Below are 112,000 nucleotides of genomic sequence, written 5' to 3' on the forward strand. Positions count from 1 at the left end.
TTCAGCACGACCTGCGACAGCTGCTGGGTGGAGCCGAGGTCGACCTGCAGCGTCTGCGGGTCGCTGAACGCGCTGGACCAGCGGGTGCCGGGATCGCCGTCGACCGCGGCACTGGCCGGGAACGCGGCGGACTCGGTCGAGGACGCCGTCACCGGGCGGCCTTGGGAGAGCAGGACGGGGGCGGCCTGCGCCACCGGCGCGGGGAGCAGGGCGGCCAGGGTCAGGGCGAGGACGGCGAGAACCCGGGTTCTCGGCATGCGGCGTTGCATGGGCACCTCCACGGCGAACCGGCGCCGGGACGGCCTTGCCCCGGCGCGGATCGGCTCACGTGGTCGCCGGCGCGGGTGTGGGTCCCGCCCGTCGGCACGCTCTTAGTTCAGGATATAAATAAAGAGGCGTAAAATGTCAACGACGCTGCGCCGGACGGTCGCGGACCACCCCGGACACTGGTCCGGGAGAACGAATCCGCGCCGGAGCCTTGACTACGCCGACACGCGGGCTGTTAACTGCGAACCGCTGGTCGGAACCGGTTCCGTGACCGCCACCCGGGATCGTTCCACCGCGACACGCACCTCTTTCGGGCTGACCGGTTCGCGCCGTCGCACCCACCCCGGCACCGCTCCACCGGCTCACGGTGCCGGGCGGGGCGCCGGACGCGAACCGTCGCACCACCCGACGCCGGCGCGAGCTGTGGGGCTCGCCCGGTCCGCCGCCGCCCGGCGCTGCCGCGCGGCCCTGCTCCACGTCCTCCCCGATCAGCAGGCAGGCAGATGAGATCAACGACGTTCTCCCCGGTACACCGCCTTCTCGTCCTCGCGACCACCCTCGCCGCCGCGGTGACCACCGCGGTGGTGGTCGGCTCCGCACCGGCGCAGGCCGCCGCGTGCGGCACCACCAACCTCGCGCAGGGCCACCCCGCGACCGCGTCCTCGACCGAGAACGGCGGGACCCCCGCGTCCGCCGCGGTCGACGGCAACTCCGGGACGCGCTGGTCCAGCGCGTTCAGCGACCCGCAGTGGCTGCAGGTCGACCTGGGCTCCGCGCAGCAGCTCTGCGACGTGGTGCTCAGCTGGGAAGCCGCGTACGCGACCGCGTTCACCGTCCAGCTCTCCTCGGACGCGAACAGCTGGACGACGGCGTACTCGACCACCACCGGCACCGGCGGCACGCAGACCGTGGCCGTCACCGGCACGGCCCGCTACCTGCGGGTCAACGGCACCCAGCGGGCGACCGGCTACGGCTACTCCCTCTGGGAAGTCGCCGTGCACGGCACCGGCGGCGGGACCACCATCCCGCCGACCGACCCGCGCAACCCGGACCTCGGGCCGAACGTGTCGGTGTTCGACCCGTCGACCCCGGCCGCGACGATCCAGAACCGGCTGACGCAGCTGGCGAACCAGCAGCACACCAACCAGTTCGGCAACGAGCGCTACGCCGTGCTGTTCAAGCCCGGGAACTACACCGCCGACGTCAACCTCGGGTTCTACGAGCAGGTGGCGGGCCTCGGCCTCTCCCCCGACGACGTCAACCTCAACGGCCACGTCCGCGTCGAGGCGGACTGGCTGCAGCAGGGTGACAACCCGGCCAACAAGGGCAACGCGACGCAGAACTTCTGGCGCTCCGCCGAGAACCTGTCGGTCACGCTGCCGGCCGGCCAGGTCGAACGCTGGGCCGTCGCGCAGGCCGCGCCCTACCGCCGGATGCACCTGAAGGGCAGCCAGATCCAGCTGTGGAACGGCGGGGACGGCTGGGCCAGCGGTGGCCTGATCGCCGACAGCAAGATCGACGGCCAGGCCGTTTCCGGTTCGCAGCAGCAGTTCCTGACCCGCAACAGCGAGCTGGGCAGCTGGGCGGGCGGTGTGTGGAACATGGTGTTCGTCGGCTCGACGGGGACGCCGCCGGCGTCGTTCCCGAACCCGCCGGAGACGGTCGTCGGCCAGACGCCGGTGATCCGCGAGAAGCCGTTCCTCTACGTCGACGGTTCGGGCAGCTACAACGTGTTCGTGCCCGCGCTGCGGCAGAACTCGGTCGGCACCAGCTGGGGCCACGGCACGCCGGCCGGGCAGTCGATCTCGCTCAGCGAGTTCTACGTCGCGCACCCGTCCGACTCGGCCGCAACGATCAACGCGGCGCTGGCGGCGGGCAAGAACCTGCTCGTGACGCCGGGCGTCTACCACCTCGACCAGGCGCTGAACGTCACGCGCCCGGACACGGTGGTGCTCGGCCTCGGCCTGGCCACGTTGCAGCCGACCAACGGGAACGCGGCCATCACGACGTCCGATGTGGACGGGGTGAAAATCGCGGGCCTGCTGATCGACGCGGGTGCGGTGAACTCGCCGGTGCTCGTCCAGGTGGGCCAGCCGGGCTCGACCGCGAACCACGCCGGCGACCCGACGTCGCTGCACGACGTGTTCTTCCGGATCGGCGGCGCGGCCGTCGGGAAGGCCACGCAGACGCTGGTGGTCAACTCGAACAACGTCATCGGCGACCACATGTGGCTGTGGCGCGGCGACCACTCGAACGGCGTCGGCTGGAACGTCAACACCGCGGCCAACGGCCTGGTCGTCAACGGCGCCAACGTGACGATGTACGGCCTGTTCGTCGAGCACTACCAGCAGTACGAGGTGCTCTGGAACGGCAACGGCGGGCGGACGTACTTCTTCCAGAACGAGATGCCGTACGACCCGCCGGACCAGGGATCCTGGTCCAGCGGCGGCGGCCGGCAGGGCTGGGCGGCGTACAAGGTGGCCGACTCGGTGACCAGCCACGAAGGGTGGGGCCTGGGCAGCTACTGCTTCTTCCAGACCAATCCGTCCATTGTGGCCAGTCACTCGTTCGAGGTGCCGAACAACGGCGGGGTCCGGTTCCACAACCTGGTCTCGGTGTCGCTCGGCGGTGTGGGCACGATCGCGCACGTCATCAACGACAGCGGTGACCCGGCGAACACGGCCCACCAGGTGAGCCCGCTGAACAACTACCCCTGATGAGAGCTCATCCCGCGCCGGACGGCGGCAGTCACGTCGTCCGGCGCGGGACGGTCCAGCACAGCGGCGACGTACGCGTCCGGGCGGACCAGCCAGGCTTCGCCCGGGCGCGCGCCGAGGGCCCCGCCCACCGGGATCTCCACCGACCGCACTCCCCCGGCGTCGACACCGGGGGTCGTCAGCAGCAGGAACCCTTGCCGCGCCAGGTCGCGCAACCGTCCACCCGGGACAACAGTGACATCGGGCAGCAGCACCCCGGGCCCGGGCGGCGGCAGCGTGCCCCGCGGCGGGCGGCCGGCGAACGGCCGTCCCGGATCCGGTGTGGTGAGCGGGGAATCGGCGTACCAGAACGGTTCGGCGAGCCGTCCCGAGTCGACTTCGGCGTGGACGCCGCCGGCCAGCACTTTCGTACGGTGTATGCGGCGCGCTTCGTCCTGGGGCACCAGGAAGTCCATCGTCGCCGTCGTGACCTCGGCGTTCTCCACCGCGGCCGCGTGCCGCTCGGCGTGGTAGCTCTCCAGCAGCTCCTCCCCCGCGTGCCCGCGCAGGACCCAGGCCAGCTTCCACGCCGCGTTCTCCGCGTCGGCCACGCCCGAGTTGAGCCCGCGCGCCCCGAACGGCGCGACCAGGTGGGCGCAGTCCCCCGCCAGCAGGACGCGCCCGACGCGCATCCGCTCGACCAGGCGCGTGTGGAACCGGTACACCGAACGCCAGACGACCTCGTACGGCCGGTCGCCGAGGATCGCCCGGATCCGCTCGTCCAGGGCGCCGCCGGTTTCCTCGGCGGTGAGGTCGTAGTCCTCCGGGACCTGCCAGTCGATGCGGAACTGCGAGCCGGGGCACGGGTGGATCAGCACCTGGCGGCCGGGGTTCCACGGCGGGTCGAAGTAGAACCGCCGCTCGGCCGCCCAGCCCGGCAGGTCGGCGCGGATGTCGCAGATCAGGAACAGGTCCCGGAACGACACCCCGTCGAGGTGCTGCCCGAGCGCCCGCCGCACGACGTCGCCGCGGGCGCCGGTGGCGGCGATCGCGTAGTCGGCCTCGATCCGGCGCGGCCCGTCCGCCGTCTCGCAGTGGATTTCGACGCAGGCCCCCTGGGCCAGCCCGGTGACGCGGTGGCCGCGGCGGACGTCGATCAGCGGCTGCGCGGCGATCAGCTCGTCGAGGACCTCCTCGACGCGGGCCTGCGAGAGGTTGACGAACGGCGGCAGGGCCGAGCCGCCGTCGGGCAGGTCCAGCGAGAACAGCTCGGTGTCGCGGTGGAAGGTCCGCGCGGTCGTCCAGGTGAGGCCCTCCTCGGCGAGGCAGCCCGCGCCGAGCGACGCCCAGACGTCCAATGTGTCCCGTTGCTGGCAGATGGCCTTGGACCCCACGGGGTCGCGCACCTCGTGCTCGTCGACGAGCACCACGGGTACGCCCCAGCGCGCGAGCAGCAGCGCGGCCGTCTGGCCGACCGGGCCACTGCCGAGGACCGCGACCGTCATCCCTGGAGCTGGTCCCAGACTTCGCGGTCGCGTTCGGCGGTCCACACCACCGGCCGTTCGATGCCGCCGAGCTCGTCCCACAGCCGGGAGACGTCGAAGGGCAGGCAGTGCTCGAAGATCGGCCATTGGCCGTACTGGCCGACGAGAGCCGCGTGCGTGCGCTCGAAAGCGTCCTTCAGGGTGCCACCGGCGTCGCGTGCCGCGCCGACCTCGCGGATCATCGTGTCCAGGAAGTGCCGGGTCTGGGCGATGGCGGCCTCGACGGCTTCGCGGCCCCGGCTCACGCCGCCGCGGCCGCCGATCAGCGTCTCGGCCCCGAAGGCGCCGACACGGTCCAAAGTGGACGAAGCCCATTCGCGGTGGAACGCGTCGCCGGTGTAGAGCGCGGCTTCGGCTTCCACGAGGTCGCCGGCGTAGAGGATCCGCTGACGCGGCAGCCAGGCCACGATGTCGCCCTCGGTGTGGCCGCGGCCGCAGTACTGGAGGACCAGGTCGCCGCGGTCGCCGCCGAGGTCGAGGGTGAGCCGGTCGGAGAAGGTCAGCGTCGGCCAGGTCAGGCCCGGCACCGAGTCGGCGCCCTTCGCCAGCCTCGGCATCCGGCCGAACTCGCTCGCCCAGTCCTCCTTGCCGCGCTCGGCGACCAGGGCCCGGGTGTTCTCGTGCGCGACGATCACGTCGGCGTCGAACGCCGACGCGCCGAGCACGCGCACCGCGTGGTAGTGGCTCAGCACCAGGTAGCGCACGGGTTTGTCGGTGTGCTCGCGGAGTTTCGCGAGCCACTCGCCCGCGGCGACCGGCGTCGCCAGCGCTTCGAAGCAGACGAGGAAGTCCTCGCCCTCGATCGCGCCGATGTTCGGGTCGCCCTCGGCGGTCAGCGCGTAGACGCCGTCGGCCAGGACTTCCAGGGTCTGCGCTTTCTCCGCCAGGTCGGCCGAAGAGGCGAAGGCTTTCTTCGTCACGGCGAGCGCTCCTTCTGATCGTCAAAGGTTTGACTATCTTGCCGGTCACAGTAGCCCGCCGGGGCGGTGCGCGGAACCCTTGCGCCTAATCTGGGCCGCATGACCGACCGACCGGCCGAAGGCCTGGACTACCTCTCGTTCGTCGACTACGCGATCGGGAAGACGAAGGCCGAGCTGCCGGACACCGACCCGGTCGCGATGCGCCTCGGCCTCACGCTGCACCGGCTGGCCGGCGCGCTGGTCTACGACTGGGAGTCGACGGTGCACCGGCCGCGCGGCCTGAGCTGGGGCGGGTTCCGGGTGCTGTTCGTGCTGTGGCTGGCCGGCCCGCTGGAGTCCCGCCACGCGGCGCGCCTGGCCGGGATGAGCCGCGCGGCGGTGTCGGCGCTGGTCAAGACGCTGGAGCGGGACGGGCTGGTGACGCGCACGCAGGTCCCGGAGGATCGCCGCGCGGTCCGGCTGGCGCTGACGGAGGCGGGCCACGCGGCGGTGACGGACGCCTACCAGGCGCACAACGCGCGCGAGCAGGAGTGGGCGGCGTCGCTGACGCCGTCGGAGCAGACGGTCCTGATCGGACTGCTGGAGAAGCTCACCACCAGCCCGGCGGCCGCGGCGGCCCAGCGGCTGGCTTAGCTGGCCAGCCCGGGCAGCGTGTGCCCGGTCTGCTCGGCCTTCGCGCGCAGGTACCGGACGTTGCTTTCGGTGGCGAACACGCCGGTCGGCACCTGGTCCCGCACGACGATCCCGGCCTTGCGCAGCTGCGCGGCCTTGTCGGGGTTGTTCGACAGCAGATCGACTTCGCTGACACCCAGCGCTTCGAGCATCTGCGCGGCGACGGTGTAGTCGCGGGCGTCCTCGGGCAGGCCGAGCGCGGCGTTGGCGGCGTAGGTGTCGAGGCCCTGGTCCTGCAACGCGTACGCGTCGAGCTTGTTGTAGAGGCCGATGCCCCGGCCTTCCTGGCGCAGGTAGAGCAGGTAACCGCCGGTCGCGGAGATCCGCTCGATGGCTTCAGCGAGCTGGGGACCGCAGTCGCAGCGCGCGGACCCGAAGACGTCCCCGGTGAGGCATTCGGAGTGCGGCCGCACGAGCGGCACGTCCCCGGGGGTGCCGAGCACGAAGGCGAGGTGCTCACCCCCGTCGTCCAGGCCCCGGAAGGTGACGGCTTCGGCGTCGACCGCGATCCCGCCGTCGAGCCGCAGCGGAATCCGCACCCGCGTCCGCACCTCAGCCGTCATGCCTTCTCCCCTGCGATCTCCCACGTGATCGACCCTACCGGAAGTTGAGCGTCGAACTTCCTGGTCGCGCCGTATGTCACTGGGGCGAACACCGGCACACCACGGGTTCTTCCCGATCCGGCTGTCCTTTCGCGAGCATCACGTGAGCGGGGTCGGCGGAGTGCTGATGTCCGCCCTCATCCTGGTCGCGGCGATCATCGTCGTCTCCGGCACGCGCCGCGACCTACCCGGCCCGCCCGCCTCCAGTCCCACGGCCGTCGCGGCCCCTAGCACCTCCGCGGGCTGGAGCAGTCCGGCTGGGATCTCACGAGCCGCGCTGCCCCCGCGTGGCCACCTCCGCCGCCCCGCCCGCGCCGACGGCGCCTGCCACCAGCGTCGGGGAAGGCACCTACAAGGTCGGCGAAGACAGGGAACCCGGCAGCTACAAGGCCGGCTGCACGGGGCACGACTACTGGGTCCGGCCCGGAAAACCGGTGGCGCCGCCCTCGTATCCTCAGCGCATGATCCCCGGTGCCACCGCCGCTTCCTTCCTGCTCGTCGTCATCCTCGGGGCGATGTCGCCCGGCCCCGACTTCGTCGTCGTCACGCGCTCCTCGCTCACCGGCGGGAAGCGGGCCGGGATCGCCGCCGGGGCCGGGATCTCGCTCGGGGTCTTCGCCTGGGTCGTCGCCATCGCCTTCGGGGTGGCCGCCGTGCTCACCGCCTCGGCCGTCGCCTTCAGCGTCGTCAAGCTCGTCGGGGCCGCCTACCTCGTCTTCCTCGGCGGCAAAGCGTGGCTGGCCGTGCGCCGCGGGGAGTACCGGGACCTCGGGGAAACGCCCGGCCGGCCGGCGCTCAAAGCCGGCGCCGCCTTCCGGCAGGGGCTGTTCACCAACCTGCTCAACCCCAAGGTCGCCGTCTACTTCCTGGCCCTGCTCCCCCAGTTCCTGCCCGCCGGCGGCGCCACCCTGCAGACGCTCGAGCTCGCCGCCATCGCGACCGTCGGCACCGTCCTGTGGTTCGCGGCCCTCGCCCTCGTCGTCGGCGCCTTGAAGCGGTTCTTCGGCGACGGCCGCGTCCGGCGGGGTCTCGACGCCGTGCTGGGCAGCGTGCTCGTCGCGCTCGGGGTGAAGGTCGCCGCCGAGACGGCTTGAGGGGCCCGCCGCGGCGGGCCCCCGCCGTCACAGCTTGTCGGCCGCCAGCAGCGTTCCCTCCACCCGGGCCCGGATCTTCGCGAACGCGATGTCGCGCGAGGTCGACGTGTCGTCCGCGAACGGCGAGAACCCGCAGTCGTCGCAGGTGCCGAGCCGGTCGGCCGGCAGGTACTTCGCCGCCGCGAGCACGCGGTCGCGGACCTCCTCCGGCGTCTCCACCCGCGGGTCGATCGGGTCGATCACCCCGACGAAGATCCGCTGGTCCGCGCCGAGGTTGTCCCGGATCACCTCCAGCGCCGCGGCCGGCTCGGCCTCGCTGGCCAGCTGGACGTAGAAGTTGCCCGCCTTGAGCGAGAACAACGCCGGCAGCAGGCCCGCGTAGTCGACGTCGAGGCTGTGCACCGAGTCCTGGTCGCCGCCCGGGCAGGTGTGGACGCCGATCTTCGCGCGTTCCTCCGCCGTGAACCGCTCCAGCACGGCGTTGTTGAGGTCGACGAACTGCCGCAGCAGCCCGCCGGACGGGTCGAGCTTGAGCGACAGCCGCCCTTCGGTGAAGTCGATCTGCACGCTGTGCGCCCCCGCGTCGAGGCTGCGCCGGATGTCCGCCTCGGCCTCGTTCACCAGGTCGGCGACGAACTGCTCCTGCGAGTAGCCGTCGATGCCGTCGCCCGGGTAGATCAGCGAGATCGCGGACGCCGCGATCACGGCCTGCTTGACCGGCTTGTCCGTGAGTGCCTTGGCCCGCGTCAGGTACTCGTCGGCGTGGGTCGCGTAGCGGAACGGGCCCGCGGTCAGCCGCGGCAGCTGCCGGGTGTGCCCGTCGGCGAACGGGATGACGACGCCGTCCGGCGCCAGCGCGGTCAACCCGGCCAGCGGGTAGGTCGCGAAGCTCGGCTTGCCCTGCTCACCATCGGACACGACCGGCGACCCGGTCTCCTCGAACCGGCTGATCGTGTCGGCCAGCGCCCGGCTCTCCAGTCCGGCGAGCTCGCTGGCGTCGATCCGTCCGGCGGCGAACGCCCCGAGCCCTTCGATGAGGTACTCGGGGCGCGGGATGCTGCCGATCGGTTCGGTGGGCAAGGTCATGGAGTCCTCCGCTGGTTGAAGGTCCAGACCGGTCTCGAACCGGCGCGAAGCCGGCCTGACCGGCCTCGTGTCAGGCGAACCTAACGCGCTGCCGGGCGGTCACGGAGCGCGGATCACCCGGTCGGAGCAGTGAAAAGCACGAAATGAGAAGACGTTTGGCGGTTAGCCGGGAGGACTATTGGGTATTCGCTACGGCGATACGGCGGGTTCGGCGCCGAAGGAGTACCCCGATGCTCAGTCACCACGATCGCACCGAGCTGGAGAAGATCGAGCGCACCCTCGAGCTCAGTGACCCCGACCTGGCCACCGCCCTGCGCGACGGCAAGCGACCGAAGTCGCGCGCGCTCCGCAGCGCGGTGCTGATCGCCGTCGACGTCGTCGCGGTGACCTTGCTGGTCCTCGGGCTGGTCCTGCCCGATCCCGGCGTCACGCTCTGCGGGATCCTCGCGCTCACCGGCACCGTCTGGACCCACGTGGCGCGCCACCGCATCTGAGGCACACTGGGCCTCGTGAAGTGGGTCCTGCACGTCGATCTCGACCAGTTCATCGCCGCGGTCGAGATCGCCCGCCGGCCTGAGCTGCGCGGGAAGCCCGTGGTCGTCGGCGGCAACGGCGACCCCGCTGAACGCGCCGTCGTCGCGACCGCGTCCTACGAGGCCCGCGAGTTCGGGGTCCACTCCGGCATGCCGCTGCGGATCGCCGCCAAGCGCTGCCCGGACGCCGTCTTCCTGCCCAGCGACCCGCCGGCCTACCTCGAGGTGTCCGAGCACGTGATGGCCGCGGTGCGCGAGTTCCCGGTCGTCGTGGAGGTGCTGGGCTGGGACGAGGCGTTCGTCGGGGCCGAAACCGACGACCCGGAGGCACTGGCGGCCTCGATCAAGGAGGCCGTGGCGCGCGAGACCGGGCTGTCGTGCGCGGTCGGCATCGGCGACAACAAGCTGCGCGCCAAGCTCGCCACCGGCTTCGGCAAGCCGGGCGGGATCTTCCGCCTCACGCAGGAGAACTGGTGGGACGTGATGGCCGCGCGCCCGACCGACGCGCTGTGGGGCATCGGCGGCAAGACCACCAAGAAGCTCGCCGAGCTGGGCATCCACACGGTCCTCGACCTGGCCGGCGCGGACGCCGCGGCGCTGGCCGCGCGGTTCGGCCCGAAGACCGGCCCGTGGCTGCGCCTGCTCGGCGGCGGGATCAGCGACGCGGAGGTGAGCGCGACACCGTACGTGGCCCGCTCCCGCAGCCGCGAGACGACGTTCCAGCGCGACCTCACCGACCCGGCGGAGATGGCCGCGGAGGTGTCGGCACTGGCCGAGCGCGTCGGGCAGGACGTCCTCGACGAAGGCCGCCCGGCGGCGCGGGTCGCGGTGAAGGTGCGGTTCGTGCCGTTCCTGACCCACACGCACAGCATCACCCTGCCGGAGCCGACGTCGGACGCGGCCGAGCTGGACCGCGCGGCGCAGGAGGTGCTGGCGATGTTCGAGCTGACCCGCGCGGTGCGCCTGCTGGGGGTGCGGGCGGAGTTCGCCCGGGAGGACTAGAACTCTTCCGGCAGGGGCAGCGGCAGGTCCGGGTCCAGGTCCACCCCGCCCGCCCGGAGCGTGTGGTCGAGCATCGCCCAGATCGTGCCGCTGAGCTGGGCGGTCAGCTGGTCGAGGCTGAGCGTGCCCGGGTGGTCGAGCCAGCGGGTCGTCGCGGACTCGACGTACCCGACCAGCCCGAACGCGATCGTGTCCGCCGGGGCCGGGTCCAGGCCGAACGCCGTCAGGTAGCCGGTGAACAGCCGGCTGAGGTGGCGGGCGATCGTGCCGCGGACGTCCGTCGGCCCCGGGGCCGCCCGCGCGAGGTAGCGGTGCAGGTGGAGGTGCTCGGTCAGCCAGCGCAGGTGCGTCGCGATCACCGTCGAGATCATCTCGTTCGGCGAACCCGAGGGGTGCCAGAGCGGCCCGAGTTCCGCGGTCACCAGTTCGGCCGCGCGCTCGGCGATCGCCCGCTGGAGGTCGGGGGCGCCGTCGAAGTGCTTGTACAGCCGGGTGCGGGCCACACCGGCACGCTCGGCGATCTGCTCGGTCGAGACGTCGGGGCCGTGCTCGGCGATGGCTTCGAGGGCCGCGTCGACGAACTCGGCGCGCCGCCGCTCCTGCTGGCCCGCCCAGCGCGCCGCCCGCCCGTCGACCTTGGTCACGGCCGAAGCCTACTCACGGCCCGCGAGCCGGTGTACGCTGCCGAAGTAGCTAGTACAGCGTGTACCCTCTACTTCCGGAGGCCACCATGGGCGTCGAGGCCCAGGACCGGGACGTGACCGCGGCTCGCCTGCTCAAGAGCTCCGCGAAGAACTCCTACGACCCGTACGTCGACATCGACTGGACCGCGCCGCTCGCCGAGGGCAAGGCGTACATGCCGCTGGAGCGCGTCTCCCTCTACGGCACCGAGCTCTGGGCGCGGCTGACGCCGGAGCAGCGGATCGAGCTGTCCAAGCACGAGATCGCCAGCATCATGAGCGTCGGCCTCTGGTTCGAGATCGTGCTGATGCAGCTGCTCGCGCGGTACGTCTTCGACCTCGACGCGCGCACCGAGCACGCGCAGTACGCCATGACCGAGATCGGCGACGAGACCCGGCACTCGGTGATGTTCGCCCGCACCGCCGACCGGCTCGGCGTGCCGCGCTACGGCGTCCCGAAGGTCGTGCACCGCGCCGCGAAGGTGTTCGGCGCGACCGCCGCCGGGCCGTCGATGTTCGCCAGCGTGCTGGTCGCCGAGGAGACCACCGACCGGCTGCAGCGCTCGATGATGGACGACGACGGCATCCAGCCGCTGATCCGCTCGGTCAACCGCATCCACGTCGTCGAGGAGGCCCGGCACGTCCGGTTCGCCAAGGAGGAGGTGCTGCGGGAGACGCCGAAACTGTCGAAGGCGGCGCTGCAGCGGCACCGGCTGCGGACCGCGCTCGTCGCGTTCGGCGTCATCGACAGCATGGTCGACCCGCGGATCTACCGCAGCGTCGGGATCGACCCGCGCGAAGGCCGGGCCGCCGCATTGGCGAACCCGCACTTCCACGCGACGCGCCGCTGGATGGCCGAGAAGATCGTGCCGTTCCTGCGGGACGCGGGGCTGATCGGCGGCCGGTCGGAAGGCATTTGGCGGCGCGCGCACCTCATCTGAGCCGCCACGGCAGAATTCCCTTCCCGGGAGAGACCGGACTGCGCCAGGATTCCCTGGTGACCGAGGGCTTCTCGCAGGACTTCCCGCTCCCACCCGCGCCCGGGCCGCAGCCGCCGCCGGTACCGCAGCCCGTGCCGCGCCCGCCGCTCGCCCGGCCCCTGGTCGTCGGCCTGCTCGGCGTCGTCGTGGGCGCGGTCCTGGTCGGCGTGCCGTGGCTCGTGCTGAGCTTCTTCGGCGACGAGCCGAGCGGCAGTGCGCTGACCGCGCCGAAGGCCCTGGGCGGGCTCAGCCGGGCCCAGGACGCGATCGCGAAGGTCGACGCCGTGCGCGGCAAGGCGACGATCGACCGCATCGACAAGACCGACCGGGAGACGGCGTCCCGGGTCTCGGCGGCCTACGGCGGCGCCGGCGCGGTGGTGCAGCAGTACCAAGACGAGGGGCTGCTGCGCTCCTTCCAGCTGGTCGCCGTGCGCGCGCCCTCGCCGGAGCTGTTCGCGCCGTACGAAGACGTCCAGGCCCTCGGCGTGGCCGCGCCGGGCACCGACCTGGTGCGCGCCGGCGCCGTGCAGTGCCTGGTGCACAACGACCCGGCCGCGCCCGGCTCGACCCCGGACCCGGACCGCTCGTTCGTGCTGAACTGCCAGCGCACCGGCCCCGGCTTGACCGTCACGGTGCGGAGCATGGGCACCGAAGGCAACCATGATCCCCAGGAGCTGGCCGGCATCGTCGAGCAGGCGTGGCGGGAGCTCGCGTGACGACCGTCCGCCTCGCCCGGGCCGACGACGAAGCCGCGCTCGCCAAGCTCGACGAGCGCACCTGGACCTCGCTGGTGTCCCCCGCTCCCCCGCCGCCGCCCGGCACGCCGTTCTTCGGCGACGGCACCCGCCCCGAGGACGTCCTCGTCGCCGAACACGACGGCGCGGTCGCCGGCTACGTCCGCCTCGACGACGGGTTCCCCATTCCCGCCTACCGGCACGTGCGGGTGATCGGCGGGCTCGCCGTCGACCCGGACCGGCGCCGGCTCGGCATCGCGCGGCAGCTCGTCGACGCGGCGGTGGCCGAGGCGCGGCGGCGCGGGGCGCGCAAGGTGACGTTGCGGGTGCTCGGTCACAACGCCGCCGCCCGCCGGGTCTACGAGCGCTGCGGATTCGTCGTCGAAGGCGTGCTGCGGGCCGAATTCCACGTCGAGGGCACCGACATCGACGACGTTCTCATGGCCCGCACCCTCGCTTGACAGCTTCCCGGCGGCTTTGCCATCCTGGTCGTGGGCCGAGAGGCGCTGCGACGGAACTCTTTCCGCCACGCTCGGCCCGGACCACGACTCCAAGGGCGCCTCCCGCGAGGGAGGTGCCTTTTTGTCGTCGCGTCACGCCTCCCGAGCGGTCCGCAACCAGCAGTCAGGAAAGAGCTCGAGGAATGAGTGACAAACTGCAGACCCGCAACGGTCTCGACTTCGCCGTCGCCGACCTGTCCCTCGCCGAGGCCGGCCGCACCCAGCTGAGGCTGGCCGAGCACGAGATGCCCGGCCTGATGGCGATCCGCCGCGAGTACGCCGCCGCGCAGCCGTTGAAGGGCGCGCGCGTCGCGGGGTCGCTGCACATGACCGTGCAGACCGCCGTGCTCATCGAGACGCTCGTCGCGCTCGGCGCCGAGGTGCGCTGGGTGTCCTGCAACATCTTCTCCACCCAGGACGAGGCCGCCGCCGCGGTCGTCGTCGGCCCGGAGGGCACCGTCGACGCCCCGGCGGGCACGCCGGTGTTCGCGTGGAAGGGCGAAACGCTCGAAGAGTACTGGTGGTGCACCGATCAGCTGTTCGCCTTCTCCGGCGGGCAGGCGCCGAACATGATCCTCGACGACGGCGGCGACGCGACCCTGCTCGTCCACAAGGGAGTCGAGTTCGAAGCCGCGGGCGCGGTGCCGCAGCCGTCCGAAGAGGACCCTGAGGAGTACCGGATCGTCCTCGAGACCCTGCGCGCGAGCCTCGCCGCCGACGGCGACCGCTTCACCCGCATGGCCAAGGAAATCCGCGGCGTCACCGAGGAGACGACCAACGGCGTCAAGCGGCTCTACAAGCTCGCCAAGGACGGCGAGCTGCTCTTCCCGGCGATGAACGTCAACGACTCCGTGACGAAGTCCAAGTTCGACAACAAGTACGGCATCCGGCACTCCCTTGTGGACGGCCTGAACCGGGCCACCGACGTGATGATCGGCGGCAAGCGCGTCCTCGTCTGCGGCTACGGCGACGTCGGCAAGGGCGCGGTCGAGGCGCTGCGCGGCCAGGGCGCCCGGGTCTCGGTCACCGAGATCGACCCGATCTGCGCACTGCAGGCGGCGATGGACGGGCTCGACGTGGTGGAGCTCGACGACGTCATCGAGACGGCCGACATCTTCATCACCACCACCGGCAACTTCGGCATCATCTCGGCCGACCAGATGAGCCGGATGAAGCGCAACGCGATCGTCGCGAACGTCGGGCACTTCGACAACGAAATCGACATGGCCGGGCTGGCGAAGCTGCCGGGGATCACGAAGCACGAGATCAAGCCGCAGGTGCACGAATGGACGTTCCCGGACGGCCACGCGATCATCGTGCTGTCCGAAGGCCGCCTGATGAACCTCGGCAACGCGACCGGCCACCCGTCGTTCGTGATGTCGAACTCGTTCACCAACCAGGCCATCGCGCAGATCGAACTGTTCGCCAAGCCCGGCGAATACGCCACCGACGTCCACCGGCTGCCGAAGCACCTCGACGAAAAGGTGGCCCGGCTGCACCTGGACGCCCTCGGTGTGAAACTCACCAAGCTCTCGAAGGAGCAGGCCGAGTACATCGGCGTCGACGTCGAGGGCCCGTACAAGCTCGACCACTACCGGTACTGACCCGAGATTGCTCCGTTTGACGCAGTTTGCCGCACCGGGAAAGTGGCCATCCTCCCCGTGACAGCGCATCCGCCCGACCGGTACGGCGGACGGGTCCCGTGCGAAGGAGTGTGTGTCAAAGTGATCGTTCTCGGTGTAATTCTCCTCATCATCGGGTTCATCGTGGGTATCCCGGTGCTTTACACCATCGGCATCATTCTCGCGGTGGCCGGCGTGGCACTGGCCATCCTCGGTGGCACCGGCCGCCGGGTCGGTGGGCGTGCGCACTGGTACTGATCCACGAACTCGCGAACGGCCTGGTACGGCGTCAGCAGCAATGCTCGCCGCGCCAGGCCGTTCGGCCTTCCCGCACCGCCACGAAGGCAATGGCGAGGGCCACGAGCGGATCGGCCCACCACCAGCCCCAGAGGGCGTTGAGCAGCAACCCCGCCAGCAGGACCGCGGAAAGGTAAGTGCAGAGCAAAGTCTGCCGCGAATCCGCGACCGCGCTGGCGGATCCCAGCTCCCGTCCGGTCCGCCGCTGAGCGGCCGACAGAGCGGGCATCACGACCAATGAAACCGCCGCGAGAACGACCCCGGTGACCGAGCTTTCCGGTGCCGCCGCGGTGAAGAACGTCCGCACCGACTCCGCCGTCACGTAGGCGGCCAGTGCGAAGAACGACAGCGCGATCAACCGCAGCGCCCGCCGTTCGCGGGCTTCCGGGTCGCGGCCCGAGAACTGCCAGGCGACCGCGACCGCCGAAGCGACTTCGACGATCGAGTCCAGGCCGAAGCCGACCAGCGCGCCGGACGACGCTTCGGTACCGGCCGTCAGCGCGACGGCCGCTTCCACGACGTTGTAGGTGATGGTCGCCGCCACGAGCAGCCGGACCCGGCGCACCAGCAGCGACCGGCGGTCCGGGGCCACCGTCACCGGTGCGCAGCAGCCGGCGGAGCACTCGCCGCTCGTCACGCCGGTTCGCATTCGTCCCGCGGTTCGACCGCCAGCACGACCTGGACGAGCTCGCGCAGCGCGCGGGCCAGGTGCGCGTCGGCGATCTCGTACCGCACCTGACGGCCCTCGTAGCCCGCCACGACGAGTCCGCACCCCCGCAGGCACGAAAGGTGGTTCGAGACGTTCGAGCGGCTCAGCCCGAGTTCCCCGGCGAGCCGCCCGGGGTAGGCGGGGCCGTCCAGCAGCGCGGTCAGGATCCGGCAGCGCGTCGGGTCGGACAAGGCACGTCCGATGCGGGCCAGCGCCGACTCCCGCGTCTCACAGGTCACCATGCACTGAACTGTACATCCACGGCTGACATATCCACACGGGACACCGGGAAAATAAAGGGTCCTCCGGCTCCGAGGGGGAGGGAGAGCCGAAGGACCCCGTTAGTGTTAGCACATCGCCAAGCCCGTGTACACAGCTGCATACACGATCGTGTTACGCGCTTGACCGGTTCCTGACGCCGTGAAGGCCTTCCCGGCCGGCGCGCGGCCGGCCGGGAAGGCCTTCACGGATCCTGGCGGGAGGCTCAGGAAGCTTGGTACAGCCGGGGTTTTCCCGGTTCGGCCGCGCAGCCGCACCCGCGGCCGAGGGCCTGGCAGTCGACGATCAGCGCGTGCCGGACGCGGTCACCGTCCCCGCAGGCCGGTTCGGTGCACTCGGCGAATCCGCCTTCCGGGTGCACCACCAGCGTGCCGTGGCAGTGATCGATCCCCGCGCCACAAGAAGCGCACTCCATGCCCGCTCCGCCTTCCCGCGTTCGTGCCCGGTGTGCTCGCACTCCTTGCCTACCACCGGAAAGCACCCGGACACGGGACCGCGACGGCGCGTGTCGGCGCGACCACCCGGACGGGATCAGGCGGACTTCGGCGCCCGCTTCCGCGCGGCCGGCTTCTTCTTCGCGGCCGCCGGAGCCTCGTCCTCATCGGACTCATCCGAAGTGGACTTCGCCCCGCGGGACTTCTTCGCCGCGTCCACACTGGCCTGCAGCGCCGCCATCAGGTCGACGACGTCGGCCTTCGCGGTCACCGCCGCCGGCTTGGTCGTCTCCTCCCCCGCCACCTTGGCCTCGATCATCTCCTCGAGGGCCTCGCGGTAGTGGTCGCGGTACTTCTCCGGCTCGAACACCGGCTCGGCCAGCGAGTCGATCAGCGAGCCGGCCATGGTCAGCTCCTGCGGCCGGATCTGCGGCGGGTCGTCGCGCAGGAAGGGGAAGTCGGGCTCGCGGACCTCGTCCGGCCACAGGATCGTCGTCATCACCAGCACGTCGGCGTGCACCCGCAGCACCGCCATGCTCTCCCGCTGCCGCACCGCGACCTTCGCGATCGCCACCTGGCTCGACTTGTGCAGCGCGTCCCGCAGCACGATGTACGGCTTCACCGCGTTCTTCTGCGGCTCCAGGTAGTACGTCCGGTCGTACTGGATCGGGTCGATCGACTCGATCGGCACGAACTCCAGGACGTCGATCGTGCGCTGCGTGGGCAGCGGCAGGTCGGCCATCTCGGTGTCGGTGATCACGACCATCTCGCCGTCGGGCAGCTCGTAGCCCTTGGCGATCTCGGCGTAGGGCACCTCCGCGCCGTCGATCGTGCAGAACCGCTTGTACTGGATGCGGCCGCCGTCGGCCTCGTGCACCTGCCGGAGCGAGACGTTCTTGTTCTCGGTGGCCGCGTACAGCTGGATCGGAATGGACACCAGCCCGAACGAGACCGAGCCTTTCCACATCGCCCGCATGCCGCGTACCTCCGATAGACCACCCAGTCGACTTCACGCTACGTGACAACCGTAGCCCGAATCGTCCTCCGGCGACAGTCCGGCCCGTGCTCGATCTAGACCTCTGCCAGGTATTTCTCCCAGAGTGCCGGATCCATGAACCAGTGCCGGAAGTCCGTCGGATCGGTGAAACCGTTCGCGAACCGCCGCGCGACCGCCGGATTCTGACCGGCCACGCCGAGGATCTGGAGCACGTGCGGGGGCGGCGGCTGGAGCAGCGCGTTCGTCCATTCGGTGACGTGCCGGGCGTACTCCCAGTAGCGCTCGAACGTCGCCGCCATCCACTCCGCGTCGAACGGCCGCTCGCCGCGCTCGACGATCGCGTCGAGGTAGGTCGCGGCGCAGTGGCTCGCGTTGTTCGAGCCCTGGCCGGTGATCGGGTCGTTCGCCACGACGACGTCGGCCATGCCCAGCACGGTCGCCCCGCCGGGCAGGGTGCCGACCGGGTTGCGGACCACCGGTGTGTAGCCGCCGGCCAGGGTGGCCTTCGCGTCGGTGAGCTCGGCGTCGCGGCTGCGCTCGTACTCCCACGGCACGAACTGCTTCATCAGGTCGAGGATCCGCGCGAAGTGCTCGGCCGGGCCCGGCCGGTCGTCGAAGCAGTCCAGCGGCCCGCCGGGCACGCCTTCGAAGAAGAGGATGTCGCAGTTCCCGCTCAGCGTGTACGCGGGGATCATGAACAGCTCGCCGACCCCGGGGACGATGTTGAACCGCACCGCCATCTTGTCCGGGTGCTCCGGCCGCGGGCGCACGCCGTGGGCGTAGGCCAGCGACAGCGCGCGCATCGGCTTCGTGTACGGCGACCGTTCGGGCACGCGGTCGAACAGCTGGACCAGCTCGCCCTTGCCGGCCGAGATGATCACCAGGTCGTAGAGGCGGGCCAAGGCGTCCAGTTCGGACGTCATCACCCCGTGGATGACGAGCTTGCCGCCGCGGTCCTCGAACAGCTCGAGCCAGCCGGCCATCTTCACCCGCTGGTCGACCGACTGCGCGATGTGGTCCAGCTCGGCGAACCAGTCGAGCGCGCGCCCGCCGTCCGGCGCGGCCACGGACACGCCGAGGCCCTCGACGTTCACCGTGTCGGCTTCCCACTGGTCGATGCCGAGATCCCGCTCGTGCTGCAGCGCGTCGTGGAACATGCACTGCGTCGACATCACCCGCCCGTTCCGGATCTCCTCCGGCGTCCGCGCGGACATCACCGTGACGTCGAAGTCCTCGGCCAGCAGCCCGAGGGCCAGCTGCAGCCCGGACTGCCCGGCGCCGACGATCAGGACCTTGCGCATGAAGCTCTTCTCTCCTCGTTCCGGCGTGCGGGGATCAGGCGTGCGGGGTGGCGCCGGCCAGCTCGCGCGGGCCGGACAGCACGGCGAGCGACAGCGTGTGGCCGACCAGCTCGGTCAGGGTGGCGATCGTCGAGGCGCGGTCGCGGGCGTCGCAGGTGACCAGCGGGACGGCGGGGTCCAGCGCGAGTGCGTCGCGGACCTCGTCGAGGTCGTGCACGGGCATGCCCTCGAACTGGTTGACCGCGACGACGAACGGCAGCTCCGAGTCGTTCTCGAAGTAGTCGATCGCCGCGAACGACTCGTCGATCCGGCTGGTGTCGACCAGCACGACCGCGCCGAGCGCACCCCGGCTCAAGTCGTCCCAGAGGAACCAGAACCGCGCCTGGCCGGGCGTGCCGAACAGGTACAGCAGCAGGTCCGGGCGCAGCGTGATGCGGCCGAAGTCCATCGCGACGGTCGTGGTCGACTTGCCGCCGGGCGGGATGTCGTCGACCCCTTCGCCGGCCTCGGTCATCCACGCCTCGTTGCTCATCGGGGGCACTTCCGACACCGACCCGACGAACGTGGTCTTGCCGACACCGAAGCCCCCGGCGACGACGATCTTCGCGGAGATCGTCAGCAGTTCGCCCTCAGGCGGGGAGCCGCTTGAGCCCATCAAGGATCCTCTCGAGCACGTTGGTGTCGTGGTGGTAGGCGTGCGCCGTGGGGTGGACGAACACCGCGCCCTGGGACGCGAGGTCGCCGATGAGCACCCGCACCACGCCCAGCGGCAGGTCCAGCCCGACCGACAGCTCGGCGATCGAGCACCGCGCCCGGGCGCGTTCGTAGAGCGAGCGCGACTCGGGCATCAGCGTGCCGCTGAGCGCCGGGTCGTACTGCGGGACCGAGACCAGCGTCTCCACCAGCAACTGGTGGCGGGTGCTGGTGCGACCACCGGTGAGCGCGTACGCCCGGATCCGGCGGCTGCGCCGCGGCAAGGCGGTGCCCGAATTGGACACTGTGGACACGGCAATCACATCCTCGTGCTGACCGGGGCTCCGCCCCGAGCCGGGGGCATCGCCACCCGGACCCCCGAAAGGCTCGTCGGGCATGTCGATCACACCCGCGGGCGGCGCGCGGTGAGCACCTGGCGCAGTTCCGCACGCACCTCGGGGGTGAGCGCGTGGCCGGCGTTGGTGATGAACTGGGTCATCTCGTAGGCGACCACCTTCATGTCCGCCTCGCCCGAGGTCAGCACGGCGAGCCCGGCGCCGGAACCGATGCCCATGAACAGGAAGTAGCCGTGGGTGAGCCGGATGATGATCTGCTCGCAGGCGCCCTTCCCGAACAGCGCCGCGCTGTTGCCGGCCAGCGAAAGCAGGCCGCTGGCGATCGCCGCGAGCTGTTCGGCCTCGGCCTCGCCGACCGAGTCGGACGCGGTGAGGGGGAAGCCGTCCACGCTCATGATCAGCGCGTGGCTGACGCCGTGGACCTTGCGCACGAAGTCGTCGAGCAGCCAGGCGAAGTTCGCCGGGGCCGGGTGGGGGGCGCTCACGAAGCGGTTCCTCCGGGCGTCTCGTCCTGCTGGGACCGGTTGTTCTCGGCGAGCGCGGCCCGCTCGCCGTCGGCGAAGGCGCCGAGATCGGCGAGCAGCCGGTCGTGCCCGGCACCCGGCGAAGCCGGGGCCGGCGGGGGCGGCGGCTCGGGCGCGGCACCGCGGATGCTGCCGGGCACCCGGCGCGGCAGGCCGTTGGCGGTGGTCCCGCCGGTCTGCTCGACCGGCCGCCGGCGGGGGGTGGGCTTGCGCGGGATCGCGGTGACCGGCTCTTCGTGCGGGAAGGTGCCCGGGCGGCGGCGCGGGAGCCCGCCGGCGGTGACCGGTTCGCCGGTCGCGGCCTCGACCGGCTCCGCCGTGACAGCGCCACGCGGGGCTCCGCCCCGAGCCGGGGGCTTCGCCGCCCGGTCCCCCGAACCGACGACAGCGCCACCCGGGGCTCCGCCCCGAGCCGGGGGCTTCGCCACCCGGTCCCCCGAACCGACGACAGCGCCACCCGGGGCTCCGCCCCGAGCCGGGGGCTTCGCCACCCGGTCCCCCGAACCGACGACGGTGCGGGTGCCCGACCACGCGTTCTCGGCGAGCTCGGTGACGATGCCGGTCGGCAGCAGCACCGTGGCCACGGTGCCGTGCGGGCTGCGCCGGTCCAGGCGCACGGTGACGCCGTGGCGGGCGGCGAGCCGGGACACCACCGCGAGCCCCATGTGGCGGGCCGCGGCGTCGTCGAGCTCACCGCCGGCGGCCAGCCGCGCGTTGAGACCGTCGACGCGGTCGGCGGGGATGCCGATGCCCTCGTCCTCGATCCGGACGAGCACGCTGCCCTGCTCGGTCAGGTGCGCGCTGACGTTCACCGGCGAGCTCGGCGACGACTGGTTGGCGGCGTTGTCGAACAGCTCCGCGAGCACCCGGCCCAGGTCCTCCGCGGCGAAGCCGACGACGCCGAGGTTCACGACCCGGCCGATGGTGATCCGGGCGTAGTGGTCGATCGAGGACATCGCCGCGCGCATGACGTCGAGCAGCGAGGTCGCGCGGGCGGCGTCGTCGGCGGTCTCCTGGCCGGCCAGCACGCGCAGGTTCTCGGCGTTGCGCCGCAGCCGCGTCGCGAGGTGGTCGAGCTGGTAGAGCTCGGCGAGGCGGTGGTGGTCCTCCTCCCCCGCCTCCAGCTCTTCGAGCCGGGCGAGCAGCTGGTCGAGGAGGTTGAGGTCACGCAGGGCGACGCTGGCGCAGATCTCGGCCAGCACGGCGTCGTCCGCCGGTGCTTCGGGCACCACCACGGGCGCCAGCTGCGTGAGCGCGGGCCCGGCCGCGGGCGCGTACCCGGGATGCTTCGGGGGCGCGGTGAGGAACTGCGCGGCGGCGACCCGCGAGCGGTCCAGCAGGACGCGTGATCGATCCAGGAGTTCCCGGGCCCGGCTGGCCATGTGGTCCCACTTCTTCCTTGCTCAGTTCGGACGCGGTGCGACGTGCCGACCCCCGGCGGCGACGACCGACATGCAAGCAGAAAGCCTCGTGACGTGTCCACAACCCGTCCCCGCGCGATCACGTCGCGTGAGCGAGGATCAGGGGCGTCGCGCCTGGTGAGCGCAGCGGACTAGGCCATTCGGTGCATTTTTGCAAATTGCGTGTCGCAACAGAACGCACACGGACGCCGATACCGCAGGCAGCAAGGGCCGGCGCAGCAGAATCCGCCCCTGTCCGGTTCGCCCGGATTTTTGCGGGCCACGCACTTTTTTGCGTGGCGCGCAAGTTTTTCGCTACACTCTGTTCATGCCGCCGGGGGAACCACCGAAGCTGACGCTGCGGGAACGCAAGAAGCGCGAAGCCCGCCGCGCGCTGGCGCAGGCCGCGTTGCGGCTCGCGCTGGACCGCGGGCTGGAGAACGTGCGGGTCGAGGACATCGCCACCGAGGTCGGTGTCTCGCCCCGCACATTCAACAACTACTTCTCCAGCAAGGAGCAGGCGGTCTGCTCGATGGTCGTCGACCGCCACGAGGGGATGCGCGAAGCCCTGCTCGCCCGGCCCGAGGGCGAGCCGCTCTGGGAGTCCGTGAAGCAGGCGGTGATCGAGCAATATTCGCGTGAGGGCGAGCCGGATCGCGCGTATGTTGCGCGTATCCGGGAGCTGATGGGCCAGCTCATGCTGCGCGGCGAGTTCCTCAACGCCCACGCGGCGGTCGAACGCGTCCTCGCCGAGACCATCGCGAAGCGGGCGGGCGGGGCGGACCACCTCCTGTGCCGGCTGATGGCCTCCACGGTGGAAAGCGCCGTCCGCGTCGCCTTCGTCAACTGGTTCATGACCGAGGGCGAGCCGTTCCTCCCGACCCTGGAACGGCTGCTGGACGAGCTGGCCACCGGGATGCCCACCCTGACCGGCACCACCCCGCTACGACCCGGACCGGACACCACCACCACATCACTGGGGGAACCGTTGTGCTAGTCAAGCTCCTGCGCAGTCACCTGCGCCCGTACAAAACCACGTTGTGGGTGATCGTGGCGCTGCAGCTCGTGCAGACGATCGCCATGCTCTACCTGCCGACGCTCAACGCCGACATCGTCGACAACGGGCTGATCAAGGGCGACATGGGGTACATCCTGCGCGTCGGCGCCGTGATGCTCGCCGTGACGCTCGCCCAGATCGCCGGCTCCATCGGCGCGGTGTACTACGGCGCCCGCACCGCGATGGCGGTCGGCCGCGACATCCGCGCCGGTGTCTTCCACCGGGTGCAGGACTTCTCGGCCCGCGAGGTCGGCCAGTTCGGCACGCCGTCGCTGATCACCCGCACCACGAACGACGTCCAGCAGATCCAGATGCTGGTCGTGATGACGCTGACGCTGATGGTGTCGGCGCCGATCATGTGCGTCGGCGGGATCATCCTGGCGCTGAACCTGGACGTGCCGCTCTCCTCGCTGCTGCTGGTGATCGTGCCGGTGCTGGCGGTCGCGGTCGGCACGATCATCACCAAGATGCGCCCGGCGTTCCGCCTGATGCAGGAGCGGATCGACAAGATCAACCAGGTGCTGCGCGAGCAGATCATGGGCATCCGCGTCATCCGCGCGTTCGTCCGCGACAAGCACGAGCGCGAGCGCTTCGACGCCGCGAACGACCAGCTGCTCACGGTTTCGCTGCGCGTCGGCAGGCTGATGGCGCTGATGTTCCCGATCGTCATGCTGGTGATGAACGCCTCCAGCGTCGCCGTGCTGTGGTTCGGCGGGCAGCGCATCGACTCCGGCAGCATGCAGATCGGGGCCCTGACGGCGTTCCTGTCCTACCTGCTGCAGATCCTGATGTCGGTCATGATGGCCACCTTCATGTTCATGATGGTGCCGCGCGCGGAGGTCAGCGCCGAGCGGATCAGCGAGGTGCTCGACACCGAGTCGAGCGTCCGCCTGCCGGTGTCGCCGATCACGCCCGGCGAGGTGCACGGCCACCTCGAGCTCTCCGGTGTCGAGTTCCGCTACCCCGGCGCGGAAAAGCCGGTGCTGTGCGACATCTCGCTGATCGGGCGGCCGGGTGAGACCACCGCCGTGATCGGGTCGACGGGCACCGGCAAGACCACGCTGCTCAACCTGATCCCGCGGCTCATGGACGCCACGAAGGGCACGGTGAAGGTCGACGGCGTAGACGTGCGCGACCTCGACGCGGGCGTGCTCGCCCGGGCGGTCGGGCTCGTGCCGCAGAAGCCGTACCTGTTCGCCGGGACGGTGGCCAGCAACCTGCGCTACGGCAACCCCGACGCCACCGACGAAGAGCTGTGGCACGCGCTGGAAGTGGCCCAGGGCAAGGACTTCGTCGCGGCGATGCCCGAAGGGCTCGACGCGCCGATCTCCCAGGGCGGCACGAACGTCTCGGGCGGCCAGCGGCAGCGGCTCGCGATCGCGCGGATGCTGGTCCACAAGCCGGAGATCTACCTCTTCGACGACTCGTTCTCGGCGCTGGACTACGCGACCGACGCGGCCCTGCGCCGCGCGCTGGTCTCGGAGACCGCCGACGCGACGGTGATCATCGTCGCGCAGCGCGTCAGCACCATCCGCGGCGCCGACCGCATCATCGTCCTCGACGAGGGCCGCGTCGTCGGCACCGGCACCCACCACGAACTCTTCGACGGCAACGAAACCTACCGGGAGATCGTGCTGTCCCAGCTGACCGAACAGGAGGCGGCGTGAGTACCACGGACGCCAAGCCCGCTGTCACCGAAGCGGGGGAACGGCCGACCGCCGAGCGGCAGAAGAACACCGGGGCCGCGACCGCCGGGCCCGGCCGGTGGATGGCCGGCGGCGCCCCGCCGGAGAAGGCCCTCGACTTCAAGGGTTCCCTCAAGCGGCTGCTGCGGATGCTCGCCCCGCAACGGCTCCACCTGATCGGCGTGCTCGTGCTCGGCGCGGCGAGCGTCGCGCTGACGGTGATCGGGCCGAAGATCCTCGGCCAGGCCACCGACGCGATCCTCGCGGGTGTGCTCGGCAAGCAGGTGCCGCCGGGCGTCACCAAGGAGCAGATCGTCGCCGGGCTGCGCGCCCAGGGCAACGGCACGCTCGCCGACATCTACGGCCGCGTCGACCTCGTGCCCGGCGTGGGCATCGACTTCGACAAGGTCGGGCAGATCCTGCTGACCGTGCTGGCGCTGTTCGTCATCGCGTCGTTCTTCGGGCTCATCCAGGCCCGGCTGACGACCACCCTGGTGCAGAACGCGGTGTACCGGCTGCGCCAGGACGTCGAGGACAAGTTCGCCCGGCTGCCGCTGAAGTACTTCGACCGCCAGCCGCGCGGCGAGGTCCTTTCCCGCGTCACCAACGACATCGACAACCTGGCGATGTCGCTGCAGCAGACGCTGTCGCAGATCGTCTCGTCGCTGCTGACGGTGATCGGCGTGCTGATCATGATGTTCCTGATCTCGCCGCTGCTGGCGCTGATCGCGCTGCTGACCGTGCCGCTCTCGGCGGTCGTGGCGGCGAAGATCGGGAAGCGGGCGCAGCCGAACTTCATCAAGCAGTGGTCGACGACCGGGAAGCTCAACGCACACGTCGAGGAGATGTACACCGGGCACTCGCTGGTCAAGGTGTTCGGCCGCCGCGACGAGTCCGCGGCGATCTTCGACAAGCAGAACGAAACGCTGTACGAAGCGAGCTTCCGGGCGCAGTTCATCTCCGGGATGATCCAGCCGGCCATGATGTTCATCGGCAACCTGAGCTACGTGCTGGTGGCGGTGATCGGTGCGCTGCGCGTCGCGTCGGGCAGCCTGACGCTCGGCGAGGTCCAGGCGTTCATCCAGTACTCGCGCCAGTTCAGCCAGCCGGTCACGCAGATCGCCAGCATGGCGAACCTGCTGCAGTCCGGCGTCGCCTCGGCCGAGCGGGTGTTCGCGCTCCTCGACGCCGAGGAGCAGGCACCGGAGCCGGCCGACCCGGAGCGGCCGTCCGACATCCGGGGGCGCGTCGAGTTCCAGGACGTCTCGTTCCGCTACCTGCCGGACAAGCCGCTCATCGACGACCTGTCGCTGACGGTCGAACCCGGCCAGACGGTGGCGATCGTCGGCCCGACCGGGGCCGGCAAGACGACGCTGGTCAACCTGCTCATGCGGTTCTACGAGCTCGACAGCGGGCGGATCACGCTCGACGGCGTCGACATCGCGAAGATGAACCGCGAGGAGCTGCGCGACCAGACCGGCATGGTGCTGCAGGACGCGTGGCTGTTCGGCGGCACGATCGCGGAGAACATCGCCTACGGCGCCGACGACCCGACCCGCGAGGAGATCATCGAAGCGGCGACGGCGACGTACGTCGACCGGTTCGTCAGGACCCTGCCGGACGGCTACGAGACGGTCCTCGACGACGAGGGCGGCACGGTCAGCGCGGGTGAGAAGCAGCTGATCACGGTGGCGCGGGCGTTCCTGGCCAAGCCGGTCATCCTCATCCTGGACGAGGCGACCAGCTCGGTCGACACCCGCACCGAGGTGCTCATCCAGCGGGCGATGAACGAGCTGCGCACCGGCCGCACCAGCTTCGTCATCGCGCACCGGCTCTCCACGATCCGGGACGCCGACGTGATCCTGGTGATGGAGCACGGCCAGATCGTCGAGCACGGCGACCACGAAACGCTGCTGGGCAGCGGTGGCGCTTACGCGCGGCTGTACGCGGCGCAGTTCGCCGAGGCCATGGCCGAGACGGACTGACGCGGGGCCCGGTACTCTGGAAGCTCTCCAGCGGAAGGGGTACCGGGCACCGATGGCCGACCGGCTCGAGGAGTACCGCGGCAAGCGCGGGAAGGACCGCACCCCCGAACCCTGGCCCGACGGTCCGCCGGAACCGGGCGGCAACGACCTCTTCGTCATCCAGGAGCACCACGCTTCCCGGCTGCACTGGGACTTCCGGCTGGAGCGCGACGGCGTGCTCGTGTCCTGGGCCGTGCCGCGGGGGCTGCCGCTCGCACCCGGGGTGAACCGGCTCGCGGTGCACACCGAGGACCACCCGATGGAGTACCTCACGTTCGAGGGCGAGATCCCGGCGGGCGAGTACGGCGGCGGCCGGATGACCGTGTGGGACACCGGGAAGTACGAGACCCTGCACTGGAACGACCACAAGGTCGAGGTCGTCTTCCACGGCGAGCGGGCGCGCGGCAAGTACCTGTTCCTCAACCGGCACAACGTCGACGACGCCCGCGACTGGATGTTGCGGCGCCTCGACCCGGCCGAGCCGGGGCACGAGGACGCACCGGAGTTCGTCGAGCCGATGACGGCGATCCCGGGCGAGCTCCCGGACGACGACGGCGAGTGGGCCTACGAGTTCGCGTGGGGCGGCCTGCGCACGATGCTGCAGATCTCCGGCGGCCGCGTCATCGCCCACGACGAGACCGGCGCCGACGTCACCGGCCGCTACCCGGACTTCCACAAGCTGGGCGAAGAGCTCGGCTCGACGGAAGTGCTGCTGGACGGCGAAGTGGTCGTGATCAAGGACGGCAAGCCCTCCCCCGAAGGCCTCGAAGAGCGCCGCCGTGCCGACGGCAACGCGGCGAAGCGGTTGAAGACGCACTGCCCGGTGTTCTACTTCGCCGCCGACGTCCTGCACCTCGACGGTAAGCCGACGCTTTCCCTGCCGTACACCGAGCGCCGCGAGCTGCTGGAGAACCTGCCGGTGGCCGACCGCCACTGGCAGGTCCCCCGCTACTTCCTCGGCGGCGGCGCGGACGTCCTGGGCGCCAGCGACCAGCACGGCCTGCCGGGAGTGGTCGCGAAGCGCGCGGACAGCGCATACCGCCCCGGCGACGACTCGGGTGATTGGGTTTTCGTCGGGAACTGAAGCGTCAGTGCACCCGCGGGACGGCGGCCAGCTTCCCCCGCCGAGCGTTCTTCAACAGCGACAACGCGACCAGCACGCCGACCGCCCCGATCCCGCCGCACGCGTACATCCCCGCGTGGAAGCCGTCGAGCGCGCCCGCCGGGCCGGGGGTGGCCGCCGAGTTCACCGCGATGATCGTCGACACCACCGCCACCCCGAGCGCGCCGCCGACCTGGAACGCCGCCACGTTGATCCCCGAGGCGATGCCCGCGTCGGACGACGTCACCCCGTTCAGCGCCGCCGAGGCCAGGACGACCGGGCCGATGCCCAGACCCAGGCCGAACACGACCAGGCCCGGCAGCACGGTCGTCAGGTAGCCGGCCTCAGGTGACAGGCCCGTCAGCAGGAAGCTCCCGACCGCCATCAGCAGCAGCGCCGTCACCGCGACCGGGCGGAGGCCGCGCCGGGCCAGTGCGGCTTGGCCGGCGTACGCGCCGATCACCGCCACGATCGGCATCGCGGACTGGCTCAGCCCGAACACGATCGGCGTGTAGCCGAGCACGCCCAGCGCGTACTGCGAAAGCACGACCGACAACCCGTACGCGAGCATCGCCATCAGGGCCGTCAGCACGTTGCCGCCGACCACGGTGGCCGACCGGAACAACCGGGCGGGCAGCAGCGGGGCCGCCGACCGCCGCTCGACGACGACCGTCGCCGCGACCAGCACCAGGAAGACCGCCGTGAGGCCGAGCGTGCGCGAGCTGGTCCAGCCCCACGTGGGCGCCTCGACCAGCACGTACACCAGCAGGCCCAGTGCCGCGGTGGTGAGCACCGCGCCCGTGACGTCGAAGGTGCGGTGCGCCGAGGGGTCCCGGCTCTCCCGCAGCAGCACCGGGCTCAGCGCCAGCATCAGCGCGGCGACCGGGACGTTGACGTAGAAGAGGCTCTGCCAGCCGAACCAGTCGAGCAATGCGCCGCCGAGCAGCAGGCCGATCGTGGCGCCCAGCGCGGCGATCCCCGACCACGCGGCGAACGCGCGGTTGCGCTCGCGGCCTTCCGGGAAGGTGTCGGTGAGGATCGCCAGTGCCGTCGGTGCCATCAGCGCCGCGGAAATCCCGTGCAGCGCCCGCGCGGCCAGCAGCAGCGGACCTGCCGTGGCGAGCGCCGAAAGCAGCGACACCAGCAGGAACAGTGCGGTGCCGATCATGAAGAGCTTGCGGCGCCCGAGCAGGTCCGCGGCCCGGCCGCCGAGCAGCAGCAGGCCACCGAACGTCAGCAGGTTGCCCGAGAGGATCCACTGCGCCTCGACCGGCGAGAGCCCGAGGTCCGCCGCGATCACCGGCACGCCCATGATCACGGTCTGGGAGTCGAGGATCACCATGAAGTTGGCCGCGCAGAGCAAGATCAGCGCCGCCAGGCGCCGGGGGTCCGCCGGCCGCGTGGCCGTGTCCGGCCGCGCCGATTCTGCGAGGGTCATCCGCGCTCCCATGCTCGTTCCGCTCGTGCGAACGACCGTACGAACCGGGATGCGGTGTGCTCATCTCCCCTGCTGCGAGGTCAGTCCCGGCGGACCACCACGACCACGCCCGCCATGACGGCCACCGCGCCGGCGACGACGTTGCCGACGAGCGCGGCCGTCGACGGCTGCGTCCCGGCCGCCTGCCGCAGCAGCCACGGCGAAAGCGCCGCCCACGCGCCGAGCACCGGGACGACCCAGCCGAGGAACCGCAGCCGCCGCGTCGCGGTGCGGGCGATCGCGAGGGCGACCAGGACCACGCCGACGACGGTGTTGCTGAACGCGAGCACGCCCGCCCCGCCGAAACCGGCGACCCAGGGGGCGAGCACGCAGTAGAGACCGGCGAGCAGGACGAGACCCGCGGCCGCGCCGAGCACGGCGGTGCGCGGGGTGCCGGGCGATTTCATCTCCACTCCGGAGAAGTACCCCGGCAGTGGCGGCCGGTAACCGGGGACTGCCCGCAGCCCTCGAGACGGGCAGGCCCCGTACCGGCCCTCAGCAGCCGCAGGTGTAGTACGTGATGTCCCAGTGGTTGCCTTCGTCGCAGTAGAGGTTGCCGGAGCCGGCCTTCCACTGCGGGTAGCCGTCCCCGCGCAGCCCGATGTAGCTGAAGGAGTTCTTGATGTAGTTGTCGATGCAGCTGTTGTGCGAGATGTCCACCTTGTAGCCGTTGTAGTGGCTGTAGGTGCCCGACGCGTGGCCCACCTCGGTCCCGCCGGTGATGTTGATCGCGCAGCCGCTGGCCCGCTTCAGCGTGATCACGCCGGTGACCGTGGTCTGGTTGATCTGCTCGTAGGACGTGCAGGTCGAGTTGGACCGCGTGGTGCAGCCCCCGCTCGACGAGTGGGTGACCCCGGCGGCGGACAGCTGCGACGCGGCGGCCGACTGGCTGAGCTTGGTGACCTCGACGCTCGCCGACGCCGTGCCGATGGTGGCGAACGCCACCGTCGCGGCCGAAGCGGTCAATCCCACTGCCACGCGCGTGAGCATCCGTTGTCCCGGCATGCCTTGCCTCCTCGGGGTACGACGATCAGAACGGCGGCAGCCAAATCGGGACGGCCATAACTTCGCCAAACGGCGCGGCCGCGGATCCCGGCGGGAGCGGGTCAGGTCCTGATCTTCGTCAAGACTTCACGAGTCCGGTCCTGTGCCGGGGATTCACTGGTGACGGCCGTGAGCTCCCGCAGCGCGCGCAGCTCCCACAGCGGGAACCCGAGCTCCGCGAACACCCCGGCCGAGGTCCGCAGCAGCCGCGCGGCCTCCGGTCCGGCTCCCTCGTCCGCGTGGGTCCGGCCGAGGCTGAGCAGGGTGTACCCGGCACCGCGGCGGTCCCGCAGGTCCCGGAACACGCCCATCGCGACGCGCAGGTGCCACCGCGCGCCCGCCGGGTCGCCCGCCCGGCGGCGGAGCTCGGCGAGGCTGCGGTGGGTGTAGGCGGCGGCGTGCCGGTGCCCGATCTGCTCGAACAGCGCCAGCGAGCGCGTCAGGCAGCCTTCCCCCTCACCGAGTTCCCCCGCGTCGGTGTGCAGGTCGCCGAGGCTGCGCAGGACGTGCGCCTCCCAGTGCCGCTCGCGGGTGCGCACGGCGCCGCCGAGCGCGCCGGTGAGCAGGTCGGCGGCCTGGTCGCAGCCGCCGTGGCGGCGCAGGACGTCGGCGTAGCGCTTGGCGGCGTGGTCGTGCCCGCGGCCGTCGTCGCACTCCCGGGCCAGCAGCATGCTCACTTCGAAGCTCTCGACGGCGCGCCGCACGTCCCCGACGTCCTCGGCCAGCGATCCCAGCTGCGCCGCCGCGGCCGCCTGCCCGTGGCGGTCGCCGCACTCGCGCAGCAGGCCGAGCGCCTCCACCAGCGCGGCCTCGGCGGCCCGCGGGTCACCGCCGTCGAGGTCGACGTCGGCGCGCGCGGCCAGCACCGCGCCGGTGCCCTGCGGGTCGTCCAGCCGCCGGAAGCGGTTCTCGGCCATGACGAAGTAGTTCCGCGCCTGCCGCGCGCGGCCGTGCTGCCAGTGCACCGAGCCGAGGTTGTAGAGCTTTTCGGCTTCGGCGTGCGGGTCCTGGCGGCGGCGGGCCGCGGCGAGGCCGAGCACCGAGACGGCGCGGGCGGCGTGGCCGAGCCACGGCGTGCCGGCCAGCGCGGTGTAGGCGTCGGCGAGGCGCTCGGTGAGGTCGTGCCAGCCGTGCGCGCCGGCCAGCCGCGCGGCCGCGGCCAGGTGCGCGGACTCTTCGGCCGCCCAGGCCGCCGGATCGGCCGCGACCTGCCGCAGTGCGGCGGGATCCGGCTTCGCCGAGCCGGCCGGCGTTCGGCCCCGGGCGTGTTCGGCGAGCGCGAGCGTGACCTCGCACGCGCGGCGCAGCGCGACCCGGTCCGTCTCCGGCGGCGTGCCTTCGGTCAGGACGAGGCGCGCGAACGGCGCCACGGCCCAGTGCGTCCCGGCCGGGTCCAGCAGGTGGGCGCCGGCCAGGGTGTCGAGCCGGTCGCGAGCCTCGTCGAGGGGACGGTCCAGCAGCGCGGCGGCACACCAGTCCGGGACGGGCCCGGCGAACGCGGCGAGCAGCCGCAGCAGGTAGCGGTCCGGGGCGGGCCGTTCGCGCAGGGCCGACGTCACGGCGGTGCGGACGCCGAGATCGCCCGTGGTCAGCTCGTCGAGCCGGCGGCGGTCGTCGGCGAGCCGGGCCGCGACGTCGGAGACGCGCTGGTTCGGCCGCGCGGCGAGCTTCACCCCGGCGATCCGGACGGCGAGCGCGAGCCCGGCGCAGTGGCCGAGAAGCCGGTGCACCGCGTCGGGTTCCGCCCGCAGCCGCTCCTCCCCCGCGATCGCCTCGAGCAACGCCCAGGCGTCCTCTGTGGACAGTCCGGCGACCGGGATCGGCCTGGCTCCGCACAGGCCGGGCAGCTCCCGGCGCGCGGTGACCAGCGTCGCGCAGCCGGGCCCGCTCGGCAGCAGTGCCCGCACCTGGGCCTCGTTCGTGACGTCCTCCAGCAGCACCAGCAGCCGCCGGTCCGCGGTGTAGCTGCGCCAGAGCCCGGTCAGGCCGGCGCGGTCGGCCAGTTCCGCGGGGGTCGCGCCGAGCAGGCGCAGGAACCCGGTCAGGATCGTCGCCGGGTCGGCGTCCCGCAGCGACGCCGTCAGCTGGCCGTCGGGGAACCGGCGGCGCGCCCGCCACGCCGCTTGCACCGCCAGCGCGGACTTCCCGGCGCCGGCGGCCCCGTGCAGCACGACCGGGCCCGGGCCGCGCAGAGCCCGGGCGACGTCGGCGAGCTCGGCCGTGCGGCCGGTGAAGTCGGGCACCGCGGGCGGGAGCTGGGCGGGCGGCCCGGGCGTCGTCCAGTCGGTGCCGGCGATCCGGCGGTACACCGCGACGAGGTCGTCACCCGGCCAGACGCCCGCCTCCTCCCAGAGCGCCCGCCGCGTCCGGCGGAGCACCTCCAGGGCCGATTCGCGGTGGCCGACGGCACCGAGCGCGGACGCGAGCCGGGCGGCGAACCGCTCGTCGGCGGGGCGGGCCGCGACGACCGGGTCGAGCCGTTCGACGACGGCCCGGCCGTCACCGTCGGCGAGTTCCAGCTCGACCAGCTGCAGCAACGCGGCCGAGCGCCGGTCCTCCAGCCACAGCTTGTGCGCCTCCAGCAGCGGCCCGCCCGCGACGTCGGCGAAGGCGTCACCCCGCCAGCACGCCAGCGCCCGTTCGAGCGCGCGCCGGCGTTGCGCGCGGTCGTCGGCGCCGGAGGACAGCAGCGTCAGGAAGTCGTCCGCGTCCAGCTCCCCCGGCTCGACGGTCAGCGCGTACCCACGAGGCCCCGAGCGCAGGCGCTGCCCGGCCTCGGCCGCCCCGAGGCCGGGCGAGAGCGTCTTGCGCAGCTTCGACACGGTGACCTGCACGATCGCCGCGGCGCTGGACGGCGCGCCGTCCGGCCACAGCTCGTCGACGAGCGTGTCGCGGCCGACGTACTGGCCGGCGCGCGCGAGCAGGACGGCGAGCAGCCGGCGTGGCTGAGCCGCCGACGGCAGCGCGACGGAGGCCGTCATCGGGCCGAGGACCTGGAACCGCACGGCTACACCTCACCCGCGAGATCACCTGATCGAGCGGGGTGAATGTAGCCGTCCGGACTCTGGCATTTCCCTCGTTCACCCGGATGGCCGACGACGTTGGTTCAGGTGTGCGCGAGCAGCTTGCCCAGGAGCTCCGGATTGTCCGCCAGCCCGGCCTTCAGCGTGTGCTCGCGCAGCGGCTTGAGGTCGCCGTAGGGCTGGTTTTCCCAGTCCAGAGCGCCCTGCGGCGGCTCCGGGTCGTACTCGATGGCGAACTGGACGTTCGTCGCGAGCTGCCGTCCGGCCAGCCGTTCGACCAGGTGCAGCGCGAGGTCGATCCCGGCCGAGACGCCCGCCGCGGTGATCACCGGGCCGTCCTCGACCCAGCGCTCGGCCACCGGCGTCGCGCCCAGGCCGGTCAGCACGTCCCGGAACATCCAGTGGGTGGTGGCCCGCCTGCCTTCGAGGAGCCCGGCCGCGCCCAGGATCAGGGCGCCGGTGCAGACCGACGTCACCAGCTCGGCACCGGCGGCCGCGGTGCGCAGCCAGGCGAGGAGGCGCTCGTCCGCCATGGCCCGCAGCGTCGGCACGGTGCCGCCGGGCACCAGCACCGCGTAGGGCGCGGGCACCTCGTCGAAGGTGTGGCTCGGCGCGACGCTCAGCGGCGTGTCGGTGCCGACGGTGTCCTTCGTGGCGCCGACGACCACGGTCCGGAAGCGCGGGTCCATCTGGGCCAGGGCACTCAGCACCTGGAGCGGGCCCACCAGGTCCAGCGGCGTCAGGCCCGGGTAGACGACGAAGGCGAGGGTCTTCTGCTCAGCGGTCATACCCCTCACCCTGGCGGGGAGCGCCGGTGCGGTGGACGCGGATGTCCGAAATCCTGCGAACCGCGTCCGAAGGCCGGTCCGGCTGCTAGCGTGCGATCATGGCAGGCTCACCCAGACGGGTCACGATCGTCGGATTTCCCGACGTCGAGCTGCTGGACGTCGCCTGCCCGGCGGACGTCCTCGACGCCGCCAACCGCCACGGCGCCCGCCCGCCGTACGAGATCCGGCTCGCCACGATCGACGGCCAGGCCATCCGCACGTGCTCCGGGCTGATCCTGCAGCCCCACCTCCGTCTCGACCAGGTGGCGGGCGACCTCGACACGCTGATCGTCGCGGGCGGCTGGGGCAGCACGACGGCGGCGTCCGACGAGCGCGTGCTGGCCCACCTGCGGCGGCTGGCCCAGACCAGCAGGCGGGTGGCGTCGGTCTGCACGGGCGCGGAGGTGCTCGCCGCGGCGGGCCTGCTCAACGGCCGCCGCGCGACGACCCACTGGCGCTGGGCGGCGAGGCTGGCGGACGCGTACCCGGCGGTGACGGTGGACCCGGTGCCGCTCTACATCCAGCACGGCAACGTCTACACGGCCGCCGGGGTGACCAGCGGGCTGGACCTGACGATGGCGCTCGTGGAGGCCGACCACGGGCCGACGCTGGCGCGTGAGGTAGCCCGGTCCCTGGTGACGTACCTGCAGCGGCCGGGGAACCAGGCCCAGGTCAGCCTGTTCCTGGCCGGCCCGCCGCCGGAGCACCGCGAGGTCCGCGACCTGACCGCGTACATCGCCGAGCACCTCGACGAAGACCTCGGCACGCCGGCACTGGCGGCCCGCGCGGGGATCAGCACCCGCCAGCTGACCCGCCTGTTCGACGCGCACCTCGGGACTACGCCGGGCAAGTACGTCCGCACGGTCCGCACCGAGCACGCGGCCCGCCTGCTCTCCGGCAGCGACCTCCCCCTGGCGACGATCGCCCGCCGCTGCGGCTTCGGCTCGACGGAAACCCTGCGGCAGGCGTTCCTCGACCACTTCGACACCCCGCCGTCGGCCTACCGGCGCGTCCACGTCCGCCAGGCCTACGGCTGACGCCGTGTCGACCCCGCAATCACGCGTGTCGTCCATTCGATCACGCGTGTCGGCCTCCAGATCACGCCGAGGGCGCAGCCGGCTCACGTGATCAGGCGGTCGACACGCGTGTCTGGAGGGTCGACACGCGTGATCGAATGGACGACACGGCGCATCCGGACGAACCGGGCCGTCGGCGGCCCCTTGCGCGGACCCGGGAAACCCGCTGTCAGGATGTGCGCGTGGACCGCCCCGACCTGGACGACGACGCAACCGGCCCGATTCGCCGGATCACGGACGAGGTGTCCGCTTCGCCGGCCGGAACGCCCCGCAAGCCCGTCCGCCGGACACCGCCCGAGGGCGCGCGCCGCGCCGCCGATCCCTCCCGCCGCCGCACCGACACCGGACCGCAGCGCGTTCAAGCGAACGGCACGCGGCGCGCTGCCGGGGACAAGCGCGCCGACACCGGGCCCCAGCGCGTCCCGAACGGAACCAAGCCGCGCACCGCGAAAAAGCCCGAGGCACCCGTCGAAACCGGGCACGGCCATGGACACGGGCACGGCCCCGCGGCCCCGGCGTCGAAGCGGGTCCGGCTGCTCCTGATCTGGCTGCTCGCCCCGCTCGCCCTGGCCACCGTCGTCGGCATGATCGTGCTCTACCCCTGGGGCAAACCGGACCCGACGAGCGTCGTCCCGCAGGGCACGCCTGTCGCCGCGAACATCACCGCCACCAACACCGGCCCCTGCCTCGCCCAGGGCCAGGTCCAGGTCGGCGACCAGACGGACCCGAACGCGAAACCCTGCCTGACCGCCGACCTCACCATGACCGACGGCCCGGCGAGCGGGAAGCAGCTCAAGCTGACCGTGCCGATCGAGCCCAGCACCCCGCGGTTCTCCGCGGGCGACGCCGTCGTGCTCGCCTACAACGGCGGGAACGCGGGCGACCCGGCGAGCTTCCAGCTGGTCGACTTCCAGCGCGGCACCCCGCTGCTCGTGCTCGCCGCACTCTTCGCCGTCGCCGTGCTGGTGCTCGGCCGCTGGCAGGGACTGGCCGCGCTGGTCGCGCTCGGCCTGTCCTTCCTGGTGATCGCCCTGTTCATCCTCCCGGCCATCCTCGCCGGCGAAAACCCCCTGGTCGTGGCCATCGCGGGATCCGGCGCGATCATGTTCATCGCGCTCTACCTGACCCACGGCCTCACGGCGAGAACCTCGGCGGCCGTCCTCGGGACGCTCGCCAGCCTCGCCCTGATCGGCGTCCTGTCGGCGATCTTCTCCGCCGCGGCGTCGCTGACCGGGCTCGACGACAGCACGTCGACGCTCATCGGGTCGCTCGGCCACGGCATCGACTCGCGCGGCCTGCTGCTCGCCGGCGTCGTGATCGGCGCGCTCGGCGTGCTCGACGACGTCACGGTCACCCAGACCAGCGCCGTCTGGGAGCTCCGCCGCGCCAACCCGGACCTCAGCTGGCAGGAGCTGTACCGCTCGGGCCTGCGGATCGGCCGCGACCACGTCGGTTCGGCGGTCAACACGCTCGTCATGGCCTACGCCGGGGCCGCGCTGCCGGTGCTGCTGTACTCGTCGATCTCCGGCGTCGGCCTGGGTGCGCTCCTCGGCAGCGAAGAGATCGCCCAGGAGATCATCCGGACGCTCGCCGGCAGTGTCGGCATCGTGGCAGCCGTCCCGGTGACGACGATCCTGGCCGCGCTGATCGCGTCCCGCGAGCCCGCCGGGTACCTCAGCAGCACCACGAAGGCCGTTCCGTCCCACCCGTAACACCGGCGCACCCCGGCCGCGCCGGACCGGCGAGAACGCGGTAGGAAGGCGGCAGCCGACCCGGGGAGACGCCATGTTCGTGCTCATCGGCCCGCGGCAGGTCGTGCGCGGTGCGCTGCGGGTGGTCACCGCGACCGTCCAGGCCGTCGAGTCCCTGCCGCGCATCGCGGCCGCCCTCGAGGACGTGCGCGCCACCCTGCACCACGTCGAGCGCCTCGCCGCGTACATCGCCCAGGAGGTCCCGGAGCTCGTCTACCAGCTCGAGCAGCTGCGCGAAGCCGACGATGAGCTCAGTCGAGAGTCGCCACGAACCGGCTGACGGCCTCCATCGTGAACCGCTGCACGTACTTGCCCGACGGCGCCACCGACGCGAGCCGGTAGAGCGGGCGGTCCGCCACGCCGGAGCCGCGCGCCTCGGCCTTCAGCTCGGCGACCAGCAGCTCCCCGAACACGAGCCCGTTCGCCTCGACATTGTTCATCAGGGCGTTCGCCAGCTTCCGCAGCTGCAGGATGCCCAGCTCGCGCCCGCCGGTCCCGGAGAACACCGCGAGGTCGACCTTCCCGACCTTGCCCCGCTGGCCGGCGTTGACCAGCAGGCTCACCGTGCGGGAGCCGCGGACGTCGCCGATCACCAGGTCGAGCCGGGTCGCGGTGACCAGGTTGACCCGGCGCAGCCCCCAGGTGCGCACGAGCAGCGTCGAGCCCTCCAGCCAGACGCGGCGCCGGATGCTGACGGCCATGACGTACAGCAGCGGCAGCGCGATCACCAGGGCGACGATCAAGCCGATCAGCGTGCCGCCGATCAGGCCCGCGACGCCCCCGAACGCGGCGGCGACGATCACCACCCCGATCAGCCCCGAGATCCCGCGGCGACGGCGTCCGCGCGGGTCCTCCTCGAACAGCGCCAGCCGTTCTTCCGTCTCCTCGGCCATGCTCATGCCCCTGTCCCGGCGAGGAACGGGTTGCCCGCGCGTTCCCGCCCGATCGTCGTCGCCGGGCCGTGGCCCGGCAGCACCACCGTGTCGTCCGGCAGGCTCTCCAGCAGGGTCCGCACCGACTCCGCGTCGGCACCGCGGCCGACCGACCCGGCGAACAGCGTGTCGCCGGTCAGCGCGACCTGCCCGCCTTCGGGCGTCCGCAGGCCCAGCACCACCGATCCCGGAGTGTGCCCGGGCAGGTGCCGGACATCGACGGCCAAACCGGCGAAAGTGCCCGTCTCGAGCGGCACGCTGTCGCCGTCGTACAAGTCCGCGTCGCCCGCGTGCAGGTGCAGCGGGACGCCGTGCTCGGCCGAGAGCGACGCGGCCGAACCGACGTGGTCGGGGTGCCCGTGGGTGGCCACGAGGGCCGCCGGGACCAGCCGGTGTTCGGCGAGCGCGGCGGCCAGCGGCGCGGCGACCTCCTGCCCCGGATCCACGACCACGCACGGCCCGCCGGCGGCCTCCGCCAGCAGGTAGCAGTTGGCCTGCAGCGGGCCGCTGCCGAACCCGACGACGAGCACCGAACGCCTCCCGGACATCCGCGCCGGATGGCGCCGATCACGATCGGGTTGAGACTAGCGGGCCCTGTACATGGTCCTCACAGGCTGTGCCCATACACTGCCGCTACCTCAGACGTGTGACACAAGCGGAAACCTGGAGGGTACGGGGTGGCGACCAACCAGCAGCGCCGCGAAGCTGCGAAGCGCAAGCTCGAGAGGCAGCTCGAGCGCCGATTGGAGCAGCAGAAGCGACGCAGGAGGATCGGCGCTGGTGTCGTCGGCGTGGCTGTGCTCGTCGTGGCGGGCGTGGTGGTGTGGATCGTGAGCGCCAACGGCGGTGACAGCACCGACACCGCGGCGTCGTCCTCGGCCGCTCCGCCGCCGACCGACCTCCAGATCCCGACGCAGCGCACCGCGCTGCCGAAGCGGACCGCGGCGCTGCCGAACCCGACGACGTGCGACTTCAAGGCCGACACGACGGGCAAGGCGCCGAAGAAGGTGAACCTGCCCGACGGCAAGAACGTCCCGTCGACCGGCACGGTGAACGTGACGCTGAAGAGCACCGCGGGCGACATCCCGCTGACGCTCGACCGGGCGCTCGCGCCGTGCGCGGTGCAGAGCTTCGTCAGCCTCGCGAAGCAGAACTTCTACAACGACACCATGTGCCACCGGCTGGGCACCGAGGGCCTGCAGATGCTGCAGTGCGGTGACCCGTCGGCGACCGGCGACCCGACCCAGGACGGCCAGGGCGGCCCCGGCTACACGATGCCGGACGAGGCGTTCCCGGAGATCAAGTACGGCCGCGGCATCCTCGCGATGGCGAAGACGTCCGCGCCGAACTCGGGCGGCAGCCAGTTCTTCATGGTCTACGGCAGCGCCGAGGGCCTCCCGGCGGACTACTCGGTGTTCGGCAGCATCAGCGACGAGGGCCTGAAGGTCCTCGATGCGGTCGCCAAGGCGGGCATCGCGAACCCGAACCCGCAGGACGGCACCGGGGCGCCGACGAAGCAGGTCAAGTTCACGGGCGTCACCGTCCAGTAGTGACGCGGCGCATCGAGCTGAACGGGGACCCGCTCGGCCCGGACGCCTTCGTCGCGGGAATGACCTCCTACGGTCACTTCACCGCGATGCAGGTCCGGGACGGGCGGGTCCGCGGGCTCGCGTACCACCTCGAGCGGCTGGCCACGAGCACCCGCCTGCTGTTCGGCGCGGACCTCGACACCGGCCTCGTCCGGTCCTACGTCCGGCAGGCGATCGCCGGCGAACCCGCGCTGTCGGTACGGGTCCTGGTGCTCACGCGCTCGTTCGACGAGCCGATGAAGCCGGAGATCCTGGTCCGGACGCTCCCGCCGCACCCGCCCGAACCGGCACCGCTGCGCCTGGGGACCGTGCGCTACCAACGGGATCTGCCGCAGGTGAAGCACCTCGGCACCTTCGGCCTGATCTACCACGCCCGCCAGGCCGAGCTCGCCGGGTACGACGACGCGTTGTTCGTCGATCCTGCGGGCCGGATCAGCGAGGCCTCGATCTGGAACGCCGGGTTCCTGGCCGGCGACACGGTCGTCTGGCCGGAAGCCGCCGTGCTGCCCGGGATCACGATGCTCGTGCAGAAGGAAGCCCTGCGCCGGCTGGGTGTCCCGCAGGAGACGCGCGAGGTCCGGCCCGCCGACCTGCGCGACTTCGACGCGATGTTCGTGACGAACTCCGAGACGCCGGGACGCGCGGTCGCCTCCGTCGACGACCTCGTGCTGCCGCCCGCGGACCGCGCGGTGGACCTGCTCGCGAAGGCGTACGAAACCGTGCCCTGGGACGAGATCTGAACCCCCGCGCACCGCAAGATCTGAACCGCGCCCGCTCCGGCCCCGTGTAAAGGGGCAACACCGGAACCCGTCGGGGTCACCGGGGAGAGGGTGGGACGACCATGGCCGAAAACCGGGTTCCCGCGGTACGCCGCGTTCTCGGGCGGGCCGGGCAGGCCGGGGCCGCCGGCGTCCTCTTCGCCGTGCTCGCCGGCGGTCCCGCGCTCGCGCAGGCCACGCCGCCGCCTCCGGTCAAGTACTACATCGTCCCGCACGCCGACAACCCCGACGACATCACGCTCTTCAAGATCGCCGAGCGGGCCCTCGGCGACGGGAACCGGTTCCCCGAGATCTTCCGGCTCAACCAGGGCCGGCCGCGGCCGGACGGGACGCCGTTCACCGACCCCACCGTCATCGAACCCGGGCAGGTGCTGCAGCTGCCGGAGGACGCCAAGGACCCCGCCGTGCAGTTCGGTCCCCTGCCGACCGCTCCCCCGGCGAGTCCGGCGAGCCCGGCGGCGAAACCCGCCGGGGAATCCTCCTCCGGGCTCAGCGTCGGGCTCGCCTCCGCGGTCAGCGGCACCGGCGGGCTGCTGACCGGCCTGATCGCCGGGCTCTGGTGGCGGCGCCGGCCGCAGCTCGTCCCGCCCCCGCCGTTCGAAACCGTCGATCACGACGAGGACGACGACGGATCCGGCTCGGTGAGCGGAACCCTGCCGATCCCGATCGTGCCGCCCGAGGTGCTGTACCCGGAGCCGATCACCACCGAGCTCTCGATCATCGTGCTCGACACGGCCGAGACGCAGGTGGTCGCCGCGGTCCGGCCCGGCTCGCGGTTCCACTTCCGGATCGGCGGGAAACCCGACTTCGCCGACAGCTCCACGGTCCTGGTGGTCGACGACGAAGACGACAGATCGTGACGGATCCGCTCGTGGCCCCCCGTACGTGCCGGGTCACTCTGCGCTGAACGGATCAACCAGCGCCCGAACTCTGGCCTTCGGCCCGCCGGTGCCGCGATAGTCGAACGATGACCTCGGATCCGTTCGGGACGCTGCGGAAGACGCTCTGGATCGGTGGGGCTCCGTGGACGGGCAAGTCCACCGTCGCCCGGCTGCTGGCCGCCCGCCACGGGCTCGCGACCTACCACCACGACGACCGGGCCCGGCCCGCCGCCACCCCGGCCGACGACGTGCCGGCCGCCGATCAGCTGACCGCGGTGCTGGCCGAGTTCCGGCAGCGGTTCGAGCACGCCCTCGAGGAGCTGCGCGCGTGGGAGTCGCCGCGGCCGATCGTCGCCGAGGGCCGGGGGCTGCGGCCGGAGCTGGTCGCCCCGCTCGTGGACTCGCCGAGCCGGATGGTCGTGCTGGTCCCGACCGAGCTGTTCCGCCAGCACCAGCTGCGGCACCAGTCGGACGCGCCGGCGATCCCGCGGCAGCGGACCCGGCTGACGCGCGACCGGATGCTCGCCGCGCAGGCCGTGCGCTCGGCGCGGGAGCTCGGCATCCGCGTCATCGAGATCGACGGCAGGCTCGATCCGGCCGGCGTCACCGACGTGGTCGCCGAGCACTTCCGCGCGTACCTGAATGCCTGACGACCTCCCGAGAGCGAAGGAGATCCGTTGCCGTTCGGGAGAAGGCGCGGGCCGGCGTTCGCCGCGTTGCTGGCGCTGGCCGCTACGCTCGTGACCACGATGCCCGCCGACGCCGCCGACCGCTGGTCCGTGAGCCTCACCGGCGCGGTGACCGCCGCGGTCGCCCGCACCGGCGAGGGCGGCCTGACGTTCGCGGTGTCCCGCGGCGACACGACCGTGCTGGCCCCTGCGCCGCTCGGCCTGCGGACGAAGACCGCCGACCTGACCCGCGAACTGCGGTTCGTCGGCCGCACCGACCGGATCGTCGACGAGCACTACCCGATGACCACCGGGAAACGCTTGCAGCGGCACGCCCGGGCGGCCGAGACGACGTTGTCCTTCACCGGTTCCGGCGAGACCAGGCTGGACGTCGTCGTGCGCGCGGCCGCCGACGGCGTCGCCTACCGCTACGTGCTGCCCGCGGGCGGGACGATCACCGGCGAGGCCTCGTCGTTCACCTTGCCCGCGGCGGCGCCGGCGTGGCTGCTGCCCTACTCCCCCAACTACGAGAAAGTCCGCGTCGAGACCACCGCGAGCGGCGCGGCGGCGGGCGACTACGGCTTCCCGTCGCTGTTCGACACCGGCGACGGCAGCTACACGCTGCTCACCGAGTCCGATGTGGATGGTCGTTATCCGGGTGCGCGGCTGGCGCACGCGGCCGGAACTCCGGACTACGCGATCAAGCTCGCCGACGCCGCCGTCACCGGGGCCGGGTCGTTCGTCACGCCGTGGCGGGTGGCGATCACCGGCGACCTGGCGACGGTCACCGAGTCCACTTTGGTCGACGACCTCGCGCCGCCGTCGAAGCCGGCCGACACGTCCTGGGTCCGGCCGGGCAAGGTCGCGTGGTCGTGGCTGTCCGAACACGACAGTCCGCGCGATCCCGTGCGGCAGAAGCAATACGCGGACTTCGCCGCCCGCAACGGCTGGCCGTACCTGCTCATCGACGAGGGCTGGGACGCCTCCTGGGTGCCGGACGTCATCCGCTACGCCCGCGCCCGCGGCGTCGAAGTGATCCTGTGGTTCCGCTGGACCACCCTCGACACCGACGCCGAGCGCGCGAAGTGGCTGCCGCTGGTCGAGTCGTGGGGCGCGGCCGGGATCAAGGTCGACTTCATGGACTCCGACACGCAGGCGCGCTTCGGGTTCTACGACGCCATCGCGGAGGCGACCGCGGCGCGGCACCTGATGCTCAACTTCCACGGCGCGACCATCCCGCGCGGCTTCCAGCGCACCTGGCCGCACGTGATGAGCTTCGAAGCCGTCCGCGGCGCGGAGCAGTTCAAGACACGGGCCGCGACCAACACGATGTTCCCGTTCACCCGCAACGTCGTCGGCAGCATGGACTACACGCCGACCGCCTTCGTCGTGTCCGATCGGGACACGACCGACGCGCACGAGGTGGCGACGTTCTTCGTCTACGAGTCGGGCTGGCAGCACGGCGCGGACAAGCCGGAGAACTACGAGGCGCGGCCGGAAGCCCTGCACACGCTCGACCAGCTGCCGACCGTCTGGGACGAGACCCGCCTGCTGTCCGGGCGGCCCGGCCGCGAAGCCGTGTTCGCGCGGCGCTCGGGTGACCGCTGGTTCGTCGGCGGCATCTTCGCCGGCCCGGCGGCGAAAACGACGGCGCCGCTGGACTTCCTCGGCCAGGGCCGCTGGCTCGCCGACACCCTGCGCGACGGGCCGGCCGGGCTGCTGCGCGAGAAGTCGACGGTCACCGCGGGCGGGCAGCTGACCGTGCCGGTGGCCGCGAACGGCGGGTTCGTCACGGTCCTCTGTCCCGTGCGGCCCGGCCGGACGTCCTGCGACCAGGAGGTCCGGCAGGTGCCGGCGACCCGGCTGAGCGTCACGCCGCCGGCGGCCGAGGGCACGAGCGTCGAGGTCTCGGCGACCTTCGAGACGCCCCGCGCGTCGCTGTACGACGTCGAGCTGGCCCCGACCGCCCCGGCCGGCTGGCAGGTCAGCGGCGAGCCGGTCGTCAGGCAGGTGCTGCCCGGCGGGGCGACGCTGTCGGGGACCTGGCGGTTCACCGGCGGCCCGGCGGGGACGACGGACCTGCCGATCGCCGCGACCTACCGCTTCCGCGGCGACCCGGCGGACCGACCGGTGCACGTCGAGGCCGCCACCAGCGCGTTCATCCCGCCACCGGCACCGACCGGCACCGCGCAGGTCAGCGGGCTGCCGTTCCTGGCGTCGTCGAACGGCTGGGGCCCGGTGGAGCGCGACCGGTCCAACGGCGACACCGACGACGGCGACGGCCGGCCGCTGACGATCGCCGGGAGGACGTACGAGCACGGCCTGGGCACCAACGCGCCGAGCTCGGTGACGATCTGGCTCGGCGGCGCGTGCACGACGTTCTCGGCGGTGACGGGCCTCGACGACGAGGTGGGCAAGGAGGGCTCGGTGGCGTTCCGGGTCCTCGGCGACGGCCGCCTGCTGGCCTCGACCCCGGTCCTCCGCGACCCCGACGGCGCGGTACCGCTGACGGCCGAGGTCACGGACATCCGCCGGCTGACCTTGGAGGTGACCGACGGCGGCGACGACGGCGACTACGACCACGCCGACTGGGCCGACGCGACGGTGACCTGCGGCTGAGTCAGCGGTGGGTGAAGCGCGGCGGGCGTCGCTCGAGGAACGCGGCAACCCCTTCCGCGTAGTCCACGCCGTGCAGTGCCTCCGACCGGATCTCCTCGACCTCCGCGTCCGAGGTCTCCTGGCCCGCCACGATCTTCTCGATGATCCGGTTCATCCCACGGATCGACGCCTGCGAGCGCGCGCACAACGTCGAGACGAACTCCAGCGTCGACGTTTCCAGGTCCTCGGGCGCGAACACGTCGTTGAGCAGGCCGATCTCGCGGGCACGGGACGCCGTGATCAGCTCGCCCGACAGCAGGAAGTACTTCGCGTGCGCCGGGCCGACCAGGGACACCAGCTGGCGCGTCGAGTCGAAGTGGTACACGATGCCGAGCTTCGCCGGGGTGATGCCGAACCGGGAACCCTCGGCCGCGAACCGGAAGTCGCACGCCACCGACACCTGGCAGCCGCCGCCGATGCAGTTGCCCTGGATCATCGCCACCGACGGCTTGCGCATCGCCGTCAGCGCGGCGACCGCGCCCTCGACCGCCTTGTCGTAGCTCGCCGCGCCGTCGGCCGTCGTGCGCAGCTCGCCGAACTCGCTGATGTCCGCGCCCGCCGAGAAGTGCTTCCCCGCGCCCGCGATCACGAGCACCTTCAGCGCCGGGTCGGCCTCCACCTCGGCCACCACGTCCGGGATCGCCGACCACATGCCGTAGGTGATCGCGTTCATCTTCTCCGGCCGGGTCAGCGTGAGCCGGGCGACTTCGCCGTCGCGCGTCAGGTCGAATCCGTCGGTCATGATGGAAATCTAACAGTGGCGCGAAGCGCCTCCGTTGAGGGCGGCGGTGGGGAGGAAGGCGGAGCCTAGCTTCTCGCCCTGAGCGAAAACTGCGGTGTGTGACACGGTCGTGTCGCTAGCTTGGGGGCCATGGCGATGATCGAGGTGGGCGGAACGGCGTTCGGGTACGACGAGGCGGGCGAGGGGCCCGCCGTCGTCCTGCTGCACGCCGCGATCGGCGACCGCCGGATGTGGGACGCCCAGTTCGCCTCGCTCGCCGCCACGCACCGGGTGATCCGCTACGACCGCCGCGGCTTCGGCGAAACCGCCGACGGCCCCGGCGAGTACGCCCACTACGAAGACCTGCTGGCCCTGCTCGATGCCCGGGGGATCGAGCGGGCCGCACTGGTCGGGGCGTCGATGGGCGGGGCGTGCGCGCTGGACGCCGCCTTGGCCGCGCCGGAGCGGATCACCCGGCTCGCGCTGCTCGGCTCGGGCCTCACCGGGCACGCCTGGCCCGACCACATGCAGCGGGACATCGCGAGGTTGACCGCCGAGGTACTCCCGGAGGGACGCCTCGCCCGCTACGCCGCCCGCGAGATCGACGTCGACGAGGCGGACGTGCGCGCCATGGCGGAGGCCAACATCCGCTACCTCGTCGCCGGCCCGGAGCGGGACGTGTCCGTGCTGCCGGCCGGAATGCTCGCCCTGGTCAGGGAAATGTGCGAGCAGGTCTACCGGCACGACTGGACGGCTCCACAGTGGACGGAGCGGATCCCGGACACCCGGCACCGCCTCGGCGAGATCACGGCCCCGGCCCTGGTGGTGATCGGAACGGCGGACGCGCCCGGCCTCGTCGAGCTGTCCCACCACCTCGCCCGGGAGCTGCCGAACGCGGGGCTCGCCGAGCTCCCCGACACCGGCCACCTGCCGTCGATGGAACGGCCGGACGACGTCACCGAGCTGCTGCGGAAGGTCCTCAGCTGAAGATCTTCTGCACCTGGTCGGAGATCTTCGCGACCAGCTCGGAGAACTGCACCACCCCGCCCAGCAGGCCCTTGACCTTCTCCCACCGGCTGCGCACCACCGCCGGCTCCGCCTTGTCGCCGTCGCGCAGGTCGCCGGCCAGGTCGGTCAGCGTGTCCTCCAGCACCTCCTGCTTCGCGAGGTCCTTCCCGCGCACCTCGGCCGCCAGCCGCTCGATCAGCTCCAGCAGCGAGGAAACCGTGACGTCGGCACCGCCGCCCTCGATGCCGGTCTGGGTGATCCGGCCCGAGTTGTCGCCGCCGATGCTGACCTTGTTCGTGATCCGGTGTCCCATCAGGCCTCCGCTCCGGCCGGGCGGCCGGTCGTCCGGGGCGGGCGCGAGCGCGGGCCGCGCTGCCCGGTCTGGGTGATCGGGGCGCGGTTGTCGCCGCCGATGGTGATGTCGTTGTTGATGACGACCGCCGCCTGCTCGTCGAACTTCGCCGTCGAGAACCCGGCGTCGCCGAGGAGCTTGCCGATCGTCGGCAGGAGCCGGCTTTCGATGATCTTCTCGTAGCGTTCGATGTCGACGAGCTGGAAGTAGTCGGTGAACCGGTTCACCGACCCGAGCTCCCGCAGGGTGCTGCCCGCGCCGTAGCGCTCGGGGTCGAGCACGCCGGCTTCGCGCCTCGGCGGCCGGATCCACGACGCGAGGTTCGCGATCCGGCCCGGCAGGCTCGCCGGCAACTCCAGCCAGCCGAGCAGGCCCTGACCGTACGGGCGCAACGACTCCTGCCGCATCTTGTCCACGGCCCGGTAGTCGGCCCGGATCGGCGGCAGCATGAACGGCGTCCACTCGACGTACAGCGTCGTGTCGTCCACCGCCAGGTGCAGGAACGTCGTGAGCACCAGGTCCCGGTCCCAGGTCTCCACCTGGAAGCACAGGTAGTAGCGCGCCCACTCCTTCGGCTCGCGCCGGATCCGCTCGACGTCGGCCTCGGTCAGCCGGGTGTGCGGCGGGTACTCGATGTCCGGCAGGTACGCCGCGGCCTCGCTCTCCCCCAGGTGGTCGACGAGCTCGGCCGCCGGGGTGAACACCGCCTCGGTCACGGTCAGCCCGCCGAGCCGGCCGTCCGGGGACAGCGCGGCCGAGCGGCGCAGGTCGCCGATCGCCCCGCGGATCTCCTCGTACAACGACTCGGTGGTGAGCTCGCGGCGTTCCGCCGGGCCGGCCTCGTCGTCCTCGAGACGCTCCAGCGGGATCGCCATGGACCAGGCGTCACGCCGGAAACCCGCGCCCACGAAGGGGTTGTAGCCGCGGTACACCACCAGCGGCGCACCCGGCGCGCCCGCGAACTCGTCGACCCGCTGGTAGCGGCCGAGCTGCGCGCGGAAGTCTTCGGTGAACAGCCCGGTGAGGCTGCCGCTGTCGGGGGCGGGCGGAGCGAAGCGCTTGAAGCGCGTCGTCAGCAGGTTCCACAGCGACCAGCGCTCGAACGTCACGACCATCAGCACGACGACGGCGAGCACGATGCCGATGACGTACCGGGCCGTGTCGCCGCCCGAGGAGTCGCCGAACTCGACGTCGGCGTAGTACCGCGACGAGTAGCTCCTGCTGCCGGAGTTGAAGATCTCGTCCGAGTAAGCAAGCAGCAGCCAGAGGACCACGACGGCGGCGGCCACCAGGGCGAGCGTCTTCGGGTTGAACGGCCGCTCCGCCGTGCCCGGGTGCTTGCCCGCCCGCGCGACGACGAGCACGACCGACAGCACGATCCAGCCGTAGAGCAGCGGGTTGTCCCACGAAAGCCCGATGACGACGGCCATGAGCAGCACCAGCAGCCCGTCGTAGTTCTTCCGCCGCGCCCGCGCCCGCACCGCCTCGGTGAGCACGCGGCCCGCGTCGAGACCGGGTGACGGCGGCACCGGCCGGGTCGGCTCGACGAGGAACTCGGTGATCGCCCGGGTGCCGAACCGGGGATCGAGGTAGGCGGCCGCGCACAGGTAGCGCGTGGTGTCGTCGGCCGAGCCAGGGGACATGCTTGCTCCCTCGGGTTTCCGGAAGGGCGGCGCTGCAATTTGCAGACCGTAGCATGCACAACCGGGACGGACGACGGCATTTCGGGCATTCCCGAACTGCTCGCCGGACCTTCGCAGCCGACCGGAAATGTCCGAAGTGGACGCTGTGCCGGCTGAGGTGACCCGGTGCCGTTACCGGGCCGGCTGCACTTCTCCGATCATCACCGACCCCACGGCTCAACCGGCAGCAAGCCGCCGGTCACCCGGCTGACCGACCTCCCCGGACATCACAGCCGGCCGGGCTCGGTCAGCTGCTCGCTCCAGGCGCGGATGGCCGCGGCCTGGTCGGGTGCGAGCCGGTCGAGGACGAGGCGGCGGATGTTGCCGCCGTGCGCGCGAGTGGCGCGCTCTGCCGTGCGGCGGCCTTCGCCGGTCAGCTCGATCCCCGTGCGGCGGCCGGTGGCGCCGTCCTCGATGCGTGCCACCAGGCCGCGGGCCTCCATCCGCGTCAGCAGGTGCGCGACGCGGCTCTTCTCCCAGCCGAGCGCGTCGGCGAGCTCGCCCACGCGCATCGGCCCGGCCAGCGTCATCAGCACGCTGAACTCGGCCTTGGAAATGCCGCAGTCGCGCTGCAGGCCGCGGTCCAGCTCCCGGGTGAGCACCCGGTGCGCGCGCATCCAGGTGTCCCAGAACTCCCAGTCCTCGGGGCTCATGTCCGCCATGGCCGCCAGTCTACGCTAGAGTTGACACATCAACTCCTAGGGAGGACACCGATGAAGACACTGGTGCGCGGCGGCATGGTGGTCAGCATGGATCCGGCCGTCGGGGACCTCCCGCGCGCGGACGTGCTCATCGAGGACGGCCGGATCGCCGCGGTCGCCCCCTCGATCGGCCACGCCGACGCCGAGGTCGTCGACGCCGCCGGCAAGATCGTCCTGCCGGGCTTCGTGGACACCCACCGGCACACCTGGCAGACCGCGTTCCGCGGCGTCGGCGCCGACTGGACTTTCACCCAGTACCGCACCGCCGTGCACGGCACGCTCAAGCCGCACTACCGCCCGGAGGACGTGTACCTGGGCAACCTCGTCGGCCGGCTCGAAGCACTCAGTTCCGGCGTGACGACCATGCTCGACTGGTTCCACTGCGCCGCCCGCCCGGAGAACGCCGACGCCGCGATCGAAGCGCTGCGAGACGCACCCGGCCATTCGATCTTCTGCTACGGCGCCGACGGCCTGGACATCGCACCGGAGATCCGGCGGGTGCGGGCTTTGCTGCCGGGCGACGACATGGCGCTGGGCCTGCGCGGTCCCGTGGTGTCCACCATGGACGAAACCGTCGCGGATGTCGCACTGGCGCGGGAACTCGGGCTGCGCGTGAGCACGCACATCCACGGCACCGGCGGCTGGCCGCACGGCGACCGGCCGATCGCGGGGATGCGGGAGCGCGGGGTGCTCGACGACCGCACGACCGTCGTGCACGGCAACGATCTTTCCGACGACCAGCTGGCGATGCTCGCCGACGCGGGTTGTTCGCTGTCGATCAGCCCGGACGTCGAGCTGAAGATGGGCTTCGCGCCGCTCGCGACGGGCCGGGCGCTGGCCGCCGGGATCCGGCCCTCGCTGTCGATCGACGACTGCCCGTCCGCCGGCGGCGACATGTTCGGCGCCATGCGCACCGCCCTGGCCGCCGAGCGCGGCGGCGTCACGACCCGCGACGTCCTCGGGTTCGCCACCGTGGAGGGAGCCCGGGCGTGCGGGCGCGACACCGGCAGCATCACCGTCGGCAAGGACGCCGACCTGCTGCTGCTCGACGCCGAGGACCTCTCGGTCTTCCCCGTCGGCGATCCGGTGGGCACGATCGTCGCCGCCGGTCATCCCGGCCTGGTGGACAGCGTCTTCGTCGGCGGCAAGGCGGTCAAGCGCGGCGGGCGGCTGCTCGGCGTCGACCTGCCGGCCCTGCGCGCCCGGCTGCTGGAGTCGCGAGACCGCATCGCCGCGGCCGCCGGCGTCGCGCTCGACGGGTCGTGGAAGCCCTAGGAAGCCGACGTCACGCGGTAGACGTCGTAGACGCCTTCCACGCCGCGGACCACCTTGAGGACGTGCCCGAGGTGCTTCGGGTCGCCCATCTCGAACGAGAACCGGCTGACCGCGACGCGGTCGCGCGATGTGGTCACCGAGGCCGACAGGATGTTGACCTTCTCGTCGGCCAGCACCTTCGTGACGTCCGAGAGCAGCCGGTGCCGGTCGAGCGCCTCGACCTGGATGGCCACCAGGAACACCGAAGACGCCGACGGCGCCCACTCGACCTCGACCAGCCGCTCGGGCTGGGACTGCAGGTCGCCGGCGTTCGTGCAGTCGGTGCGGTGCACGGAAACGCCACCGCCGCGGGTCACGAAGCCGAGGATCTCGTCGCCCGGCACCGGCGTGCAGCAGCGGGCGAGCTTCGCCCAGACGTCGCTGGCGCCCTTGACCACCACACCGACGTCGTTGGAGCCGCGGCGCCGGGTGACGGTCGAGGGCGTCGCGCGCTCGGCGAGCTCCTCCTCCGCCGCGTCGACGCCGCCGATGAGGGCGACCAGCCGCTGCACCACGTGCTTCGCGCTGGTGTGGCCCTCCCCCACCGCCGCGTACAACGACGAGATGTCGGCGTGCCGCAGCTCGGTGGCCACCGCGCCCATGGACTCCGCGGAGACCAGCCGCTGGATCGGCAGGCCGACCTTGCGGATCTCCTTGGTGATGGCTTCCTTGCCGCCTTCGATCGCCTCGTCGCGGCGTTCCTTGGCGAACCACTGCCGGATCTTCGCGCGCGCCTTGGGCGAGCCCGCGAACTGCAGCCAGTCCCGCGACGGCCCGGCGTTCTCCGCCTTCGAGGTGAAGATCTCGACGACTTCGCCGTTTTCCAGCTTGCGTTCCAGCGCCACCAGGCGGCCGTTGACGCGGGCGCCGATGCAGCGGTGCCCGACCTCGGTGTGCACGGCGTAGGCGAAGTCGACCGGCGTCGAGTCCACGGGCAGCGTGATCACGTCGCCCTTCGGCGTGAACACGAAGATCTCGCGCGAAGCCAGCTCGTAGCGCAGCGACTCGAGGAAGTCGCCCGGGTCCGCGGCCTCACGCTGCCAGTCGAGGAGCTGGCGCATCCACGCCATCTCGTCGACGTCCATGGCGTTGCCGTTGTGCGTGCCCTTGGTTTCCTTGTAGCGCCAGTGCGCGGCGATGCCGTACTCGGCGGTGCGGTGCATCTCGTAGGTGCGGATCTGCACCTCGAGGGGCTTGCCGTCCGGGCCGATCACCGTCGTGTGCAGCGACTGGTAGACGCCGAACCGCGGCTGGGCGATGTAGTCCTTGAAGCGCCCGGGCACCGGCTGCCACAGGGCGTGGACGACACCCATCGCGGCGTAGCAGTCGCGGACGTCCTCGACCAGGATCCGCACGCCGACCAGGTCGTGGATGTCGTCCAGGTCGCGGCCGCGGACGATCATCTTCTGGTGGATCGAGTAGTAGTGCTTCGGGCGGCCCTCGACCTTCGCGGTGATCCGCGACGACACGAGGTTGCTCGTCAGGTCGGTGATGACCGAGCGCAGGTAGATGTCGCGCGAGGGCGCGCGGTCGGCGACCAGGCGCACGATCTCGTCGTACTTCTTGGGCTGCAGGATGGCGAACGCGAGGTCTTCGAGCTCCCACTTGACCGTGGCCATGCCGAGGCGGTGCGCGAGCGGGGCGAGGACTTCGAGCGTCTCGCGGGCCTTGCGGGCCTGCTTCTCCGGCGGCAGGAAGCGCATGGTGCGCATGTTGTGCAGCCGGTCGGCGAGCTTGATGACCAGGACGCGGGGGTCCTTGGCCATCGCGATGACCATCTTGCGGATGGTCTCGGCCTCGGCGGAGGTGCCGAGCTTGACTTTGTCCAGCTTGGTGACGCCGTCGACGAGCTCGGCGACCTTCTCGCCGAAGTCGGCCTTCAGGCTCTCGACGGCGTAGCCGGTGTCCTCGACCGTGTCGTGCAGCAGCGCCGCGACCAGGGTCGTGGTGTCCATGCCCAGCTCGGCGAGGATCGTCGCGACGGCGAGCGGGTGGGTGATGTACGGGTCGCCGGACTTGCGCCGCTGGTTCCGGTGCAGTTCCTCGGCGACGTCGTAGGCGCGCTGCAGCAGCCCGAGGTCGGCGTTGGGGTGGAGCTCGCGGTGGATGACGGCCAGGGGTTCGAGGACCTGCTTGACCGGGGCGGCCCGCTGCGCGGTGATCCGCCGGGCCAGGCGCGCCCGGACCCGCCGGGTCGCGGACGGGTTCGGCGCCGCACCGTTCGGCTTCGGCGGCTGGGCCGCCGCCTGCCCGTTCTGCGGGTCGCCCTCTTTCGCGGGCACCGCGGCGTCGAGCTCCTGGCTCACCCGCACCTCCTGCTGCTCGTGCGGCCTTCGAACCACCAGGGTAGCCGTTGCGTCTCGCGGCCCTCCCGGGTGCGCCCGTTCAGGGGGATGCCGAGCCGCGGACCAGCGGATTCACCCGATCGCCCGGCGTGTTGAAGTCCAGAGGGGCACCTCCACGGACTCGAGAGCCGTGAAGGTGCCCCTCAGGGGACATCAGCAGACCTGCAGCGCGTGGACCTTCCGGTTCGCCAGCACGTCACGGCCCCGCAGGGCCGCCAGTTCCAGCACCACCGACACGCTGTCGACGACGGCTCCCACGTCCTCCAGGAGCTTGCCCGTCGCCGCGACCGTGCCGCCCGTGGCCAGGACGTCGTCGAGGATCGCGATCCGCTGGCCGGGACGGACCACCCCGGCCGGGAGCTCGACCGTCGCCGTGCCGTACTCCAGCGCGTAGTCCACCCGGCCCGCCACCTTCGGCAGCTTGCCGGGCTTGCGGACCAGCACCACGCCGAGGCCGCGGGCGTACCCGACAGCCGCGGCGAGCAGGAACCCGCGGGCCTCCACGCCGGCGAGCGCCTCGACCCCCGGGTCGAGCGTGCCCGCCAGCGCGTCGGTCACCGCTTTGAACGCACCCGCGTCCGCGAACAGCGGGCTCAGGTCGCGGAACAGCACGCCGGGCTCGGGGAAGTCCGGCACCTCGGCGATCAGGCCGAGGGCGTCGTCCAGCTGCACGTCAGCGCTTCCGCTTGCCCGCGGGCTTGCCGGAGGGGCGCTGCTTCTGGATCCGGGCCGGGACGCTGGCCGCGGCCGCGTACGCCTTCTCCTTGCGCAGCTCCTTCGCCAGGGCGTCGTCGTCCGAGGCGTCGAAGTCCTCGCCACCGGCCGCCTTGCGCTCCTGGCTGACCCGGCGCTGCTGGACCCGCTCGGCCTGCTGCTTGTACTTCGGGTCGCGCATCTTGAAGTCGACCAGCAGCGGCGTCGCCAGCGCGACCGACGAGAGCACGCCGACCAGGGTGCCGGTGAGCTGCACCAGCGCCAGGTCCTGCAGCGTGCCCGAGCCGAGCAGGATGTACCCGACGATCAGCAGGCCCAGGATCGGCAGCAGCGCGATGAACGCCGTGTTGAACGACCGCATCAGGGTCTGGTTCAGCGCCAGGTTCGCCGCTTCGCCGTAGGTGCGGCGGGTCAGCCCGAGCAGGCCGCGCGTGTTCTCGCGGACCTTGTCGAACACCACCACCGTGTCGTACAGCGAGAACCCGAGGATCGTCAGCAGGCCGATCACGGTCGCCGGGGTGACCTCGAAACCGACCAGCGAGTACACGCCGGCGGTGACCAGGATGTCGTGCAGCAGCGAGACCAGCGCCGCCGCGGCCATCCTCAGGTCGAAGTAGATCCCGAGGAAGATGACCACCGCGACGAGGAACACGCCGAGCGCGAGCAAGGCCTTCTGCGAGATCTCGCCACCCCACGACGCACTCACCGCGCTGTCGCTGATCGCCTGCACGCTCGGCTGGTTGTTGCTGCCGATCGGGCCCAGGTCCTGGAACAGGCCCTGCTTGACCTTGGCGACGTCGGCCGCGTCCAGCGTGTCGGTGCGGATCTGGATGGTCGACGCCTTGCCCGTGCCGACCTTCTGCGTCTCCGCGGCGGGACGGCCGAGCGCCTTCTCGAACGACGCCTTCGCCTGGTCTTCGGTGATCACGCCGTGGGTGCCGGTGGCCGGCATCTGGATCTGCGTGCCGCCCTCGAACTCGATACCGATGTTGAAGCCGCGGAACACCATCGAGGCGAGGCACACCAGCACCAGCGCCGAGAAGAAGAAGTACCAGCGCTTGCGCTTGCCGACGACGTCGAACGCGCCCGTGCCGACGTAGAGCCGGTGGAAGATGCTTTCCTTCTTGCCGGGCTTGACCGCCGTCTTGGCGTTGCCTTCGGCGTCCGTGCCCAGTTCTTCGACGCCCACGTCAGGCCTCCTTCACGTTCGCGCGGCCGACCGTGGTCGACTTCTTACGCTGCGAACCCACTTGCTGCACGGCGCCGAGACCCAGGTGCCTCGGATTGGACAGGAACGACGACTTCGACGTGGACACGATGGCCACCAGCGGGTGCGTCACCAGGTACACGACCACGAGGTCGAGCACCGTGGACATACCCAGGGTGAACGCGAAGCCCTGCACGTCGCCGACCGCGATGATGTACAGGATGGCCGCGGCCAGGAAGCTCACGCCGTCCGAAGCCAGGATGGTGCGCCGGGCGCGGACCCAGCCGCGGGGTACCGCGGACCGGAACGTCCGGCCTTCCCGGATCTCGTCTTTGAGCCGTTCGAAGTAGATGACGAACGAGTCCGCCGTGATCCCGATCGCGATGATCAGGCCGGCGATGCCCGCCAGGTCCAGCGTGTAGCCGATCCAGCGGCCGAGCAGCACGAGCACCGCGAACACCAGCGCGCCGGACAGGGCCAGCGACAGGATGGTGAGCACGCCGAGCAGCCGGTAGTAGAACAGGCAGTAGATGAACACCACCAGCAGGCCGATGCCGCCGGCGATGAGGCCGGCCTGCAGCGAAGCCAGGCCGAGGGTCGCCGACACCGTGGTCGCGTCCGAAGACGCGAACGACAGCGGCAGCGAGCCGTACTTGAGGATGTCCGAGAGGTCCTTCGCCTCGGACTGGGTGAACTTGCCGGTGATCTGGGTGTTGCCGTCGAGGATGGCGACCTGGATGTTCGGCGCGGACACGACCTGCGTGTCGAGGACGAACGCGGCCTGCTGGTTGACGTTCTTCGACGTGAAGTCGGCCCAGATCTTGGTGCCCTCGCTCTTGAAGCTGAGGTTCACCGTCCACTGGCCGCGCTGCGAGTCGTAGGCCGAGTTCGCGTCCGCGATCTCGGTGCCCGGCAGGAACTCCGGCTCCAGCAGGTACTTGTACGTGTCGTGGTCACCGCAGGCGACCAGCGGCAGCTTCGGGTCGTCGTTGCCCTCGAGGGGGTCCTTGGCGTTGGGCGCGCAGGTGAGCGCCGCCATCGCCTTCGCGACGAGCTCCTGGTTCGGCTGGCCGTCGGCGCCGATCAGGTCCTTGTTCTGCCGGAGCGCCTTCGCGGCCTGGATCTCCTTCGCGGTCTCCGCGTCGACGGAGCCGTCCGAAGGGGCCGGTGCCTGGCTCGACGCGGGCGGCGGCGTGGTGCTGCTGCTCGGCGGGGCCGGCGTGGTGCTCTGCTGCTGCGCGGGCGCCGCGGCGGGGGCACCGCCACCACCGGCGGCCGGGCTGGTCGGCGGAGCGCTGGAACTGGCCGCGGGCGCGCCCGACGACGAAGGCGGCGCCGAACTGGTGGGCGCACCCGACGTGGGCGTTCCGGTGGCCGGCGGCGGCGTGGTCTGCGGCGGGACGACCGGCTGCGTCGCGTTCGAGACGACCTTCCGGAAGCCCAGCTTCGCGGTCTTGCCCAGGTTCTTCGCCTGGTCGCCCTGCTCACCGGGAACGGTGATGACGACGTTGTTGCCGTCGAGGAGGACCTCGGTGCCGCCGACGCCGATCCCGTTGACGCGCCGTTCGATGATCTGGCGCGCCTGGTTCAGGGACTCCCGGGTCGGCTGGCCGCCGTCGGGCGTGCGGGCGGTGAGCGTGACGCGGGTACCGCCCTGCAGGTCGATGCCCAGCTTCGGGGTCGGCTTGTGGTTGCCGGTGAGGAACACCAGCGCGTACAGCACGATCACGATCAGGGCGAACAGGGCGAGATAGCGTCCCGGGCGGAGATGCCCGGCTGAAGCTGCCACGGTGCTTCGGTCTCCTCGGACGGGGTGGACCCCAAAGTTGCGGTGCCCGCCCGGAGGGTTACCGGGAGGGACTGTGTGCGATTCACTCCCGGGCACGGGTATGACGGCGGACACGCACGCAGCACCGAGACAGTACTCGGTGCTGCGTGAGCCCGGCGTGCGAGGCCACACCGACTTTCGTCGGGCGTTTCCCCGGCCCCGCCCAGGATGCCGCGGGGGTTACTTCTTGCCGTGCTCCAGCGGCGGCGCCACCTGAGCGGTGGTCTGCGGCTCGTCTTCGTTCTTGATGCCCGAGCTCGACTCGATGATCGACTCCTCGGCGGGAGCGTCGACGACCTCGTCGGCCGAGTCCTCTTCGGTCTCGACGACCGGCTCGACCTTCTCGCGGACCGCGAGCCGCAGCCAGGTGGTGACGACACCAGGGGCGATCTCGATGTCGATCGTGGTGTCACCGGAGGCGTCGGCGACGGTGCCGTAGAGACCCGAGGTGGTCATCACGCGGTCACCGGCCGACAGGCTGCTCTGCAGGTCCTGCTGCGCCGCCTGCTGCTTCTTCTGCTTGCGCGTGCTCATCACCAGCGGCACGGCGAGGACGAGCACGAGCAGCAGGGGCAGCAATAGCTGTTGCATGATTCTCCGTTCGACGGACACCGGGCCCAGCCGAAATGTCCGGTTTTTGGGTATGTGCTCCTGTCAAGTGTGCCAGGTACCAGCGCGGACGCCAGCACCCACCCGCCGGTTCCGGCCGCTCAGTCCTGCTCGAACGGCGCGAGCCCGCCCGGGTCGGGGCGCCCCGGGTGGTCGGCGGGCGGCACCATGCCGAGGTGCTCCCAGGCGGCCGCCGTGGCGACCCGGCCCCGCGGGGTGCGCGCGAGCATACCGGCGCGCACCAGGTAGGGCTCGCACACCTCTTCCACGGTGGTCGCCTCCTCCCCCACGGCGACCGCCAGCGTCGAAATCCCGACCGGACCGCCGCCGAACGACCTGGTCAGGGCGGTGAGCACGGCGCGGTCGAGCCGGTCGAGACCCAGCTCGTCGACGTCGTAGACGGCCAGCGCCGCGCGGGCGACCGCCAGGGTCACCTTGCCGTCGGCGCGGACCTCGGCATAGTCGCGGACGCGCCGCAGCAGCCGGTTCGCGATCCGGGGTGTCCCCCGCGAGCGCCCGGCGATCTCCTGGCAGCCGTCGCGGTCGATCGGGATGTCGAGGATCGTCGCGGCGCGGCGGACGACCAGCTCCAGCTCGGTGTCGGTGTAGAACTCCATCTGGCCGGTGAAGCCGAACCGGTCGCGCAGCGGCCCGGTCAGCGACCCCGAGCGCGTGGTCGCGCCGACCAGCGTGAACGGCGCGATCTCCAGCGGGATGCTGGTGGCGCCGGGGCCCTTGCCGACGACGACGTCGACCCGGAAGTCCTCCATCGCCAGGTAGAGCATTTCCTCGGCGGGGCGGGCGATCCGGTGGATCTCGTCGATGAACAGGACGTCGCCGGGGGCCAGGTTGGACAGCATCGCGGCGAGGTCGCCGGCGCGTTCGAGCGCCGGGCCGGAGGTGATCCGGATGGCCGCGCCCAGCTCGGCGGCGACGATCATCGCCATCGACGTCTTGCCGAGGCCGGGCGGGCCGGACAGCAGGACGTGGTCGGGTGGCACGCCGCGGCGGCGCGCGCTCTCCAGCACCAGCTCCAGCTGCTCGCGCACGCGCGGCTGGCCGACGAACTCGTCGAGCTTGCGGGGCCGCAGCGTGCCCTCGACGGTCTCCTCGCCGGTCTGGGCCCACGCCGAGAGGGCTTCGTCTTCCTCCACGGCTTCATACTCCACGGCCGCGCCTACCGCTTCCGGCCGAGGGTGGCCAGCGAAGCGCGCAGCACGCCGGCGGTCGTGTGGCCGTCACCGTCGGCGAGGACCTTGTCCACGGCCTGCTCGGCCTGCTTGGCCGGGAACCCGAGCCCGGCCAGCGCCTCGACGACCTCCGCGCGCAGGGCACCGGGCGCGGTGACCGCGGGCAGGTCGCCGCCGCCGAGCGCGGTGACCTTGTCACGCAGCTCGAGGGTGAGCCGTTCGGCGCCCTTGCGGCCGATGCCGGGCACCGAGGTGAGCACGGTGATGTTGCCTTCGACCAGCGCGGCCCGCAGCTTGCCGGGGTCGAGCACGGCGAGGGTGGCCAGCGCGAGCCGCGGCCCGATCCCGGACACGGTCTGCAGCAGCCCGAACAGCTCCCGCGCGTCGGCGTCGGCGAAGCCGAACAGCGTCAGCGAGTCCTCGCGCACGACCAGCGCGGTGTGCAGCCGGGCCTCCTCGCCGCGGCGCAGGGTGGCCAGCGTCGCCGGGGTGGCCTGGACGGCGAAGCCGACTCCGCCGACCTCGACCACGACGTGGTCCAGGCCAACCGAAAGGACTTCCCCGCGTACCGACGAGATCATCGTGCTGCTCCAGGTTTCTTCGCTACGGGCTTCAGTGGGGGCTTCTTCGTGGTGGCCTGCTTGGCGGCCGCGGCCAGCCGGGCCTTGTGCGTGCGGGCCATCTCGGCCGCGCGCGCCTCGGCTTCGGCGAGCCGGGCGCGCATCGGCTCCCGCCAGAGGTGGCAGATGGCCAGCGCCAGCGCGTCCGCGGCGTCGGCGGGGTGCGGGGCGACCTCGAGGTTGAGCAGGCGCATCACCATGGCGGTGACCTGCGCCTTGTCGGCTCGGCCCGACCCGCTGACGGCGGCCTTCACCTCGCTCGGCGTGTGGAAGACGACGGGCAGGCCGCGGCGGGCGGCGGCCAGCGCGACGACCCCGCCGGCCTGCGCGGTGCCCATCGCGGTCCGGACGTTGTGCTGGGCGAAGACGCGCTCGACGGCCACGGCCTGCGGCTGGTACTTGTCCATCCACCGCTCGACCTCGTCGGAGATGCCGAGCAGCCGGTGCGCCAGATCGGCGTCGGGCGGCGTCCGCACGACGTCGACGGCGACGCAGCGGACCGCGCGGCCCTTGCCGCCGTCGACCACGCCCAGGCCGCACCTGGTCAGACCGGGGTCGACCCCGAGCACCCGCACCCGTTTTTCCTTCCCGCCGCGAACACCAGTTCGAGCTAGCAGGCTACTGGGCCCGCCTGCGGCAGGATGGGTGACATGCCGGAGCCCTCGGATTTCGTCACTCACCTGGGTCTTGAGCCGCTGCCCGTCGAAGGCGGGCGGTGGGCGCAGAGCTGGCGCTCCGAGACCGGGTCCGCGATCTACTACCTGCTCGTCGCGCCGGAACGCTCGGCGCCGCACCGGCTGGACCGCGTCGAGGTCTACGCCCACCACGCGGGCGCGCCGGCGGCGATGCTGCTGCTGCACCCGGACGGCTCGGTTGAGCGGCCGGTACTGGGGACGGACGTCGCGGCCGGCGAGCGGCCGCAGGTCGTGGTGCCCGCCGGGACGTGGCAGGCCACGGTCACGCGCGGGGCGTGGAGCCTGCTGGGCACGGTCGTCGTGCCGCCCTACACGGACGACTGCGTGGAGTTCGCGGCGGCCGCGGACCTGGCTCTCCGGCACCCGGAAGCGGCCGCCGACCTGCGGATGTTCTAGGGGCCGTCGACGCCGGGGGTCCAGCTTTCCGGGTCGCCGCTTTCGGTGAGCACCAGCTGCCACCGGGCGAAGCCCTCGGGCGCGTCCGGGTGCCAGGGGAACTTGCCCTCCGGCGTCGCGACGATCAGCTGCAGCGCCGGGAAGTCGCCGTCGGGGTAGATGAGGAACGCCGTGCCGAAGTACTCGGGGTAGTGCCCCTTGTTGACGCGCTCGAGGACGACCGGGACGCCTTCGAAGAAGTCGTCGTAGCGCTTGCCGACTTCGAAGATCTCACCGTTGGCCGCGCGGTCGACGTAGGCGTCGAGCAGCACCTGGCCCATCTGCTCGGGCAGCCCGACGACGACGGCCTCGGGGACGTTGTGCAGCGCCCACGCACAGGCGGTGAAGCAGTAGCCGGCGCCCTCGTCGTCACCCGCGACCGTGATGACCGCGTTGCCGCGTTCCTTCGCCTGCGTCTCGATCCATTCGATCAAGCGCAGTTCGTCCGCGGAGAGTTCGGCGGTGATGTCGGCGGAAGCGGCGGGGGTCGTCGAGGTCACGGCGCACATTCTGCCTGAAGCGTCCCCGAGAGCCCAGGGTCCGGGCCGGAAAGTTTCCGGCCCGGACCCGAAGGCGTTGCGGCGCAAGGCAAAACTCAGCCGACTTCGGCGAGGACCTCGTCCGAGACGTGGATGATTGCACAGTGCGTAGACGTTCTCCGCCGCCGATTTGCACGACCCGCGCTCGACGCGTCTTCGGCACCGCACCCACCCGCCGTCGCCGGACAGCGCGAAGGCCGCCACGAGGAACCAGCCCCTTGGCGGCCTTCGGCGCGAATCTCGACCTCGGCGTCAGCCGACTTCGGCGAGGACCTCGTCCGACACATCGAAGTTCGCGTAGACGTTCTGGACGTCGTCGCAATCCTCGAGGGCGTCGATCAGCTTGAAGACCTTCTTCGCGCCGTCCGCGTCCAGGGGGACGCTGACCGACGGGAGGAACGTCAGCTCGGCCGACTCGTACTCGAACCCGGCCTCCTGCAGCGCCTTGCGCACCGGGACCAGGTCGCCGCCCTCCGAGACGATCTCGAAGCTCTCGTCGAGGTCGTTGACCTCTTCGGCGCCCGCGTCGAGGACCGCCATCAGGACGTCGTCCTCGGACGCGTCGCCCTTCGGCATGATCACGACGCCCTTGCGGGTGAACATGTAGGCGACCGAGCCCGGGTCGGCGAGGGAGCCGTTGTTGCGCGTGAGCGCGGTGCGGACCTCCATCGCGGCGCGGTTCTTGTTGTCGGTCAGGCACTCGATCAGCACCGCCACGCCGTTGGGGCCGTAGCCCTCGTACGTGATGTTCTGCCAGTCGGCGCCACCGGCTTCTTCACCGGCGCCGCGCTTGCGGGCGCGCTCGATGTTGTCCTGCGGGACCGAGTTCTTCTTAGCCTTCTGGATGGCGTCGTAGAGCGTGGGGTTGCCATCCGGGTCGCCACCACCGGTGCCGGTCCGCGCGGCCACCTCGATGTTCTTGATCAACCGCGCGAAGAGCTTGCCGCGCTTCGCGTCGAGGTTGGCCTTCTTGTGCTTCGTGGTGGCCCACTTGGAGTGGCCGCTCATCTCTCCTCCATCTGTTCCGTACCCCGGCCGGGCACCGCGTCTCAAGCAGCCTGTCGCACGAGGTCGACGAACAACCGGTGCACCCGCACGTCGGGCGTCAGCTCCGGGTGGAACGCGGTCGCCAGCACCGCCCCCTGCCGGACCGCGACGATCCTAGCGGTCCCGTCTTCCCCGCCGGGCACGCCGCTGACGGTGGCCAGCACCTCGACGCCGTCCCCGGCCTTCTCGACCCACGGGGCCCGGATGAACACCGCGTGCACCGGCCCGCCGTCCACTTCGGCGAAGTCGAGATCGGCTTCGAAGGAGTCGACCTGCCTGCCGAACGCGTTGCGCCGGATGACGACGTCGAGCCCGCCGAGCTGCTGCTGGTCCGGCCGCCCGTCGAGGGTCTGCCGCGCCAGCAGGATCATCCCGGCGCACGAGCCGAAGGCGGGCATGCCGTCGGCGATCCGCGCGCGCAGCGGTTCGAGCAGCTCGAAGCTCTCCAGCAGCCGCGACATCGTGGTCGACTCGCCACCGGGCAGCACCAGACCGTCCACTTCGGACAGCTCGGCGGCGCGGCGCACGGGCTTGGCCCGCGCACCGGCTTCGGCCAGCATGGCGACGTGCTCCCGCACAGCACCCTGCATGGCAAGCACACCGACGACCGGCTCCGACGACACCCGACCTCCCGAAAGACCTTCCCACCAGCCTAGACGCTCCGGCTCCGGGGCTTACCGGCAGGTCAGCCAGGGTCCGGCAGCCGGAAGAGCCGTCCACGGCGTGCCGGCCTCAGGGCACCCCGGCCAGCCTCAGCAGCGCCGCCGTCGCCGCGGCGGCCACCACCACCAGCACGAACGGCGCCTTCCGCCACGCCAGCACCCCCGCGACCAGCACCCCGGCCGGCCGCGCGAAGCCCGCGAACCCGTGCCCCTCCGTCAACGCGCTCACCGCCACCAGTGCCGCCAGCAGCACCACCGCGGCCAGCGCCATCAGTCTCTCCGCGCGGGGAGACAGCTTCACCCGGCTGCGCAGCACCGGCCCGGCGAACCGGAACGCGAACGTCCCCAGCGCCAGCACCGCGGTGCCGACCAGCAGTTCCACGCCGTCCATCAGCCGACCTCCTGCAGTTCCGGTTCCTTCGCCGCGACCCCGGCCACGACACCCGCGAGCGCCAGCAGGACCGGGAGCCCGGCGGGCAGGAACGGCGTCGTGACCAGCGCGGCCACCACCCCGACCAGCACCGGCAGCCGGGTCGCGCGGTCGCGCAGCGACGGCAGCACCAGGGCCAGCAGCACCGCCGGGAACGCCGCGTCCAGGCCGAACACGTCGGTGTCGCTGATGACCGAACCGGCGAACGCCCCGGCGACGACGCCGAGGTTCCAGCAGGCGAACAGCCCGATCCCGCACGCCCAGTAGGCCGCGCGGCGGCGGCCGGCCTCGCGCTGGGCCAGCGCGAACGCCACCGACTCGTCGATCATCAGGTGACTGCCGGCCAGCCGGGCGGGCCACCGCTTGCCCAGGACGTCGCCGATCGCGAAGCCGAACGGCAGGTGCCGCGCGTTGGCCAGCAGCCCGGCCAGCACCGCCGCGAACGGGTTGCCGCCGGCGGCCACGATCCCGATGAACATGAACTGGGACGCGCCGGCGAAGACCAGCAGCGACATCAGCATCGGCAGCCACAGCGGGAAGCCCGAGCTCACCGCGATGGCCCCGTAGGAGACCCCGACGAGGCAGTCGGCCAGGCAGACCAGGGCGATGTCGCGGGCGAGGCCCCGATCGAGTGTTCGCCAAATCGAACGCATGTGTTCTATGGTGAACACACGCACCCGTGTTCGTCAAGGCGAACAGAACGACCGATGGAGCGAACAGCCATGTCGCAGGAAACGACGGGCGCGCCGCTGGAGATCATCGCGGCGTCCCTGCGCCGGGAACGCACCCGCGCGGGCTTGTCCTTGACCGAGGTCGCGCGCCGCGCCGGCCTGGCGAAGTCGACGCTGTCCCAGCTGGAGTCCGGCACCGGCAACCCCAGCGTCGAGACGCTGTGGGCCCTCGGCGTCGCGCTCGACGTGCCATTCTCCCGGCTGGTAGAGCCGGAACGGCCCAAGGTCCGCGTCATCCGCTCCGGCGGCGGCCCGACGGTCTTCGCCGAGCACGCCGACTACGCGTGCACGCTGCTGTCGGCCTGTCCCCCGTCCGCGCGCCGGGACATGTACCTCATCCGGGCGGAACCCGGCACGCCGCGGCGGTCCGACCCGCACATGACCGGCGTGATGGAGCACATCGTGCTGTGCGCGGGACGCGCCCGGGTGGGCCTCCTGGAGGCGCCGGAGGAGCTGAACCCCGGCGACTACATCTCCTACCCGGGCGACGTCCCGCACATCTTCGAAGCCCTCGAGCCGGGCACTTACGGCGTCGAGATCTCCGAGTACGTCTGAGACATCACCAGACGAGAAGTCACCAGCCGCGCTCGGCGAGGCGGTGCGGCTCCGGGAGCTCTTCGACGTTGATGCCGACCATGGCCTCGCCCAGGCCGCGCGAAACCTTCGCGAGGACGTCCGGGTCGTCGTAGAACGTCGTCGCCTTGACGATCGCCGCCGCGCGCTGGGCCGGGTTGCCGGACTTGAAGATGCCCGAGCCGACGAACACGCCCTCGGCGCCGAGCTGCATCATCATCGCCGCGTCGGCCGGGGTGGCGATGCCGCCCGCGGTGAACAGCACCACCGGCAGCTTCCCGGCCTGCGCCACCTCCTTCACCAGCTCGTACGGCGCCTGCAGCTCCTTGGCCGCGACGAACAGCTCGTCCTCGGGCAGCGACGTCAGCTTGCGGATCTCACCGCGGATCTGACGCATGTGCGTGGTGGCGTTGGAGACGTCGCCGGTGCCGGCCTCACCCTTGGAGCGGATCATCGCCGCGCCCTCGGTGATCCGGCGCAGGGCCTCGCCGAGGTTGGTCGCGCCGCAGACGAAAGGCACGGTGAACGCCCACTTGTCGATGTGGTTGGCGTAGTCGGCCGGGGTGAGCACCTCGGACTCGTCGACGTAGTCCACGCCGAGGGACTGCAGTACCTGCGCCTCGACGAAGTGGCCGATGCGGGCCTTGGCCATCACCGGGATCGAGACGGCTTCGATGATGCCGTCGATCAGGTCGGGGTCGCTCATCCGCGCGACGCCGCCCTGCGCGCGGATGTCGGCGGGCACGCGCTCGAGCGCCATCACCGCGACCGCGCCGGCGTCTTCGGCGATCTTGGCCTGCTCGGCGGTGACCACGTCCATGATCACGCCGCCCTTGAGCATCTCGGCCATGCCGCGCTTCACCTTGGCGGTTCCGGTGACGGACTGGGCGGTGCCACTGGCGGTGGTCTGCTGCTCGGACACGACGGGGCCTTTCCACAAAGAGAACAGGGGGTGACGGCTCCGAGCGTAGGTCGGCGGTGGACCCTTCAAGCAGGCCAGTACGCGGCTATCTCAGGAGTCCACTTCCGCCACGCCCGCGACCAGGACTTCCGCGGCCCGGGTGCGCGCGTAGAGGACGTGACGTCCGGCACGGTGCCCGCTGACCAGGCCCGCGGCCTTCAGGACGCCGAGGTGCTGCGACACGGCCCCGGCGCTGAGCCGGGTCCGGCGGGCGAGCTCGGAGGTGGACGCCGGCGCGGTCAGCTCGGTCAGCAGCATGGCCCGGCCGCGGCCCACCACCGCGGCCAGCGCGCCGGGTGCGACGGCGGTGCCGGTCTCCCAGAGCGTGGCGATCCCGCGCGGCGGGTAGCGCAGCACCGGCTGCCACCGCGGGTCGGTCTTGGAGAACACCCGGGGCCAGACGAACGCCGAGGGCACCAGCACCAGGCCGCGCCCGTCGAGCGGGACGGCCGCGTGCAGGTGGCGGTGCGCGACCGTGAGCGTGCCGCCCTGCCAGCGGACCAGCGGGGTGAGGTCGTTGAACAGCTCGGCGGCCCCGCCTTGGGCCAGCAGCCGCGACCGGTGCAGCACGTCGGCCTCGAGCAGCGCGCGGATCCGCGGCCAGTCCGGGGCGAGCACCAGGGCCCAGTACTGCTCCATCAGCGTCGCCAGCCGCTCGAGACCGGCTTCCGGGTCGCGGTGGAAGCGGTTCAACGCCGGCGTGCGCGGCCCGGCCATCGCGTCCAGCTCGCGCCGGACGACGCGGGCGGGCACGTCCCGCAGGTCGGCCAGCTCGTCGGCGAGTTCGGGCAGCGGCGTCGACGGTGTGCCGGCCAGGAAGCCGGGCAGGTGCCGCAGCGGGACGAGGTCGCGCAGCAGCCCGATGTCGAGCCCGGCCCCCTCGATCGCCGCGGTGGCGCGCTTGACCCACGGCAGGTGCAGGGCGTGCTCCCCCGGCCGGTTCAGGACGCGGACGCTCGCCACGACCTCCCACGCCGGGGAGAACGCGAACCGGGTGTGCGCCAGGTCCTCTGTGGAGAATGCCAGGTCGAGCACGCGCTGCCTCTCTGCCGCCGTGCCGCGGATCCTACGTCGCTCCGATGTGGACAGTCGAGGGGGTGGCCGAAAGTCCTTGCGGGAAAGCGAAAATTCCTCGCGGGTCATACTTTCGGGCGACCGCCCGCAGCCGCGGCAAGTTCACCCCGTAGTACGCCTCGGCCCAGTCCGGCATCTCCGGGTCGAGGTAGTTGACGTAGCCCGTGGTGCCGAACTCCGGCCCGAGTCCGTCGCGCACGGCGGCGAGCGAACGCCGTGCTCCGGCCTCGCCGCCGTCCCCGGGTGCCGCGCCGTGGAGGAACTGGAGGCTGGCGAGCGCCGTCCGGTACGGGAACGCGGTCTCGCGGGCGCCGACGCGCGCGATCGCTCCCCCGCCCGAGTCGACGATCGTGCGGACACCCGGGTCCCGGGTGAGCACTTCGACCACCGCGCCCGGGTCGGCGAGCGGGCGGGTCAGCATCCGCGACGTGCCGATGTAGGTGCCCCGGTCCGCCGCCGCCGACGGCCGGGACTCCTGGTCGTCGAACGACCGCATGGCGCTCAGGTGGTCCTGGACGCCCTCGTCCCACTTGGTCGGCGCGGTGCCGACGCGGCGGACGAGGTCCTCGAGGAGCGCGTGCATCCGGGCCTGGGGTCCGAGGAACGTGCCGCCGAGCGTGGCCTCGTTCCCGGCGAGCCCCATGCCCGACCACAGCTCGTCCGGCGCGGCCGGCTGCCACTCCTGCCACGCGGCGAGGAGGGCGGCCCCGGCGGCCGGCGGGAACTCGAGGGCGAAGGTGGCGACGTCCGCGACCGGCACCGTCCGGAAGGTGAAGCCGGTGACGATCCCGAAGTTCCCGCCGCCCCCGCCGCGCAGCGCCCAGAACAGGTCCGGCTCCGCGGTGGCCGAGACCGTGCGGACCCGGCCGTCGGCCGTGACGATCCGCGCCGCCTCGAGGTGGTCGCACGTCAGGCCGTACTTCCGGTCGAGGACGCCGACCCCGCCGCCGAGGGCGAGCCCGGCGATGCCGACCGTGCCGCAGCTGCCCGCCGGCAGCACCCGGCCCGCCGCGGCGAGCGTCGTCGCGATCGGGCCCAGCCGGGCACCCGCACCGATCACCGCCCGGCCATCGGGCCGCGCCTCGATCCTCGAAAACCGGCTCAGGTCCACGACGATCCCGCCGTCCACAGTGGAATAGCCGGGGTAGCTGTGCCCGCCGCTGCGGGCGGCCACCGGCAGCCGGTGCCGGGCCGCGAAGCCCACGGCCTCCTGGACGTCCTCGACGCGCGCGGCGCCGACCACCGCCGCCGGCATCCGGTCGTCGTACATCGTGAAGAAGCCCTGCTTGGCGTCGGAGTAGCCCGGGTCGCCCGGCCGGAACAGCGGCCCGGAAAGCCGCCGGCGCAGCCGCTCCCAGTCGTCCGGCGGTGGCCAGCCCGCCAAGCCCGCCGCCGGTACCGCTCCGGAAATCCGCAAGAAAGTACGCCTGTCCATGTCCGTCCCCCCGCCCCGTGCTCCCCCGGGCATTCGGCTGGTCCCGGGAGCCCTGCCTTGCCGTGACCAGGGTAGCGGGTGTGTGATCGAGGACACATCCCGTACACGAGCCGTTCGCCGAGGAGTCGTCATGGCAGACAAACAGGCCAAGAACGCCGACACCGGGGCCGCCGTCGCTGTGGACGACCCCGCGAAGGTCCGCAACGTGGTGCTCGTCGGGCCCTCCGGCTCCGGGAAGACGACCCTCACCGAGGCCCTCCTCGCGGCGTCCGGCACCGTCCCGCGCGCGGGCTCGGTGGTCGACGGGACGACGGTGTGCGACCACGACCCCGCGGCGGTCCGCCAGCAGCGCTCGGTCGGCCTCTCGGTCGCGCCGGTGCTGCACCGGGGTCACAAGATCAACCTGATCGACACGCCCGGGTACGCCGACTTCGTCGGGGAGCTGCGGGCCGGGCTGCGGGCGGCCGACGCGGCCCTGTTCGTCGTCTGCGCCGCCGAAGGCGTCGACGCGGCGACGGTCGCGGTGTGGGAGGAGTGCGCCGCCGTCGGCATGCCGCGCGCGGTCGTCGTCTCCCGGCTCGACCACCACCGGGCCGACGCGATGGCCGAGATCGCCGCCTGCCAGGCCGCGTTCGGCGCCGGCGTGCTGCCGCTGTACCTGCCCGCCGGCGACGGCCTGGTCGGGCTGATCACCCAGCGGTACTTCGACTACTCCGCCGGGCACCCGCCGAAGACCGGCGAACCCGACCCGGCCGACCTCGAGCGGATGGCCGAAGCCCGCAACGAGCTGATCGAAGGGATCATCGCCGAGAGCGAAGACGAGTCCCTGATGGACCGCTATATCGGCGGTGAAGAGATCGCCGAGGAGACCCTCATCGCCGACCTCGAAACCGCCGTCGCGCGCGGGTCGTTCCACCCGGTCATCCCGGTCTGCGCCACCAGCGGGATCGGCCTGGCCGAAGTCCTCGACGGGATCGTCCGGGCCTTCCCCTCCCCGCTCGAACACCGGCCACCCGACGTCACCACGCCGGACGGCGCGGCGCACGCCGCCATCACCGCCGACCCCGCGGGCCCCCTCGCCGCGGAGGTCGTCCGGACAGCCGTCGACTCCTACGTCGGCCGGGTGTCGCTGGTCCGGGTGTTCTCCGGGACGCTGCGGCCGGAGCGGCCGGTGCACGTGTCCGGGCACGGCCTCGCCGAACGCGGGCACGAGGACCACGACGCCGACGAGCGCGTCGCGCACCTCTACTCCCCGCTCGGCGCGAACCTGCGGGAAGTGCCCTACTGCGTCGCGGGCGACCTCTGCGCATTGACGAAGGTCGGCTCGGCGGAGACCGGCGACACCGTCTCTTCGCCGGAGGAGCCGCTGCTGATGGAGCCGTGGGCGATGCCGGAGCCGCTGCTGCCGGTGGCGGTGGTCGCGAAGACCCGCAGCGACGAGGACACGTTGGCGCGCAACCTTTCCCGCCTGGTCGCCGGCGACCCGACGCTGCGGCTGGACCGCAACGCCGAGACCAGCCAGCTGGTGCTGTGGTGCATGGGCGAAGCCCACGCGGACGTCGTCCTGTCGCGGCTGCGGGCGGGCGGCGCGGACGTCGACACCGAACCGGTGAAGGTGAGCCTGCGCGCGACCTTCGCCAAGCCGGCCAAGGGACACGGGCGGCACGTGAAGCAGTCCGGCGGGCACGGCCAGTTCGCGGTCTGCGACATCGAGGTCGAGCCGCTGCCGCGCGGCGGCGGGTTCCAGTTCGTGGACAAGGTCGTCGGCGGGTCGGTGCCGCACCAGTTCATCCCGAGCGTGGAGAAGGGTGTGCGCGCCCAGCTGCAGAAGGGGCTGGCCGACGGGCACCAGGTGGTCGACGTGAAGGTCACGCTGGTCGACGGCAAGGCGCACAGCGTCGACTCGTCGGACGCGGCGTTCCAGACGGCGGGCGCGCTCGCGCTGCGGGAGGCCGCCGCGAACGGGCACATCACGATGCTGGAGCCCCTGGAGGAGGTGGCGATCCGGCTGCCGGACGAGCACCTCGGCACGGTGCTCGGCGACCTGTCGTCCCGCCGGGGCCGGGTGCTGGGCACGGAAGCCGGCGACGGCGGGCGGACGGTGATCCGGGCGGAGGTCCCGGCGACGGAGCTGCTGCGCTACCTGATCGACCTGCGCTCGATGAGCTCGGGCACGGCGACCTTCACCCGCCGGCACGCGAGGTTCGAGCCGATGCCGGAAGGGATGGCAGTCCACTGAATGCCGTGAAGGGCGCCCTCACGGACTCAAGCGCCATGAGGGTGCCCTTCACGGCATTCCTGCCGAGCCACGTCAGAAGTCGAAGCCGCCCGGGCGGTCGTTGCGGTCGGCCAGCAGGCCCGCCAGCGTCGCCACCGCGATCTCCGGCGGGGTCCGCGAGCCGATGTTCAGGCCCACCGGCCGATGCACCCGGGCGATGTCGGCCTCCGCCACGCCGAGCCCCTGCAGCGCGGACACGTGCGGGCCCGGGTGCCGCGGGTTGCCGAGCACGCCGATCCACCGGGGTTCCTGGCCGAGCGCGGCCTTCAGCACCTCGCCGAGCTCGGGCCGGTGGTGGTCGGTGACGACCACGTCGGCGGTCCCGTCGAGTGCGGGCAGCGTGGTCGCGGCCTCGAAGCCGTCGGGCACGTCGGTGACGCGCGCGGCGTCCGGCTCGAACAGCGCGACGTGGTAGCCGAGGTCCCGCGCGAACTTCAGCAGGTACCGCGAAACCGGCGACGCGAACACCGCCACCAGGGTCCGCACGTCCGGATCGGCCGCCGCCTTGCCGTGGGCGACGTCGCAGGTCTCGCTCATGCCACCCAGTCTGTCAGGCCTGTTCGCCGACCGTCACGCGAAACTGCCACAGGTCGGTCTTGCCCTTGATCAGCACGAGGTACCCGTCGGTCACGCGCAGCACCAGGCGCTGCTGCGGCGACGACGGCCGCGGCGGCCGGTGCTGCTTGGCCAGCATGGCGGCGTCGTCCTCCGCGGTCTGCCGGTCCGGGTACGGCGTCGCTTCGGCTACGCCCCAGCCCCGGGTGTCGCCCATGCCGCCCTGCTCTTCGATGACGACCCACCACGTACTCATGCCCGGTCCGACGCGGGCGGCAGGCGAAAGGTTTCAGATCTCTTCGAGCACGCTCAGCCGGAAGTGGAACGTCGACGTCCGGCCTTCGACGATCACCAGGTACCCACCGGGGCCGCGCAGGACCTTCCGCGACTTCGGCGACCACGGGTAGGCAGGCTGGTACTCCCGCGCGAGCCGCTCCGCTTCGGCCTCGGCGGCCGCCTGGTCGTCGCAGGGGAAGGTCTCCGACAGCGACCAGGTGCGCCCGTCACCCGCGCCGCGCTGCTCCTCGACGACCACCCACCAGCTCACTCGGGAGCCGCCACGGTCTCGCCGAGCGTCACGCGGAAGTGGAACGTCGCGGTGCGGCCGGTCGCGAGCACGAGGTAGCCGTCGCCGACCCGCAGGACCTTCCGTTCCTTGACCGTCGACGGGTGCACCGGCCGATGCTCGAACGCAAGCCGCCGCGCCACCTCGCCGGCGTGGGCCCGGTCGCCGCCCGCCGGCTTGGTCTTGGTGACGTTCCAGGTGCGCCCGTCACCACCGCCGGTCTGTTCCTCGACGATCACCCACCACACGTCAGACCTCCGGTTCGGCGAACTCGAAGTACTCCGGCAGCGGGGCGGTGCCCGCGAGCCGGAAGTACCGCACCTTGCGCCGCCGCCGCAGCCGCAGCGTGTCGCGGACGGCGTCGTTGTGGACGCGGCGGGCGATCACCACCCGGTGTTCCGCGTCGGTCAGCTCCTCGGCCAGCTCGGCCGGCAGGCCCGCCCGGTCGACGCGGCTGAGCTGCAGCGTCAGCTCGTTTTCCTCGCCCTCACGGTCGGCCCGCGGAGCCGCTTCGGCACGCTCGGCCAGCGTCCGCAGGCCCGTGTCGCCCAGCGCCACCGCGACGGCGCGGGCCACCACCGCGCGCCGCGCCAGCGCCGCGTCGAGCGCGGCCCAGCCCGCGTCCATCCGGACGTGCAGCCGGTCGAGCCGGTTCGCCGTCGCCACCAGGAAGAGCCCGCCCAGCACGACGACCAGCGCCAGTACCGGCAGCAGCCAGCCGAGCACGCTCACCGGGCCGGCTCCCGTTCCGGCGCCGCGACGCGCCGCGGGTCGGCGGCGACGGCCGTCTCGTAGACGCGCAGCACCTGCGTGGCCACGACCGACCAGTCGAACATCGTCACCCGCTCCCCCGCCGCCGCGGCCAGCGACGCGCGCCGCGCCGGGTCGCCGAGCAGCTCGCGCAGCCCGTCCGCGAGCGCCGCCGGGTCACCGGTTTCGACGAGCATCCCGGCGTGGCCGTCGTCGAGCACCCGCCGGAACGAGTCGAGATCGCTGGCCAGCACCGGCGTGCCGGCCGCCATCGCCTCGGTGAGGATCATCCCGAAGCTCTCGCCGCCGGTGTTGGGCGCGCAGTAGACGTCGACACTGCGCAGCGCCTGGGCCTTCACGTCGTCGTCGGCCTGCCCGAGCAGCTCCAGGTGCGGCGCCAGTTCGGGGCCGGCGTCGCGGCGCAGCTGCTCTTCGTCGCCGCGGCCGACCACCACCAGGCGCAGGTCCTCGAACTCCGGCAGGATCTGCCGCAGCGCCTCCAGGAGGACACCCATGCCCTTGCGCGGCTCGCCGAACCGGCCGACGAACCCGACCGTGCCGCCGGCCCGCGGGTAGCCCGGCAGCGGTGCCGCCGCGGAGAAGAACCCGACGTCGACGCCGTTGGGGATCTCCACCGCGTCGCCGCCCGCGTGCTCCACCTGCACCCGGCGGGCCAGCGCGGACACCGCGATCCGCGCGGTGATCTTCTCCAGCAGCGGCCGCAGCACCGGCTGGAACGCCGAGAGCGTGCGCGACCGCGTGGTCGCGGTGTGGAACGTCGCGACGATCGGGCCGTCCGCGATGAGCAGGGCCAGCAGCGAAAGGCTCGGCGCGGCGGGCTCGTGCAGGTGCAGGACGTCGAAGTCGCCGTCACGGATCCAGCGGCGCACCCGGGCGTAGGACATCGGGCCGAACTGCAGCCGCGCGACCGAGCCGTTGTACCGGATGCCCAGCGCCTTGCCGGCCGGGTGCACGAACTCCGGCAGGTCGGCGTCGTCGTCGGCGGGCGCGAGCACGGACACCTGGTGCCCGCGCGCCAGCAGCGCCTTCGTCAGGTCGATGACGTGCCCTTGGACCCCGCCGGGCACGTCGAAGGAGTAGGGGCAGACGATCCCGACCCGCATCGGACGCGTGGCCACGCCTCAGCTCGCCTCGTCCAGGCTGACCTGCTCGCCGGCGTCCAGGTCGGCCGGCCAGAACTTCTGCACCATGTGCCAGTCGGCCGGGTGCGCGGCGATGTCGCCGGCGAAGATGTCGGCCAGTGCCTGGGTGGCGGCCGCGACCTCGGCGCGCGCGGTGACGCGGATGCGCGGGTGCAGCCGGATCTGCCAGCCGTCCTCGGTGAACCAGCAGCCGGCCGGGATCAGCGCCGCGCCGGTCGTGGCGGCCAGCCGCGCCGGGCCGCCGGGGAAGCGGGCCTGCTCGCCGAAGAACTTCACCGGGATGCCGCTGGTGGTGAGGTCGCGGTCGCCGACCAGGCAGACGGCCTTGTTTTCGCGCAGCCGCTTCAGCAGCACGCGCATCGCGGAGCTGTCGCCGGTCAGCGGCACGATCTCGAAGCCGAGCGACTCGCGGTACTCGACGAACCGGCGGTAGAGCGACTCGGGCTTCAGGCGCTCGGCGACGGTGGTGAACCCGCCGAGGTAGTCGGCCAGCCAGACGCCGGCGATGTCCCAGTTCCCGCTGTGCGGCAGCGCCATCACCGCGCCGTTGCCTTCGGCGAGGGCCGCGTCGAGGTTCTCGACGCCGGTGATCGAGGCCGCGACCTTGCCGCTGACCTCCTTCTGGTCCATCGACGGCAGCCGGAACGTCTCGTGCCAGTACCGGGCGTACGAGCGCATCGCGCGCTTGGTCAGCTCGTCCATCTCGACCGCGTCCGCCTGCGGCACGACCCGGGCGAGGTTGGCGCGCAGCTGCCGCACGCCGCCGCCGTCCCGCCGGACGGCGAGGTCCGCGCCGAGGGAGAACACCGTGCTGCCGAACCCGGCGGGCAGCCAGCCGGCCAGCCGCCACCCGGCGGAGTAGCCGAAGGCGCTGAGCCGTTCCGACAGCCTGCTCATGCGGATTGCCCCCCGGCGGCGGCCTCGCGGGCCGCCTTGGCCACGGCCGCGAAGCGCTGCAGCAGGGTGATGACCGACAGCACCGCCAGCAGCCAGAGCGTCACGTCCACGGTGTACGGGATGCCGAAGCCGTGCAGGCCGGTCCCGACCAGGGCGATGATCAGCCGCTCGGCGCGTTCGACGAGCCCGCCGTCCACCGGCAGGCCGGACGCGTCGGCGCGCGCCTTGACGTAGGAGATGACCTGGGCGAGCACCAGGCACAGCAGCGCCGCGGCGGCGGCCGGGTGGTTGTCGTCGACGACGAAGCACCACCAGGCGATCGCGGCGAACAGGGCGCCGTCGACCAGCCTGTCGCAGGTGGCGTCGAGCACCGCGCCGAACGGGGTGCCGTAGCCGCGGGCGCGGGCCATGGCGCCGTCGAGGAGGTCGAGCATGGCGAAGCCCCACACCGTGAAGGTGCCCCAGAGCAGGAAGCCGTTCGGGAAGAAGACCAGGGCGCAGACGACGGCGCCGGCCGTGCCGAGCACGGTCATCGCGTTCGGGGTCAGCCCGACGCGGACCAGCGCCTGGCCGATCGGATCGGTGACGCGGGAAACGGAGGCACGCGCGAAGATATTGAGCATCGGTTCGTCTGAGGCACCTGGCTACGAGGATCGGGTGGGCGAGGGCAGCCTATCGACCCACCCCGGCGAACCCGACGCGCCGCCCCGGCTCAGCCCGATTTCGTGAGCTCGCCCTCGTGTTCCCGCGCCTCTTCGGCGGCCTGCGCGGCCGCGCACTTCGGCGACAGGCGCTGCCGGATCGCGGCACTGATCTCCCCGAGCGCGGCGACCTGCTCCGGCGTCAGCGGGTCGAAGAGGCTCTCCCGGACGGCCTCGACGTGCCCGGGCGCGGCCGCCTCGAGCGCGGTGAAGCCGGCGTCCGTCAGCACGGCCCAGGCGCCGCGCTTGTCGGTCGGGCAGGCTTCGCGCTGCACCCAGCCGTTGGCTTCCAGCCGCGCGACGGCGTGCGAGAGCCGGCTCCGCGACGCCTGGCGCGCGTCGGCGAGCTCGCTCATCCGCAGCCGGCGGCCGGGCGCTTCCGAGAGCGACACGAGGACTTCGTAGTACGTGTGCGGCATGCCCGAGTCGTGCTGCAGCTGCCCCTCGAGGTGCGCGCTGAGCATGCGGGTGGCCGCGTTGAACTCACGCCAGACGCGCTGCTCGTCGTCGCTGAGCCATCGGGTTTCGGACATACCCCCATCATACCCTCGGTTGAACACTCAATTAGGGTTTGCCGGTTACGGCATTCGAGCGTTTCACCAGGCGTCGGCGAGCAGATCCCGCGTTTCGCCCAGCAATTGCGGCAGCACCTTCGTCTGGCCGATGATCGGCATGAAGTTCGCGTCGCCACCCCACCGCGGCACTAGGTGCTGGTGCAGGTGCGCCGCGATGCCCGCGCCCGCGATCACGCCCTGGTTCAGGCCGATGTTGAACCCGTGCGCACCCGACACCGCGCGGATCACCTTCATCGCGTGCTGCGTGAACTCGGCGACCTCGCGGGTCTCTTCCACCGTCAGCTCGGTGTAGTCCGCGACGTGCCGGTACGGCACCACCATCAGGTGCCCGGGGTTGTACGGGTACAGGTTCAGCACCGCGTACACCGCTTCGCCGCGCGCGACGATCAGGCCGGTCTTGTCGTCCAGGGACGGGATGCGGCAGAACGGGCAGCCGGTGTCCTCTTCGCCGTCCGGCTTGTCCTGGCCCTTGATGTAGGCCATCCGGTGCGGGGTCCAGAGCCGCTGGAACGCGTCCTGGACCCCGACGCCCTGCTGCTCGACGAGCTCGGGACCGTCACTCACCGAACGATCGTCTCCAGCGCCTCGGCCGACGGCGACGCGTTCTCGCGGCGCTCGATCCAGCTCGCGATGGCGGCCACGGCGTCGGCCACCGGCACGCCGTTGATCTGGCCGCCGTCGCGGAAGCGGAACGACACCGCGCCCGCCTCGACGTCCTTCGCGCCGGCCAGCAGCATAAAGGGCACCTTCTGCGTGGTGTGCGTCCGGATCTTCTTCTGCATGCGGTCGTCGCTCGCGTCGACCTCCGCGCGGATCCCCTTGGCGCGCAACGCCTTCTCGATGTCCTGCAGGTGCTCGACCTGGTCGGCGGTGATCGGGATGCCGACCACCTGCACCGGCGCCAGCCACGCCGGGAAGGCGCCCGCGTAGTGCTCGGTCAGGACGCCGAAGAACCGCTCGATCGAGCCGAACAGCGCGCGGTGGATCATCACCGGCCGCTGGCGGGTGCCGTCGGGCGCGGTGTACTCCAGCTCGAAGCGCTTGTTCTGGTTGAAGTCCAGCTGGATGGTCGACATCTGCCAGGTGCGGCCGATGGCGTCCTTGGCCTGCACCGAGATCTTGGGGCCGTAGAAGGCCGCGCCGCCCGGGTCCGGGACCAGCTCGAGACCGGAGTCGACGGCGGCCTGCCGCAGCGTCTCGGTGGCCTCCTCCCACTCCCAGTCCTCGCCGATGAACTTGTCCGAGTCGCCGCGCGTCGACAGCTCGAGGTAGAAGTCGGAGAGGCCGTAGTCGGCCAGCAGGTCCAGCACGAACTTCAGCAGCGAACGGAGCTCGCCCGGCATCTGCTCCTTGGTGCAGTAGATGTGCGAGTCGTCCATCGTCAGGCCGCGCACGCGGGTGAGGCCGTGAACCACGCCCGACTTCTCGTAGCGGTACACCGTGCCGAACTCGAACAGCCGCAGCGGCAGCTCGCGGTAGGACCGCCCGCGCGAGCGGAAGATCAGGTTGTGCATCGGGCAGTTCATGGCCTTGAGGTAGTAGTTCTCCTCGTCGAACTGCACCGGCGGGAACATGGTGTCCGCGTAGTACGGCAGGTGGCCGGAGGTGTGGAACAGCTCGCCCTTGCTGATGTGCGGGGTGTTCACGAACTCGTAGCCGGCCTCCTCGTGGCGGCGGCGCGAGTAGTTCTCCAGCTCCCGGCGGATGATGCCGCCCTTGGGGTGGAACACCGGCAGTCCCGAGCCGATCTCCTCGGGGAAGGAGAACAGGTCCAGCTCGGCGCCGAGCTTGCGGTGGTCGCGGCGCTCGGCCTCGGCGATGCGCTCGAGGTAGGCGTCCTGCGCCTCGGCCGACTCCCACGCCGTGCCGTAGATCCGCTGCAGCTGCGGGTTCTTCTCACTCCCCCGCCAGTACGCGGCGGCGACGCGGGTCAGTTTGAACGCGGGAATGAACTTCGTGGTCGGCACGTGCGGACCACGGCAGAGGTCACTCCAGACACGTTCCTTGGTGCGCGGGTCGAGATTGTCGTAGATGGTGAGCTCGCCCTCACCCACCTCCATCACCTCGGAGGTGTCCACTTCGGACTTGAGGTCGACCAGCTCGAGCTTGAACGGCTCGTCCGCCAGTTCCTTCTTCGCCTCGTCGACGGAGTCGAAAACGCGCCGCGAGAACTGCTGGGCGCCCTTCACGATCTGCTTCATGCGCTTTTCGAGCGCCTGCAGATCCTCCGGGGTGAACGGGGTGTCGACGGCGAAGTCGTAGTAGAAGCCGTCCTTCACCGGCGGGCCGATGCCCAGCTTGGCGTCCGGGAACTGCTGCTGGACGGCCTGGGCGAGCACGTGGGCCGCCGAATGGCGGATGACGCTGCGGCCGTCCTCGGTGTTCGCGGCGACCGGCTCGACCTCGGCGTCGGTTTCCGGCGCCCACGCGAGGTCGCGCAGCTTGCCCTCGGCGTCACGCACGACGACGACGGTGTCCGGGCCCTTGGTCGGCAGGCCGGCCTCGCGGACCGCCGCGCCCGCCGTAGTGCCCGCCGGTACCACCACGCGGGAGGTGGCCACGGGGGAAACGGGGGGCGACTGCGACACGATGGCTCCTCGGACTGGAGTGACGGAGATGACCCCGACGATGCTAGTCGCCGGTCCGCGCGCGCCTCACGCGCGTCCGCGAACGCCGGACAGGCCGCCTCCGGGTCCGGAAGCGGCCTGCCCGATCAGGGGACCAGGGGTCAGAGGGTTTCGACGACCTGGTCGAAGTCCAGCCGCGGCAGGCGGTCGAACCACGGGTTCTCACCGGGCTTGCCGACGTTGACGACGACCAGCGAACGCCACTTCTTGTCCGCGAAGAACTCGTCGTCGACGCCCTGGGCGTCGAAGCCGGTCATCGGGCCGGCGGCCAGGCCGGCGGCGCGGACGCCGATGATGAAGTAGCCGACTTGCAGCAGCGAGTTGAGCTTGGAGAACTCGACGCGACCCTGCTCGTCGGAGAAGTTGTCCTTGACCTGCGGGGCGTGCGGGAAGACCTGCGGGATGTTCTCGTGGAAGTCGACGTCCGCGGCGAGGACGACGGTCAGCGGCGCGGCTTCGGTCTTGTCCCGGTTGCCCGGGGCCATGTGCGGCAGCAGGCGGGCCTTCGCCTCGGCGGTCCGGAGCACCAGCGCCCGCAGCGGCTGGGTGTTCATCGACGTCGGGGCCCACTTGACGAGGTCGTAGATCGCGCGGACCTGCTCCTCGGTCACCGGCTCGGAGCTGAAACTGTTGGCCGTGCGCGCCTCGCGGAACAGGAGGTTCTGGACGTCCGCGGGAAGCTCGAGGGCCTCGGTCTGCTCGGCAAAGGTGGTCATGGGGCTGGGTTCCTTCCGTTGGTCAGGTACCCGGTCCAACCAGGTTGAGCGTTGAACTATTTCGCGTTCAACCAGTTGTGTGGATCACAGCGGGAGCGGCGCGGGCGCGCGAGCCGCGACGAGCCATCACCCGACCGGGTGCCCCGGCGCGGACGAACACGGCCGCCGACCCCCTCGGTGGGGATCGGCGGCCGTGGTGCGCGATGCGCGGCCCGGACGGGTCAGTAGGCGCCCTGCCCACCCATCACCGCGCGGAAGGTCTTCCAGAGGATCACCAGGTCGAGCGCGAGCGACCAGTCCTCCACGTACCGCAGGTCGAGCCGGATGCTCTCGGCCCACGTGAGGTCGCTGCGGCCGCTCACCTGCCAGAGTCCGGTCAGGCCCGGCTTCACCAGCAGCCGGCGGCGGGCGTCCGGCGCGTACTGCGCGGTTTCCTCCGGCAGCGGCGGCCGCGGGCCGACGAGCGACATCTTCCCGGACACGACGTTGAACAGCTGGGGCACTTCGTCGAGCGAATACCGGCGCAGGAAACCACCCACGCGGGTGATCCGCGGATCGCGCTTCATCTTGAACAGCGGACCCGCGCCTTCGTTCTCCTCGGCGAGGGCCTTCTTGATCTCGTCGGCGTTGGTGACCATCGTGCGGAACTTGAGCATGGTGAACGTGGCGCCGTCGCGGCCGACGCGGCGCTGGCGGTAGATCACCGGGCCGCGGTCGTTCAGCTTGATCGCCAGCGCGATCACCAGCAGCAGCGGGGAAAGCAGGGTCAGCAGGAACGCCGAGCCCGCGCGGTCCACGATCTCCTTCACGACGCGGCGGCCGCCGGTGAACATCGGCGCCGTGACCCGCAGGAGCGGCATCCCCAGCACGCCGGTGACGTTGAGCCGGGGCCCGGCGACCTCCATCAGCACGGGCGCCACGACCATCTCGGCGCCGGTGCCCTCCATGTCCCAGGCCAGCCGCTGCAACCGCTTCGGCGTCCAGTACTGGTCCGCGGTGATCGCCACGACCCGGTACCCGCCGCGCCGCACGTACCGCGAGAGTTCTTCCAGCCTCCCGACCACCGGGACACCCTCGATCTCGCCGCTGTCGCGGTCGGCGCCGTGCCCCGTGAACGTGCACGCCGCCTCGACGCGCCACCCGACGTGCACCTCGGACTTGGTGCGCGCGATCAGGTCGGCGACGGTTTCCGGGCTGCCCGCGGCCATCACCGGCAGCAGGCAGAGTCCCTTGGCGCGCTTGCGGTGCAGGACCTGGCGCAGCAGGTACCGCTGCGGGAACGCGACGAGCGCGATCGCCGGGACGACGACGAACACCCAGACCTGGACCTCGAGCGCGCCGAACAGCAGGCCGCCCAAGGCGACCAGGACGGCCGCGGTGATGAAGCCGCGGCCCAGCGTGCGGTACTCCTCCGCGCCTTCGCCGAGCACTCGCGAGCTCCACGCCCGGCTCACCGGCAGCGAGACGAAGACGGCGAGGATCGTGCCGAAGGCGTGCATGTCGTGCGGGGCAACGCGATCGATGACGAACGCGCTGATCGCGATCACCAGCAGCGTGATGAAGACGTCGCTGCCGATGACCCAGGCTCTGTATCTCGCTTCCCAGGCCGCCGGCAGTGCCTTGGGCGACGGCGTCCCGCCGGCCTCCGCCGGCTTGCCGTCCCGCTGGGCGGGTCGGGGAATGGCCTGGAGGTCGATGTGCGGCGGTGGCTGGCTCACCGTGTAAGACGGCCGCACCGACTCTTCCATCTGATGACCTCCCGGGACCAGGGATCGAACGGGGTCCGCAAGCACGCTGCGTCACGGGCAGTGATTTCTTACAGTCACCACGGCTCGCACTTCGCGCTGTGCCCACGGAGGGCTTCACACGGCAAGGTATCGGCGACTCTCTCAGCATCGTTACAAGGATTTCCAGCCACATGCAGCGCGTCTTTCCCGCCAGAAAATGGCCGCAAGATAACAAGAGGATGACGATGCGTGATAGGGCGTATCCCCACAAAAACTACGGAATGTAGCCAATGGAGCAATACCCGCACCCGGGTGGACCCACGCTCTTCCGAACGGCCGAACCACGCCCCGAGCTCTACAGTGGACACTCCACCGCAAGCCGGGTCCACTGTGGACCACACCGCCGCGCGAGCCCGCCCGGCACACTCCCCCGAGACGTTCGCCGCGAAACCGTCACAGAGGGACACCACGCACGACGTTCGTTCGACAGAAGATCGCCGCACCAACAGACCACAGAGGAACGTCCCCGGGGGTCCGCCGACCCGGCCGGCAACGCGCCTGACAGGGGATACGCAAGATCCGAACGGATCGTTCACTCCGCTTACCGGTGGCCAACATCACACCGCAACCACATACGGGGGTCCCCCGGCGGGGGCATGGGGGACTCGGCCCCCACAGGACACAAAAGCGAGAGCCCCGTCTGCGCATTCCGCAGACAGGGCTCATCAGCTCTCGCGTGGGCGATACTGGGATCGAACCAGTGACCTCTTCGGTGTGAACGAAGCGCTCTCCCGCTGAGCTAATCGCCCGCTCGCGGTGTTGCCGTGAAGACTAGCGTACGACTTCCGGGGGCCTGCAAACGGGTGGTCTCCGGCGACCACACTCCGCTTACCGGCGAGTACGGAACGAACAACCCCGAGCTAGCCGGGGTTGTGGCAGGTGGGGGCCGCCCGACGCCACGTTCGACATCCGTGCGACGGTGCTATCGCCCGGCGACTAAACCGCGCAGTATGGAGGAGTGGGTCCACACGGGGCGCGCCGGTCGATCGCGCGCCGTGGGGTGCTCCACGGGCGCAAACGGGGGCTGATGGGCCCGTCCGGGTGATATGCGGCGCACCTGCGACGGAATCGGCCTCCCGATGCGTCCCAGTGGTGACGCCCTCGGCCGGCCGGGCCGGGAAGGGAGACGAAGGGTAGGACGATGCGCAACGATCACGTGACGCTCCGCTCGACGGCGGTCTTCGACCTGCTGGCGCCGCGGACGCCCGCGGTTCCGGTGAAGGTGGAACTGCGCTACGACACACGCGACCCGTATGCGGTCGTCGCCGCCTTCCGCACCGGCCGCGCCGGCTGGGTCGAATGGGTGTACGCGCGTGACCTCCTCGCGGACGGCCTGCTGGCCGACGCGGGTGACGGCGACGTCCGCATCCGCCCGTCCGTCGAGGACCCCGAGTCGGTGCTGATCGAGCTGAACTCGCCGTCGGGGCACGCGATGTTCGAGGCGTCCGCCCAGGAGCTGGCCGACTTCCTCGACCGCACCTACGACGTGGTGCTCCCGGGCAACGAGCACCTGTGGGTCGACGTCGACGACGCGCTCACCCACCTCATCCCCCACGATCTGGCCTGATGACAGGCTTGCAACGGCGGAGTGACACCCCGGTGTCGCCGCCGTTTTCGGGGTCCGATATGGTTTTCCCACACCACGGCGACGGGTTCCCGGCCTTCCGGAGCGGCTCGTCAAGTGGTCGAGTGCGGATGTAGCGCAGCTGGTAGCGCATCACCTTGCCAAGGTGAGGGTCGCGGGTTCGAATCCCGTCATCCGCTCGGTAGGCTCTCGAGCCTGTCACGGTGGAGTGGCCGAGAGGCGAGGCAACGGCCTGCAAAGCCGTGTACACGGGTTCGAATCCCGTCTCCACCTCGCGCGATTAGCTCAGCGGGAGAGCGCTTCCCTGACACGGAAGAGGTCACTGGTTCAATCCCAGTATCGCGCACCACCTGAAACTGCAGGTCTGAAGCCCTGTCCCTCCCCGGAGGGGCAGGGCTTCAGTCGTCAGTCGCCGACGATCCGACGACGGCGCCAGGCCCGGCGCGCCACCTCCGGGATCCCGTCTTCAGTCAGCCAGGTGCTGTGCGGGTGCCGCCCCTCATGGAAGGTGAACGCCGAAAGGATCGGCGGGCGCCGTTCCTCCGCACCAGCGTCATCAAGCTCGACGCCATCCCACGCTGGCCACCAGAACCGGATCCGGACGCTTGAGCGCCGCCACGGATACCCCTCTGGCGTGCACAGCACTAACGGCTCCCGGTGACTGTCCATCACCTCCTCGTAGAGCACCGGGATACGTGAAGGCCGCGCCACGAGTCGCGTCCCCCGCTGGGGTTTTCGTTGCCCCTTCCTCGGGCGCGAGCTTCCTCGCCTCGTCGGCGGCCAGTTCCGACTGTCCGGACAGTGATCATCATCACCCTTCCGCCCTCCTTTGTAGACTTTCCCGCCAACCTCCTTCAGCGGAGTCCGGATCTCGATGCCTGCGCCGCCGAAGAAGCCCAGAATCGCATCGCGGCACTGCTCAAGCTGAAGGATGTGCCTTTCGAGCTAGCGACAGCCTGACCCAACTCGCAGCGAGAGATGCGGCATCGGCGACGACGTCCGTGTACTTCTCATGCCCGACTTGAATACCAGCTCCTTGACCTCGGCGGCTCGGGCCGCCCGGAGCGCCCCACGGTCAACCACGTCGGGTGAACGAAGGAACGATTCAAGGCTCTCGCAGCAACTCGCAGGAATCCCGGATAAACACGGCCCGAAGGGACCTCGACATCGACCGCATGGCCAATTTGGGGGCGTTCGAGTCGATCGCCGCCCAGGTGACATCATGCCTCATCCGGCTTACCGAACTCGTCGCGAAACCGAAGATAACTGCGACAGCACAACACCTGACTGGTCCGACGAGCTCACCTGACCTAACGGCGGAGGCACCGTCGACATCCCTCGACCTCGCGACTGCAAGCGCAACGGACCGCCAGGTGTATCCGGACCAAGCCACTAGCTAGTTACCTCCGTCTCGAGTCGCACGGCCGGGTTGCGCGATGGATTCGAGGGAGGGGTTGTTCGCCGCGACGCTCGTCGAGTGCAGGTGGGAGCACTTTCCGAATCAGTGCGGGCAGCGGCGACCCGCGGCGCGGTCACGACTCCTGGTCGGCGAACAGGTCGTAGGTTTCGAATCCGTACCGAGCCACCACCGTGGCCCACATCCGGTAGGTTGCCGTATCGCCACGGACGTCGGTTCCCTCGCGACGAAGAGCTTCGATCCAGGCGGACAAGCGGCAATCGACCCCGCCGGCTTTCAGCACCGCGGTAATGTCCGGCTCCGATACGGCAGTGGAAAGCCGAATAAGGAGGGATCGGGCGCGATGGGGATCGCCGACCAGTGTCGCCAGTAGGAGCGCCGGAGCCTGGTATTCGCCTTCACTCAAGAACCTCTCGAGCCGCTCCGATGGGACCGACAGCCTGACCAGCCTATAAAGGTTCGCGAGCTTCTTGACAGCACGCGGCGTCGGGAGCAGCACCGCTACTCGGGCGAGGAAGTCCTGCTCGAAACTCCGAATGCGCAGACCCTCCGCGGCGACATCTGCCACGGACAGCGCGGCTTCCTGAAGGGGATGGTGAGGTGTCGCTTCCGCCGTACCGTGGTGAACGTTCGTCGGCGTTCTTTCGACGACCGCGCCAGCTTCCGGTGTGAATGGCTGTGGGATGTCCACCGCGGGCGCGGGCTCTTCCTCGCTCTCGTCGTCGACGGGCAGCATCGAGCGCAGGTAGTTTGCGGCCCGGACACCCATCGGCCGGAGGGCGAATGGGATGTGGAAGATCTTGTCCAGGTAGTCGAGCGGGGTGACGGTGTCGGCTAGCAGCCCGCTGTGGTGCTGATTCAACGCGTTGAGCAACCATCGCGGGTCCACTGCTACGACGACCATGAACAGGTCCATGGTGAGCAGGAGATTGACCGCCTGGAGCACGTCGGCAACCCGGCCGGGCCGGCAACGGTCGAGATCGTCGACGTAGAGCACGACACGCTGCAACGGCGGCCTGCCCTCTTCGCCACGGTCTCGCCATGTCACCCGGATCTTCGCGAGGTCCTCGCTCAATCGGCGCAGGTCGTGATGGATGCGCCCGGTCAAGCCGCGGAAGTTCTCGTAGCGCTCGGCCGTGCTGATCTCGGCGAGCAAACGGTGGAGGCGGTGGGCGGGATCGACCCGCGCCAGCGCGTCGTCCGCATTCTCGATGTCGGCGTCGAGCTCGTTCTTGCGTCGCAGCAGCTGCTTGCGCACGTTCTCGGTCGACTCGGCGAGCCGGTGCCACGCTGTGACCAAGGGCGTGGCCACTCCGGCAACCCCGGCGATCACCGCGCTGATCCAGGTCAGCTGCGCTTGGCCGAACCGGACACCGAACACGACACCAGCGGCTCCGGCGACCGCGGCGAACACGACGAGCCATCCACGCGGGCCACGAAGTTCCCGCCACGTGCTGCGCAACGCAGCCCGGGCGACCCGCGCGCTACGCAACGGAGCCCGCGCCGCGGCGAACCAGCCACGGTCGGCCCCGATCCGGTCGATTGCACCGAGGTCGGCGGCGAGCCGCTCCCGATCCGCCTTCCGCGTCGACAGCTTCGCCTTGAGCTCGGCGACCTCGTCCGCGGCCGCCTCACGCTCGGCGGCCTTGTCCGGTGCCTGTGCCAGGTCGTCGTTGGCCAGCTCGCGGAACATGTGCTCGACCAGCCCGACCCACAGGTGGTCGTCGCTGTAATGCCACGCGTTGAACGTCACCTGCTTCAAGTTCGAGACGTAAGCGCTGCCGGGATGTGCGCGGGCCTTGTTCGCGGTGTCCTCCAGCCAGGCTCGCAGCTGACGCATGAACGTCGACTTGCCTGTACCCCAATCGCCGAGCAGGGCCACTGACAGCGGCGGGCGGACCGCTACCGCGGCAAGCATCGCTCCGATCCGGCGGACATCGTCAGCGATGTCGAGCTGGTCGATGCTGCTCTCCAGGTCGCTCTGGACGTCGGCGAGCGTCTCGACGAGAACAGCCGGTCGCACAGTTTCGGCGGCGAGCTGAGTGCCGGACGCCAGGTCCCACTTGCGGACCGTGCCGTCCGCCGAGCCGGACAACAGCACCGCTCCAGTGTCATCGAGGAACGCCAGCGAGGTGATCGTGCCGTCATGACCACGCAACGGGGCTCCGGCAGATGCACCGGTCTCGGCATCCCACTGCCGTACGACCTGGTCGGTGCCGCCGCTGTAAATCCGTCGTCCGTCCGGACTGAAGCGGACGACGGTCACTGAGCCCTTGTGTCGCTCCTTCGGCGATGTCAGCGGTTCACCGGTGCCGGCGTTCCACACTCGAGTCCGGCCGTCGCTGCCGCCACTGACGATCCGTCGGCCCGCCGGGTCCACCGCCACGGTCAGTACTCCGCGGGAAGGCGCCGTGATCGGCTTGCCCAGGCGGTTCCCGGTTTCCGCGTCCCAGCGAATGAGCGCGCCGTCGTCGCTGCCTGCCGTGATGATCTGGCGCCCGTCTGGCGTCACGACGACCGAGTTGATGGCGCCGCGGTGCCCTGTCAGTGGGCTGCCGATGGGCTCTCCGCTGTCGCGATCCCACCGGCGTACCGTCCCGTCTGCGCCGACGCTCACCATCCGTCGGCTATCGGGAGTAAACGCGACCGCTCGGACGCCGCCCTCGTGCCCGATCAGCGAGCCATCGGTGGGGTTGCCCGTCACGGCGTCCCATCGGACGATCGCGCCGTCCTCACCGGCCCGGACCAGTACCTTTCCGTCCGGAGAGAGCGCCAGCGCGTTGACCCAGCCGTCCGGCGCCCGCAGCCGCCCGTGTGCGCGGCCGGTGCGTGCGTCCCAACGCCGCACGGAGCCGTCGATACTCGCGCTGAAGACTGTGCCGGTCTCCTGGTGCACGGCGAGGGCGTTGACGGCGACAGCGGGCCCCTGGAAGTACTCGGTGAAGTTGCTACCACGACTGACCGATGCGAGGCCGATCGTGCCGTCGTTGCCGCAGCTGATCACCCGGTCGCCGCCCACACTGACCAGAACGGAGCGGACCCAGTCGGTGTGACCGAACAGCGGGCTAGCGGCACCGTCGGCAAGATCCCAGTAGCGGACCGTACCGTCACTGCCGCCGCTCACGATTCGCTTGCCGTCCGGCGTCACCGCCACGGTGAACACGGTGCCGTCATGGCCGAGCATGGGCTCGCCGATCGCCAACCCGGTGCGAAGGTCCCAGCGACGGATGGTGCCGTCACTGCCGCCGCTGACGAGCTCGGTCTCCTCCGGCGTGAGGGCCAGAGCCTGTACCCACCCGACGTGGCCGGTGAGAGCAGCGCGTTGGCCGCTGAGGCGGATGATTCCGTCAGTACCACTCCAAATGACCCCGGACTCGTCTGCTATCACAGCCCGTACCGATCCTTCGGTCCGTGTTGTGGTGACTTCGCCGGAGCGGAGGTTCCAAGCGCTGACCGTCCCGTCGTCGCCGCCGCTGATGACCCGCATACCGTCAGAGCTGACTCGCACGGCCCAGATCAGACTCGTGTGGCTGGGTACCTCCTCGATGAGGCGACCGGTTTCGACATCCCAGAGGCGGACTACTCCGTCGCCCCCGCCGCTGACGATATTCCGCCCGTCGGGCGTGACCGCGACGGCCAGCACCCATCGCGAGTCCGCAGTGATGGGTTCGCCGATCTCTCGCCGTTCCAGCAAATCCCAACGCCGGAGAGCTCCGTCGCCGCCGCCGGTCACGACCCAGCCGTCGGACGCCATAGCCATCGAGAAGAACGGCCAGAAGTGCCGCGCGAACGGCTTGCTGTCCACCACGTGCTAGTAGTCGCTGCTCTCATCCGGAATGTGACACCGTGATCCCTCGGCGGGTCGGTAAGCCGAGACCCGTTGGCGGACATCCGGCCAAGCCAGCGACCGCAGGGTGCCGAACGGCAGTCGGCTGCGGAGGGCAGAGTTCGCGGGAACGATGTGCCTCGCCCCGCGCGGCGAGAATAGTCTTGGCGGGTTGGACTCCGCCTTCACAACGGCCAAGGGAAGCAAAGATCAAGTCGAGCCAGATTCGCGAAGGTCTGGGATATCCAGTTCCCTGCGGGCGGCTTCCAGAAACGGAAACCGCCGTTCCGCCATGAACTCCCAGACGTTGACGCCCGCCGGAAGACTCCCATAGACGGCATCGTGAAGACGCTGGGCGTACTCGACTGATGCATGAATGAGTTGTTGTGTACCAACAAGTTCGATACATTTTTGCAGGTACCACATGCGATGAGTCGCAGGTTGTGGCACTTCACCGTGGCCTCCGTGCTCGAAGCGGTGCTCGGCCACCCTCTCCACTAATTGCATGCCTTCGAGGAAGTTGAAAATCACTTCTTTGCGCTCTGCTCGAATTTCGGCGACTCGTCTGATTTTTTCTTGCCGCTGAGTAGTCCGGGTCGCGAGATACTGCGCAGCGAATGACGCAGTTGCCCCGATCAGGACGCCTACCAGCGGCAGGATGACTGCCCAGTTCATGTCGCCGCCTTAGAGTGAACGTCTGAAACCGGTTGCAGGCACTGAGGAGGAACTGGCGTGGGTCGAAGGCGAAGCAGTGACGTGTCATGTCCCCCGCCGACGAGGCCGCTCGGCCACTCACGGCAATAGGGCCTCCGGAAGGTCATGTCGACCACCAAGCCTTTGGACACGTACGCGCTCGACGGCATACTCCGGATGCGCCTGGTCGACACGAATCGCCGGCTGATAGGCGGTCGCGAACGGCTGCCCAAAATGATGTCCCTCGAGATGGGAAACCGCGAACTGGCCGAGTGCCCCACACACCTTGTCGAGCACCGACCGGCTCGTCCACACGTTGTCGTCCAATCGGCACCTCTCAACCAGAGTAGTGCACCACAAGTCGTCGACGGCCGATTCCCTGTTACTCACGGTCTGCTCAAGCGCGAAGCTAGGCCAGTGACAACTACAGGGGACCAAGTCCGGTGGGCGAAGCCGCTGCTGCCAGTCTGAGCCGGCTTGTCGCGTGCGCCATCGACGCCGCCCCGGATTTGTCGGACGAGGTCCTGGCGGCCAACCGGACCAGCGAAAGGCGGCTCGTCCGCCGTGTCGTGGCGGACGAGCCGTACCCTTCTCCGGCATTCTTCTTTGTGTGTCAAGCGGTTCCGGTTACGTCCCGTCGATCAGTCGGATGGCTAGGTCCGGGCTGAACGTGCCCGCCGGCACTGTCGGTGCGATACCGCACTCGCCGTCGGACACTCCGGGCGTCTTCACCCACAGCAGCATCTCCGCGCCGCCACCGACCTGGGCCGTGACGCCGAGCTTGCGCCCGGGTGGGTTGCACCAGTCGCCGTTGGAGCCGTTGGCGTTGCGGCTCGTGTCGATGATGAACTTCGCTCCGCCGCCCAGTCCCGAGTTCACGGAGTTGGCGTAAGTGATCGACTGGCTGGTCGTGTAGTAGTTCGACACGTTCACCGAGAACCCGCGGACGTTGGCCACCCCGGCGGCCTTCAGCCGGCTCGCCATCGTCGAGGCCGCCACCCAGCCGGCGTTGCCGCCGTCGAGGTAGGCGTACGTGTTCGGCGCCTTCTGCTTGAACATCTGCGTCGCGTACGTGAGCATCGTGTTGCGGTCGGCGATCTGCGCGCTGCTCATGCAGTCGAAGTCGCCGAGCGCGTCCGGCTCGATCACCACGACCGCCGGGTGCGTCCCGACGCCCGCCGCGAAACTCGAGATCCACGTCTTGTACGCGCCGAGACTCCCCGCTCCCCCGCCGGACTCGCCGCCACACGCGTCACGACCGGGCAGGTTGTACGCCACCAGCACCGGCAGCTTGTCGTGGCTGTCGGCGGCGCCGACGTAACTCGCCACCGTGGAACCGATGCTGCTGTCGTTGCCGAACCACTTCGCGATCGGCTTCGAGGCGATGGACGTGGTGATCTTCGAGGCTCGTGAGTCGCTCGAGTGCGACGCCACCCACTGGGCGGGTGCCGAACCCGTGTTGACGTAGAACCCGCTGGTCATGTCAATCGGACTGGCCGCGCCGGCGGGCACCGCGGTGCCCACGAGCAAGAGTGCCGACACCGCGAGGATGCGGGCTGTCCACGACATTGTGGACCTCCTTCTTCTTTGTTGGATTTTGCTTTCCGTCGGCTGTCGCCTTTTCACTCAGCAGGTCTGCCGGAGGTATCCGGACTCACCTGCAGGCACCACGTCCTCGTCCCGCCGGACGATGCTGATCTTGCCCTTCCACGACGCGCAGGCCTTGCTGAGGCCTCCGCTCGTGTACTCGACGTCCACCACCCGGTTCCCGAACGCGTTCGCGTAGACGTCGCATTCGGTGTACTGCCCGCATTCTTCGGCCACCGCGAAGTCCAGCCCGTTGGCGACCCGGTTCGCGGCCAGGTCCACCGTGTTCTTCTGCGCGATCGCCAGCCCTTTCGCGTGCGCGTGGCCCGACAGCAGCTTGATGTAGTCCTGCGCGTTCGCCGTCGAAATCAGGTTCTTCGACCGCTCGTAGCTGTCGTAGTTGTCCGGCTCGATCGCCTGGAACCCCTTGCTCGCACAGGAATCGATGATCCCGTCGATCTTCGCGGCCACCCGGGTGCGCTTGTCCGCCGTGCGGATGTCGAGCAGGGTCTCGTGCCAGTCCGGGTCGACGACCTTGTTCCCGTTCGCGTCCCGCAGCAGCAGGTCACTCGCCCACTGGCCGTCGTCGCCCTCGTTGACCTGGAAAGCGTTGATGTAACAGATGTTGTAGAGCCCGCTCGCCGCCGAGTCGGAATTGTCCCGGCTCACGATCTTGACCCCGGACGGCGGTGAGTACGCCCCGCCGATCTGGTAGTCCCACGCCGACGGCGTCGGCGGCAGCGTCACGGCCGCCGACGACACACCGGCGGACGCCAGCAAGCCGGCCGAAGTCAGCGTCGGCACGGCGAGAGCGGCCAGGAACCAGGACTTCACCACACAGGATTTGCGCGTCACATCGACTCCATCGGGGATGCGAAGGGATGGTCCAGTCCATTTATGAAAGCGCTTTCTCTCCTGCCTGTCAATCATTCACGACCTGATATCCCACAATGATCGATCGACCGTATCAAGCGGAAAGACCCGAGATTCACCGCCACCGGCTCCATTATCCGGGTTGTTCGGGCCGCGCGTGCCGGGCGAACCAAGCCGCGGCCGCGCGCAAGGGGACCTCGACGGCGGCCAGGTCCGGGTACCAGGCCCTCTCCCACTCCAGGGAGATCCAGCCGGACCACGACCGCAGGATCTCGCCGCAGTCTTCCAGCGGCACCGCGCCTGCGCCGGGCGGCACCGGGGTCGGGTCGGCTCGGCTCACCGCGTCCTTGACCTGGAAGTAGCCGAGGTAGCGGCCGAGCACCTCGCGGGTGTCGGCCGGGTCCTCGCCGGCCCGCCACGGGTGCACCGCGTCCCACAGGACGGCGACCAGGTCCGGGTCGCCGAACGGCTCGACGACCTCCAGCGCGGCCTTGCCGGTGGGCCGCGAGTCGTGGGTCTCGAGCAGGAGGCGCACGCCCGAGCCGCGCAGGTCGTCGAGAACGGCTTCGTTCCGGGACCGCGCGTCGCCGTGACCGCCCGGGAAGACGCGCACGGACGGCGCGCCGATCCGGTGGGCCAGCTCGATCAGCGCGCGCAGCTCGTCGATCACCGGGCCGTCGGGCCCGGGGGCGCAGACCTTCGCGTACCCGGCCAGGCACGCGACGGCCAGCCCTTGATCGACGAGGAGGGAACGGAGGTCGTCGACGACCCGGCCCGGCAGGCCCAGGCGGACTTCCTCGCTCGCGTGCACGCGAAGCTCCAGTCCTTCGCACCCGTGCGCCAGCGCCGTGCGCGCGGCCTCGCGCACCGGGACGCCCGGCATGCCCAGGGTGCTCACGGCGAACCGCCAGCTCATCGATGACCTCCGTTCGACAGGGGCGTCCAGGATTTCAGGTGCCGCCGCTCAGCCGCGCGGCTCACCGGCGGCGAACGCCGCGATCCAGGCGAGCGACGAGTTCCAGTTGATCGCCGTCTCGTTCGTCGAATAGGAGAAGATGTCGTCGATGTAGCACTTCGCGGGCGCGCAGCCGGGCAGGTTCTGCTGGGCCACCGGGTCCTGCAGGCCGCTGTTCGGGCCGCCGGCCAGCGAGCCCGGCGGCGGGGTGGGCAGCTTCGGGTCGAGCTGGTGGGCCCAGATCCGGCCGTGCTCGTTGGTGCTGGCCCGCTCGCCGTAGCCGGTGACGAACGACTGGTTCAGCCCGTTGCGGCCGAGCAGGTAGTCCATCGACTCGAGGACGGCGTTGCGATAGCCCGGGCGGTGCGTCAGATCGTAGGCCGTTGCGATCACCAGGGCGTTGTTGGTGGTCGAACTGCTCGAACCCCACGGGTAGGCCACCGCCTTGAACGGGTTCGGGTAGCCCTGCGAATTGACGTTTCGCACGTACTGGTCGGCGACGCTCACCACCCGCTGCCGGGCACCCAGCACGCGGTCCAGGGGGAAGCGCCACGGCAGCCGGGCGATCGTGAGGTCGGTCAGGGCACCGGTGTCGCGCCACGAGAACCCGTCGGCGGTGATCCGGCCGGTCATGGACTTCAGGTAGGTCCGGTCGCCCGTGGTCGCGTACAGCTCGGTCGCCGCCCAGGAGAACTCGTCGGTGACGTCGGTGTCGGAGTAGGCGCCGCCGCCGACGCTGTCTTCGGCCGGGGCGTAGACAGCCGGGTGCGCGAGCGCGGCCTGCCACGCCGTCTTCGCCGCGGCCAGGCACTTCGCCGCGAACGCGCGGTCGTAGGGCTGCCAGACGCGGGCGCACTGGGCGGCCGCGGCGGCCAGGTTGAGCGTCGCCGCGGTGGACGGCGGGTGCAGGTAGCGCGGCTGCGCGTCGGCCTGGGGCTGAGTCGGCAGCGCGGTCCAGGCGAGGTCGTGGATCTTGTGGTGGGCCATCCCGGCGAGGGACTGCCCGGCCGGGACCTGCATCTTGAGCAGGAACTCGACTTCCCAGCGGGACTCGTCGAGCACGTCGGGGACGCGGTTGCCCGCCTCGGGCACCCTCAGGAGGCCGTCCTTCAAGTTCGTCCGGTCCCCTGTGGACAGTGAGCGCTCATAGCTGTCCATGAGCTGCCACGCGGCGAGCGCACCGTTGACGACGTACTTGCCCTGGTCGCCGGCGTCGTACCAGCCGCCGCTGACGTCGAGGGAGTAGTCGCAGGTCCCGGGCAGGCAGGGCACGGACGTGTCGCCCTTGTTGGGCGCGACACCGAGGTGCCCGGCGGGGCGGGCGTAGGCGTCACCGACGTAGGCGGCGTCGATCGGGGTGCCGCTGCGGACGAGGTAGAAGTACTCCAGAGCGTCCTTGCGCAGGCCGTCGTACGGGTTGCGCGCGATGTCGAACGGCTCGCTGACGGCGGCGCCGACCGCGAGGGTGTAACCGGTCCCCTCCCGGCGGTAGTCGCCGAAGTCCGCGATGTGCACGTGGTCGCCCGAGGCGGCGTCGTCGCCGCGCACCTGGGTCCGGCCCTTCTTCACGACCTTGCCCGTGCTGTCGCGAAGCTCCCACGGCACCGGTCTGGTCGAAGCATCCACAATGGACGCCTCCTTCGGGCCGGTCGTCGCGTACCCGACCTGGTTCACCCGCACGGGTGAGCCGTAGTCCTTGCCGCCACCCGGGGCGATGGCGCCGCCGGTCAGCGAGACGTCGTCGACGCAGAACGTGTAGGGCTTCGCGGCGCCGCCGAACTGGAAGTTCACCTGGCCGCGCAGGGTGGCCAGGCTCGAGGTGCCGGTGAAGGTGAACGTCTTCGGGGTGCTCGTGATCGCGGCGCTCTTCGAGAACATCGTCGTGCTCGGGGCGACCGCGAGGCCGAGGCCGGCGCGGATCGTGACGTCGGCGGTGGCCGTCGCGGTGAACCGCAGCGTGTACGGCTGACCCGCTTCCAGGGGGATGTCGTTCTCGCCGAGCATCGAGTCCCACGGGTTGACCGTGCCCGCGGGCACGTCCGCGCACAGACGGCCGGCGTCGATGCGGGACGGGGTGTTCCCGCTGCTCCACCAGGGGGCCTTGGTGGTGTCGAACGTGCCGTTGAGCACGCGTTCGTACGGCGCGTCGGCGTGTGCGGCCGGGGCCAGCGACACGACGAGCACGACAGGCAGACAGGCGAATAGGAGCCTGGGTCTTACGGACATACCGGTTCTCCTGGGGACTTGGAGGAGCCGGCACGCCACAGCGTCAGCGGGGATGGTGCGCCCGGGACGGCGCGTGTGTCAACCGTCCCGGGGTCTTGACAGCTGCCTCTTCACAACCGCGGCAACTCCGGGTTACAGTCCTGTAAGCGCTTCCAATTCTGGCGCACGCCAGCCAGCGTTCCACCGGCACAGCCGCAGCGTCGCAGCAGGTGAAGGTGTTTTCACAAAGTCGTGATCCAGGCCGGACGGGCTGTTAGCGGTTCCGGAATCGGCCTCGTAAGTGGAGGTTTCATGCCTGCCAGACTCAGGCGAACACTGCTGGCCACCGCCATGGCCGCCACCCTCGTCGCCGCCGCGGCCTGCGGCGGGACGAGCGACGATCAGCAGAGCGCGTCCGGCCCGGTCACCCTCGTGGTGAAGACGTTCAGCCAGTTCGGCTACGACGCCCTGTACAAGCAGTACGAGGCGAGCCACCCCGGTGTCACCATCAAGGAGGAGAACATCGGGAAGCTGGGCGACTACACGCCCAAGCTCCAGCAGTGGATGACCGCGGGCTCCGGCGCCGGCGACGTCGTGGCGCTCGAAGAGGGCATCATCAGCCAGTACATCGCGAAGCCGGACAAGTTCGTCAACCTCCTCGACAAGGGCGCGGACTCCCTCAAGCCGGACTACCTGGACTGGAAGTGGAACCAGGCCCTGACCGCCGACGGCAAGACGCTGATCGGGCTCGGCACCGACATCGGCGCCCAGGGCATGTGCTACCGCAAGGACCTGTTCCAGAAGGCGGGGCTGCCCACCGACCGCGATCAGGTCGGTGCTCTCTGGCCCACCTGGGACGCCTACCTGGCCACAGGAAAGCGCTTTCTCACCGCGAACACCGGCGCGAAGTTCTACGACTCCTCCAGCGGCATGTACCAGAACATCCTGATGCAGCAGGATGATCACACGTACTACGACAAGGCGAACACCTTCGTCGCGGACAGCAACCCGGCCGTGCGCGGCGCCTACGACCAGACCGTCGGGATGATCCAGGCCGGGTTGTCGGCGAACCTCGACCAGTACAGCCCGCAGTGGAACGCCGGGTTCAAGAAGGGCACGTTCGCCACCATCGCGTGCCCGTCGTGGATGCTCGCGACCATCCAGAAGCAGGCCGGCCCGGAGAACGCCGACAAGTGGGACGTCGCCAAGGTGCCGGGCAACGGCGCGGTGCGCGGCGGCTCGTTCCTCGCGGTGCCGAAGCAGAGCAAGCACCAGGACCAGGCCGTCGAGCTGGTGAAGTTCCTGACCAGCGCGAAAGGCCAGATCGGCGCGTTCCAGGCGAAGGGCAACTTCCCGTCGTCGCCGCAGGCCATCGACGACCCGGCCGTCCAGGGGCTGACCAACGCCTACTTCGGCGGCGCGCCGGTCGGGAAGATCTTCGGCGCCAGCGCGAAGGCCGTGAAGCCGGTGTACCTCGGCCCGGCGAACGTCGCCATCGGCGACCGGTTCACCAACGCGCTGCTCGCCGTCGAACAGGGCAAGCTCCAGCCGGCCGAGGCGTGGGCGAAAGCCCTCGACGAAGCCCGGCGCCTGGTCAAGTAGCCCGCCGGGCGGGGCGCGCGCGCCCCGCCCGGCCTCCATTAAGGACACCCAGTTGGTCACCCAGCAACGATCCCGCGCGGCCGTGAAACCCCCGGCGCCGCCGCGCCCGCGAGAACGCGGCAGCCTGCTGTCCCGATGGGACCTCAAGGCCTCGCCGTATGTCTACATCGCCCCGTTCTTCCTCATCTTCGCGGTCTTCGGCCTGTTCCCCCTGCTGTACACGGCGTGGGTCTCGCTGCACGACTGGGACCTCGGCGGCGACGGCGGGTTCATCGGCCTCGGCAACTACGCCACCCTCTTCGGCGACCCGGATTTCTGGAACGCCGTCGGCAACACCCTCGGCATGCTGGTGCTGGCCACCGTGCCGCAGCTGCTGCTCGCGCTGGTCGTGGCGGCGCTGCTGAACCAGCAGCTGCGGGCCCGGCTCCTGCTGCGGATGGGTGTGCTGCTGCCGATCGTCACGTCGGTGGCCGCGGTCGGCATCGTGTTCAGCCAGATCTTCGACCGCGACGCCGGCATGGTCAACGGCCTGCTCCACCTGGTCGGCGGCTCCCCCATCGACTGGCGCGCCGACAAGTGGTCGTCCTGGATCGCCGTCTCGACCATGGTCGACTGGCGCTGGACCGGCTACAACTCGCTGATCTACCTGGCCGCGATGCAGTCGATCCCGCGCGAGCTCTACGAAGCGGCCACTGTGGACGGCGCGTCCAAGATCCGGCAGTTCCGCAGCATCACGGTGCCGATGATCCGCCCGGCGATCGTGTTCACGGTGATCATGTCGACCATCGCCGGCATGCAGCTGTTCACCGAGCCGCTGATCTTCGGGCAGGGCACCTACGCCATCTCCGGCGGCTCCCTGCGCCAGTTCCAGACCGTGTCGATGTACATGTTCGAGAAGGCCTTCCGCGACGCCGACCTCGGCTACGGCTCGGCCGTCGCATGGATGATCTTCCTGCTCATCACCATCCTCGCAGTCGTCAACTTCCTTGTCACCCGGAGGTCGTCGAAGTGATGCGGAAGACTTCGCCCTTGGTCTACGTCACGCTGCTGGCCGGGATCGCGCTCTCGGCGTTCCCGCTGTACTGGCTGTTCGTGGTCGCCACCCGGACCAACGACATCGTCGGCGACTGGCCACCGCCGTTGCTGCCCGGCGGCAACCTCTTCGCCAACGTCGGCCGGCTGTTCTCCGCCGAAGAAGCCAACTTCCTCACCGGCATGGTGAACTCGGCGATCGCGTCAGTAGTCGTCACCGTCTCCGTCGTGTTCTTCAGCACCCTGGCCGGGTTCGCCTTCGCCAAGCTGCGCTTCCGCGGCCGCAACGGGCTGCTGGTGGTCATCCTCGGCACGATGATGATCCCGGTGCAGATGGGCATCATCCCGCTGTACATGATCATGGTCCAGCTGGGCTGGCAGAACCGGCTGCAGGCGGTGATCGTGCCGTTCCTCGTCTCCGCGTTCGGCGTGTTCATGATGCGGCAGTACGCCGAGCGCTCGGTGCCGGACGAGCTGATCGAGGCCGCGCGCATCGACGGCTGCTCGACGTTCCGGATCTACCTCACGGTCGTGCTGCCCGCGCTGCGGCCCGGCGCGTCGGTCTTGGCGCTGTTCACGTTCATGAGCACCTGGAACGAGTTCCTCTGGCCGATCGCCGTGCTCGAGAACGACAACCCGACCGTGCAGTTCTCGCTGAACCAGCTGTCCACGAGCTACTACACCGACTACACGCTGATGTTCGCGGGCGCGCTCGTCGCCTGCGTCCCGCTGCTGCTGGTCTTCCTGGCCTTCGGCAAGCAGATCATCGGCGGCATCATGGAAGGAGCGGTCAAGGCGTGAGCACGTTCGAACCCGGTTTCCGCTGGGGCGCGGCGACGTCGAGCTACCAGATCGAGGGCGCGACGGCCGAGGACGGGCGCGGACCGTCCATCTGGGACACCTTCGCCGCGACCCCCGGTGCGATCGACAACGGCGACACCGGCGAGGTCGCCGCCGACCACTACCACCGCTACCGCGACGACGTCACGCTGATGAAGGACCTCGGACTGGGTGCCTACCGGTTCTCGATCGCCTGGCCGCGGATCCAGCCGGCCGGATCCGGCGCCGTCGAACAGCGGGGGCTCGACTTCTACCGGCGACTCGTCGACACGCTGCTGGAGCAAGGCATCGAGCCGTGGCCGACGGTCTACCACTGGGACCTGCCGCAGCCGCTGGAAGACGCCGGCGGCTGGCCGGAGCGTGACACCGCGCAGCGCTTCGCCGACTACGCGGCCATCGTGCACGGGGCGCTCGCCGACCGGGTCACGCACTGGACGACGCTGAACGAGCCGTGGTGTTCAGCTTTCCTTGGCTACGCCACCGGACGGCACGCGCCCGGCCGCCGGGAGCCCGCCGCCGCGGTGCGGGCCGCCCACCACCTGCTGCTGGCCCACGGCCTGGCCGCGGAAGCCATGCCGGGCAGCACGGTCGGCCTGACGCTGAACCTGACGGACGTCTCCCCCGCGTCCCGCGCCGAACCGGACCTCGACGCCGCGCGACGGATCGACGGCCTGCAGAACCGGCTGTTCCTCGACCCGGTGCTGCTCGGCGACTACCCCGCCGACGTCCAGGCGGACCTGGCCGGCGTCACCTCGTTCGAGCACGTGCTCCCGGGAGACCTGAAGACCATCTCGGCGCCGCTGGACTTCCTCGGCGTCAACTACTACTCCCCCATGCTGGTCGCCGGCGGCGGCGCGCCCCGGCCGTCCGCCTACGTCGGCTCGGACCGGATCGAGCAGGTCGACGGCGGGCGCCCGCGGACGTCCATCGGCTGGGAGATCGACGCGCTAGGCCTGCTGTCCCTGCTGACGCGGCTGAACCGGGACTACCCGGCCATTCCGCTGTACGTCACGGAAAACGGCGCCGCCTTCGACGAGCCCGTGCACGACCGGGCGCGAGTCGCCTATCTGGACGGTCACCTGCGGGCCTGCGCGGCCGCGATCGCGCAGGGCGTCCCGCTCGAGGGGTATTTCGCGTGGTCGCTGCTCGACAACTTCGAGTGGTCCTACGGGTACGCGCAGCGGTTCGGGCTCGTGCACGTCGACTACGAGACGCAGGAGCGCACGCTGAAGGACAGCGCCCGCTGGTACGCCGGCGTCATCGCCCGGGGCGGCCTGTGAGCGCTCACAGGGTTGTTAAGCTGACCGTCCGATCGATCCGGGGGAGGCGAGCACGATGAGCAACCGGCCGTCGACGCTCGAGGAAGTGGCGCGCCTGGCCGGGGTGTCCACCGGCACCGTGTCCCGGGTGATCAACAACGCCCCGCACGTCAGCACGAAGTCGCGCGAAGCCGTCCAGCGGGCCATCGAAGAGCTCGGGTACGTGCCGAACACCGCCGCCCGCTCGCTGGCCACCGCCCGCCGCGGCGCCGTGGTGCTGGCCATCTCCAGCGACGACCCGGCGTTGTTCGCCAACCAGTTCTTCGCCGAGGTGATCGCCGGGGTCAACGCCGTCATCGAGGAGACCGACCTCCAGCTGATGCTGGTGCTCGCGGCGTCCGAACGCGGCCGGTCGCGGCTGACGCGGATCCTGCAGTCGCGGGCCGCCGACGGTGTCATGCTGCTCGCGTTGCGGGAGAACGACCCGCTGTCGAAGATCGCCGACGAGGGCCAGGTGCCGGTGGTCCACGGTGGACGCTCGCTCGACCGCACGCCCCCGCACTACGTCGACGCCGACAACCGCGGCGGCGCCCGGCAGGCCGTGGAGTACCTGGTCTCGCTCGGGCGGCAGCGGATCGCGACGATCACCGGGCAGACCGATCAGCACGCGGGCGTCAACCGGTACCTCGGGTTCCGGGAGGCCTTGGCGCTGGCCGGGCTGCCGGACCACCGCGTCGCGCACGGCGACTTCAGCGAAGGCAGCGGCGTCGAGGGCATGACCCAGCTGCTCGACGAGCACGCGGATCTCGACGCCGTGTTCGTCGCTTCCGACGCGATGGCGGCTGGAGCGCTGAAGGTCCTGCGCTCGCGGGGGCTTTCCGTGCCCGAGGACGTCGCGGTGGTCGGGTTCAACGACATCGTCACCGCGCAGCACACGCACCCCGCGCTGACCACCGTCCGCCAGCCGATCGAGGCGCTGGGCCGGGAGATGACGCGGATGCTGGTGCGGCTGATCGACGGCGAGCAGCCGACGTCGCTGATCCTGCCGACCGAGCTGGTGGTCCGCGAGTCCGCCTGAGCGCGTCATCCGGCGGTCACCTCCAGGGGGTCGAAGGTGATCCGGACGGTGAAGCCGTCCGGCCAGCGGATGCCCTCTTCGGTGACTTCCAGGCCTGCGGCTTCGGTCCCGAGGACGGCGTGGGCGATGAAGACGGTCGTCCCTTCGAGGTCGCCGGTGAGTCTCGAGAGGGAGACCCACGGCGTGTACGCGGTGCCGTGCGGCGCGCGGACCTCGTCCTGCCCGGTCCAGCCCGTGAGCGGTTTCAGGACGGAGTCCGCGGCCCAGCCGGTCTGCTCGGCCCTCGCTCCCGGCGGGGCGCCGAGCACGCGGTGGACGCGCAGTTCGTCCCGGCCGCGCGCCACGGTGACGCTCTCGACGCGCAAGCCCGGGAGCGCCGCCGTCCCGAAGATCGGCCGGTGCCAGGACGCGGCCCAGCCCCAGCCGTCGCCTTGGCCCGCGCCGAGCGGGTGGATCCGGCGGCGGACGCTCCGCACTCCCCCGGCGACGACCGCGAAGTGGTTGTCCGCGGGGTTGTCCTTCGCGGTGGGGCCGGTGTGCGTCGAGTAGGCGAACCGGCTGTAATGCGGATCGTCGGCTGCCTCGGCTTCGTGCGGGCGCAGGTGGTCGCTGCCGTGGTTGTGCAGCCGGACGACGCCGTCCGCCTTCTGCAGCAGGAAGCCCGGGGCGGGCTCCGCACGGATCGTGTCCGCGTCGTCCGACTCCTCTGTGGACGTCCACAGTGGATGATCTTCCGGGGCGAGCAGGCAGGCGAACGCCTTCGACGCCCAGTACGGCGAGCCCGGGCCGGAGTAGAACTGCGTGGTCGGCGCGTGCGGGCCGTGCCAGCCGAGACTCAGGATGCCGTGCTCGTCGACGGCTCCGCGGTCGAGGAAGTACTTGAGGGAGCCGCTGAGCAGCCGTCGCGACAGGCCGGGCGACAGTGGGGTGTCGCCGGTGACCGCGCCGAGGCCGATCGCCGACACGGCGGCGAAGCGGTAGGTCAGGGACCGTCCGAAGTGGAGTGGCGCGCCATCGCTGCCGAACCACAGTCTCAGGCTCCCGAGGTGCTCACGCAGGCGGTCGCCGTGGTGGGTCGGCTTCCCGGCGAGGTGGGCGTCGAGGACCGGGTAGAGGTGCAGGGCCCAGCCGTTGTAGTGGTCGAACGCGCGGCCGTCGCCGTCGGCGTACCAGCCGTCGCCGCGGTACCAGCCCTCCAGGAGTTCGAGCGCGCGGACGCGAGCCCGCGCGGTCTCGGCGTCGCCGCGGCCGACGTCGTCGAGGAAGCCGGCGACGGTGAACGGGAACAGGTACCAGTTGTTCGGTGCCGGGGTGTTCCGCAGGGACCCGCGCAGCCACGCTTCGACGCGGTCTCGGGTGCCGGGGTCGAGGTGGTCCCAGAGCCACGGGCGGGTCAGGCGGAGGCCGAGCGCGACGGACGCGGACTCGACCATCGGCTGCCCGGCGACGTCGTGGCCGAGGATGACCGGCCACGACTCGGCGTCGTCGCGGCCCGGGGTGCGGGTACCCGCGGCCAGGCCTTCGGCGTACCGCTCCAGCCAGTTGTGCGGGTCGCCGCCCCCGGCCACGCGAAAGGCGGCGGCGAGGAAGGTGCGGGCGAAGCCTTCGAGACCGTCCGAGCGGACGCCGTTGGCCGACGCGGGCCCCGGCAGGTCGAGCCGCGCTTTCCCCGGGCTCGCCCAGCGCCAGGCGGCGTCGAGGAGGCCGTCCGCGGCGGCGACCCAGTGGTCACGCGTGTAGCCGGTGCGCGGGCTCAGTTCACGGTCGTCATCCGGGAGTTTCACGCGATCAGCCCCATCCGGTCGCGGCGCAGCGGATGGGCGAAGCCTTCGCCCGAGGCCCAGCGCGCGACCTCGGCGACGGCCAGCGCGGCCAGCCGGCCCAGTTCGTTGCCCTGCGAGCCCGCCAGGTGCGGCGTGATCAGCACGTTCTCGTCCGTCCACAGCGGATGCCCGGGCGGCAGCACCTCGGGTTCCGTGACGTCGAGGATCGCGCGGATCCGGCCGGCGCCGGTGGCCTCCGCGAGCGCGTCCTGGTCGAGGACGGCGCCACGGGCGGTGTTGATCAGGACGGCGTCCGGGCGCATCGAGCCGATCAGCTCCCGGCCGACCAGGCCGCGGGTTTCGGGCAGCAGGGGCGTGTGGACGCTGACGACGTCGCTGCGCGCGAACAGCTCGGCCAGGGTCACCCGCTCGGCTCCCGCGATGTCGTCCACATACGGATCATGCACCAGGATGTGCAGGTCGTGGGGTCGCAGCAGCTCGATCACGCGGCGGCCGATCATCGACGCGGACAGGATGCCGACCGTCCGCCGGTAGTTGCCGACGTCCCGGGGCCAGTTGTCGCGGACGTGGCTTTCCCGGTAGCCGCGAGCGCGTTCGAGCACCCGCTTGCCCGACAGCAGGATCATGGCGAGCGTGTATTCGGCGACCGGCACCGCGTTGGCCGCGGCCGCCGACGTCACCTCGATGCCGCGATCCCAGCACGCCTCGGTGACGTGCGCGCGGACCGACCCGGCGGTGTGGACGATCGCGCGCAGGTTCGGGGCGGCGGCGAGCGCGGCGGCGTCCAGCGGCGGACAGCCCCAGCCGGTGACCAGCAGTTCGACGTCCCGGAGCGGGGCGCCGGCGAAGTCGTCGATGACGCCTTCGGCCAGGTCCACGAGAGCGCGCAGCTCGGCCAGGGTCTCGCCGTCGAGGACGGCATCGGCCGCTGCCCGGCTCATCGCGAGGGCGGCGCGGATCACTTGACGGCTCCCGCGGTGAGGCCGGACCGCCAGAAGCGTTGCAGCAGCACGAAGGCGACGAGCAGCGGAACGACGGCGAGCAACGACCCCGTGATGACGACCGGGTAGTACTCGGGCGACACGGTGGCCGAGCTGTTCCAGGTGTAGAGGCCGAGGCTGACCGGGTAGAGCTGCTGGTCCGACAGCATCACCATGGGCAGGAAGAAGTTGTTCCAGATCGCGGTGAGCTGGAAGAGGAACACGGTGACCACGCCGGGGCCGAGCATCCTCAGCGAGACGCGGAAGTACGTCTTCAGCTCGCCGGCGCCGTCGATGCGGGCGGCCTCGAGGACCTCGTCCGGGACGTACCCCTGGCTGAACACACGGCCGAGGTAGACGCCGAAGGGGTTGAACAGCACCGGCACGAACACCGCCCACGCCGTGTCGACGAGCCCGGTGCCCGAGGCGATCAGGTACAGCGGCAGCGCGAGCACGGTCTGCGGCACCATCACCGCGGCGAGCACCAGCCCGAAGAGCTTTTCCTTGTGCTTGAACCGGTATTTGTCGAAGGCGTACCCGCAGGCGATGCTGATCAGCGAGCTGAGCGCGCCGCCGACGACGGCGTAGAACAGGCTGTTGGCGTACCAGCGGCGGTAGATCCCCTTGTCCATCGCGAAGAGGTCCTTGAGGTTGTCCAGGGGCGAAAAGCCCTTCCAGGACAGGAGATCGCTGCCGAAGAGCGCGTCGCCGCTCTTGGCCGCGGCGAGGACCAGCCACAGCACGGGCAGGAGCGTGTAGAGCACGGAGATCCCGACTACGGTGTTGACTGCCGTGCGGCCGAGCAGCTTCACGGGTTCACCTCCCGGGTGCGGTTGGTCCAGCGCGTCACGCCGTAGGAGAGGGCGATCGTGCAGGCGAGGAGGACGACCGAGGCCGCCGCGGCGAGGCCGTAGTTGTTGCGGGTGAACGCGGCGTCGTAGATGTACATGCTCGGCGAGAAGCGCGCGGTGATCACCGGCGTGGACTGCGAAAGCAGCATCGGCTCGGTGAACAGCTGCAGCGACCAGATGAGCGTGAAGAGCACGACCATCACGACGCTGGAGCGGATCAGCGGGGTCTTGATCCGCAGGGCGGTGCGGACCGGGCCGGCGCCGTCGACGACCGCGGCCTCGAGCACTTCGCGCGGGACGGCTTGCAGCGCGGCGTAGAAGATGACGACGTTGTAGCCGAGGTTGCTCCAGAGGGCGATGTTCACGACCGCCGGGAGGGCGACGATCCCGCCGTCGCCGAACAGCGGGAGCGGGCTGAGGCCGGGGGTGTAGAGGTAGAGCCAGATGATCGCGGCGATGATCCCGGGCACGGCGTGCGGCAGGAAGAGCCCGAGCCGCGCGACGGACTTGAGGCGCGCGGCGGCTGAATCGAGCAGCAGGGCGAGGCCCAGCGAGGCGATCACCAGGAGCGGCAGGTAGACCAGGCAGTAGCGGGCGATGACCCCGAGTGCGCTGCGGAAGGTGGGGTCCCCGAGGACGGCGACATAGCTGCGCAGGCCGACGAAGACGGTGTGCTCCGGGCCGAAGCCGAGGCCGGGTTCGTCGGCGCCGAAGAAGCTCAGCCAGACGGCGGTCCCGACGGGCACGAGGAAGACCGCGACCAGCAGGACGAAGAACGGTGCCATGAGCACGGCGGCCGCGGAGCGTTCACGGTCGTGTCGGCGTGGGATCGCGGCCCGCGCCGGAGGAGATGCGGGACGGGTCAGGGTGGCGGTCATCGGAGCCCTCGGCTTTCGTGCTCGGTCGTGGCCAGCCCCAGTGCGACCAGATCCGGCATGGTCGCCTTCTGGGCGTCGCGGACCGCGTCCAGCAGCGTGCCCTGGCCCGCACCCGCCCTCGCGAAGCCGTCCTGGAGCACTCGCTGCGTCGCGCTCATCCGCGGGCCCCAGGTCCAGCCGTCGCGGATGAGGCGGGCCTGCTCGTCGAACAAGCGGTAGATGTCCTGGCCGCCGTAGTACGACCGGTCGAACGCCTTGCCGCCCACCTCGACCAACGCCGGCGCCGCCGGGTACTGGCTGCTCGTGCCGCTCGACAGCCGGGCTCGCAACGCGTCCGGGTGCGAGACCTGCCATTCGATGAACTCCATCGCCGCCTCCGGGTTCGCGCTGTCCTTGGTGACGGCGAACGTCGAACCGCCGTGCGTGCCGACCGCCGGGTGGGCCGGGTCCCACTGCGGCAGCGGCGCGATCGCCCACTTGCCCTTCTGGCCGGGGCGCGCCTTCATCTGCGCACCCGCGTCCCACGCGCCGCTCAGCCGCGCGACGACCAGGCCCTGCCCGATCTGCGCGTCGCTCTGCCGGCTCAGCGACGCGTTCGTGAAGACCAGGCCGTCGTCGATCAAGCCTTGCCAGTACGCGGAAACGCGCTGGGTCGCGGCGTCGGCGAGCGAGACGTTCCACGCGCCCGCCGACGTGTCGAACCAGCGCGCCCCGGCCTGCCACGCGAGCGCGGCGAACTGCATGCCGCCGTCGGTCGGGAACAACGCGATCCGGCGGCGGCCGTCGCGGATCCGGCGGGCCGCCGTCGCGAACTCGTCCCACGTGCGCGGGACCGGCCCGCCGAACAGGTCCGTGCGGTAGTGCAGCACCATCGGCTCGACGTCGAGCGGCACCGTGAACACCCGGCCGGCGAACGTCGTCAGCCGCACTGCCTGTGGCAGCAGCTTCGCGCGGAGCCGATCGGTCACCAGGTCCGTGATGTCCCGCGCGACGCCGTCGATCGCGAACCCGGGCACCTGCGGGTATTCGATCGTGGCCACGTCGGGGGCGTTGCCCGCGCGCGCCGCGTTGCTCAGCTTCGCGTAGCCGCCCTGGTCACCGGACGGGATCTGCTGGAAGTCGACGTGGATCCGGCGCTGCGACCGGTTGAACGCGTCGACGACCTGCTGGCTGCCGCGCAACGCCGACCAGAACGTGAGCCGGGCCGGGCCGCCGGAACCGCCCGGCGCCGAGCACGCCGCCGCCAGCGGCAGGGCCAGGCTCGCGGCCAGGACGGCACGGCGGCTCGCGGGCATCGTCGCCTCCTGTGGCGCGGTACGGGGACGCCCACAGTCTGATCACCTGAACGTTTTTCGGTCAATATTTCCGCTCGACTCGGTCAAACGATCGCGTCGACGCGCGGACTTTCAGCTCGGGAAGCACCGTGATCCGGCGTGCCGGCCCGGCTTCCGCACCGAGGCGTTCGAGGCGTTCGAGCAGCAGCCCGGCCGCGAGGCGGCCCACCTCGGCCTTGGCCGGCGCGACCGCGGTCAGCGGCGGGCTGCCCAGTGCGGCCACGACGTCGTCGTAGGCCACGGCCGAGCAGTCCCGGGGCACCGCGATCCCGGCCTCGCCCAGCTGCCGGACCAGCATCAGCGCGTCGACGTCGCCGTGCATGACCACGCCGGTCGCGCCGCGCTCGCGCACGACGTCGGCGAGCGACGGGCCGTCGGCGGCGGCGGTCGGGTCGGCTCCCGCGTCCGGTGCGCTGAGCACCACGACCGCGTCCTCGACGTCGGCGTGCGCGGCGCAGATCTCGGCGAACGCGGCGCGCAACGCCCGCGCTGTCGGGCTGTCGTCGCGAGCGGCCAGCACCAGCCGCCGGTGCCCGAGCGCCGTCAGGTGGGTGACCGCGAGGTGCATGCCGAACCAGTGGTCGGTGCACACGGAATCGCGTGCGTGCAGCGCACTTCCCGGAGCCGGCCGGCGTTCCAGCAGGACGAGCGGCACGTCGACGGCGGCCAGCCAGCGGTCGTCCGCGGCTTCGACGTCGACGGTGCGCCAGCGCGGCGCGATCAGCAGCCCGCAGACGTCGCCCTCGGCGAGCGCGCCCTCCACCACGGGCCGTTCGGCCCCCGCGACCTGCGGCGCCGGGTGCAGCACGATCCGCAGGCCGGCCTCCTCGAGCGCCACGCGGGCGCCGTGCACGACCTCGTTGAGGTAGGCGTGCCGTTCGGGCACGACCAGCGCGACGACGCCGGCGGCCCGCTCCCCCGGCACCGGCGCCTGCCGCACCGGCACCAGCGACCGCGCGACGCCGTGCCCGCGCCGCAGCCGGCCGGCCCGGGCGAGGTCTTCGACGTCCCGGCGGGCGGTGATCACCGAGACCTCCAGCTCGGCGGCGAGATCGGTGACCCGCACCTCGCCCCGCGCTTCGACCACGGCCAGGACCCGCTGCCGCCGGTCGGCACCTGTTTCCCGCATCCACGCCGCCCTGAGTGCTCGTTTGATCGTTTGTCCGAGCATAGCGATCAGGTCAACGAAGACCGGGTACCCGCAGGGCGCCGGCCGGGCCATGCTGGTGCGGTGGACCGCTACCTGCTCGACAACCGTCGCCCGGAGGCCGGCGAACGGTTCGCGGCGCTCGCCGAACTGTTCGACCCGTGGACCTTCCGTCACCTCGACGACCTGGGCCTCGGTGCGGGATGGCGGTGCTGGGAGGTCGGCGCCGGCGGCGTCTCGGTGCCGCGTGGCCTGGCCGAGCGAGTGGGGGCCGGCGGCCGGGTGCTCGCCACGGACATCGACGTGTCCTGGGCCGAGCCCGCGGCCGGTGGCGTGCTCGAGGTACGCCGGCACGACGTGCTCCGCGACCCACCGCCGGCGGAGACGTTCGACCTGGTCCACGCCCGGCTGGTCCTGGTCCACCTGAAGGACCGCGCGGCCGCGATGCGGGTCATGGTCGACGCGCTCCGGCCGGGCGGCCGGCTGGTGATCGAGGACGGCGACCCGGCCTTGCAACCGCTCGCCTGCCCGGACGAGCGCGGCCCCGGCGAAGCGCTGGCCAACCGGCTGCGCGCCCGGATCCGGACGCTGATGGCCGAGCGCGGGGCGGACCTCGCCTACGGCCGCACGCTGCCCCGGCTGCTGCGCGAGTCGGGCCTGGCCGACGTCGGCGCGGAGGCCTACTTCCCGATCGCGGCACCCGCGTGCGCGGTCCTGGAGGCGGCCACGGTCCGGCACGTCCGCGACCAGCTCCTGGCCGCGGAACTGGCGACGCCGGCGGAGATCGACACGCATCTCGCGAACCTCGCCCGCGGCGATCTCGATCTGATGCTCGCCCCGATGATCACCGCATGGGGCCGCAAGCCGGCCTGAGACCCCGGATTGCCGCTGCACCCGGAGCAGTTCTGTTCGCACGCCGCAAGTCCTGACCTCGGCAGCGATGAGCCCGCCGCAGTTCTGCCGGGCCACGCGGAGACGCTTAGGGTTACTCAGGAAACCTGCTCATGTCCTGGGCTTCGGCGCCCTCGCAGCCCCCGAGCACCCCAGCACCCGCGACGCCGAGCGCATCGACCCGAGGGAGCACCACATGGACGAGAACCTGCTTGACGAGCGGGACGCCGCACGGCGAGTGGATGACGTCACCAGCGCGCTGGAGCGGCTGGCCGGCACTTTCGAGGAGGAAGAGGAGCTGTCCGTGGTCCTGCAACGCGTGTGCCAGCAGGTCGTGCACGCCGTGCCGGACGCGGAGATCGCCAGCATCACCCTGCTGCGCGACGGCGCCCCCTACACCGCGACAGCCACCGGTGACAGCGCGCACCGCATCGACCAGGCCCAGTACGAGGCCGGGCAAGGTCCCTGCCTGGAGGCCGCCCGGACCGGCGAGCTCCAGCGGGTCAAGGTGGCCGAGGCGGCTCAGCAGTGGCCCGAGTTCGCCGCCGCAGCGGCCGGGTCCGCCGTGCTCGGCTACCTGTCCGCACCGTTGTTCGTCGACCGCGAGTACCACGGTTCGCTCAACCTGTACGACACCGGTGGCAACAGCTTCGGCGCTCTCGACGCGGCGCTGCTGGAGCTGTACACCACCGCCGCCGAAGCCGCGCTGCGCAGCGCCCGCCGGCACCAGGCCGCCCGCGAGACCACGGCACAGCTGTCCACGGCGCTGACCTCCCGCGCCGTGATCGACCAGGCCAAGGGCATCCTGATGGCCCTGCACGGCATCCCGGCCGACGACGCCTTCGAACTGCTCGTCAAGGCATCGCAGGAGCAGAACGTGAAACTTCGCGAAGTCGCCGAAGACTTCGTCACCTCCGCCCGCGACGGCCGAAGATGACACGACGATGGCGCCGGCTCGCTGCTGAACCGACGCCATCGACGAATCCCCGCCAAGCACGGAGGGGCTCAGGCCGCGAATACCCCGCGCTCGCGACCTTTGAACACGGATCAACGCCGAAAGACCCTCGCGGTTCGGTGACCCGCCTCAAGCAAGACGGCTCGAGGCACGACTGGTGATCGCCGCGAAGCGCGGCCGGCCTTCCTGGCCGATGCCGGGCACCCGGAGCACGCTCACCGCGCCGGCCACGCCTCGCACCGCGAGGCGGCTGAACATCTGCTCGTGCGGCAGCAGCTACGCGGCCATTGAGTTCAGCTGATCGCGAGGTGCTGGGCGGTTGTGTTCCCGCCGTAGGCGTTGAGGCCGAACCTTCCCGCGGCGTAAGCCGTGTCGGTCGCGTCGATGACCGGCGTCGTGCCGTTGCCGAGCCAGACGCGGATGCGGGTGCCTGCCGTCTGCACCTTCAGGTGGTACGTGCGGCCTTCGACCATCGGCGTCGGGTACGTCGCGATGTCGCGGCCTGGGCGCCAGAGCTTGACCATGCCACCCGTGTCGATGTTCGCCGTGTAGCCCGCGCCGTCGGCGGTCGCGCGGAACGTCACGCCGGCCGCCACTCCGTTGGTCACGGACACGTCGCCTTCGTAGGTGAAGTCGCTTCCGGTGCGGTCGCTGAGGTAGAAGCCGTCGCCGCTCGAACTGGCGCGCAGTCCGTCCGGGGTCGTCGTCCAGGTGCCGCCCTTCGCCGTCCACGGGCCGGAGGTGAACGCGGCGAACCCCGCGGTTCCCGTGTTCAGGTTCTGCACGGTCGCCGACCCCTGGTAGGCGTTCGCCCCGAACCGGCCCGACGCGTAGGCGTCGTCGGTCGCGTCGATGACCGGGGTGGTGCCGTGGTTCAGCCAGACCTGGATGCGGGAGCCGGCGGTCCGGACCCGGAGGTGGTAGGTGCCGTCCGCGGAGATGGCCGTCGGGTACGTCGCGATGTCCCGGCCGGGCCGCCAGAGCTTGACCACGCCGCTCGTGTCGACGTTCACCGTGTAGCCGGCGCCTTCGGCGGTCGCCCGGAACGTCAGCCCGGCCGCCCGGGCGGTGCCCAGCCGGACGTCGCCCTGGTAGTCGGCGTCGCCCGCGGTGTTCGCGCTGAGGTAGAACCCGTCGCCGGTGACCTGCGCCTGCTTGCCCCCGCCGACGTCGGTCCACGAGCCGCCGGCCGCGTGCCACGGCCCGGCGAGGTTGCTCTCCAGCGTCGACTGCGCCGTGCCCCAGCTCGTGCTGAGCCGGGTGAACGTCGCGTTCTTCAGCCGCACCTGCCCGCCGGTCGCGAACAGCCGGATGCCCTGGCTGACCGCGGCGGAATCGAAGTTCACGTTGTCGGCGACGGAGAACTGCCCGGTGCCGTCGAAGATCTCCAGCTGGCCGCGGTCGACCAGCAGCCGCATGGTGACCTCGCCGCCGGTGGGCGGCAACGGCTTGCCGTCCAGCGTTCCGGCCGCCCGGTCGTAGGCGACGACCCGGTCGGCGCTGCCGTCGGACCGGCTGTGCAGCGCGAAGCCGAACTGGCCGGCGGTCGCACTCGCGACGTCGAAGGTCGCGGTGATTTCGTAGGTGTCGGCGAGGATTCCCGCGAACGGGTTCGGTCCGCCGGCGCGCACCGTCTCGTTCCGCCAGGTCCGGCTGTCGGCTCGCAGCGTGCTCAGCTCGGCGACCGGCGTCCGCGTGATCCGGGGGCCGTCGGGGGAATCCACGAGCCCGAGCGTCACCGGGAACGTGGCGTTGCCCGTCCAGGAACTGCCGCGGTTGCCGCCCTGCCACGCCATTTGCACCACGCGCCCGTCCGGCGAGCCGGTGAACGTCTCGGCGGCGTAGAAGGTACCTCCGGCGTAGGTGGTGCCCAGGTTCATCTTCTTCGGCTGCGGCCGGTCGGTGCGGAAAGCCTTGCCGTCGAAGGAGCCGACGACGTATTCGCCCGTCGCCGAGGTGAGCACCCACCGGCCGCCGTCCAGCGGGAACAGGTCGGGGCACTCGAACAGCCAGTCCGCCGCGTACCGGCTGGCGAAGGTCCAGTGCAGCAGATCGGGCGAGGTGTAGACGTCGACGCCGTTGCCACCCCGGTTCGACCAGACGACCATGGCCCACTGGTGGCGCGCGGCGTCCCAGACGACCTTCGGGTCCCGGCTCTCCTCCGGGATCTCGATCTGCTTGCGGCCGCCGTCGTAGGCCTGGAAGCTGCGGCCGTTGTCGTTGCTGTAAAAGATGCTGACGCCGTTGGTGTTGCTGAACACCACGATCGGGTCGAGCGGGCCGGTCTTCAGCCCGGAGGTGTTGTCCCGGTCGACGACACCGCCGCCGGAGAACAGGGTTCCGGGGTGCACGCCGGGCTCGAGCGCGACCGGTTTCTGCGTCCAGTGCACCAGGTCCGGGCTCGTGGCGTGGCCCCAGTGCATGGTGTCCCACTCGAGCCCGTGCGGGTTGTGCTGGTAGAAGAAGTGGTAGAGACCATTGACGTACACCAGCCCGTTGGGGTCGTTCATCCAGCCGGACTGCGAGCTGAAGTGGAACTGCCCCCGGAACGGCTCCTGGTAGGTCGTCGCCGGGTAGGGGAACTCCGGGTACTCCCACGCCGTGCCGGCCGTCGCGGGGACGGCGGGCACGAGCAGGGCCGAGGCGATCACGAGGACGACGAGTAACGCGCGGGCGCTGCGAACCACGTGGCCCCATCCCTTCCGCGGCGACTGTGCCTGCTTCGACGGTCGCACAAGCGCGGAGAAGGCCACAACACCCGACGGGACAAGCCTCGGGACAAGATCTCGGGCGAAGTCCGGCCGCGATCGGCTGTGCGTGATCAGCCGGCGGGCTGGAACAGCTCGACGAGGTGGATGCGGTTGCGGCTCGCGGCCGTCGCGGCCGCGGGTGTAGCGCGGGCGCCGGAGCTGGCCGGGCCCGACAGCAGGAGGCGCAGCGGGCCGCGGACCACGTCGGCGAAGGCCGGGGCGGCGCTCATCCGCAGGGTGAAGCCGAGGTGGGTCGTGTAGAAGTCGACGGCCGCCTGGACGTCGTCGACGAGGTTGCGACGCCGGCGAGCCGGTCCGGTGCGGTCACGGCTGAACCTCCCGGGGTGCGGTGGCGGCGAACACGGCGAGCAGGTGACCGATCCGGGTGTCGAGTTCCCGGGCGACGTCGGCGAAAGCCGGGTGGGTGTCCTCGGCGGCCGCCGGGTCGGGGATGCTCCAGTGCACCGGCCGGGGGTCGTCGCCGAAGTCGGGACAGACCTCGCGGACCTTGTCGCAGACGGTGATCACGTAGTCGAACCGGTGTCCGGTCAGCGTGTCCAGGTGCCGGGGGCGGCGATCGTCGAGCTCGATGCCGAAGTCCTCCCGCAGCACCCGGATCGCGTCGGGGTGGATGCGGGGCTTGGGCCGGCTGCCCGCACTGGTGACGTCGACGTGGTCGCCGGCCCGGTGGCGCAGCAGCGCTTCGGCGATCGGCGAGCGGGAGCTGTTGCCGGTGCACGCGAACAGCACCCGGACGCGGCCGCCGGCGGGCAGGGCCGGTGGTGCGGGCGGACGCAGGCGCAGCACGGGGTGCAGGTCCGCGCCGGTGGCCGTCAGCGCGCCGGCGCAGCGGTCCAGGTCCAGGTGGTAGTAGCTGTCGCGGCCGTCGAAACTGCTGCGCCGCGCGGTGACCAGGCCGCCGTCGCGCAGCAGCCGCAGGTGGTAGGAGACCAGGTTCTGCGGCTGTCCCAGTCGTTCGGTCAGCTCGCGGACCCGGTGGTCGCTGCCGGCCAGCTCGGTCAGCAGCCGCCACCGCAGCGGGTGGGCTGCCATGCGCACGAACGGCGGCGCGGCTTGACCGGACGACACCATGGCCTGGATGATACATCAAGCTGATTTGATGGAATAGGAGCTGCATCGTGGCCGCACCGGGATCCGGCACGCTGGCGCGGCGGCTGGGCACGGGTGACGCCGTGGTGATCGGGCTGGGCTCGATGATCGGCGCCGGCGTGTTCGCCGCGTTCGGCCCGGCCGCCCGCGCGGCCGGCGCCGGACTGCTGATCGGCCTGGCGATCGCGGCGGTGATCGCCTACTGCAACGCGATGGCGTCGGCGCGGCTCGCGGTCGTCTACCCCACCTCGGGCGGCACCTACGTCTACGGGCGGGAACGGCTCGGGCCCTGGTGGGGATTCACCGCGGGGTGGGGCTTCGTCGCCGGCAAGACGGCCTCCTGCGCGGCGATGGCGCTCACCTTCGCCTCCTACGCCGTGCCCGGG

At 71.2% G+C, this 112,000-nt stretch carries 108 protein-coding genes, 4 tRNA genes, 2 pseudogenes and 1 riboswitch (2 of these 115 only partly in view); of the genes and pseudogenes, 41 read left to right on the plus strand and 73 right to left on the minus strand.

The genetic code is table 11. The annotated features are described in order from the left end of the window. Positions 1-269, minus strand: the 5' portion of a protein-coding gene (locus QSK39_RS17135; protein WP_285478736.1) for a discoidin domain-containing protein. It extends 1,438 nt beyond the left edge of the window; the window shows 269 of its 1,707 coding nt (coding positions 1-269); it begins with the start codon at positions 267-269; its stop codon lies off the left edge, out of view. A 501-nt stretch (positions 270-770) separates the two neighbouring features. Between QSK39_RS17135 and QSK39_RS17140 the strand changes: the two genes are divergently transcribed. Beyond that, positions 771-2,984, plus strand: a complete 2,214-nt coding sequence (locus QSK39_RS17140; RefSeq protein ID WP_285478737.1) for a discoidin domain-containing protein — start codon at positions 771-773, stop codon at positions 2,982-2,984. On the opposite strand, the gene QSK39_RS17145 is transcribed toward QSK39_RS17140, so the two are convergent. Together QSK39_RS17145 and QSK39_RS17150 are read right to left on the minus strand one after the other, a co-directional pair. Beyond that, positions 2,975-4,468, minus strand: coding sequence for an FAD-dependent monooxygenase (locus tag QSK39_RS17145; RefSeq protein WP_285478738.1), 1,494 nt, complete (start codon positions 4,466-4,468; stop codon positions 2,975-2,977). The two genes, QSK39_RS17140 and QSK39_RS17145, sit on opposite strands and share 10 nt — an antisense overlap. Then, a complete protein-coding gene (locus QSK39_RS17150; RefSeq protein ID WP_285478739.1) occupies positions 4,465-5,427 on the minus strand; it encodes an MBL fold metallo-hydrolase in 963 nt (320 codons plus the stop codon). The genes QSK39_RS17145 and QSK39_RS17150 overlap by 4 nt, the downstream gene beginning before the upstream one ends. A 99-nt stretch (positions 5,428-5,526) precedes the next feature. On the opposite strand from QSK39_RS17150, the gene QSK39_RS17155 reads away from it, so the two are divergent. Next, a complete protein-coding gene (locus QSK39_RS17155; protein WP_285478740.1) occupies positions 5,527-6,060 on the plus strand; it encodes a MarR family winged helix-turn-helix transcriptional regulator in 534 nt (177 codons plus the stop codon). Here QSK39_RS17155 and QSK39_RS17160 read toward each other — a convergent pair. Further along, entirely contained in the window at positions 6,057-6,662 is a 606-nt protein-coding gene (locus QSK39_RS17160) for a GTP cyclohydrolase II (protein ID WP_285478741.1), read from the minus strand. The two genes, QSK39_RS17155 and QSK39_RS17160, sit on opposite strands and share 4 nt — an antisense overlap. A 500-nt stretch (positions 6,663-7,162) precedes the next feature. Between QSK39_RS17160 and QSK39_RS17165 the strand changes: the two genes are divergently transcribed. Then, the gene (locus QSK39_RS17165; protein ID WP_285478742.1) at positions 7,163-7,795 is read left to right on the plus strand and encodes a LysE family translocator; all 633 of its coding nucleotides are present in this window, start codon (positions 7,163-7,165) and stop codon (positions 7,793-7,795) included. 27 nt (positions 7,796-7,822) lie between these two features. On the opposite strand, the gene QSK39_RS17170 is transcribed toward QSK39_RS17165, so the two are convergent. Further along, the gene (locus QSK39_RS17170) at positions 7,823-8,881 is read right to left on the minus strand and encodes a cobalamin-independent methionine synthase II family protein (protein WP_285478743.1); all 1,059 of its coding nucleotides are present in this window, start codon (positions 8,879-8,881) and stop codon (positions 7,823-7,825) included. 230 nt (positions 8,882-9,111) lie between these two features. Here QSK39_RS17170 and QSK39_RS17175 point away from each other — a divergent pair, with 230 nt between their 5' ends. Both QSK39_RS17175 and QSK39_RS17180 read left to right on the plus strand, forming a co-directional pair. Then, positions 9,112-9,375: a DUF3040 domain-containing protein gene (locus tag QSK39_RS17175; protein ID WP_285478744.1), complete on the plus strand. Its 264-nt coding sequence runs from the start codon at positions 9,112-9,114 to the stop codon at positions 9,373-9,375. 15 nt (positions 9,376-9,390) lie between these two features. Next, complete coding sequence (locus QSK39_RS17180; RefSeq protein ID WP_285478745.1) at positions 9,391-10,416, plus strand: DNA polymerase IV; 1,026 nt, start codon at positions 9,391-9,393, stop codon at positions 10,414-10,416. Here QSK39_RS17180 and QSK39_RS17185 read toward each other — a convergent pair. Further along, complete coding sequence (locus tag QSK39_RS17185) at positions 10,413-11,060, minus strand: TetR/AcrR family transcriptional regulator (protein WP_285478746.1); 648 nt, start codon at positions 11,058-11,060, stop codon at positions 10,413-10,415. The two genes, QSK39_RS17180 and QSK39_RS17185, sit on opposite strands and share 4 nt — an antisense overlap. Positions 11,061-11,146: 86 nt before the next feature. On the opposite strand from QSK39_RS17185, the gene QSK39_RS17190 reads away from it, so the two are divergent. The 5 genes from QSK39_RS17190 to QSK39_RS17210 all read left to right on the plus strand — a co-directional run bounded on the left by QSK39_RS17190 (position 11,147) and on the right by QSK39_RS17210 (position 15,190). Continuing rightward, positions 11,147-12,037, plus strand: a complete 891-nt coding sequence (locus QSK39_RS17190) for an AurF N-oxygenase family protein (protein ID WP_285478747.1) — start codon at positions 11,147-11,149, stop codon at positions 12,035-12,037. 56 nt (positions 12,038-12,093) lie between these two features. Then, the gene (locus QSK39_RS17195; protein WP_285478748.1) at positions 12,094-12,792 is read left to right on the plus strand and encodes a hypothetical protein; all 699 of its coding nucleotides are present in this window, start codon (positions 12,094-12,096) and stop codon (positions 12,790-12,792) included. Next, on the plus strand, positions 12,789-13,271 hold the full coding sequence (locus QSK39_RS17200) for a GNAT family N-acetyltransferase (protein ID WP_285478749.1): 483 nt from the start codon (positions 12,789-12,791) through the stop codon (positions 13,269-13,271). The genes QSK39_RS17195 and QSK39_RS17200 overlap by 4 nt, the downstream gene beginning before the upstream one ends. Before the next feature lie 31 nt (positions 13,272-13,302). Continuing rightward, positions 13,303-13,379: riboswitch (S-adenosyl-L-homocysteine riboswitch) on the plus strand. Between the two features lie 74 nt (positions 13,380-13,453). Further along, positions 13,454-14,914, plus strand: a complete 1,461-nt coding sequence (gene ahcY, locus QSK39_RS17205; RefSeq protein WP_285478750.1) for an adenosylhomocysteinase — start codon at positions 13,454-13,456, stop codon at positions 14,912-14,914. A 120-nt stretch (positions 14,915-15,034) separates the two neighbouring features. After that, a complete protein-coding gene (locus QSK39_RS17210; protein WP_284748905.1) occupies positions 15,035-15,190 on the plus strand; it encodes a hypothetical protein in 156 nt (51 codons plus the stop codon). 31 nt (positions 15,191-15,221) lie between these two features. Here QSK39_RS17210 and QSK39_RS17215 read toward each other — a convergent pair whose 3' ends face one another. The 9 genes from QSK39_RS17215 to QSK39_RS17255 all read right to left on the minus strand — a co-directional run bounded on the left by QSK39_RS17215 (position 15,222) and on the right by QSK39_RS17255 (position 21,904). Next, on the minus strand, positions 15,222-15,878 hold the full coding sequence (locus QSK39_RS17215) for a cation efflux transmembrane domain-containing protein (RefSeq protein ID WP_502873283.1): 657 nt from the start codon (positions 15,876-15,878) through the stop codon (positions 15,222-15,224). Continuing rightward, the gene (gene cmtR / locus QSK39_RS17220) at positions 15,863-16,180 is read right to left on the minus strand and encodes a Cd(II)/Pb(II)-sensing metalloregulatory transcriptional regulator CmtR (protein ID WP_284748903.1); all 318 of its coding nucleotides are present in this window, start codon (positions 16,178-16,180) and stop codon (positions 15,863-15,865) included. Before cmtR ends, QSK39_RS17215 begins: the two co-directional genes overlap by 16 nt. Positions 16,181-16,422: 242 nt before the next feature. Further along, positions 16,423-16,632: a hypothetical protein gene (locus QSK39_RS17225; protein ID WP_285478752.1), complete on the minus strand. Its 210-nt coding sequence runs from the start codon at positions 16,630-16,632 to the stop codon at positions 16,423-16,425. A gap of 116 nt (positions 16,633-16,748) precedes the next feature. Further along, entirely contained in the window at positions 16,749-17,627 is an 879-nt protein-coding gene (ku, locus tag QSK39_RS17230) for a non-homologous end joining protein Ku (protein ID WP_285478753.1), read from the minus strand. A 95-nt stretch (positions 17,628-17,722) separates the two neighbouring features. Further along, positions 17,723-18,949, minus strand: coding sequence for a styrene monooxygenase/indole monooxygenase family protein (locus QSK39_RS17235; protein ID WP_285478754.1), 1,227 nt, complete (start codon positions 18,947-18,949; stop codon positions 17,723-17,725). A gap of 34 nt (positions 18,950-18,983) precedes the next feature. After that, positions 18,984-19,604, minus strand: a complete 621-nt coding sequence (locus QSK39_RS17240; protein WP_285478755.1) for a GTP-binding protein — start codon at positions 19,602-19,604, stop codon at positions 18,984-18,986. Beyond that, positions 19,579-19,947: a DUF742 domain-containing protein gene (locus QSK39_RS17245; RefSeq protein WP_285479922.1), complete on the minus strand. Its 369-nt coding sequence runs from the start codon at positions 19,945-19,947 to the stop codon at positions 19,579-19,581. Before QSK39_RS17245 ends, QSK39_RS17240 begins: the two co-directional genes overlap by 26 nt. A 98-nt stretch (positions 19,948-20,045) precedes the next feature. Then, entirely contained in the window at positions 20,046-20,483 is a 438-nt protein-coding gene (locus QSK39_RS17250; protein ID WP_125315245.1) for a roadblock/LC7 domain-containing protein, read from the minus strand. Beyond that, positions 20,480-21,904 carry a sensor histidine kinase gene (locus QSK39_RS17255; protein WP_285478756.1) on the minus strand — a complete coding sequence of 475 codons (1,425 nt, stop codon included), beginning with the start codon at positions 21,902-21,904 and terminating at the stop codon, positions 20,480-20,482. Before QSK39_RS17255 ends, QSK39_RS17250 begins: the two co-directional genes overlap by 4 nt. Before the next feature lie 346 nt (positions 21,905-22,250). On the opposite strand from QSK39_RS17255, the gene QSK39_RS17260 reads away from it, so the two are divergent. The 4 genes from QSK39_RS17260 (at position 22,251) to QSK39_RS17275 (ending at position 27,772) form a co-directional block, all read left to right on the plus strand. Next, the gene (locus QSK39_RS17260; RefSeq protein ID WP_285478757.1) at positions 22,251-22,919 is read left to right on the plus strand and encodes a TetR/AcrR family transcriptional regulator; all 669 of its coding nucleotides are present in this window, start codon (positions 22,251-22,253) and stop codon (positions 22,917-22,919) included. Further along, positions 22,913-24,646, plus strand: a complete 1,734-nt coding sequence (locus QSK39_RS17265) for an ABC transporter ATP-binding protein (protein ID WP_285478758.1) — start codon at positions 22,913-22,915, stop codon at positions 24,644-24,646. Before QSK39_RS17260 ends, QSK39_RS17265 begins: the two co-directional genes overlap by 7 nt. Positions 24,647-24,747: 101 nt before the next feature. Continuing rightward, a complete protein-coding gene (locus QSK39_RS17270; protein WP_502873297.1) occupies positions 24,748-26,649 on the plus strand; it encodes an ABC transporter ATP-binding protein in 1,902 nt (633 codons plus the stop codon). A 52-nt stretch (positions 26,650-26,701) separates the two neighbouring features. After that, the gene (locus QSK39_RS17275) at positions 26,702-27,772 is read left to right on the plus strand and encodes a DNA polymerase ligase N-terminal domain-containing protein (RefSeq protein ID WP_285478760.1); all 1,071 of its coding nucleotides are present in this window, start codon (positions 26,702-26,704) and stop codon (positions 27,770-27,772) included. Positions 27,773-27,776: 4 nt separating this feature from the next. Here the strand turns inward: QSK39_RS17275 and QSK39_RS17280 are convergent, their stop codons facing one another. From QSK39_RS17280 to QSK39_RS17300, 5 genes are all read right to left on the minus strand, one after another. Beyond that, complete coding sequence (locus QSK39_RS17280; RefSeq protein WP_285478761.1) at positions 27,777-29,228, minus strand: MFS transporter; 1,452 nt, start codon at positions 29,226-29,228, stop codon at positions 27,777-27,779. Positions 29,229-29,308: 80 nt separating this feature from the next. After that, entirely contained in the window at positions 29,309-29,674 is a 366-nt protein-coding gene (locus QSK39_RS17285) for an SPW repeat domain-containing protein (protein WP_285478762.1), read from the minus strand. 88 nt (positions 29,675-29,762) lie between these two features. Continuing rightward, a complete protein-coding gene (locus QSK39_RS17290) occupies positions 29,763-30,245 on the minus strand; it encodes a hypothetical protein (protein ID WP_284748890.1) in 483 nt (160 codons plus the stop codon). Positions 30,246-30,373: 128 nt separating this feature from the next. Next, the gene (locus QSK39_RS17295) at positions 30,374-33,316 is read right to left on the minus strand and encodes an AfsR/SARP family transcriptional regulator (protein WP_285478763.1); all 2,943 of its coding nucleotides are present in this window, start codon (positions 33,314-33,316) and stop codon (positions 30,374-30,376) included. 101 nt (positions 33,317-33,417) lie between these two features. Continuing rightward, positions 33,418-34,122: a DJ-1/PfpI family protein gene (locus QSK39_RS17300; RefSeq protein WP_285478764.1), complete on the minus strand. Its 705-nt coding sequence runs from the start codon at positions 34,120-34,122 to the stop codon at positions 33,418-33,420. A gap of 98 nt (positions 34,123-34,220) precedes the next feature. Here QSK39_RS17300 and QSK39_RS17305 point away from each other — a divergent pair, with 98 nt between their 5' ends. From QSK39_RS17305 to QSK39_RS17315, 3 genes are all read left to right on the plus strand, one after another. Beyond that, positions 34,221-35,198, plus strand: coding sequence for a GlxA family transcriptional regulator (locus QSK39_RS17305; protein WP_285478765.1), 978 nt, complete (start codon positions 34,221-34,223; stop codon positions 35,196-35,198). A gap of 221 nt (positions 35,199-35,419) precedes the next feature. Then, positions 35,420-36,949, plus strand: a complete 1,530-nt coding sequence (locus QSK39_RS17310; protein WP_285478766.1) for a YibE/F family protein — start codon at positions 35,420-35,422, stop codon at positions 36,947-36,949. 73 nt (positions 36,950-37,022) lie between these two features. Continuing rightward, the gene (locus QSK39_RS17315; RefSeq protein ID WP_285478767.1) at positions 37,023-37,268 is read left to right on the plus strand and encodes a hypothetical protein; all 246 of its coding nucleotides are present in this window, start codon (positions 37,023-37,025) and stop codon (positions 37,266-37,268) included. Here the strand turns inward: QSK39_RS17315 and QSK39_RS17320 are convergent. Both QSK39_RS17320 and QSK39_RS17325 read right to left on the minus strand, forming a co-directional pair. Then, complete coding sequence (locus tag QSK39_RS17320) at positions 37,240-37,887, minus strand: hypothetical protein (protein ID WP_285478768.1); 648 nt, start codon at positions 37,885-37,887, stop codon at positions 37,240-37,242. The genes QSK39_RS17315 and QSK39_RS17320 overlap by 29 nt on opposite strands. Then, complete coding sequence (locus QSK39_RS17325) at positions 37,884-38,450, minus strand: MBL fold metallo-hydrolase (RefSeq protein ID WP_285479923.1); 567 nt, start codon at positions 38,448-38,450, stop codon at positions 37,884-37,886. Before QSK39_RS17325 ends, QSK39_RS17320 begins: the two co-directional genes overlap by 4 nt. Positions 38,451-38,597: 147 nt before the next feature. On the opposite strand from QSK39_RS17325, the gene QSK39_RS17330 reads away from it, so the two are divergent. The 5 genes from QSK39_RS17330 to QSK39_RS17350 all read left to right on the plus strand — a co-directional run bounded on the left by QSK39_RS17330 (position 38,598) and on the right by QSK39_RS17350 (position 44,456). After that, entirely contained in the window at positions 38,598-39,470 is an 873-nt protein-coding gene (locus QSK39_RS17330; RefSeq protein ID WP_285478769.1) for a peptidylprolyl isomerase, read from the plus strand. Then, complete coding sequence (locus tag QSK39_RS17335; RefSeq protein WP_285478770.1) at positions 39,470-40,249, plus strand: aminotransferase class IV; 780 nt, start codon at positions 39,470-39,472, stop codon at positions 40,247-40,249. The genes QSK39_RS17330 and QSK39_RS17335 overlap by 1 nt, the downstream gene beginning before the upstream one ends. Before the next feature lie 101 nt (positions 40,250-40,350). Then, positions 40,351-41,148: a hypothetical protein gene (locus QSK39_RS17340; RefSeq protein WP_285478771.1), complete on the plus strand. Its 798-nt coding sequence runs from the start codon at positions 40,351-40,353 to the stop codon at positions 41,146-41,148. 107 nt (positions 41,149-41,255) lie between these two features. After that, positions 41,256-41,819: a P-loop NTPase family protein gene (locus tag QSK39_RS17345; protein ID WP_285478772.1), complete on the plus strand. Its 564-nt coding sequence runs from the start codon at positions 41,256-41,258 to the stop codon at positions 41,817-41,819. Between the two features lie 27 nt (positions 41,820-41,846). Further along, positions 41,847-44,456 carry an NPCBM/NEW2 domain-containing protein gene (locus QSK39_RS17350; RefSeq protein ID WP_285478773.1) on the plus strand — a complete coding sequence of 870 codons (2,610 nt, stop codon included), beginning with the start codon at positions 41,847-41,849 and terminating at the stop codon, positions 44,454-44,456. Between the two features lies 1 nt (position 44,457). Here QSK39_RS17350 and QSK39_RS17355 read toward each other — a convergent pair whose 3' ends face one another. After that, positions 44,458-45,237 (minus strand): enoyl-CoA hydratase/isomerase family protein, encoded by a 780-nt coding sequence (locus tag QSK39_RS17355; RefSeq protein ID WP_285478774.1) that lies wholly within the window; start codon positions 45,235-45,237, stop codon positions 44,458-44,460. A 129-nt stretch (positions 45,238-45,366) separates the two neighbouring features. Between QSK39_RS17355 and QSK39_RS17360 the strand changes: the two genes are divergently transcribed. Continuing rightward, the gene (locus tag QSK39_RS17360) at positions 45,367-46,203 is read left to right on the plus strand and encodes an alpha/beta fold hydrolase (RefSeq protein WP_285478775.1); all 837 of its coding nucleotides are present in this window, start codon (positions 45,367-45,369) and stop codon (positions 46,201-46,203) included. Here the strand turns inward: QSK39_RS17360 and QSK39_RS17365 are convergent. Beyond that, positions 46,196-46,537, minus strand: coding sequence for a hypothetical protein (locus tag QSK39_RS17365; protein ID WP_285478776.1), 342 nt, complete (start codon positions 46,535-46,537; stop codon positions 46,196-46,198). The genes QSK39_RS17360 and QSK39_RS17365 overlap by 8 nt on opposite strands. After that, positions 46,537-48,219: an AbeC-like domain-containing protein gene (locus tag QSK39_RS17370; protein ID WP_285478777.1), complete on the minus strand. Its 1,683-nt coding sequence runs from the start codon at positions 48,217-48,219 to the stop codon at positions 46,537-46,539. Before QSK39_RS17370 ends, QSK39_RS17365 begins: the two co-directional genes overlap by 1 nt. Positions 48,220-48,390: 171 nt before the next feature. Between QSK39_RS17370 and QSK39_RS17375 the strand changes: the two are divergent. Beyond that, positions 48,391-48,489 (plus strand): annotated as a pseudogene (locus QSK39_RS17375) (IS481 family transposase); the annotation flags it as partial. Here the strand turns inward: QSK39_RS17375 and QSK39_RS17380 are convergent. Then, positions 48,486-48,920, minus strand: coding sequence for a MarR family winged helix-turn-helix transcriptional regulator (locus tag QSK39_RS17380; protein WP_285478778.1), 435 nt, complete (start codon positions 48,918-48,920; stop codon positions 48,486-48,488). The pseudogene QSK39_RS17375 and the gene QSK39_RS17380 sit on opposite strands and share 4 nt — an antisense overlap. A 51-nt stretch (positions 48,921-48,971) precedes the next feature. On the opposite strand from QSK39_RS17380, the gene QSK39_RS17385 reads away from it, so the two are divergent. Beyond that, positions 48,972-50,234: an amidohydrolase family protein gene (locus QSK39_RS17385; RefSeq protein WP_285478779.1), complete on the plus strand. Its 1,263-nt coding sequence runs from the start codon at positions 48,972-48,974 to the stop codon at positions 50,232-50,234. Here QSK39_RS17385 and QSK39_RS17390 read toward each other — a convergent pair. The 8 genes from QSK39_RS17390 to ruvC all read right to left on the minus strand — a co-directional run bounded on the left by QSK39_RS17390 (position 50,231) and on the right by ruvC (position 59,361). Further along, the gene (locus tag QSK39_RS17390) at positions 50,231-52,579 is read right to left on the minus strand and encodes a RelA/SpoT family protein (protein ID WP_285478780.1); all 2,349 of its coding nucleotides are present in this window, start codon (positions 52,577-52,579) and stop codon (positions 50,231-50,233) included. The two genes, QSK39_RS17385 and QSK39_RS17390, sit on opposite strands and share 4 nt — an antisense overlap. Positions 52,580-52,771: 192 nt before the next feature. Then, on the minus strand, positions 52,772-53,290 hold the full coding sequence (locus QSK39_RS17395; protein ID WP_285478781.1) for an adenine phosphoribosyltransferase: 519 nt from the start codon (positions 53,288-53,290) through the stop codon (positions 52,772-52,774). A 1-nt stretch (position 53,291) separates the two neighbouring features. Continuing rightward, positions 53,292-54,521 (minus strand): protein translocase subunit SecF, encoded by a 1,230-nt coding sequence (gene secF, locus QSK39_RS17400; RefSeq protein ID WP_285478782.1) that lies wholly within the window; start codon positions 54,519-54,521, stop codon positions 53,292-53,294. A 1-nt stretch (position 54,522) separates the two neighbouring features. Further along, the gene (gene secD, locus QSK39_RS17405; RefSeq protein ID WP_285478783.1) at positions 54,523-56,328 is read right to left on the minus strand and encodes a protein translocase subunit SecD; all 1,806 of its coding nucleotides are present in this window, start codon (positions 56,326-56,328) and stop codon (positions 54,523-54,525) included. 219 nt (positions 56,329-56,547) lie between these two features. Further along, the gene (yajC, locus tag QSK39_RS17410; protein WP_285478784.1) at positions 56,548-56,958 is read right to left on the minus strand and encodes a preprotein translocase subunit YajC; all 411 of its coding nucleotides are present in this window, start codon (positions 56,956-56,958) and stop codon (positions 56,548-56,550) included. Between the two features lie 119 nt (positions 56,959-57,077). Then, positions 57,078-58,145, minus strand: coding sequence for a Holliday junction branch migration DNA helicase RuvB (gene ruvB, locus QSK39_RS17415; protein ID WP_285478785.1), 1,068 nt, complete (start codon positions 58,143-58,145; stop codon positions 57,078-57,080). Between the two features lie 8 nt (positions 58,146-58,153). Beyond that, positions 58,154-58,747 (minus strand): Holliday junction branch migration protein RuvA, encoded by a 594-nt coding sequence (ruvA, locus tag QSK39_RS17420; protein WP_285478786.1) that lies wholly within the window; start codon positions 58,745-58,747, stop codon positions 58,154-58,156. After that, on the minus strand, positions 58,744-59,361 hold the full coding sequence (gene ruvC, locus QSK39_RS17425; protein WP_285478787.1) for a crossover junction endodeoxyribonuclease RuvC: 618 nt from the start codon (positions 59,359-59,361) through the stop codon (positions 58,744-58,746). Before ruvC ends, ruvA begins: the two co-directional genes overlap by 4 nt. 75 nt (positions 59,362-59,436) lie before the next feature. Here ruvC and QSK39_RS17430 point away from each other — a divergent pair, with 75 nt between their 5' ends. After that, positions 59,437-59,877 carry a cupin domain-containing protein gene (locus tag QSK39_RS17430; RefSeq protein WP_285478788.1) on the plus strand — a complete coding sequence of 147 codons (441 nt, stop codon included), beginning with the start codon at positions 59,437-59,439 and terminating at the stop codon, positions 59,875-59,877. Here the strand turns inward: QSK39_RS17430 and QSK39_RS17435 are convergent. The 5 genes from QSK39_RS17435 to QSK39_RS17455 all read right to left on the minus strand — a co-directional run bounded on the left by QSK39_RS17435 (position 59,874) and on the right by QSK39_RS17455 (position 63,247). Next, positions 59,874-60,425 (minus strand): DUF4262 domain-containing protein, encoded by a 552-nt coding sequence (locus QSK39_RS17435; protein ID WP_285478789.1) that lies wholly within the window; start codon positions 60,423-60,425, stop codon positions 59,874-59,876. The two genes, QSK39_RS17430 and QSK39_RS17435, sit on opposite strands and share 4 nt — an antisense overlap. A gap of 282 nt (positions 60,426-60,707) precedes the next feature. Then, on the minus strand, positions 60,708-61,463 hold the full coding sequence (locus QSK39_RS17440; RefSeq protein ID WP_155549612.1) for a YebC/PmpR family DNA-binding transcriptional regulator: 756 nt from the start codon (positions 61,461-61,463) through the stop codon (positions 60,708-60,710). Positions 61,464-61,504: 41 nt separating this feature from the next. Continuing rightward, positions 61,505-62,125, minus strand: coding sequence for a pyridoxal 5'-phosphate synthase glutaminase subunit PdxT (gene pdxT / locus QSK39_RS17445; RefSeq protein ID WP_285478790.1), 621 nt, complete (start codon positions 62,123-62,125; stop codon positions 61,505-61,507). A gap of 109 nt (positions 62,126-62,234) precedes the next feature. Further along, a complete protein-coding gene (locus tag QSK39_RS17450; RefSeq protein WP_257925815.1) occupies positions 62,235-62,555 on the minus strand; it encodes an AzlD domain-containing protein in 321 nt (106 codons plus the stop codon). Next, positions 62,555-63,247 carry an AzlC family ABC transporter permease gene (locus tag QSK39_RS17455; protein WP_285478791.1) on the minus strand — a complete coding sequence of 231 codons (693 nt, stop codon included), beginning with the start codon at positions 63,245-63,247 and terminating at the stop codon, positions 62,555-62,557. The genes QSK39_RS17450 and QSK39_RS17455 overlap by 1 nt, the downstream gene beginning before the upstream one ends. A gap of 69 nt (positions 63,248-63,316) precedes the next feature. Here QSK39_RS17455 and QSK39_RS17460 point away from each other — a divergent pair, with 69 nt between their 5' ends. Next, a complete protein-coding gene (locus QSK39_RS17460; RefSeq protein WP_285478792.1) occupies positions 63,317-63,880 on the plus strand; it encodes a helix-turn-helix domain-containing protein in 564 nt (187 codons plus the stop codon). Positions 63,881-63,899: 19 nt separating this feature from the next. On the opposite strand, the gene pdxS is transcribed toward QSK39_RS17460, so the two are convergent. The 3 genes from pdxS to QSK39_RS17475 form a co-directional block, all read right to left on the minus strand. Next, positions 63,900-64,820 carry a pyridoxal 5'-phosphate synthase lyase subunit PdxS gene (gene pdxS / locus QSK39_RS17465; protein ID WP_285478793.1) on the minus strand — a complete coding sequence of 307 codons (921 nt, stop codon included), beginning with the start codon at positions 64,818-64,820 and terminating at the stop codon, positions 63,900-63,902. 90 nt (positions 64,821-64,910) lie between these two features. Then, entirely contained in the window at positions 64,911-65,894 is a 984-nt protein-coding gene (locus QSK39_RS17470) for a DUF5937 family protein (RefSeq protein ID WP_285478794.1), read from the minus strand. A gap of 31 nt (positions 65,895-65,925) precedes the next feature. Beyond that, a complete protein-coding gene (locus tag QSK39_RS17475) occupies positions 65,926-67,368 on the minus strand; it encodes an FAD-binding oxidoreductase (RefSeq protein WP_285478795.1) in 1,443 nt (480 codons plus the stop codon). Positions 67,369-67,498: 130 nt separating this feature from the next. On the opposite strand from QSK39_RS17475, the gene QSK39_RS17480 reads away from it, so the two are divergent. After that, positions 67,499-69,607 carry an elongation factor G-like protein EF-G2 gene (locus QSK39_RS17480; protein ID WP_285478796.1) on the plus strand — a complete coding sequence of 703 codons (2,109 nt, stop codon included), beginning with the start codon at positions 67,499-67,501 and terminating at the stop codon, positions 69,605-69,607. A gap of 72 nt (positions 69,608-69,679) precedes the next feature. Here QSK39_RS17480 and QSK39_RS17485 read toward each other — a convergent pair whose 3' ends face one another. The 14 genes from QSK39_RS17485 to QSK39_RS17550 form a co-directional block, all read right to left on the minus strand. Next, positions 69,680-70,183, minus strand: a complete 504-nt coding sequence (locus QSK39_RS17485) for an XdhC family protein (protein WP_285478797.1) — start codon at positions 70,181-70,183, stop codon at positions 69,680-69,682. Between the two features lie 13 nt (positions 70,184-70,196). Continuing rightward, the gene (locus QSK39_RS17490; protein ID WP_285478798.1) at positions 70,197-70,457 is read right to left on the minus strand and encodes a hypothetical protein; all 261 of its coding nucleotides are present in this window, start codon (positions 70,455-70,457) and stop codon (positions 70,197-70,199) included. Between the two features lie 33 nt (positions 70,458-70,490). After that, the gene (locus tag QSK39_RS17495) at positions 70,491-70,748 is read right to left on the minus strand and encodes a hypothetical protein (RefSeq protein WP_285478799.1); all 258 of its coding nucleotides are present in this window, start codon (positions 70,746-70,748) and stop codon (positions 70,491-70,493) included. Beyond that, complete coding sequence (locus tag QSK39_RS17500; RefSeq protein WP_285478800.1) at positions 70,745-71,005, minus strand: hypothetical protein; 261 nt, start codon at positions 71,003-71,005, stop codon at positions 70,745-70,747. Before QSK39_RS17500 ends, QSK39_RS17495 begins: the two co-directional genes overlap by 4 nt. Before the next feature lie 10 nt (positions 71,006-71,015). After that, positions 71,016-71,498 carry an NUDIX hydrolase gene (locus tag QSK39_RS17505; protein WP_285478801.1) on the minus strand — a complete coding sequence of 161 codons (483 nt, stop codon included), beginning with the start codon at positions 71,496-71,498 and terminating at the stop codon, positions 71,016-71,018. After that, positions 71,495-72,640: a glycosyltransferase family 4 protein gene (locus QSK39_RS17510; RefSeq protein WP_285479924.1), complete on the minus strand. Its 1,146-nt coding sequence runs from the start codon at positions 72,638-72,640 to the stop codon at positions 71,495-71,497. Before QSK39_RS17510 ends, QSK39_RS17505 begins: the two co-directional genes overlap by 4 nt. Positions 72,641-72,658: 18 nt before the next feature. Then, positions 72,659-73,576 (minus strand): phosphatidylinositol mannoside acyltransferase, encoded by a 918-nt coding sequence (locus QSK39_RS17515; protein WP_285478802.1) that lies wholly within the window; start codon positions 73,574-73,576, stop codon positions 72,659-72,661. Continuing rightward, a complete protein-coding gene (gene pgsA / locus QSK39_RS17520) occupies positions 73,573-74,199 on the minus strand; it encodes a phosphatidylinositol phosphate synthase (protein WP_285478803.1) in 627 nt (208 codons plus the stop codon). Before pgsA ends, QSK39_RS17515 begins: the two co-directional genes overlap by 4 nt. An 89-nt stretch (positions 74,200-74,288) precedes the next feature. Continuing rightward, complete coding sequence (locus tag QSK39_RS17525; RefSeq protein ID WP_285478804.1) at positions 74,289-74,810, minus strand: MarR family winged helix-turn-helix transcriptional regulator; 522 nt, start codon at positions 74,808-74,810, stop codon at positions 74,289-74,291. A 63-nt stretch (positions 74,811-74,873) separates the two neighbouring features. Next, positions 74,874-75,416, minus strand: coding sequence for an HIT family protein (locus QSK39_RS17530; protein ID WP_285478805.1), 543 nt, complete (start codon positions 75,414-75,416; stop codon positions 74,874-74,876). After that, complete coding sequence (gene thrS, locus QSK39_RS17535) at positions 75,413-77,440, minus strand: threonine--tRNA ligase (protein WP_285478806.1); 2,028 nt, start codon at positions 77,438-77,440, stop codon at positions 75,413-75,415. Before thrS ends, QSK39_RS17530 begins: the two co-directional genes overlap by 4 nt. Before the next feature lie 140 nt (positions 77,441-77,580). Then, positions 77,581-78,195 carry a malonic semialdehyde reductase gene (locus QSK39_RS17540; RefSeq protein WP_285478807.1) on the minus strand — a complete coding sequence of 205 codons (615 nt, stop codon included), beginning with the start codon at positions 78,193-78,195 and terminating at the stop codon, positions 77,581-77,583. A 221-nt stretch (positions 78,196-78,416) separates the two neighbouring features. Further along, positions 78,417-79,943, minus strand: a complete 1,527-nt coding sequence (locus QSK39_RS17545; protein ID WP_285478808.1) for a sugar transferase — start codon at positions 79,941-79,943, stop codon at positions 78,417-78,419. A gap of 716 nt (positions 79,944-80,659) precedes the next feature. Further along, positions 80,660-80,731: transfer RNA gene (locus QSK39_RS17550), tRNA-Val, on the minus strand. Between the two features lie 392 nt (positions 80,732-81,123). Here QSK39_RS17550 and QSK39_RS17555 point away from each other — a divergent pair. The 4 genes from QSK39_RS17555 to QSK39_RS17570 all read left to right on the plus strand — a co-directional run bounded on the left by QSK39_RS17555 (position 81,124) and on the right by QSK39_RS17570 (position 81,916). Beyond that, positions 81,124-81,549 carry an SsgA family sporulation/cell division regulator gene (locus QSK39_RS17555; protein ID WP_033293569.1) on the plus strand — a complete coding sequence of 142 codons (426 nt, stop codon included), beginning with the start codon at positions 81,124-81,126 and terminating at the stop codon, positions 81,547-81,549. Between the two features lie 124 nt (positions 81,550-81,673). Further along, positions 81,674-81,746, plus strand: a tRNA-Gly gene (locus QSK39_RS17560). Between the two features lie 23 nt (positions 81,747-81,769). Beyond that, positions 81,770-81,840, plus strand: a tRNA-Cys gene (locus tag QSK39_RS17565). A 1-nt stretch (position 81,841) separates the two neighbouring features. After that, a tRNA-Val gene (locus QSK39_RS17570) sits at positions 81,842-81,916 on the plus strand. 56 nt (positions 81,917-81,972) lie between these two features. Here the strand turns inward: QSK39_RS17570 and QSK39_RS17575 are convergent. Further along, positions 81,973-82,254, minus strand: a complete 282-nt coding sequence (locus tag QSK39_RS17575) for a hypothetical protein (protein WP_285478809.1) — start codon at positions 82,252-82,254, stop codon at positions 81,973-81,975. A 114-nt stretch (positions 82,255-82,368) separates the two neighbouring features. Between QSK39_RS17575 and QSK39_RS17580 the strand changes: the two genes are divergently transcribed. Continuing rightward, positions 82,369-82,527 carry a hypothetical protein gene (locus QSK39_RS17580; RefSeq protein ID WP_285478810.1) on the plus strand — a complete coding sequence of 53 codons (159 nt, stop codon included), beginning with the start codon at positions 82,369-82,371 and terminating at the stop codon, positions 82,525-82,527. Between the two features lie 572 nt (positions 82,528-83,099). Here QSK39_RS17580 and QSK39_RS17585 read toward each other — a convergent pair. The 7 genes from QSK39_RS17585 to QSK39_RS17615 all read right to left on the minus strand — a co-directional run bounded on the left by QSK39_RS17585 (position 83,100) and on the right by QSK39_RS17615 (position 93,102). Next, on the minus strand, positions 83,100-86,789 hold the full coding sequence (locus tag QSK39_RS17585; RefSeq protein WP_285478811.1) for a P-loop NTPase fold protein: 3,690 nt from the start codon (positions 86,787-86,789) through the stop codon (positions 83,100-83,102). A 231-nt stretch (positions 86,790-87,020) separates the two neighbouring features. Further along, entirely contained in the window at positions 87,021-87,485 is a 465-nt protein-coding gene (locus QSK39_RS17590; RefSeq protein ID WP_285478812.1) for a hypothetical protein, read from the minus strand. 117 nt (positions 87,486-87,602) lie between these two features. Next, positions 87,603-87,830: a hypothetical protein gene (locus QSK39_RS17595; RefSeq protein WP_285478813.1), complete on the minus strand. Its 228-nt coding sequence runs from the start codon at positions 87,828-87,830 to the stop codon at positions 87,603-87,605. A gap of 300 nt (positions 87,831-88,130) precedes the next feature. After that, on the minus strand, positions 88,131-89,072 hold the full coding sequence (locus tag QSK39_RS17600) for a glycoside hydrolase family 6 protein (RefSeq protein WP_285478814.1): 942 nt from the start codon (positions 89,070-89,072) through the stop codon (positions 88,131-88,133). A 57-nt stretch (positions 89,073-89,129) separates the two neighbouring features. Next, positions 89,130-89,945, minus strand: coding sequence for an endo alpha-1,4 polygalactosaminidase (locus tag QSK39_RS17605; RefSeq protein WP_285478815.1), 816 nt, complete (start codon positions 89,943-89,945; stop codon positions 89,130-89,132). A 151-nt stretch (positions 89,946-90,096) separates the two neighbouring features. Then, positions 90,097-90,879 carry a sugar phosphate isomerase/epimerase family protein gene (locus QSK39_RS17610; RefSeq protein WP_285478816.1) on the minus strand — a complete coding sequence of 261 codons (783 nt, stop codon included), beginning with the start codon at positions 90,877-90,879 and terminating at the stop codon, positions 90,097-90,099. Positions 90,880-90,927: 48 nt separating this feature from the next. After that, entirely contained in the window at positions 90,928-93,102 is a 2,175-nt protein-coding gene (locus QSK39_RS17615; RefSeq protein WP_285478817.1) for a glycoside hydrolase family 9 protein, read from the minus strand. A 333-nt stretch (positions 93,103-93,435) separates the two neighbouring features. On the opposite strand from QSK39_RS17615, the gene QSK39_RS17620 reads away from it, so the two are divergent. From QSK39_RS17620 to QSK39_RS17640, 5 genes are read left to right on the plus strand one after another with little or no spacing between them, the layout of a single operon-like run. Then, positions 93,436-94,725, plus strand: a complete 1,290-nt coding sequence (locus QSK39_RS17620; RefSeq protein ID WP_285478818.1) for an ABC transporter substrate-binding protein — start codon at positions 93,436-93,438, stop codon at positions 94,723-94,725. A 52-nt stretch (positions 94,726-94,777) separates the two neighbouring features. Further along, positions 94,778-95,737, plus strand: a complete 960-nt coding sequence (locus QSK39_RS17625; protein ID WP_285478819.1) for a carbohydrate ABC transporter permease — start codon at positions 94,778-94,780, stop codon at positions 95,735-95,737. After that, entirely contained in the window at positions 95,737-96,558 is an 822-nt protein-coding gene (locus QSK39_RS17630; protein ID WP_285478820.1) for a carbohydrate ABC transporter permease, read from the plus strand. The genes QSK39_RS17625 and QSK39_RS17630 overlap by 1 nt, the downstream gene beginning before the upstream one ends. Then, positions 96,555-97,877 carry a GH1 family beta-glucosidase gene (locus QSK39_RS17635; RefSeq protein ID WP_285478821.1) on the plus strand — a complete coding sequence of 441 codons (1,323 nt, stop codon included), beginning with the start codon at positions 96,555-96,557 and terminating at the stop codon, positions 97,875-97,877. The genes QSK39_RS17630 and QSK39_RS17635 overlap by 4 nt, the downstream gene beginning before the upstream one ends. Before the next feature lie 55 nt (positions 97,878-97,932). Then, positions 97,933-98,934, plus strand: coding sequence for a LacI family DNA-binding transcriptional regulator (locus tag QSK39_RS17640; RefSeq protein ID WP_285478822.1), 1,002 nt, complete (start codon positions 97,933-97,935; stop codon positions 98,932-98,934). Between the two features lie 5 nt (positions 98,935-98,939). Here QSK39_RS17640 and QSK39_RS17645 read toward each other — a convergent pair whose 3' ends face one another. The 6 genes from QSK39_RS17645 to QSK39_RS17670 all read right to left on the minus strand — a co-directional run bounded on the left by QSK39_RS17645 (position 98,940) and on the right by QSK39_RS17670 (position 105,890). Beyond that, positions 98,940-100,718: a DUF2264 domain-containing protein gene (locus tag QSK39_RS17645; protein ID WP_285478823.1), complete on the minus strand. Its 1,779-nt coding sequence runs from the start codon at positions 100,716-100,718 to the stop codon at positions 98,940-98,942. After that, positions 100,715-101,680, minus strand: a complete 966-nt coding sequence (locus tag QSK39_RS17650) for a hydroxyacid dehydrogenase (protein ID WP_285478824.1) — start codon at positions 101,678-101,680, stop codon at positions 100,715-100,717. The genes QSK39_RS17645 and QSK39_RS17650 overlap by 4 nt, the downstream gene beginning before the upstream one ends. Then, positions 101,677-102,510, minus strand: coding sequence for a carbohydrate ABC transporter permease (locus QSK39_RS17655; RefSeq protein WP_285478825.1), 834 nt, complete (start codon positions 102,508-102,510; stop codon positions 101,677-101,679). The genes QSK39_RS17650 and QSK39_RS17655 overlap by 4 nt, the downstream gene beginning before the upstream one ends. Then, positions 102,507-103,427 carry a carbohydrate ABC transporter permease gene (locus tag QSK39_RS17660; RefSeq protein WP_285478826.1) on the minus strand — a complete coding sequence of 307 codons (921 nt, stop codon included), beginning with the start codon at positions 103,425-103,427 and terminating at the stop codon, positions 102,507-102,509. The genes QSK39_RS17655 and QSK39_RS17660 overlap by 4 nt, the downstream gene beginning before the upstream one ends. Further along, positions 103,424-104,722, minus strand: a complete 1,299-nt coding sequence (locus tag QSK39_RS17665; protein ID WP_285478827.1) for an ABC transporter substrate-binding protein — start codon at positions 104,720-104,722, stop codon at positions 103,424-103,426. The genes QSK39_RS17660 and QSK39_RS17665 overlap by 4 nt, the downstream gene beginning before the upstream one ends. 61 nt (positions 104,723-104,783) lie before the next feature. Continuing rightward, the gene (locus QSK39_RS17670) at positions 104,784-105,890 is read right to left on the minus strand and encodes a substrate-binding domain-containing protein (protein WP_285478828.1); all 1,107 of its coding nucleotides are present in this window, start codon (positions 105,888-105,890) and stop codon (positions 104,784-104,786) included. Between the two features lie 102 nt (positions 105,891-105,992). On the opposite strand from QSK39_RS17670, the gene QSK39_RS17675 reads away from it, so the two are divergent. Continuing rightward, positions 105,993-106,781: a class I SAM-dependent methyltransferase gene (locus QSK39_RS17675; protein ID WP_285478829.1), complete on the plus strand. Its 789-nt coding sequence runs from the start codon at positions 105,993-105,995 to the stop codon at positions 106,779-106,781. A gap of 214 nt (positions 106,782-106,995) precedes the next feature. Further along, positions 106,996-107,736 carry a GAF and ANTAR domain-containing protein gene (locus QSK39_RS17680; RefSeq protein ID WP_285478830.1) on the plus strand — a complete coding sequence of 247 codons (741 nt, stop codon included), beginning with the start codon at positions 106,996-106,998 and terminating at the stop codon, positions 107,734-107,736. Between the two features lie 311 nt (positions 107,737-108,047). Here QSK39_RS17680 and QSK39_RS17685 read toward each other — a convergent pair whose 3' ends face one another. The 3 genes and pseudogenes from QSK39_RS17685 to QSK39_RS17695 form a co-directional block, all read right to left on the minus strand. After that, positions 108,048-110,441 carry a glycoside hydrolase family 32 protein gene (locus tag QSK39_RS17685; RefSeq protein WP_285478831.1) on the minus strand — a complete coding sequence of 798 codons (2,394 nt, stop codon included), beginning with the start codon at positions 110,439-110,441 and terminating at the stop codon, positions 108,048-108,050. Between the two features lie 158 nt (positions 110,442-110,599). Further along, positions 110,600-110,803: pseudogene (locus QSK39_RS53275) on the minus strand (VOC family protein); the annotation flags it as partial. 25 nt (positions 110,804-110,828) lie between these two features. Further along, a complete protein-coding gene (locus QSK39_RS17695; RefSeq protein WP_285478832.1) occupies positions 110,829-111,596 on the minus strand; it encodes an arsenate reductase/protein-tyrosine-phosphatase family protein in 768 nt (255 codons plus the stop codon). A gap of 47 nt (positions 111,597-111,643) precedes the next feature. Here QSK39_RS17695 and QSK39_RS17700 point away from each other — a divergent pair, with 47 nt between their 5' ends. Continuing rightward, a protein-coding gene (locus QSK39_RS17700; protein ID WP_285478833.1) for an APC family permease crosses the window boundary here: on the plus strand, positions 111,644-112,000 show its 5' portion. Its footprint extends 927 nt past the window's final position; the window shows 357 of its 1,284 coding nt (coding positions 1-357); its start codon is at positions 111,644-111,646; its stop codon lies beyond the right edge, outside the window.

It is taken from the genome of Amycolatopsis sp. NBRC 101858 (assembly GCF_030269325.1).
In the GTDB taxonomy this organism is placed as follows: domain Bacteria; phylum Actinomycetota; class Actinomycetes; order Mycobacteriales; family Pseudonocardiaceae; genus Amycolatopsis; species Amycolatopsis ponsaeliensis.

Coding starts and splice junctions, on each gene's coding strand:
- QSK39_RS17140 (WP_285478737.1), top strand. CDS start 771: ATGAGATCAACGACGTTCTCCCCGGTACACCGCCTTCTCGTCCTCGCG.
- QSK39_RS17145 (WP_285478738.1), bottom strand. CDS start 4,468: ATGACGGTCGCGGTCCTCGGCAGTGGCCCGGTCGGCCAGACGGCCGCG.
- QSK39_RS17155 (WP_285478740.1), top strand. CDS start 5,527: ATGACCGACCGACCGGCCGAAGGCCTGGACTACCTCTCGTTCGTCGAC.
- QSK39_RS17160 (WP_285478741.1), bottom strand. CDS start 6,662: ATGACGGCTGAGGTGCGGACGCGGGTGCGGATTCCGCTGCGGCTCGAC.
- QSK39_RS17165 (WP_285478742.1), top strand. CDS start 7,163: ATGATCCCCGGTGCCACCGCCGCTTCCTTCCTGCTCGTCGTCATCCTC.
- QSK39_RS17170 (WP_285478743.1), bottom strand. CDS start 8,881: ATGACCTTGCCCACCGAACCGATCGGCAGCATCCCGCGCCCCGAGTAC.
- QSK39_RS17175 (WP_285478744.1), top strand. CDS start 9,112: ATGCTCAGTCACCACGATCGCACCGAGCTGGAGAAGATCGAGCGCACC.
- QSK39_RS17190 (WP_285478747.1), top strand. CDS start 11,147: ATGGGCGTCGAGGCCCAGGACCGGGACGTGACCGCGGCTCGCCTGCTC.
- ahcY (WP_285478750.1), top strand. CDS start 13,454: ATGAGTGACAAACTGCAGACCCGCAACGGTCTCGACTTCGCCGTCGCC.
- QSK39_RS17215 (WP_502873283.1), bottom strand. CDS start 15,878: ATGCGAACCGGCGTGACGAGCGGCGAGTGCTCCGCCGGCTGCTGCGCA.
- cmtR (WP_284748903.1), bottom strand. CDS start 16,180: ATGGTGACCTGTGAGACGCGGGAGTCGGCGCTGGCCCGCATCGGACGT.
- QSK39_RS17225 (WP_285478752.1), bottom strand. CDS start 16,632: ATGGAGTGCGCTTCTTGTGGCGCGGGGATCGATCACTGCCACGGCACG.
- ku (WP_285478753.1), bottom strand. CDS start 17,627: ATGCGGGCGATGTGGAAAGGCTCGGTCTCGTTCGGGCTGGTGTCCATT.
- QSK39_RS17235 (WP_285478754.1), bottom strand. CDS start 18,949: ATGCGCAAGGTCCTGATCGTCGGCGCCGGGCAGTCCGGGCTGCAGCTG.
- QSK39_RS17240 (WP_285478755.1), bottom strand. CDS start 19,604: ATGGGCTCAAGCGGCTCCCCGCCTGAGGGCGAACTGCTGACGATCTCC.
- QSK39_RS17255 (WP_285478756.1), bottom strand. CDS start 21,904: ATGGCCAGCCGGGCCCGGGAACTCCTGGATCGATCACGCGTCCTGCTG.
- QSK39_RS17260 (WP_285478757.1), top strand. CDS start 22,251: ATGCCGCCGGGGGAACCACCGAAGCTGACGCTGCGGGAACGCAAGAAG.
- QSK39_RS17270 (WP_502873297.1), top strand. CDS start 24,748: ATGGCCGGCGGCGCCCCGCCGGAGAAGGCCCTCGACTTCAAGGGTTCC.
- QSK39_RS17275 (WP_285478760.1), top strand. CDS start 26,702: ATGGCCGACCGGCTCGAGGAGTACCGCGGCAAGCGCGGGAAGGACCGC.
- QSK39_RS17280 (WP_285478761.1), bottom strand. CDS start 29,228: ATGACCCTCGCAGAATCGGCGCGGCCGGACACGGCCACGCGGCCGGCG.
- QSK39_RS17285 (WP_285478762.1), bottom strand. CDS start 29,674: ATGAAATCGCCCGGCACCCCGCGCACCGCCGTGCTCGGCGCGGCCGCG.
- QSK39_RS17300 (WP_285478764.1), bottom strand. CDS start 34,122: ATGACCGCTGAGCAGAAGACCCTCGCCTTCGTCGTCTACCCGGGCCTG.
- QSK39_RS17305 (WP_285478765.1), top strand. CDS start 34,221: ATGGCAGGCTCACCCAGACGGGTCACGATCGTCGGATTTCCCGACGTC.
- QSK39_RS17315 (WP_285478767.1), top strand. CDS start 37,023: ATGTTCGTGCTCATCGGCCCGCGGCAGGTCGTGCGCGGTGCGCTGCGG.
- QSK39_RS17320 (WP_285478768.1), bottom strand. CDS start 37,887: ATGAGCATGGCCGAGGAGACGGAAGAACGGCTGGCGCTGTTCGAGGAG.
- QSK39_RS17340 (WP_285478771.1), top strand. CDS start 40,351: ATGGCCGAAAACCGGGTTCCCGCGGTACGCCGCGTTCTCGGGCGGGCC.
- QSK39_RS17345 (WP_285478772.1), top strand. CDS start 41,256: ATGACCTCGGATCCGTTCGGGACGCTGCGGAAGACGCTCTGGATCGGT.
- QSK39_RS17355 (WP_285478774.1), bottom strand. CDS start 45,237: ATGACCGACGGATTCGACCTGACGCGCGACGGCGAAGTCGCCCGGCTC.
- QSK39_RS17360 (WP_285478775.1), top strand. CDS start 45,367: ATGGCGATGATCGAGGTGGGCGGAACGGCGTTCGGGTACGACGAGGCG.
- QSK39_RS17365 (WP_285478776.1), bottom strand. CDS start 46,537: ATGGGACACCGGATCACGAACAAGGTCAGCATCGGCGGCGACAACTCG.
- QSK39_RS17370 (WP_285478777.1), bottom strand. CDS start 48,219: ATGTCCCCTGGCTCGGCCGACGACACCACGCGCTACCTGTGCGCGGCC.
- QSK39_RS17380 (WP_285478778.1), bottom strand. CDS start 48,920: ATGGCGGACATGAGCCCCGAGGACTGGGAGTTCTGGGACACCTGGATG.
- QSK39_RS17385 (WP_285478779.1), top strand. CDS start 48,972: ATGAAGACACTGGTGCGCGGCGGCATGGTGGTCAGCATGGATCCGGCC.
- yajC (WP_285478784.1), bottom strand. CDS start 56,958: ATGCAACAGCTATTGCTGCCCCTGCTGCTCGTGCTCGTCCTCGCCGTG.
- ruvA (WP_285478786.1), bottom strand. CDS start 58,747: ATGATCTCGTCGGTACGCGGGGAAGTCCTTTCGGTTGGCCTGGACCAC.
- QSK39_RS17430 (WP_285478788.1), top strand. CDS start 59,437: ATGCCGGAGCCCTCGGATTTCGTCACTCACCTGGGTCTTGAGCCGCTG.
- QSK39_RS17435 (WP_285478789.1), bottom strand. CDS start 60,425: ATGTGCGCCGTGACCTCGACGACCCCCGCCGCTTCCGCCGACATCACC.
- QSK39_RS17440 (WP_155549612.1), bottom strand. CDS start 61,463: ATGAGCGGCCACTCCAAGTGGGCCACCACGAAGCACAAGAAGGCCAAC.
- QSK39_RS17450 (WP_257925815.1), bottom strand. CDS start 62,555: ATGGACGGCGTGGAACTGCTGGTCGGCACCGCGGTGCTGGCGCTGGGG.
- QSK39_RS17455 (WP_285478791.1), bottom strand. CDS start 63,247: ATGCGTTCGATTTGGCGAACACTCGATCGGGGCCTCGCCCGCGACATC.
- QSK39_RS17460 (WP_285478792.1), top strand. CDS start 63,317: ATGTCGCAGGAAACGACGGGCGCGCCGCTGGAGATCATCGCGGCGTCC.
- QSK39_RS17475 (WP_285478795.1), bottom strand. CDS start 67,368: ATGGACAGGCGTACTTTCTTGCGGATTTCCGGAGCGGTACCGGCGGCG.
- QSK39_RS17480 (WP_285478796.1), top strand. CDS start 67,499: ATGGCAGACAAACAGGCCAAGAACGCCGACACCGGGGCCGCCGTCGCT.
- QSK39_RS17485 (WP_285478797.1), bottom strand. CDS start 70,183: ATGAGCGAGACCTGCGACGTCGCCCACGGCAAGGCGGCGGCCGATCCG.
- QSK39_RS17490 (WP_285478798.1), bottom strand. CDS start 70,457: ATGAGTACGTGGTGGGTCGTCATCGAAGAGCAGGGCGGCATGGGCGAC.
- QSK39_RS17510 (WP_285479924.1), bottom strand. CDS start 72,640: ATGCGGGTCGGGATCGTCTGCCCCTACTCCTTCGACGTGCCCGGCGGG.
- QSK39_RS17515 (WP_285478802.1), bottom strand. CDS start 73,576: ATGAGCAGGCTGTCGGAACGGCTCAGCGCCTTCGGCTACTCCGCCGGG.
- pgsA (WP_285478803.1), bottom strand. CDS start 74,199: ATGCTCAATATCTTCGCGCGTGCCTCCGTTTCCCGCGTCACCGATCCG.
- QSK39_RS17525 (WP_285478804.1), bottom strand. CDS start 74,810: ATGTCCGAAACCCGATGGCTCAGCGACGACGAGCAGCGCGTCTGGCGT.
- QSK39_RS17540 (WP_285478807.1), bottom strand. CDS start 78,195: ATGACCACCTTTGCCGAGCAGACCGAGGCCCTCGAGCTTCCCGCGGAC.
- QSK39_RS17545 (WP_285478808.1), bottom strand. CDS start 79,943: ATGGAAGAGTCGGTGCGGCCGTCTTACACGGTGAGCCAGCCACCGCCG.
- QSK39_RS17555 (WP_033293569.1), top strand. CDS start 81,124: ATGCGCAACGATCACGTGACGCTCCGCTCGACGGCGGTCTTCGACCTG.
- QSK39_RS17590 (WP_285478812.1), bottom strand. CDS start 87,485: ATGAACTGGGCAGTCATCCTGCCGCTGGTAGGCGTCCTGATCGGGGCA.
- QSK39_RS17600 (WP_285478814.1), bottom strand. CDS start 89,072: ATGTCGTGGACAGCCCGCATCCTCGCGGTGTCGGCACTCTTGCTCGTG.
- QSK39_RS17610 (WP_285478816.1), bottom strand. CDS start 90,879: ATGAGCTGGCGGTTCGCCGTGAGCACCCTGGGCATGCCGGGCGTCCCG.
- QSK39_RS17620 (WP_285478818.1), top strand. CDS start 93,436: ATGCCTGCCAGACTCAGGCGAACACTGCTGGCCACCGCCATGGCCGCC.
- QSK39_RS17630 (WP_285478820.1), top strand. CDS start 95,737: ATGCGGAAGACTTCGCCCTTGGTCTACGTCACGCTGCTGGCCGGGATC.
- QSK39_RS17640 (WP_285478822.1), top strand. CDS start 97,933: ATGAGCAACCGGCCGTCGACGCTCGAGGAAGTGGCGCGCCTGGCCGGG.
- QSK39_RS17660 (WP_285478826.1), bottom strand. CDS start 103,427: ATGACCGCCACCCTGACCCGTCCCGCATCTCCTCCGGCGCGGGCCGCG.
- QSK39_RS17665 (WP_285478827.1), bottom strand. CDS start 104,722: ATGCCCGCGAGCCGCCGTGCCGTCCTGGCCGCGAGCCTGGCCCTGCCG.
- QSK39_RS17670 (WP_285478828.1), bottom strand. CDS start 105,890: ATGCGGGAAACAGGTGCCGACCGGCGGCAGCGGGTCCTGGCCGTGGTC.
- QSK39_RS17680 (WP_285478830.1), top strand. CDS start 106,996: ATGGACGAGAACCTGCTTGACGAGCGGGACGCCGCACGGCGAGTGGAT.
- QSK39_RS17695 (WP_285478832.1), bottom strand. CDS start 111,596: ATGGTGTCGTCCGGTCAAGCCGCGCCGCCGTTCGTGCGCATGGCAGCC.